The organism is Pseudomonas sp. Irchel s3b2 (genome assembly GCF_900187445.1).
Lineage (GTDB): Bacteria > Pseudomonadota > Gammaproteobacteria > Pseudomonadales > Pseudomonadaceae > Aquipseudomonas.
On sequence record NZ_FYEB01000007.1, the window covers coordinates 1 to 82230 of the forward strand.

Sequence of the window (82230 nt, forward strand, 5' to 3'; positions counted from 1 at the left end):
GCGCCGCTTTCACGGTGCCCGCCGCAGTCATCAGCATCGGCATGAAGCGTGGATAGTAGTGAGCGGCCAGCAAGACGGCTTTATAGCCGGCGATGTTCGCCTGGGAGGACAGCACATCCAGGCTCTGAGCGCGGGAGGTGCGCGGCGCGGCCTCCAGTGCGAACGCGGTAATGCCGCACTCGGCCAGTTTGGCAATGGTTTCATTGCTGAACGGGTTGAGCATGCCCACCACAACGGTGCCGCGCTTGATCAGCGTCAGTTCGCTGTCGCTGGGGGCGACCACCTTGAGAATCAGCTCGGCGCCAAACGCATCATTGGCACTGCCAATGAACGCGCCTGCCGCTGCATAAGCACTGTCGACTACGCTGGCATTAATACCGGCGCCGCTTTGCACAGTGACTTTATGACCCTGGCCGATCAGCTTCTTGATGGTTTCCGGGGTTGCAGCAACCCGTGTTTCACCCGTCTGGGTTTCGAGAGGAACACCAATGTGCACGTCAAACCTCCTGTGTGATCTTTAATGAGTAAACCCAGGCACTTCGGAAGGTGCGGCTGGGGCGGTCGATCAGCAAGATCCCGCCAAATCGGAACGATCAATCATCCGGACACTGGCAAAAGTCGATTCGTTTCGTGCTTGGTCGAACGACGTCAGCGGTTTAGTCGATGACATCTGCGTAATCGCAAGCGTTACCGGTTTGCGACTCATTTCAGAGCCGGAACGCTCGTCGCTCGGTGGAACACCAAAGTACTCGCGATAACATTTGGAAAAGTGTGGTGTGGACACGAAACCGCATACATACGCCAACTCTATGATCGGCAATGACGTCTGCTTAAGCAGTTGTCGCGCTCGAATAAGGCGTAATCTCAGGTAATAGCGTGACGGCGTACAGTGGAGGTATTTTTGAAATAGCCGCTCTAGCTGTCGACGTGACAGATCAACGTATTCTGCAAGGTTATCCAGATCGATCGGTTCCTCGAGATTGGCTTCCATCAACGCGACAATCTCCTGCAGCTTTGGCTGATGAGTTCCCAGCACGTGCCTGAGCGGAATGCGCTGATGGTCCTGTTCGTTGCGAATGCGCTCGTAAACAAACATCTCAGAGATGGCTGCGGATAGTTCGCGGCCATGATCGCGACCAATCAGGTGCAACATCATGTCCATAGGCGCCGTTCCCCCGGAGCTTGTGAATCGGTTTCGGTCGAGGGTGAAGAGTCTCGCGCTGATGCTGACTCGCGGGAAAGCTTCCTGCATGGCGGCCAAAAATTCCCAATGCACGCTGCACTCGTAGCCGTCGAGCAGCCCGGCTTTGGCAAGCGCCCAGCTACCGGTGCACACACCTCCCAACCGTCTGGATTGACGCGCCAAGGCTTGCAGCCAGGTAATGTGCTCGCGAGTAATTACGCTCTGGACTCCAATACCACCGCACACGATTACAGTGTCCGCCACTAATGGGTTGTTCCATGAAGCATCTGGGGTGATCGGCACGCCGTCACTGGCCCAGACAGGCTCTCCACCGAGGCTGAACGTATGCCAGCGATATAGCTCTCGCCCCGACAACTGATTGGCCATGCGCAGTGGCTCTATTGCGGACGCCAGGGAAATAAGTGTGAATTTATCCAACAGCAGAAAACCAACGGATTGAGTCGTACCGTCGGACACGGTGGAGTTCGATGACATCGTGGTCATGTCCTCACAAAGAGCTATTACGGCCTGAGACACAGGTGCTTGTAATACCCCCCAGCCTTGGCGTGGGGAGTATTAGGTTCGGCGCAAATATCTCCTTGGTTTATCCCACTGACGTCACCCTCGCAGCCTGCGCAGGGTGACGCGATGTCACAAGGCCGATAAAGGAAATCGCCAGCGCCAGCCCAATGGTTGTGCTCACTTCGGTACGGTGCTCTGGGGTGATCATCATGACCGCCAGCGCTGCGCAAATGAACACGATCACCAGCCACGTCAGCCATGGAAACAGCCACATGCGAAAGGTCAGCTCGACATTTTGCCGACGCAACATCCGGCGCATCCGCAGCTGCGACACTGCAATGGCCAGGTACACCAGCAAGGCAATCGCGCCGGAGCTGGCCAGCAGGAACTCAAACAGACCGGCGGGCATGAAGTAGCTCCATACGGTGATCGCCGCGCCCAGCACGGTGCTGGCGATGACTGCTGCCCGAGGCACGCCTTCGGAGGAGGTCGCCTTCAGCGTCTTCGGCGCATCGCCACGACGGCCCAGCGAGTACAGCATGCGCGAGGCAATGTAGATCGAGGAGTTCATGCAACTGGCCACGGCGATCAGCACCACCACGTCCACCATGAACTTGGCGTGGGGAATGTTCATGATTTCCAGTGCCCGCTGGTAAGAGCCTACCTGGGCCAGCAGCGGATCGTTCCAGGGCACCACGGAGATGACCACGAAAATCGACAACAGGTAGAACACGCCGATGCGCCAAATCACCGAGCGCGTGGCCTTGGCAATGTTCTGCGACGGGTTATTGGATTCGGCGGCGGCGATGGTCACTGCCTCGGTCCCGATGAAACTGAACATGATGGTGATGAAGGCGCCCACCACCGCCGACAGGCCGTTGGGGGCGAACCCGCCATGTTCGGCCATCAGACCGCTCAAGCCGCTGACCTCCCGTTCGGGCACCCAGCCCATCAACACGGCAAAACCCACCCCGATGAAACCGATGATCGCCACCACCTTGGCCATGGCAAACCAGAATTCGAATTCGCCGTACTTGGAGACACTGAACAGATTGGTGATCACCAAGGCAATGATCGACCCCAGGGCGAACAGCCAGGCATCGATCTGGGGAAACCACTGGTTCAACACATGACCGGCGGCAAGCGCCTCGATAGGAATCACCAGCACCCAGAACCACCAATACAGCCAACCGATGGTGAAGCCTGCCCAACGGCCTATTGCCTGGTCGGCATAGGTGGAGAACGAGCCAGTGTCCGGATTGGCTACCGCCATTTCACCGAGCATTCGCATGACCAGAACGACGAGCAGGCCAGAGAATAGATAGGCCAGAAGGACGGCTGGGCCAGCAGCTGCAATGGCATGTCCTGAGCCAACGAATAAACCGGCGCCGATAATACCGGCGATGGATAGCATTGTTACGTGACGAGGCTTGAAGCCCTGCGCCAATTGGCCACTCGAATCCTTGGAGCTCGGGCTAATCATTTTTTTTCTCTGCTGATCGATATTTAAGCGGATTGATAGGGGCAACAGATCATCATTGTTGCCTGCAGGGCTTCCTGAAAGAGGGACTCTTCAAACGCTGCAGTTCCTATCAAACCCATCATCGCGATGTGGCTATTTCGATGAAAAGGAGCGCCACCTTACCCGGCTTGTCCGACGATTCAGTTACCTGATCACGCCACCTCCATGTCTGATATCGACACGCGAAAACATTTTGGTCACGGCGGAAACCATATAGTCACCAAGTGGCCAAAGGCAATTATCCCGGTTCGTTGAGAGTTTCTTTTGATTCGGCAGCGAAGGCCGTCTACTTCACTCAACGAAAAACGCCGCTAATTCCTGACTGGGACAGCGGCGTCGATGGTTAGCGTTGGACGCTACTTGTAATGTTGCTCAAACACGGCCACTTGTTCCGGTGTGATCAACTGAAAGGGCACCCAGACATCCGTCTCGACCGGCTCGCCCTTGATCATTTTGATGGCCGCTTGCAGCGCGGTGGCCGCCTGGGCTTTGGGGTCTTGAAAGACCGAGGCGACCAACATCCCGCGCTTGATCGCCGCCAAGCCGTCGGGCAGGCCGTCGATGCCGACAATCGCAATTTCGCCTTTGGTTTTGCCGGCCTGCTGCAGTGCCATGGCGGCGCCGATGGCCATCTCGTCATTGTTGGCAACGATGGCGTCAAAACTCGTGCCGGCCAGCAGCCAGTTGCTGGTCAGGTCCATGCCTTTGTTGCGCTGCCATTCGGCACTTTGTTGTTCGACAATCTTGATCCCGGGATAGTCCTTGAGCACCTGTTTGACGCCTTCGGTGCGGTCGTGCGTGGAGTTCTGCGCCAGGTCGCCCATGATGATCGCGAGGGTACCTTTGCCCCTCAGTTTTTCGGCCAGGTAGCGCATTTGCAGTTGCCCGGCCTCAATGTCATTCGACGCCACGGTGACCACGCCTTTGGGCAAGACGCGTTCGTCCGGGTGGCGGTTGACGTAGACCAGCGGCGTCTTCGCTTCGACGGCGGCGCGGGTCATGCTGGCGGTGGCGGCGGTGTCCACGGGCAAGACGATGACAGCGTCCACTTTCTGGTTGAGGAAACCCTGGACCTGATTGAGCTGGCGAACCACATCGCCCTGGGCGTCCTCGAACTGGATCTGGATGTTGTCCTTTTTGGCGGCCTCTTCCAGGCCGCTGCGCACGTAGGTCATGAAGTTGTCGTCGACCCTGGCAATGCTGACACCGATGCGATAGCTGGCGGCAGCCCATTGGCTGAATACGAGTAGCAGCGTGGCAAAAAGTAGTGTGCGGCGACGCATGATGGTTTTCCTTTTGTTGTTATAAGTCGACATTCGTCAAGATCAAGGTGAGGGTTGCTGGCGCGCGTAGAATCAACGTCTGAGCGCGCCGCAGGCTCCTCAATCCAGCGTGAACGCTTGCCGGAAACGTTCGAGTGCCGCTTCGCTGTCGCCGCTGGCCCAGCCCTCAAGCCCGACGACACCGGTGTATCCCATACCGAACAAGGCTTTGGCAATGGCCGGGTAATGGATTTCGCCGGTCCCGGGTTCCATGCGCCCAGGGACGTCGGCGACCTGGATTTCCCCGATGGCGCTGCCGGCGCGCTGGATCAGTTCGATCAGGTTACCTTCACCAATCTGCGCATGGTAAAGGTCCAGGTTCATCTTCAGATGAGGGCTGCCCACGGCCTCGATCAGCGCCAGGGTATCCTCAGCGCGAGCGAACGGAGTGCCGGGGTGATCCACCTCGGTATTGAGATTTTCCAGCAAGAATACCCGGCCTGACTCTTCGCCCAGGCGGGCTATTTTTTCCAGGGTCTGGCAGGCGCTCAGCCACATGCGCCCAGTCGTGTGGGCCACGGGTTTGACCGGTAAACCTGTATCGTCAAGGCCCGTGCCATGCAGGTTGAGGCTCGGGCAATTCAGTTGGGCGGCAACGGCCAGCGATTCCCGTGCGCTGTCGAGCAGGTGCTGGATGTCCTCGGGGTCGGTCAAGTTGCCCGAGATGTAGCCGGTCATGGAGGTGAAGTCAGCGCCTGTGGCGACCAGGGCCGGAATATCTTTCTTGGTCCATTCCCAGAGTTCGGCGCTGAAACCCAGCGCATGAATTCGTTTGACCCGCTCGGTGAATGGCAGGTCAAGGAAGACCATCTCGGCACTGATCGCCAGTTTGAACGGTGTGAAACTCATGAACGGCCTCCTTGCACGCGCACCGGTTTGCCCTGCTGGAACGATTCGATGCACGCCCGGGCAATTGCCAGTGCCGCCCGGGCATCTTCACCGCGGGCCAATGGTTTTTCGCCGGTGCGCAGGCAGTCGACAAAATGGTTGAGCTCAGCCAAATAGGCGTCACGCAGCAGGTCGGTGTCCAGGCGCTGGGTGTCAGCCTGGATGCCGTTGGCCAGATAGCGAACCAGGTCGGAGTCATTGACGCTGCCCATGGTCAGCATGCCAGCGCTGCCGAACACTTCCCCTCGAACATCGTAGCCATAGACCGCCTGGAAGTTCGCTTCAGCGGTGGCGATGGCCCCGTTGTCAAAACGGATCGTGACCACCGCGGTGTCCAAAAAACCTTTGCTCTTGTAGTCGGGAGCAATCAGCGCGTCGGCCATGACAAAGACTTCAACGGCTTCGGCGCCGGGGTTCAGGTAGCGCAGGGTGTCGAAGTCATGAATCAGGGTTTCGAGGAAAATCACCCACTGCGGCGAGGCGGCCGGATTGTTCAGCGCCGGGTCGCGCGTCAGCGAGCGCAGCAGTTGCGGCGTACCGATACGTCCGGTGACCACGTCCAGGTGAGCCGTCTGGAAGCTTTTGGCAAAGCGGCGGTTGAAGCCGACCTGCAGCGTCACTCGCGCATCGGCAGCCGCAGCGATGGCGCGGTCGGCTTCGTCCAGGGTGATGGCCATGGGTTTTTCACAAAACACCCCTTTGCCGGCCCGTGCCGCACTAATTACCAATTCGGCATGGCTGCGGGCCGGGGCGGCAATCAACACGCCATCGATTTCCGGGTCATCGAGCAGTTGCTGTGGATCGGTGTAGACCCGCTGTACACCTAACTCTGCGGCGAGGCGAGCAGCCTGGCCAGGCGTCGGGTCGGCGATGGCGGCCAGGCAGGCACCGGGAATGTGCCGGGCCGCGGTCTGACCGTGGAAGCTGCCCATGCGGCCGGCGCCGATGAGACCCAGGCGGATAATTTTGGATGCACTCATGAAATGACTCCCTTTTATTGTTGTTCAACGACTCGACAGCAGGAATGTCCTCGCTGGTATCAAGCAGTGAGCAAGGGCTATGCCAATATTTAACTAGTTGATTTATAAGGGTTTAGTAATATGAATTTGAATTAAGTGTTCATTCCAATGACATGTCTATACTGACATGTCGAAAATATGAACATAGGGACATAGAGTGAACCCACCGCCGATGGCCTTTAGCGCGCAAGACCTCGATTACATCGCCGCAATTGGACCGGCGTCGTTGAACGAAGGACCGATCGCAGAGCTGGAACAGGCCTGGCTGGCGTGTCTGAGGGGGAGAATCGATCGTCCTGCCGGGGTCCGGCAGGTGATTTGGGACTCCTGGTTGCGCAGCGTCAGTGCCGGCCTCAACCCTGAGGATGGTGCGTACCGTTTTGTCGCTCCCGCCGATCTGGCCGCGACGCTGGCAGCCAATCGCGCGTTGATCGCAGCGGCAGCGGAGGTCATGCGCGGATTGCTGGCGTACAACCCCAGAGGTCATATCAATCTGACCGATGCCCAAGGAACGATGCTGTATTTCTGCGGCCTCGATCTCACGCCGGTGGGCAGCCAACTGCTGGAGTCGGTGCAGGGCACCAACTGCACGGGGCTGGCGCTTGCCGAAGACCGATTGGTGTATGTGCTGGCCGAAGAAAACTTCGGGGTCGACCTGCGTCGGCGGCGCATGCATTGTGCCGCCGCGCCGATCCGGGATGCCCAGGGCCGGACATTGGCCATGCTGACCCTGACCGCAGAGCCAGGCTGGTTTCATTTCCATACTCTGGGCACCGTCCAGGCCGCAGCCGAAGCGGTTTCGCGGCAGATGGCGCTGCAGGTCTTGCTGGAAGAACAGCAAACCGTACTTGAAGTGCTCAACGAGGGACTGGTGGTGCTGGATGAGCGCGGCTGCATCAAGGCGCTCAACCGCTATGCCCGGCAATTGTTTCGCGTGGGCCTGGATTTGCTGGGCAGTCCGTTCCAGCGTCTGGGCAGGAGCGAACTGACCAATGAAATTCTGCTGCGCGGCGGGGAAGGGCGGCAGTATGAAGGGATAAGAGATCTGGATTGCACCTTTGAGTTGCATGATCGCAGCCAACTGGCGTGCCTGGTATCCGTGTGCTCACTGGAGCAGGGCGGGCGCATCGTTTCGTTGCGCGAGAACCGGCGCATTCGGGAAATCACCCGGCGGATCATCGGCACTCAGGCGAGCTACACCTTCGAAACCATTCAGGGCAGTTCGCGAGCCATTCAGGACGCGTTGCGCCTGGGACGGATCGCCAGTCGCAGTGACTCGACCACACTGATTCTGGGCGAAAGCGGCACTGGCAAGGAGTTGTTCGCCCAGGCGATTCATAACGCCAGTGACCGGTGCAGCGGTCCTTTTGTGGCGGTCAATTGCGGGGCCATTCCGCGAGATTTGGTGCAGAGCGAACTGTTCGGGCATGTCGAGGGCGCCTTCACCGGATCGGCCCGCGGCGGTTCGGCCGGGAAGTTCGAATTGGCCGATGGCGGAACGATCTTCCTCGACGAAATCGGAGACATGTCTTTTGATGCCCAGGTCAGCCTGCTGCGCGTCTTGCAAGAAGGCGAGGTGACGCGGGTGGGCGCAAAAAAATCCCGGCAGGTGAATGTCCGCATCATCGCTGCCACCCACCGCAACTTGAGTCAGGCGGTGGCCGATGGTGCGTTCCGTGAGGATCTTTACTACCGGCTCAACGTATTGAATTTGACGGTTCCACCACTAAGGATGCGCGACGAGGATGTGCCCTTGCTGGCGCAACATTTTCTCGGTCGTTGCGCACGCTCGCTGCGCAAGTCCGTGCAGGGCATCTCGCCAGAGGCGCTGGATATTCTTTGCGGCTACCACTGGCCGGGTAATGTTCGCGAACTGGAAAATACCATTGAACGCGCGACCAATCTGGCGGTGACCGAACTGATCCAGCCGGGTGATCTACCGCTTGAAATCAAGCAAAGGTTGCGGCCATCGGCGCCGGGAAGTGTGCCTGAATCCCGGGCGGCCCTGGACTTGGGCACCCATGAAATGAACGCGATCATTGCCGCCCTCAAGGACACCCGCGGCAACATCCGCCTGGCCGCCAGACAGCTGAATGTTTCTCGGGGTGGGCTGTACAACAAGATGAATCGGTTCGGGTTGAGTGCCGATGCTTTCCGTTCAGGGTCGAGCGTTCTCTGAGGTCATGATCTGCAATGGAATATGAATTCGATGCCGGACAGGATCGAAGTCCGGCGTGGTTTGCAGTTCGATCAGCAAGTCGACCAGCGCTGCCGCCAGCAACCGCGGCTGGGAATCGATGACCAGGCTGATCAATCCCTGAGCCAGGGCTTGGCGCGACAGCTCGGTCGATTCCTGAAGAATGCTGCACAGCGACGGCTGCTTTGGCAACTGCGACAGGGCACTGATGATGCCGTCGCCGCCACCGCCGACCACGCACAAACCCCGCAAGTCATCATGTCGCGCCAGCAGTTCCAGCGCGGCCTCTTCGGTGACGTCACAGTTATCCAGGTTGATCACCGCTTCAAGGAGCCGCAACCCCGGTGCGTGCTCCGTCAGGTAGCTGCGCAGCCCCTCGACCCGCGCCTGATGACCGAGAAAACGGTGTCCGCCCAATAGCACCCCGACGCTGCCTGTGCGGGCACCGCAGGTATGAGCCAGCAGCCAGCCCATGGTGCGTCCGACTTCATGATTGTTCTGACCGACGTAAGGCTCATTTGCCGCCTCGTGGATGTCGGACAGCAGTGCGATCACTGGCACGCCCGCGGCTCTGATCTGAGCGATGGCGGCATTGATCAGTGGGTGAGCGAAGCTGACCACCGCCAGGCCATCGCACTGCACCGCCAGTTGTTCGATCTGGGCAATGATGGCGCCGGGTGAGCGATCGAATACGTACTCGAATTGGCAACTAAGGTTGGCGCCAGCCTGACGCTGTGCCGCCTCGGTGATGGCGGCGGCAACGTTGGCATAGAACGCCTGGGCGGTGCCGAGCAACAGGATGCCGAAACGATAGCTGGGGCGCCGTTCGCGGATCCGCTGGCCGATCAGTCTGGCCGCGAAATAACCCACCGCCTCGGCGGCCTGGAACACCTGCTCGGCGGTAGCCGGGTTCACCGGAGCCCTGGCATTGAGCACCCGGTCCACGGTGGCGACACTCAAACCGGCGTGCTCGGCGACCGTGGCGATGGTTGGGCGTTTATTGTTATTCATGACAGTCCCCACAGGCGCTTTGATAGAAAACTATCAAGCTTCAATGGGCCTGGATGATAGCTTGATAGGGAATGTATTCAAGGGCTTGAGGGTAATCTTTGCGCTCTCTATCTTTTCGCAAGCGATGTGATCCCGCATCGAAGCAAGTGCCTAAAACCATCAAGCTTGCGGAGAACAATAAAATGCCTGAACAAAACGCAGCCTTTGAATACCCCGGCAAACCCGTGCCTCGGGATTATCGATTAACCGGTCCCGAAGCCGCTAAAGCAGCGCAAAAAGGCCTGGTCTCAGCCAACTGGTATCAATCACCCATTCCCCGTAAACGCATGAAGGAACTGATGCAGCGTCGCGATGGCCCGGCCCTGCGCGATACCGCCATCTGGCTGCTATCGATGTTCGTCACCGGGTTCGGGGGTTACTGGTTCTGGGGCTCCTGGGCCTGCGTTCCGTTCTTCTTCGCCTATGGGTTGCTCTACGGCACGGCGTCCAATGCCCGTTGGCACGAAACCGGTCACGGCACGGCGTTTAAAACCCGCTGGATGAATGATGCGATCTACCAGTTATCGAGCTTCATGTTCATGTTCGAACCCCATGTCTGGCGTTGGAGCCACGCCCGGCACCACACAGACACCATCATCGTCGGTCGCGATCCGGAGATCGTCGAGCCGCGTCCGCCAAGCCTGATCAATATGGTGCTGAGTCTGTTCAGGATGCCTTATGCGATCAAGACGATGTGGTCAGTCTGCCTACATGCGACCGGGCGGATGGCTGAAGAAGAGCAGACCTTCATCCCCGAATCCGAGTGGCCCAAGGTCTTTACGGTGGCGCGTATTTGGCTGGTGATTTATGGGCTGACTCTGGCGGCTGCGCTGTATCTGCAGAGCTGGTTGCCGTTGATGTTTATCGGTTTGCCGACCCTGTACGGCGGCTGGCTGTCCTACCTGTTCGGCCTGACGCAGCATGTTGGCCTGGCCGAGGACGTACTTGATCACCGCAGCAACTGCCGCACGATTTACATGAACCCGCTGCTGCGTTTTCTGTACCTCGACATGAACTATCACCTCGAGCATCACATGTATCCGATGGTGCCTTTTCACGCATTGGCGCAGCTTCACGAAGAGATTCGTCACGACTGCCCGCCGCCGTACACCAGCCTGTTCGAGGCCTTGTGGGAAGTCCTTCCGGCCATCTGGAAACAGCGCCAAGACCCGACTTATTTCGTCCGTCGCCCTTTGCCCCAACGCGCAGCGCCGGCCGTCAGCGCCCGGGCAGAATCTGAAGCAATGCCCGGCTGACACCTTCCCGTTTTTACCACTACAAGAGAAAACGCCATGACCGATCAATGGATCGATGTCTGTGCCGTGGGCGAAATAAATGAAGAGGATGTCATTCGTTTCGACCATGGCCCGCACACCTATGCCGTCTACCGCTCCGCAGACGACGAATTCTTCGCCACCGCGGGCTTGTGCACCCACGAGTCCATCCACCTCGCCGATGGCCTGGTGATGGAGCATGTCATCGAGTGCCCCAAGCACAACGGACGCTTCGACTACCGCTCCGGCAAAGCCCTGGGGGCGCCGGTGTGCGTCAACCTCAAGACCTATCCGGTCCGGGTCGAGGCGGGGCGTGTCTTGCTCGCCATTTCGGTTTAACTGCTCGGAGTCTGTGCCATGAATCCTGCCAATGCTCCACTGGTTATCGTTGGCGCCGGGCATGCGGGTGGCCGCGCGGCCCTGACCCTGCGGGCCGAAGGCTATCGCGGTCGCCTGATCCTGATCGGCGACGAATCCCACCCGCCCTACGAACGTCCGCCACTGTCCAAAGGGCTGTTACAGGGCACGGTTGAACTGGCGGGTTGCAGTTTGTGCGATAGCGCTCAACTCACCGAACTGGACATCGAACACCTGGCCGGTAACCCGGTGAAAAACCTCGATCCGCAGCAACATCGATTGCAGTTGGCCGACGGCAGTCGGTTGCAGTACGCCCGTCTGTTGCTCGCGACCGGGGGCAGGGCGCGACTGTTGTCCTCGGTGCCCGAGCATCTGCTGAATGTGCTTTATCTGCGAACTCATGATGAGGCGTTGGCATTGCGTGCTTCGCTGCGCCCCGACACGCGATTGGTGATCATCGGCGGCGGCTTTATCGGCCTCGAAGTCGCCGCGACTGCCCGAGCGTTGGGTTGCACGGTGACCTTGCTTGAGGCCGGGTCGCGCTTGGCGGGTCGCATCCTGCCGGAGCGATTGTCCAGTGCCTTGCTGCAATTGCATCGCCGCGAGGGCGTGGATGTTCGGTTGAACGTGGCCATTGAGGCGGTGCAGGGCGCCACCCGCGCCGAGGCTGTGCAACTGGTTGACGGCCAGTTGTTGCCCTGCGACTTGGTCGTGGTCGGCATTGGCATGCAACCCAACATCGAACTGGCCATGGCCGCTGGACTCGAGGTCGGCCAGGGCATTCGCGTCGATGCCCAACTGCGCACCAGTGCGCCGGACATCTTTGCGGCGGGCGATGTCTGTGAGTTTCGACTGCACCCACAAGGGGTTTTCCAGCGTCAGGAAACCTGGCGCAACGCCGAAACCCAGGGCCGTCACGCCGCCCTGAATCTGTTGGGCGGCGAGTTGCCCTTCGAGGCCATTCCGGGGTTTTGGTCCGATCAATACGACTGGGGATTGCAGACCGTGGGCGTGATCGCAAACACAGAACCCACGGCGAGCCGGACAACCCCCGGTGACGGTTTCCTGTTGTTCTATCTCGATGCCGAGCAACGTCTGCAAGGCGCTTGCGGCTGGGGGCAGGGGAATAGTGTCGCCAAGGACATCAAGCTTTGCGAACGGCTGATCGCCAACCATAACCCCCTCTCGGTGGACGCTTTAGCCGACGCCAATGTCTCGCTCAAACAACTGCTGAGGAACTGACATGCGCGAATTCCTGGTGTTTCAATCCTTGTGGGCCATGCAAGATCACCGTGGTCAATGCGACCTTCCCCTGGAAGCGCAACTGGAAAAGATCGCCGCCGCCGGCTTCGACGGGATCACCGACCATTTCTGGAAGGCGCCTCAGGCTGCACGCCTGAGCGCCGCCGCCAAGGCACAAGGTCTGCAAATCGAAGGGCAGGTGTTCCCCCGGACCGTGGATGGTCTGGCGGCCGCGCTCGATGTCGTTTCCCGCTACGGCTGCCACCACCTCACACTGCAGGCCGACGTCCGGCCGCGCACGCTGGTGCAAGCCATCGAACTGATCGAAGGCTGGCAGCGTCTGGCCGAGCAGGTGGACTTTCCGATCCTGCTGGAAACCCACCGTTATCGTCTCACCAATGACCTGTTGTTCACCCTTGACCTGCTCGCTGAAATGCCCAACCTCAAACTGTTGGCCGACTTGTCCCACTACGTCGTGGGCCGGGAATTGCCTGAGTCGGCCCCTGCCGAAGACGACGAACAGATCCACACCATCCTGCGCCATAGTTGGGGCTTTCACGGTCGGGTCGCCAACGGCGAACAGATCCAGGTGCCCTTGAGCTTTGCCCGGCATCGACCCTGGCTGGAGCGATTCCTGGGCTGGTGGCGCTACGGGATCGAGGATTGGTTGGCTCGCCCGAACACACCCGCCACTCTGTCCTTCACCTGCGAACTCGGCCCGCCACCTTATGCGATCACGGGGGCTGATGGGCGTGACATCACTGATCGCTGGGCAGAGGCGTTGATGTTGAAGGAGCTGATGCGTGGGGTTTGGAGCGACTGCCAGGTGCGAACGGCTACGTCAAAAGATTGATTTCACCGATCAAGTCATCGACCGCCGCGAGCATGAACTCGATCGTGTTTCATTGACGAATTTGCGAGCGAGAGGCACTGCCCGGAGGGGGGCGGTCAGGTTTTCAAAGGCTCTCAGGGTCGCCGAAGAACATTTTGCCTGGGCTCTAGGACGATTGTTTCAGGTGGAAAAAAAAAGAGTTATGCCCCCATTTTTGCCCCCACTTGCACCGGCTGTGCTAGCGATCGTGAATGGCGATTTCTGATAACACCAGTGTGGCTTTGGCTGGCTTTCAGTGGACTCCCTTCCACGCCGCGTCATCCCCTCCGCGCTGATCGCGGTGGATACAGCATCACCCCATTGGGGCAAACACTGAGGGGGGCATTTCGAGCGTTATACGACTGGAGCCTCAATCATTCAAATGCTGTTCTGATGGCCCAGTCAGCATTTGACAAGCGTTTAACAGAGACTTGGAAAACCGCCGTGTCATAACTGCCCCGCAAATAATACTTTGCTAAATACTCACTATAAACGTGTCTAGAGGTGTCCGAGATGCTGAAATCTAAAACTGAAACTAACGTGCCAATGGGTACTTGACTCTGCCCCATGGGACACCTCGTATGCTTTTTCCCAGCGCCCACTCTGGCGCGCTGCCAACAAGGAGTTCCTGTGAAAAGTTTATGTCTGGTGACAGGTGCCAACGGCCATCTGGGCAATACTTTGGTGCGAGCGCTGCTCGGTCAGGGCTATCGGGTTCGAGCCGGGGTTCGTGACATATGTAACCACACACCCTTTGCCGGGCTGGACTGCGAGTTGGTGTATGCCGAGTTGCTGGACCGTGCGGCCTTGGACAAGGCGCTGGAGGGCGTGGAGGTGCTGTTTCAAGTGGCCGCCGTGTTCAAGCACTGGGCTCGCAACCCGGAGGCCGAGATTGTCGAGCCGAATATTCAAGGCACGCGGCGTGTGCTGCAAGCCGCTTCACGGGCGGGTGTGCAGCGTGTGGTCTACGTTAGTTCGGTGGCCGCCGTCGGTCATGATGGTACGGCGCTGGATGAGGCGCACTGGAATACGGAAAGCGAAAACGCCTACTACAAATCGAAGATACTTTCCGAGCAGGCGGCTTGGCAGTGCGCTGAGACGTTGGGGGTGAACATGGTGTCGGTATTACCTTCGGCCATGGTTGGCCCCAATGCTGGTCACCTCACCGATACCATGGGATTTCTTCAGTCGGTTCGGCAGCGGCAGATGCCGTTTGATCCGGGGTTTCGCTTCAACTTCGTGGATGTTCGCGATGTGGCAGACGGGATGATACTCGCTGCCGAAAAGGGCCGGCCGGGGCAGCGCTATATCCTGGCCAATGAGCATTCGTCGCCGCTCAGCGATTTGATCGAGGCCGCCAACACCCAAGCTCCCGGGTATCGCCAGCCTGTCTCAGCGCCACGCTGGTTATTGCTGGGCGTGGCCTGGCTCCAGGAGCGCTGGGCGCAATTAGTCGGCAAGCCCGCCCAGCTACTCTTGAGCCAGGTGCGCCTGTTTCACAACGTGGCGCAGGAATACAACATCACCAAGGCGAAACATGAATTGGGCTTCAACCCTCGGCCGCCTGAAGTGGCTTTGAGGCAAGCGTTTGCTTATCTGTACAGACAAGCGCATCAACCTTATGAAAACCCGCCACAGGGCGAGGCGCAAACATTGAGTTCATCTCGCTTTTGAGTTCAATCAAGTGAAGATCAAGCGCCTGCAGTTCAGCGATCCTGTCCTGGACCTGGCGGCGCTTGTCGTCGACGGCCTGGTTGGCCAACGCCAGCGGAAATGACTTCAGTTTGTTTTTTGCGGCAATCAGCGGGTTCATCTCGGCCAGCTTGAACCCGGCAGTCTGCGCTTTGCGGATCAGGTGGACGATTTCCAAGTGATGAGCATTGTAGAGGCGATACCGCCCCTCACGCTCCGGCTCGTTGATCAGGCCCATTTGCTCGTACAGTCGAATGGCTTTTGGAGTGCAGCCGGTCAGTTCGGCGAGTCGTCCAATGAACATCTGTCAATTCCTTATGTGAGACAGCAAGTACTCTAGCGTTGTTTGATCGCCAGAGTTGCAAAAGCCGTTACATAAAAATCGAAAAATGTCGAGGTTGGGCTCAGTAGCGAATCATCAACGACTTCAGCTCGAAGTAATCATCAACGAAAGCGCTGCCGAACTGCCGGCCTATCCCCGAGGATTTTTGCCGCCAAAAGGCTCCGCTGGGTCCAGCATCGTGCTGGCTTCGATGGCGGGCACCATGCGCAGGGCTTTGCCCCCAATGGAGCAATCCACCGGAAGTGAATGGAGCTCCATGGTTTGTGGAAAGGCAGAAATGATCAGATAAACAGCCTGTCCGACGACGCCTATAGACTCTCAGGGTCGCCGAAAAACATTTTGACTAGGCTCTAGAACAATATTTTCAGGCAGAAAAATTTCAAATATGCCCCCAATGTTGCCCCCACTTGAACCGGGTGTGCGAGCGATCGCGACTGGCGATTTCTGACAGAGATCAAGTTGGATTCGGATGGCTCTCAGGGTACCTCCATATTAGATTGGATTGTTTGGCCTCGATCGTCGGTTGATGAAGGCGGAGAGGGTGGCGGGTTTGAGCGCTGCTTTTCAGGGTACACCTGAGATCGAAAACATTTGGACAGGACTCTAGGAAGTGGTTTGCGCGATAAAAAAAACTGATGATGCCCCCCACTTTTACCCCCAAGTCGCTCGTGATACACGAGCGAACGAAAATGGCGAGTGCTGGCAGAATTCCATTAGGGTTCTAATGGTTACTGTTAACTCCACTTTGGAGTCAGGGGCATCGTGAGTCGCTGTCAGGGCGTCCAGAAAATTCAGGGCGATTCAACATTTGGCGTGTCCATGGCACCTACATCAGGAATGCTCTATCACCATCACCGCAGTAGTGTCCGCCTCGAGTGCTTCGAACACGTGAGGCACATTCGCCAGGTAGCTGATGTAGTCGCCAGCGTTCAGCAATACAGGTCCAGTCGCCGGGCCGATATGGGCACTGCCACTGCACAGCACCACGTGCTCTACGGTTCCCGGTGGGTGAGGCTGAGACAGCCGAACTTCGCCGGGCTGCACCTTAAGCCGGTAGATGTCGCGCTGTACTCCCGCCTGGCAATCGGCAAGCAGTGTCGCTGCGTAATTGGCAGTCTCGGCATAGGTGGTCATGCCCTCGTTGGCGCGAATCACCCGCAACGGCTGTTGGGGTTGCTCGAAGAACCGGGTGACTTGCAAACCCATTGCCATCGCCAGCGACCACAAGGTTTCGATGCTGGGGTTACCGATTCCCGACTCTAATTGAGACAAGGTCGACTTCGCCACCCCGGCGCGCTTCGCCAACTCGGTCAAGGAAAGCCCAGCGGCCAAGCGTTCGCGTTTGATTGAAAGCGCCAGCAGATCGATTCGGCTCGGATTATTTCTCAATAGGGTGTTCGTTATGTCGGTCATTTGTTTTATAAATCATCCTTAAATGGGTTGACGCTCTTGGGCGCCTTGTTCATTATAGTGGTCATTAGTTCATTATAAAGTTCGTTTTGCCGAACCAACCCCCGCGAACGGCGGCTTAGGTTACGGCAATGTCGACGGCAAGGAAGCAGTGAGTGATGAAGTCGCAAACCCGTGGGACGCTCGAAATGATTTCGGCCATGGTCATCTCCGGCACGGTGGGCTGGTTCGTCATCATGTCGGGGCAGAGCCCGGAGGCCGTGGTGTTCTGGCGTTGCTTGTTCGGCGCCATGGCGATGCTGGTCACATGCCTGGTGCTTGGGGTGCTGCGCCGCTCCCTGATCACCGCCCGGCAGTTCATTCTGGTGTGCCTGGGCGGGGTGGCGCTGATCCTTAACTGGGTGCTGCTGTTCAGTGCCTACAAACATTCCTCTATCGCCATTGCCACGGTGGTCTACCACGTTCAGCCGTTCATGCTGGTCGGTCTGGGTGTGCTGTTTTTCGCTGAACGCCTCAGCGCCGCCAAGGTTGGCTGGCTGCTGTTGGCCTTCGCCGGGCTGATGCTGATCGTGTCCGCCAAGGGCAGTGGGCAGGCCACCGGCGCCGACTACTTGCTCGGCGTCTGCCTGGCCCTGGCTTCGGCCTTTTTCTACGCCGTGGCGGCGGCGATCACCAAGCACCTCAAGGACCTGCCCGCGCACCTGATCGTGCTGATCCAGATGGTGGTAGGTGTGCTGGTCCTGGCCCCGTTCGTGGATTTCAGCAGGGTCGATACGGTCGAGGGCGCCTGGACATACCTGATCATTATCGGCGTGGCCCATACCGGGCTCATGTCGACCCTGCTGTACAGCGCCATCCAGAAAATCCCCACGGCGCTGGTCGGGGCTCTGTCGTTCATCTATCCGATCGTCGCCATCCTGGTCGACTGGGTTGCCTTCGCCCATCCGCTCAGCGCCCTGCAAGTGCTTGGCGCGAGCGCGATCCTGCTGGCGGCAGCGGGCATGAATTTTGGTTGGTCGCTGGGCCGTGCCCCGCGTCAGGAAGTGACCTAGGGCCGGGCGCGACACCACACGCCATCTGAACCATCGTTGAATCAAGGGAGTTGATCGTGACTGTGATCTTGTGTGGCCTGGGAGGCTGCCTTCCGCCTCAGATAATTGACAATCAGCAAATTTCCAGCGGGCTGGATACCACGCCCGAATGGATAGAATCGCGCACCGGTATTCGTGAACGCCGAATGGTCAGTGACGGATTGAGCATGCTCGATCTGGCAATCAAGGCCGGCGCCCGTGCCCTCGCCTCGGCAGGTGGGCGGGCGGTGCAGGCGGTGGTGGTCGCGACCACCTCGCCGGAGCGCATCTGCCCGGCGGTGGCACCGGAAGTGGCGTCGGTACTGGGCTTGGGCGACATCGCCGCCTATGACATCACCTCTGCCTGCAGCGGCTTCGTGTATGGGCTGGCCACCGCTTCCGGGCTGATTGCCGCGGGTATCGCCGACAGTGTCCTGCTGATCGGAGCGGAAGCCTTTACCACCTTCGTCAACCCGCAAGACCGTGCCACCCGGCCGATCTTCGGTGACGGCGCCGGAGCCGTGGTCCTGCGCCGTGGCGAGGCTGACGAGGCCGGTGCGCTCGGTTGCTTCGACCTCGGCAGCGACGGTGCCCGTTCGGACCTGCTGGCAATTCCTGCCGGCGGCTCGCGACAGCGTTCGGCCAGCGCCGGGCTGGGCCATGACGCGGTAGCGCCGGGCGAGTTCTATCTGCACATGGATGGGCGTGCGGTCTATGAACAGGCCGTCGCGCGTATGTCCACGTCGGCCCAGAGCGTGCTGGACCGCGCGCTCTGGTCGATGGACCAGGTCGACTGGTTCGTCGGTCACCAAGCCAATGTGCGCATCCTGCAAACAGTGGCTTTCGAATTGGGCCTGCCCGCGGAGAAGGTGGCGGTGAATATCCAGCGGCTGGGCAACACCCTGACAGCCTCCATCCCGCTGCTGCTCAACGACCTGGCCCTGCGCGGCGACCTCAAGGCCGGTCAGCGTGTGTTGGTGAGTGCATTCGGCGCGGGCCTCTCGTGGGGCTCGACCGTACTGCGCTGGCCGCAACTGACTACCCGCAACAGCGAGTGGCAGGACTGATTCAGACTTTTCCCAGCCTACAGTTCCACACAACAGGAGTCATGTGATGACCGTAAGTAACGAAGCTATCGCCCAAGCCATTGCCGCGCGTTTCAACATCGAAGAAAGCCGTATCGTCCCTGATGCCTCCCTTGAGGACCTGGGTTTCGACTCGCTGTCGCAGGTCGACCTGGCCCAGTTGCTGAGAAAGAAACTCGGCGTGCAGATCAGCGATGCACAGCTGTCGGAGGTCGCCACTGTCGGTGACGTTCTGGCGCTGGCCAACGGTAAGGCGTGATGGCCGCCGAAGCGGTGGTTGTGACCGGTATCGGCCTGGTCACACCCGCCGGCATCGGCATCGAGGCGAACTGGCAGCGGGTGGTGGCAGGTGAAGCCACGGCCGCGCCGGACAAGACCCTCGAAGCGATGCCGGTGGGGATCTCGTGCCGTGTGCCGAGTTTTGACAGCGCCTTGCTGGGCGTCAAGAACCCCTGGCAATGGGACCGTTATGCGCAGTTCGCCTTGCTGGCGGCGCGCCAGGCCCTGGCGGATGCCGGTCTCGAGGCCGGCAGCTGGAAAGATGAGAGCCGTGTGGCGGTGATCATCGGGTCTGGGGCAGGGGGCACCGCCACCCTGGAGCAGCAGCACGCCGTGTTGCTCGCCGAAGGGCCTGACGATGTGTCCTCGCTGACCCTGCCCATGGGCCTGCTGAACATGGCCGCCGGGCAGGTTGCCATTGAACTGGGCGCGCGCGGCCCGTGCCTGGCCCCGTGTTCGGCGTGTGCGTCAGGGGCTTCGGCGCTGGGCATGGCCAAGGACCTGATCAACCGCGGGGTATGCGACATCGTGGTGGCCGGCGGTGCGGAAGCACCGATCACGCCGCTGTATGTCTCCGCGTTTGCCAAGATGCGCGCGTTGTCGCGCAACACCGATGCCGGCGGCGCATCGCGCCCGTTTGATGCCGCGCGTGACGGCTTCGTCATCGGTGAAGGCGCCGGGATGTTCGTGCTTGAGTCCGAGGCGCATGCCCGGGCCCGAGGTGCGCGCAACCGCGGGCGTCTGCTCGGTTATGGCGCATCGGCAGATGCTCACCACGTCACCACGCCTCATCCCCAAGGGCTCGGTGCCCGTTTGGCGATGCAGGCAGCACTGCGCGACGCCGGTATCGAGGCCAGCGCCGTGGATTACGTCAATGCCCATGGCACGTCGACGCCGGGCAACGACGTGATCGAGTCGCACGCCATCGCCGAGTTGTTCGGTGCTCGCATGCTGGTCAGTTCGACCAAAGGTGTTACCGGGCATCTGCTGGGCGCCGCCGGTGCCATCGAGGCGGCCTACACCTTGCTCGCGCTTGAACACGGGCTGGTACCGCCGACGGCCAACTTGCGCAACCCCGACCCGCAGATAGCGGTTGACCTGGTCCAGGGCCAGGCGCGCGCGCAGCCAATCAAGGTGGCGCTTTCCAATTCGTTCGGATTTGGCGGCCAGAATGTCTCACTGGTGTTCGCCGCCTGAGACCTCGCCGCTCACTGCACAGGACATGTCATGACTCATCCAAGCATCCCGGGAACTGTCGCCCCCTTGGCGCGCGACGAACTGCGCGACCTGCTATTCGCCGGCACGTTCGAGAGCCATCACCAGAGCATTCGCGACGTGCTGCTCGACCCGATCTTCGACCCGCAGCCGGGCCTGAACATGGAGCAGGCCGGGCGGCTGGCCTACGCTCGCAGCCGGCATGTGCACGCGGCGCTGGAACGCCCGCTGCAGATTCTGGCCAACCCGCGTCGGCTGTTTGCCTTGGCCGAATGGCCAAGCCTGCTGGACGTTGCCAGCTTCTCGCTGCTGATGGTCCACTACAATCTGTGCTTGGGCACGGTGTTTGATCATGCCCAGGGCCGTCCCGACATCGCCGGGCTAACCGAGGCGCTGGACGAGCTGACCTCGTTCGGCCCCTACATGGCGACCGAACTGGGTTATGGCAATAACGTTGCGGCACTGCAGACCGAGGCGGTGTATGACCGCCATAGCCAGACCTTTACGCTCAATACGCCGAGTGCCAGCGCGCAAAAGTACATGTCCTATAGCGGGTTCGGCGATATCCCCAAAGTCGCGACCGTGATGGCGCGCTTGAAAATCGAAGGCAAGGATCACGGCGTATTTCCGTTCCTGATCAGGCTGTCCACTGAGGCAGGCTTGTGCCCCGGTATCCGCGCGGCCTTGTGCCCGGAGAAACCGGTGCAAGGGTTGGACAACGGCCTGACCTGGTTCGACAACGTGCGTGTATCGCGTAGCAGCCTGCTGCACGGCGACATGGGCCACTTCGCTGAAGACGGCAGCTTCGTGCTCGGAGCGGGCAATGCCCGGTCGCGCTTCCTGCGCGCCATGTCGCGGATCGTGCCTGGCCGTTTGTGCGTGGCCAGTGCCGCTCAGGGCGCAAGTCGCGCGAGCCTGTACATCGCGTTGCGCTATGGCCAGCAGCGGCTGACCAACGCCCCCGGGACCAACGACATGCCGGTCATCGAATACCGCAGCTACCAGCGTGCGATGTTCTCGGCACTGGCCAGCACCTATGCGATGACGCTGTTGCTCAACGAAGCCAAGGCACGTTTCCTGGCCAATACAGCTGAGCCGGCTGCCGATGTCGTCAGCCTGATCAACATCACCAAGGCACTGGCTACCTGGGATGCCACCGCCGTTATCGCCGAGTGCCGCGAGCGCTGTGGCGCACAAGGTATTTTCAGCGTTAACCGCATCGCCGATTACGGTTCCCTGCTGCAAGGTTTGGTAACGGCCGAAGGTGACAACCTGGTGCTGCTCGCCACCGTAGCCGGCCAACTGCTCGCCCAGGCCTGGCAAGGTCCGTTGCCGCTGCGCCCGGCACGTGCGCGGCGTCTGGCCGAGCCGGAGTGGTTGATCGCGGCTATCGCCTTTCGCGAGTACCAGCTGTGGTTGACGGTTCGCGAGGAGATGAACGCTGACGAGCGCGGCTATTTCGAGGTGTGGAACGACGCTATGAATCCCGGCCTGGAGCTTGCGCGTCTGCGTGGTGAACGTGTGGCCCTGGAGCAACTCTGGAGTGCCTCGCTGCATGCGCAGCAGGACGAGGCCAAGGCGGCGCTCAATGGCCTGGCATCGCTTTATGGGCTGAACCTGCTGCAGCGTGACGCAGCGTGGTTTCTGGCACATGAGCTTATCGACGCCGGCCAGGCCCTGTCGCTGCCAGGGCGGATCGACCAGCAGTGCGCAGCCCTGCGCCCGCACGTGTCGACCGTGATCGACGGCTTTGCCCTGTCGCCCGAGTTGCTGCGCGCACCCATCGCCCAGGACGACTACATCCAGGCGTTCTGCAAGCAGGTGCACGCCAATGTCGACTGATACCGCCAGCGCAAGCTTTGCGCCTTCGGCCACTGCGGAGACCTGCATGTCCGTGCACATTTATCAATGCCCCGTCCGTTGGTCCGACATGGACGTGTATGGGGTGGTCAACAATGTTTCGTTCCTGCGCTTGCTCGAGGAGGCGCGGGTGGACTTCATCTGGCGTCTGGGCGCTGAGCAGGGCGATGCCTTCTTCAGCGGCGGCTCGGTGGTGGTCAGGCACGCGATCGAGTACAAGCGCCCGCTGGTCCACCGCCACGAACCGGTGGCCATCCATATGTGGGTCTCCGAAGTCCGTGCCGCCGCAGTAACGATCGAGTATGAAGTGCGTGACGGCGACACGTTGTGCGCCCTGGCATCCACGACCATGGCGCCATTCAACTACGAAGGGCGCTACCCGCGCACCATGAGCGATGAGGAAACGGCGTTTTTCGAACGCTTCCTCAACCCACGCAAGGCCCTGTCATGCGCCTGCTGAGGGTCGGTGCACCGGGGCGCGAGCGCCCCTGCGCAGTCGGCGTCGATGGCTCGGTTCGGGACCTCAGTACGTGGGTCGATGACTGGACCGGGGCAGCGCTGGCCGTGGTGGCAATGGAGGCGCTGTCGCGGCGCTTCACGCTGGAATGGGCGCAACTGCCGCAGGTTCATATCGAGCACGAACGCATCGGCCCGGCATTGCGGCCGGGGCAGATCCTGTCGATCGGCCTGAACTACCACCGGCATGCCCGGGAGGCCGGGATGGCGGTGCCGGAAGAGCCGATTGTGTCGAGCAAATCGGTGCATGCGTTGGGAGGCCCGTTCGATGACCTGGTGCTGCCGCTCGACGGCGACAAGACTGACTGGGAAGTGGAGTTGGGTGTGGTCATCGGGCGTCGGGTCCAGTACCTGGCCACGCCCGCTGACTCTGCAGCCTGCATCCTGGGTTACTGCACCGCCAATGATTTGTCCGAACGCAGTTGGTTACTGGAGCGGGGCGGGCAATGGATCAAGGGCAAGTCATTCGATGGGTTTGCGCCGCTGGGACCGTATCTGGTGACTGCCGATGAGGTGCCGTCGCCCCAGGCGCTGGAACTGATCTGCCGGGTCAATGGTGAGGTCATGCAGCGCGACAGCAGCGAGGACATGATCTTCGACGTGCATCACCTGATTCATTACCTCAGCCGCTTCATGACCCTGCACCCTGGCGACGTGATCCTCACCGGAAGCCCGGGCGGCATGGCATTGGGGCGACCAGACCAGCCGTTTCTGCGCGACGGCGATGTGGTCGAGGCCGAGGTGGTCGGCCTGGGCGCGCAGCGTCAAGTATGCCGCGCATTCTATAAGGAAGTGACATGACCCAACTCGCCCAGACCTTTGCCTGCACGGTACTGCGTGAAGCGCCGGCCGAGCTGATCGAGGCGCTCGCGGCACGTTTCGATGAGCGCTGTTCGACCGCTACGGCCATACGTGAGCAGCATGGCCGCGACGAGTCGGCGTATGTCGATGCACCGTTGCCCCAGGCCGTGGTGTTTGCCCGCAGCACCGAGGACATCGTTGACACCGTGCGCCTAGTGGCCGCTCACCGCGTGCCGCTGATCGCTTACGGTGCCGGATCGTCGGTCGAAGGCCATCTGCTGGCGGTGCAGGGCGGCATCAGCCTTGACCTGAGCCAGATGAACCAGATCCTGGCGATCCATGCCGAAGACATGAGCGTCACCGTGCAGCCGGGCGTGACCCGCCGCCAGCTTGAAGAAGCCTTGAAAAGTACCGGTCTGTGCTTTCCCATCGACCCGGGTGCCGATGCGTCCATCGGTGGCATGTGCGCCACGAGCGCCAGCGGGACCAATGCCGTGCGCTACGGCACGATGAAAGAGAACGTGCTGGCCCTGCAGGTGGTCACCGCTGGCGGAGATATCATCCGCACCGGTACCCGGGCAAAAAAAAGCAGTGCCGGTTATGACCTTACCCACTTGATGGTCGGCAGCGAAGGCACCCTGGGCATCATCAGTGAGATCACGTTGCGCCTGCACCCGGTGCCGGAGTCGATCTGCGCTGCCGTGTGCTCGTTCGACAGCATCGACCAGGCGGTGAACGTGGCGATACAGGTCATCCAGTCCGGTATCGCCGTGGCGCGGATCGAGCTGATCGACGCCAACACCGTGCGCATGGTCAATGTGCACAGCAAACTGGAACTGCCGCAGGCGCCGATGCTGTTGATGGAGTTCCATGGCAGCGAACTGGGTGTGCGTGAGCAAGCGCAGGCCGTGGAAGCGATTGCCGGCGAGTGGGGCGGCCAGGCGTTTGAGTGGGCGACCAGCGTCGAGGCGCGTCGGCGGCTATGGACGGCCCGGCACCATGCCTATTTTGCCGCGATTCAATCGCAGCCCGGTTGCCGCGCAATCAGCACCGACACCTGCGTGCCGATCAGTCGTCTCGCCGAATGTCTGCTTGAGTCCATCGCTGAAGTCGACGCGACGGGCCTGCCGTATTTCTTGGTCGGGCATGTGGGCGACGGGAATTTTCACTTCGGCTACTTGATTGATCCTGACGACCCTCAGCAAAGGGCATTGGCCGAGTCACTGAACGATCGGCTGGTGGCACGGGCCATTCGGCTCTCGGGCACCTGCACCGGCGAACATGGTATCGGGCTGCACAAGCAGGGCTACCTGGTCGACCAGGCGGGTGCAGGCGCCGTCGAGATGATGCGCGCGATCAAGCGCACGCTGGACCCGGACAACATTCTCAACCCCGGAAAGATTTTTTCCTTCGAAACACCTGCCAGGGAGGCGCGTCCATGACCGATAAATCCAACGGGGCCGGTAGCCCAATGCGTACGGTTCTGGTAACCGGCGGTTCACGCGGGCTGGGCGCCGCGGTAGTCGAAGACCTCGTGGCACGGGGCCTGAACGTGTGTTTCACCTACCTCAATAATGCGGATCAGGCCGAACAATTGGCGGCGTCCCTAGGCACCGACCGGGTGCTGCCGGTGCGCGCCGACGGGCGTGATGCCAATGCCATCGAGCAGGCGGTCAAGCGTTGCGTGGCGCACTTTGGCGCCCTCGAGGGTTTGGTCAATAACGCCGGTATCACCCAGGACCGCAGTGCGTTGGCCATGAGCGCCGAACAGTGGCACAGCGTGATCGGCAGCAACCTCGACAGCGCGTTTCATGCCTGCAAGGCGGTGTTGCCGCTGTTCGTCGAACAGGGCTTTGGTGCGGTGGTGAACATGGCCTCGATTTCCGGGCTGATCGGCGTCCCCGGGCAGGCCAACTACTGCGCGAGCAAGGCCGGGTTGATCGGTATGACGCGCTCGATGGCGGTCGAATTCGCCGCCCGTGGCGTGCGTCTCAATGTCGTCGCGCCTGGGTTCATCGACACCGATATGACCCGCAAGCTTAACGAGCGACGGGTGGCAGAAATGGAAAACCGCATCCCCATGCGTCGCTTCGGCACCCCGCAAGAGGTGGCCAAGGTGGTGGCCTTCCTGTTGTCGCAGGATGCGGCCTACATGACCGGCCAGGTCATGGTGGTGGATGGCGGCCTGGTGACCTGAGCTGTCGGGTGAGCACTCGCCGGACTCGGGTACCGACGCGCTACTTTGAATTTTTCGGAGCTTATCAACATGACAATGGATGCCAGACTTGGGGGCATGCAGCTGGGTGCTGCGCTGCAGCTTCCCGTTGACGTCGACCCCGAGGAAACCAAGGAATGGCTGGACGCCTTTGATGGCGTCGTCCACCACGTGGGAGTGGAGCGCGGACGCTACTTGTTACAGCGCCTGATCAGGCAGGCCGGGCGTTGTGGCATTGCAGCGTCTACCACATTGCGCACGGCTTACTGCAATACGCTTCATCACAGTGAGCAGGGGCACTTTAGCGGTGACCTGGAACTGGAGCGCCAGTTGGCGGCATGGGTCCGCTGGAACGCCATGGCTATGGTGGTCCAGACCAACCGCCGTCAGGGCGAGTTGGGTGGTCACATTGCCAGCTACGCGTCGGCGGCCGACCTGTTCGAGGTGGGCTTCAATCACTTCTTCCGCGCCGGGCCCAGCGGTGAAACCAATGACCTGGTGTTCTTCCAGGCGCACTCGGCGCCGGGCATTTATGCGCGCGCTTTCCTCGAAGGCCGCTTGAGCGAGCGCCAACTGGCCAACTACCGGCGCGAAGTCGGCGGTGAGGGCCTGTGTTCCTACCCCCACCCATGGTCAATGCCTGATTTCTGGCAATTCCCAACCGGTTCCATGGGGTTGGGGCCGATCAGCGCCATCTACCAGGCCCGCTTTATGCGCTACCTGCAGCATCGTGACCTGAGCCCATTGTCGGCACGTCACGTCTGGGGCTTTTTCGGCGACGGTGAGATGGACGAGCCTGAATCACTCGCGGCGCTGGGCCTGGCGGCACGTGAAGGGCTCGACAACCTGACCTTCGTGATCAACTGCAACCTGCAGCGCCTCGACGGCCCGGTGCGTGGAAACGGAAAAGTGATTGAAGAACTCGAGGCGCAGTTTCTCGGGGCCGGCTGGAACGTGGTCAAAGTGCTGTGGGGCAGCGAGTGGGATGCGCTGCTCGACCAGGACCATGATGGCGTGCTCCAGCATTACCTGGACATCACCGTCGATGGTGAGTATCAGTCGCTCTCCACGCTGGACGGTGCGGCCAGGCGTCAACGCTTTTTCGCCCGACATCCACGGTTGCTGGAGAAGGTCGCGCACCTGGAGGACAGCCAGCTCGAGCAAATGCGCCGCGGTGGCCACGACCCCTTGAAGATTCACGCCGCCTACACCGCCGCGCTGGCCTGCAAGGGGCGCCCGACGGTGATCCTGGCCAAGACCGAGAAGGGCCATGGCATGGGACGCTGGGGGCAAGGCAAGATGATCGCGCACCAGCAGAAACAGCTCGACGCTGAGGCGCTGTTGGCGTTCCGCGACCGCTTCGCGCTGCCCCTGAGCGACGAGGATGTTCATGCTGCTCGGTTGTTCAAGCCTGAAGCCGACAGCCCTGTGATGCGCTACCTGCACAGCCGTCGTCAGGCCCTCCACGGTTATCTGCCGAGCCGCAGCAGCGTTGCAGTGCCTTTGGAAACGCCGGCGGCCAGTGCATTCGCAGGCTTTGCGTCGGCGGGGGAAAGCAAACCGATGTCCACCACCCTGGCGTTCGTGCGCATGTTGGGCACATTGCTCAAGGCCCCGGTGTTAGGCGAGCGCATCGTGCCGATTGTGGCCGACGAGGCGCGCACGTTCGGCATGGCCAATCTCTTCCACAAGTACGGTATCTATTCGCCCCAGGGCCAACTTTATACACCCGAGGACAAGGATTCTATCGTGTCGTACCGCGAGGCTCGCGATGGTCAGATCCTTGAGGAAGGCATCACCGAGGCTGGGGCGATGTCTTCATGGATCGCAGCAGGTACCGCCTACAGCACCCACGGCATGGCGATGCTGCCGGTGTACATTTTCTATTCCATGTTCGGCTTCCAGCGTGTTGCCGATTTGATCTGGGCCGCGGCTGACCAGCGCACCCGCGGCTTTCTGATCGGGGCGACGTCAGGGCGCACGACCCTGGCCGGGGAGGGGCTGCAGCATCAAGACGGTTCAAGCCATGTTGTCGCGGCGACCGTGCCCAACTGCCGAGCCTACGACCCGGCGTTTGCCGGTGAATTGGCAGTGATTGTGGACCATGGGCTCAAGTGCATGCTGACCGCCCAGGAGGACGTCTTTTACTACCTCACCGTGACCAATGAAAATTACCTGCAACGGTCGCTGCCGGACGGTGCCGAGGCGGATGTGATCAAGGGCATGTACCTGCTCGACACACTGGACGCCGGGTCGGACGCGCCGTTGGTGCGCCTGCTTGGAAGCGGCGCGATCCTCAATGAAGTGCTGGCGGCGGCGAACCGGCTGCGCGAGCAATGGGGCGTGACGGTGCAGGTCTGGAGTGTCACCAGTTTCAGCGAGCTTGAACGCGATGCCAGGTCTGCCCAACACGCGCGTCTGGCGGGTGCGCAGACGACACTGGGACATGTCGAGCAATGCCTGGGCGGGTCCGCGCCGGTCGTGGCGGCGACGGACTATGTCAGGGCCTATGCGCAACTCATCGCTCCCTATGTCAGTGCGCCGTTCAAGGTGCTGGGCACGGATGGCTTCGGCTGTTCAGACACCCGGCGCGCCCTGCGGCGTTACTTCGAGGTGGACAGCCAGGCGATCTGCCTGACGGCTCTGCAGGCACTGGTGGAGCAAGGACGCCTGGCCGCAGACACGGTCGCCAAAGCCCATCGTGTCATGGACGGTACGGATAATCGCCATGCTTGACCGCCGTGGATAGCCAGGATTGACCTGGGTGGTGTTCCAACTCAGCTACCTGTGGCTTTGGCTGGTGTGGCAGGTGCTGTCATATGACTTTGAGGGTTGGCGTACCTTGCTGGTCGCCACCCATCTGGCTCAGCAGCAGTGCCTGCAGCTCTTTTGCGGGCCGTTGTGAGTGCCCGGTCATCCAGCGTTTAAGTGTGCGACGGCTTGAATCAAAGACTCTCAGGGTCCCCGAAGAACATCTGAATCCGCGACCTTAACCAGCGCTCACCCGGATCATTATCCTGCGACCCACGCCAGGCCATGTGCAATTCAAAACTGCGCACCGGCAACGGCGGATCTTCAGCGCGCACACCACCCGCCGCGGTCAACGCTTCAGCTGTGTAATCAGGCACGGTCGCGACAATATCGGTGCCACTGATGAGTGTACTGAGCCCATTGAACTGTGGCACCGCCAGCACCACATGCCGTTTGCGCCCGAGTTTCTCCAGTTCTTCATCTATAAAACCGCTCAGGTCGCCCGCGAACGAAACCAGCGCGTGGGGGCGGGCGCAGAAATCATCCAGGCTCAATGGCCCCGGCACCGTGTCGGCTCGCAACAATTTCGGCATGCTGCGGCGCAGCACTTTGCGCTTGGCGTTGGCCGGCAGGTCGGCGGTGTAGCTGACGCCGATGGAAATTTCGCCCGACGCCAGCAGGCTCGGCATCAGGATGTAGTTGGCTCGACGCACCACCAGCACGATCCCCGGAGATTCCGCGCGCAGACGCTTGAGCAGCATTGGCAGCAACGCGAATTCGACATCGTCCGACAGGCCGATGCGGAACACCGCGGTGCTGGTCGCCGGATCGAATTCCGCCGCGCGACTGACCGCCGTGGAAATCGAATCCAGGGCCGGCGAAAGCAGGGCGAAGATTTCCACCGCCCGGGCGGAAGGCTCCATGCTGCGGCCGGTGCGCACGAACAGCGGGTCATCGAACAACCCGCGCAGGCGCGAGAGCGCCGCACTGATGGCCGGCTGGCCGAGGAACAATTTTTCCGCAGCACGGGTCACGCTACGTTCGTGCATCAGTGTTTCGAAAACGATCAACAGGTTCAGGTCGACACGACGCAGGTCATTACGATTCATCTGGAGTCCTGGCAGATTCAGCAAACTTGACGTGAGCGGTCATATGAGAACAATGGCCGGCATGAATCTTACGGGCAAAGGCTGGTACTCTGCACAGAGTAATTCAGATTTTTCTGAAAGGCTGCTTCGGTTTTTACGGCATTGGATGATGTCGCCGTCGCTGCGGAATCAATGACAGGCATGTCGACTATTAATAGCCACTGATGGTCTTGGGTAAAAAGCCCAGATAGAGTTCAGGGCATTAGAGGTTACTTTGACGAGGTTTGCGATGTCCCGCACGATCCGTTTTCACAAGTTTGGTCCAGCCGAGGTGCTCAAATGCGAAGAGCATGCGGCCGCTCTGCCTGCGCCGGGCGAAGTGCAGGTGCGCGTCGAAGCGATAGGCATCAGCTGGTATGACATTCTCTGGCGCCAGAACCTGGCCTCGTCCCATGCTCGCCTGCCTTCAGGCCTGGGTCATGAAATGGCCGGCGTGGTCACGATGGTCGGCGAGGGCGTCGATGACCTGGCCGTCGGTGACAAGGTCGCCAGCTTTCCCGCCGAGAGTCCCAACGACTACCCTGTTTACGGCGAACAGATCGTTCTGCCACGCTCGGCGCTAACCCGCTACCCGGACGTGCTCAGCCCGATCGAAGCCAGCGTGCATTACACGCCGCTGTTGATCGCCTATTTTGCCTACGCCGACCTGGCGCGAGTCAAACCCGGGCAATTTGCGCTGGTGACCGATGCCAGTCACTGTGCCGGACCGTCGTTCGTGCAACTGGGCAAAGCCCTTGGTGTGCGAGTGATCGCTGCGACCAAAACCGCGGATGAACGTGAGTACCTGCTGTCCCTCGGCGCCGAGAAGGTCATCGTTACCGAGGAAGAAGATCTGCTCATGCGGATCAACAAAATTACCGACAATCGCGGTGTGGATGTGGTGTTCGATGGCCTTGGCGGGCCGCAGATGTCGCTGCTCGGCGATGTGCTGGCGCCTCGTGGCAGCTTGGTGCTCTATGGCCTGCAAGGGGGGAACCAGACGCCATTCCCGGCCTGTGCGGCGTTCCAGAAGAACATTCAGTTCTTCGTGCACTGCATCGGCAACTTCACCGGCAAGCCGGAGTTGGGCATCATCCAGGATCAGGCTGCACTGCAACGTGCCCTGCGCGACATCAACCAGTTGACCGCGGACCGTGTGTTGCTGCCGCTCAAGACCCGGGTGTTCCCGTTTTCCGAATTTGTCGAAGCCCACCGCTATATGGACGAATGCCCATGTCGCGAGCGGGTCGCCCTTCAGGTCGAACCGGCCTGAGCCTTCTTCTGCAAGAGTCCGTGTGAGCACGGGCTCTTCTGCTGGCAGTCACTCCCAAATGAGACGTCCATCGATCTGTCGGTGGGCCGGTTCAGCAACTGAACTGGTTTTTGCTCTCAATCTGTATCTTCTAATCATTATTTAAGCCCTGATAATTGAATGATTAATTTCATCTCAAGGAAAGAGCCATGGCCGAGTATCAGGCTGGAACTCCTCAATGCGCGCCGGCAATATATGCTCAACAAATAATGCGGCGACGCTCAGTTGTCATACCTTTATTGGCAACTTCTTTCTTTATTTCTTGTATTAAGTGTCTGTGGGACGCTGTCGGAAATTTCCTAGGACGGCGCGCAGGAACGCAAGGCGCCCACTCTGCCGGGCGTTTCGGCGATCTTGATCACGTTGGGGTACCTGCGGCATTCAATCATTTCAAATAATTACACAATACTTAAGTGCTAGCATTTGAATAACAACTCCGGCACTCCATTCATGACAAACAACCTGTCGCGCAATACATCTGATTGTTGACGTGGCATTGAACTTATGAGTCACAGGTAAATAACGATGACCGCTACCCATGATCAGGCAATGAACTATGTTTATCAGCAGATGCTGCAGCGTTTGCTGGGTTTTTTCTCTCGCGCCGAGCGCACGGCATTGCAACTGCTGATTCAACGGCTGGTGATGTCCGCTGGGGGCATGGAGCGTATCGGCGATTACAAGGTGCTGGCGATCCAGTCCGGGTCCCGAGACAGCTGCTACACGCTGGCGCTGCTGCGCGCCGCGCAACTGAGTATCGCCGGCCGGGCACCAGCGACGTTTCAGCTGCGGGTGGCGACCTTGCGCTTGAACGGTACGGCTTCGACGACCCTGGAAAACATCCATCGCAGCTGCAGTGCATTGTTTCTCTACGACGATCCTCGGGTCGAAGTGTTGATGGTCGATAATCGTGAAGTCCTGCCGTTCAACCATCTGGCGTCGATCTCCGACGCCGGTCGCGAGTCGAACCGGCTCAACTTGCTGATGGTCGGGCACCGCCGCGCCTGGGATGGGCCGCTTGATCTGTGGGATGACGGGTACCTGGCGACCGGCGAGTTTTACGGACAAATCGCCCGCTGGGACAAGGGTGTCGATGCGTTGATCAGTAGCGATACGCCCCGTCGGCAGAAGCAGTTTCTCGAGGGTTTGAACCGTGCAGCGGCCAAGGCCGGGCTCAAGGCACCGGACCGTCATGAAACGGGCTACGAGGGCCTGTTCGCGCGGCTCGATGAATTGGGCAGCGATTGCTACCGCGAGTTTTATCCTGAGTCTGCCCAGGCGGTGTGGCGTCCCGCCGATCGTTTTGAAGCGTGTCGCCGCACGACCTTTATCGATATTCACGACATGCTGGTCAGCAATCTGGAAGAGCGCTGGCCGCTGCTCACCGATTTCCTCGGGTTTCAACCTGACGAGTTGTCGGCTCAGCTCAGTGATAACGACTACGTCAGCCTGACGATATCCGCGCACATTCGTGGCTTGCAAGCGTGCTTTGTAGACGGTCGTACCTATGAGACAGGCATCAGCGAGTACTTGCAGCGGGCGCTGGTGATGATGCGTCGCAAACAGCTTCCAGAACGCTTTTGCGAACGGGCAATGGAGACCTTCGGCAACCCGATGACAATGGCCGACCAGCGCGCATTGGTGGCGATCGAAACACAACAGAACCTCGGTTTGAGCGAGGCTCAACTGGTGTGTCTACTGTTTGCCCCTTTTGTCGATAACGGCGCGGCACTCGAGCGTTTTCTTCGTCAGTGCCATCCCGGCATGCTCGTGGCGTTGCCGGACTTGCACCGGGCGATGCAGGGCGGCCCTGCACCCGAGCAGGTTCTGCAGTGGATGGTCGATGTCAGCGGCTTGCCCGTGAGTCTGATCGGTACGCTTTATCGCATGGCCCCGGTGGTTCGGGATGAGGGCAGGGGGGGCGGCACGGGAAGCGGCGAGATGGGTGTGCAAGCAGAGGTCGTGGAACCAGACAATGAAACGTCCGTGGCTGGCGAATGGTCGACGGGACGGTGAAAGTGCCAGGTTTGACGGATTCAGCCAGGAGGCATCACGACGTTCGTAGCCTGTTCGGCCATTTCCCATGAAAGGACCACGAGATACCGATTTTGCGTATCAGGCGGTGTACCGTTACCTGACTAACCTGATCAATGAGCCGGGCAGTGACGTGCAAGTGCGCCTGCCTTCATTGCGACAGTTGGCGCACCGCCTGAGTGTGTCGATCTCGACCATTCAGTATGCCTATTCTCTGCTGGAGAAGGAGGGGCGCGTCTATTCGGTGGCCAAATCGGGCTACTACGCACTACCCGTGTCCTCAATCGGCATACCCGGCAGCGGCAAGGACCTGCTCGAAACGGTTTATGTCAACGCCAGACGTCCCGGCATGTTGGTGCTGAGTGCCGATGAGCCGGCGTTATTACAACCCTTGGATAGTCCGTTGCTGTTGCTGGAGAGAGAACTGCTGCGCCAGTATCCGCGCCAGCCACAACCGTCTTCGCAACCCTGCGGCGAGCTGGAACTGCGCACAGCCCTGGCGGCGCGCTACACCACTTCGCCGACACGTTGCTGGCATGCCGATGATGTCTATATCGGCGCCGATCTGCGTGGCGTACTGGAAATATTGATTGCGGTCCTTGGCCTCAAAGACGCTGTGGTGGTGGTTGAATCGCCGTGCGACTGGGTGATTCTGCGCCTGCTCCAGGACGCGGACGTGCAGGTGGTCGAGCTGCCGTTACAAGCCAATGGCGGTCTGGATCTTGAGCAGTTGACGGAATTGCTCGAGACCGGGCAAGTGCGCCTGGTGGTGCTTTCATCGGGGTTGAACATGCCCCGGGGCAGTGTGGCGCCTGACAGCAACAGGCAGTCCACCGCACAGCTGCTGGAACGACATGGCAGTTGGGTACTGGAAAACGATTGTTACGGCGAGCTCGAATTCGAGCCGAATGGCCTGCGGTTTCGCGATCTATTGGACCCGGATCGGCTGATCGTGTTTTCCACATTCGAGAAAATCATCGGGTCGGAGGCGCCCTTCGGCTATCTGTTGTCGCGACAGCTGCGTGCCGAACTGCAACGGCACTTTCTGCTACGCGCTTTCCGTTTGTCGCTGATTCGTCAGAAAGCCATTGCACGGCTGTACAGCAATGGACGCATCGATCAACACCTGCTGGTGTTGCGTCGATTGCTCAAGGAACGCATGGTGCAGATGACTCAGTTGCTTGAAGAGCGCCTGCCCGATGCACTGCACTTCATTGAGCCCCAAGGCGGGGCGACGATCTGGATCCGCTCGTTGCGCCAGGTCGATGTGCATCGAGTGTTCGAGCGTTTACTCAAGCAGCATGTGGTGATCGCGCCGGGGGAACTGTTCAGTCTGCGGGGCTTGCACGGGCAGCATTTGCGCCTGAGTCACACCTTTGGTGGTCATCACGACCTCGCCGAGGCACTGGGATTGTTGGGGGATGCCTTGCGCCTGGAATCGATCGACTGATTCGACGCGCCCAAACACCCTCGATACCTGACAATTGATAACGTCGCGCGATGGTCCAACTGTCAGTAAACTGCGTCCTATTCCCGAACCATTCTCTCTCAGAGGTTTTGCATGACACTCAGTCCTTTTGCGGGCAAACCGGCACCGGCAGAACTGTTGGTCGATATCCCGCGACTGGTAACGGCCTATTACACCGGCCAGCCCGATGCAGCCATTTCTACCCAGCGCGTTGCCTTCGGCACGTCCGGACACCGAGGTAGCTCGTTCGACCTGAGTTTCAACGAATGGCACGTTCTGGCCATCAGCCAGGCGATCTGCCTGTACCGCGAAGCCCAGGGCATCGACGGTCCGCTGTTCGTCGGGATCGACACCCACGCGCTGTCCACGCCGGCCGGTGCCAGCGCCCTGGAAGTCCTCGCGGCGAACGGTGTGACGGTGATGATTGCCGAAGGCGACGAGTACACGCCGACGCCGGCCATTTCCCATGCGATTCTCTGCTACAACCGTGGGCGCACCTCGGGCTTGGCGGACGGCATCGTCATCACGCCGTCCCATAACCCGCCACAAAGCGGTGGCTACAAATACAACCCTACCAATGGTGGCCCGGCCGATACCCACATCACCAAGTGGATCGAAGCCAAGGCCAACGAATTGCTGGCGGCCAAACTCGCCGGCGTCAAACGCATCAGCTACGAGCAGGCCCTGAAGGCCAGCACCACCCATCGTCACGACTACCTCAACACCTATGTCGCCGACCTGATCAACGTGATCGACTTCGATGCCATCCGCGATGCGAAGCTGCGTCTGGGTGTCGATCCGCTGGGCGGAGCAGGGGTGCGCTACTGGTCGGCGATTGCCGAGCATTACCGCCTGGACCTGGAGGTGGTGAATAAAGAAGTTGATGCGACGTTCCGTTTCATGACCGTCGACTGGGACGGGCAGATCCGCATGGACCCATCGTCCAGCCACGCCATGCAAGGCCTGATCGGTCTGAAAGAGCGTTTCGACGTGGCCTTTGCTTGTGACCCGGACCACGACCGCCATGGCATCGTGACCCCGTCCGGTGGTTTGCTGGCTCCCAACAACTACCTCGCTGTGTCGATCGATTACCTGTTCCAGAACCGTCCGCAATGGCGCGCTGATGCGGCCGTGGGCAAAACCGTGGTCAGCAGTGGCTTGATCGATCGTGTTGCCAAGCGTCTGGGCCGTCGTTTGTATGAAGTGCCGGTAGGCTTCAAATGGTTTGCCGACGGCCTGTTCGACGGATCCCTCGGTTTTGGCGGCGAAGAAAGTGCTGGCGCGTCGTTCCTGCGCAAGGATGGCAGTGTCTGGTGCACCGACAAGGACGGCTTGATTCCGGCATTGCTGGCCGCTGAAATGACTGCTCGCACGGGTCGCGATCCTAGCCAGGCCTATCGCGCATTGACCGATGAGCTGGGCGAACCTTTCTCGGTACGGGTCGATGCCAAGGCGAACCCTGAGCAGAAAGCGCTGCTGAGTAAATTGTCGCCGGACCAGGTCACCTCGACTCAACTGGCGGGCGAAGCGATCCAGAGCATCCTCAGTCACGCGCCGGGTAACGACCAAGCCATTGGCGGTCTGAAAGTCATGACCGAGAACGGTTGGTTTGCGGCGCGGCCGTCGGGTACTGAAGATATCTACAAGATCTATGCAGAAAGCTTTGTCAGTGATGATCACCTTAAGCAGCTGGTGGCGGAAGCCCAGACCTTGGTGGATGGCGCGATTTCTGCGAAGTGATTGAGGGCCCCTGTGGCGAGGGAGCTTGCTCCCGCTGGGGCGCGAAGCGGCCCCAAATCGGTTGACGAGGTGTAACAAGGTAAACCTCGCCGGTTGGATTACGACTGCTTCGCAGCCGGACGGGAGCAGGCTCCCTCGCCACAAATGAAAAATGAAAAAAAGGGGCAACCATCAACGGCCGCCCCTTTTTTTGCATTTACCCCATCAAGCCACATCCACCAACACAATCTCACTGTCCTCGATCGCGGTCACATGCAACACCTGCTCATCGGCAATCGCAACACCGTCCCGAGCGTGTGCACGCAAGCCATTGACCTCAATGACGCCAGTGGCTGGAACCAGATAAGCACGACGGCCGCTGTCCAAGTGATACTCCGCGGATTCTCCGGCCTTCAGATTCGCCGCCACCAGACGCGCATCGGCGCGAATGTGCAGGCTTTGATCATCGCCGGCCTTGCCGCTGGCCAAGGTCACGAAGCCTTCACGCTGGCCTTTGGGGAACGGTTTGGCGCCCCACGACGGGGCCGAACCGGCTTCATTGGGAATGATCCAGATCTGAAAGATCCGGGTCTCGGTCGCTTCCAGGTTGTACTCACTGTGAGCGATCCCGGTACCGGCGCTCATGACCTGAACGTCGCCCGCTTCGGTGCGGCCTTTGTTACCGAGGTTGTCTTGGTGGGTAATCGCGCCTTCACGAACGTAGGTGATGATTTCCATGTCCCGGTGCGGGTGTTGCGGGAAGCCGGTACCGGGGGCAATCACATCATCGTTCCACACCCGCAGGTTGCCCCAGTTCATGCGTTTGGGGTCGTAGTACTCGGCGAACGAAAAGTGGTGATGGGCATCCAGCCAGCCATGGTCCGCGCCGCCCAGCGAGTTGAAAGGTCTGAGTTCAAGCATGATCGTCTCCTGAAAAGGTTCGTCATGGGGCAGAACGCCTGAGCCACAAACGAGAACCCGTGGTTGATGGCGAGCATCATCCATCAGGAACTAATCGATAAAAAGCGTAAAAAATGCCTAAATATAATCGAATTAATCGATATAAAATTACCTCCAAACATTCTCATCCAGCCTTCACTTCATCGCATAAGCCAATGACCTGCAAGCATTTCACTAGAACTCAACGACAAATGCAGACACCATAGCCCTCAACAGCCTCACACCCTGGAGTCCGTCCGCGTGCCGCAACACACCCCCGATCTTCCTCCCGAACTTCGTCCGTTGGCTGAAATGCCTTTGCTTAAACGTCTGGCCGCCCGGTTCTTTGGCCACGGCCTTACCCGCCTGCGCGCGCAACACCGTGCGTCCTGGTTGCACGGGCAAGCCGACGGTTTTCGCAGCGGCCACAGCGCGGGTGTGGACTACGGTTATAAGGAAGGCAAACTCGAGGGACTGGAGGAAGGTCGGCAGGTTCTGTTGATTCGCGACTCGCGTTCAACCGAGCATCGACCGCCCAACGTCGATGACAATCTGTTCGACGATTGGCGCCTGCCATTGAGTGCTGAGCTGAAGAAGCGCATGAAGGCCGACGTCGCGCGACTGCTGCCCGCGCATGCCCAGCCGAGCGCTGCCCAATGGAAGATGATTTTCAGCGACACACCGTCGACCTCGGTGATCGCCGGGGCGGGCGCGGGCAAGTCGACCACGCTGGTGCTGCGAATCCTGCTGCTCAGCCATTACCTGGGGTTTGAGTTGAGCTCGATGACCGTGGTGACCTTCACCCGCGAATCGCGCAAGGATTTCATCAACAAGCTGATCGAGCTGTTTGCAGTCTGGGGCCGGGGAATCAGCCTTAAAGAAGCGCGCGATCTGGTGCGCACTTTCCATTCACGCATCCTGCCGATGGTTCGCAGCCTGCCGGGTTTCGAGCGGCTGCAAGCCTTCGAAAACCTCAGTCACCGCGTGCAAGGCGGCGATGAGGAGGTCGACAGCAACCCCTTCGACCTGCGCATCAACGACGCCCAGCGCCAGCAACTCAACGCCTGCTATCACAGCCTGCACACTCGCGATGAGCGCTTTCGCGAACTGATCAAACCTTTGTCTCGTCATGCCTTGCAGCTCAAGGAGCTGGAGCGTGATCACCCGGACGTACAGAAACGCATAACGGTGACTGAACTCGCTGCCAAGCGCGATGAAGAACTGTGCGACACCATCGAAGACTTGTGGTTTCGCGCCGGCGCCTGGCCGATCAAGGGCATCGAACCGAACCGTCAGACCTTCGACATCAATGGCTCGACCTTTCATTGCCACGGCTACATTCCGACGCTGGACGCCTGGGTGGTGCTGGGTTTCGATCCCCGGGAAAATCCTCAGGTCAGCCGTCCGAATGCCAAACTTTCAGTGCGCGCAGAGTGGGCTGTAAAGCGCACCCTGTTTCAAGCTTTCTGTCGTAAGCCTTTGATATGGCTAGACAGTTATGAGTCTTCAAAGCGTGTTTTGGCATCGCTTGCCGGGGACGCGAGCGCCGGGCCGGGATTCGATTACAAGGTCAAGGGCGAACTCGGCTCCGCGCCGTTGCTGGACTGTTTTGTCGCGGCTGCCGGATTTATCGAAAACCTCGGCCTGGATGTGCCGAATGCCGTGGGCCAGATGAGTTTCGCCAAGGATGACCCGGACCGGTTTTTCTTCGAGGCCTTGAGCCTGTTCTGGCGAGCGCTGGAAGATCATCTGCTGGATCAATCGCCACCGGTGATGACCTACAACCGGATGTTCGCCTTGTTCAGCGAACATTCGCCGGAGAATCTCAAGCTGCTGGGCGATGAGTTGCTCAGGCCCATGTCGCACTTGATGATTGACGAGTTTCAGGACGTATCACCGCAGATCGTTTCGTGGATTCGCGCCAGTCTGGCCGAGATCCGCAGTCGCGGACCGGCCATGCATGTGGGGCGCGGCGCGCAACGTTCGTCATTGCTCTGTGTCGGCGATGACTGGCAGTCCATCTATGGCTGGCGCGGCAGCTCGCCGACTTACTTCATGGAATTCAACAAGGAGTTCCCGTCGCCGAGCACGACCAAAGTGATGCTCAGCGACAATTACCGCAGCCATCAGCACATCATCGACGCGGCGGAGCATATCGTCCGCGCGGCACCGGCGATTGCCGGCAAGAAGGCCAAGGCCAGCGGTGAACCCAAGGCGTTGCTGCCGGTGAACGTGCTCGACCGGGATGATCAGGGCATGGCCAAGCGTCTGATCGAGCACTACAGGAAAGGCGATTCAATCTTGATGCTTTATCGAAAAAGCAGCGATAAGTCATTGATAGAAGAGCATATTCAGTCTGTAGTTAATGTGGATTCTAGCTTGCCGTACGACGCTCGACGGCTCAAACAACTGACCTATCACAGCGCCAAGGGCCTGCAAGCTGATGCGGTATTTCTGCTGGGCGATTGCCAGCATCTGACCAGCTCACCCTACAAGAACCAGGTCTATCGCATGGCCGGACTCGGCAAGGCTGGCGACAGCGAACCTTACGACAGCGCACAGAAAGACGAGATTCTGCGACTGGCGTACGTGGGCATCACCCGGGCAGTGAGCCATTGCTATTGGTATGTCGATGGCCAGGATACCTCGGCTGCGAATATGCCCAAGGCCTCCGACCGGATCGGCAAGGGCAAGGCGTTCTTCGCTGATTACCGTCAAGGAAAAGTGCCGGCCTGATTTAAGAGCGTCTCAGAGAAACCTGTGGCGAGGGAGCTTGCTCCCGCTTGAGTGCGCAGCACTCACAAAAATCGGCAATGGTTGTCAGATTTTTGGGGCCGCTACGCGACCCAGCGCGAGCAAGCTCGCTCGCCACAGGACATTACCGACTGGCTGCGAAAAGTTGCGGGGGGCGCAATCCCGGCCTATGGTCCAAGGCGAGGCTTTGCATGCGACTGGCGCGCATTGATTCGCCGCAGGTCGCTGTCCATCCAGTGTGGATACCTGCAGCGAGGTGACGACATGCCAAACGACTCCCGTCCCGCCGTGCTCGAACTGATCGGCAATACGCCACTGGTGCGTGTCAGCCGCTTCGATACCGGCCCATGCACGCTGTTTCTCAAACTCGAATCGCAGAACCCCGGCGGCTCGATCAAGGATCGCATCGGCCTGGCAATGATCGACGCCGCCGAGCGCGATGGCCGCCTGCGACCCGGAGGTACCATCGTCGAGGCCACTGCCGGCAACACTGGTCTGGGCCTGGCCCTAGTCGGCCGGGCCAAGGGTTACCGGGTGGTATTGGTGGTGCCGGACAAGATGTCCACCGAGAAGGTTCTGCACCTCAAGGCGATGGGCGCCGAAGTGCACATCACTCGCTCCGACGTCGGCAAGGGCCATCCCGATTATTATCAGGACGTCGCTGCGCGGCTGGCGCAGGAAATTCCCGACGCCTTCTTCGCCGATCAATTCAACAACCCGGCCAACCCGCTGGCCCACGAGTGCAGTACCGCGCCGGAGATCTGGGCGCAGACGCAGCATGATGTGGATGCCATCGTGGTCGGCGTCGGTTCGGCCGGTACATTGACCGGTCTGACCCGTTTCTTTCAACGCGTACAACCGAATCTGGAAATGGTGCTGGCCGATCCGGTCGGCTCGGTGATGGCCGAATACAGCCGTAGCGGCACCCTTGGTACGCCCGGTTCCTGGGCGGTGGAGGGCATCGGCGAGGACTTCATTCCGTCGATTGCCGACCTGTCCAGCGTGCGTAAGGCTTATTCGATCAGTGACGAGGAAAGCTTCGATCATGCCCGCCAACTGCTGCGTGCCGAAGGGATTCTTGGCGGCTCCTCGACCGGCACATTGCTGGCGGCGGCGCTGCGTTACTGCCGCGAACAAACCGAGCCGAAGCGGGTGGTCAGTTTCGTCTGCGACACCGGCACCCGCTATCTGTCGAAGGTCTACAACGACCAGTGGATGAACGATCAGGGGCTGCTGGCGCGCAAGCGCTACGGTGATTTGCGTGACCTGATCGCGCGGCGTTTCGAGGATGGCCGGGTGGTCAGCGTGGGCCCGGACGACACGCTGCTCACCGCGTTCCAGCGCATGCGCCTGGCGGATGTGTCGCAACTGCCGGTACTGGTGAACGGGCAGCGGCTGGTCGGCGTGATCGACGAGTCCGATATCCTGCTTGGCGTGCACGAAGACGCTTCACACTTCCGTATGCCGGTGAGCGGTGCGATGACCGACAAGCTGGAAGTCCTGCCGCCCGGCGCCAGTCTGGCTGAACTGGAGGCGAAGCTCGACCGTGGATTGGTGGCGATGATCGCCGACGACTCGGGTTTCCACGGGCTGATTACCCGCGTCGACATGCTCAATTACCTGCGGAGGTCCCTCACATGAGTCAGCACGATGAAACCGCCAAGCCACGTGCCTTCGCCACCCGTGTGATCCATGCCGGGCAGACGCCGGACCCGTCCACCGGGGCGCTGATGCCGCCGATTTACGCTAACTCCACCTATCTGCAACAGAGCCCGGGTGTGCACAAGGGCTTCGACTACGGACGTTCGCATAACCCGACGCGCTTTGCGCTGGAGCGTTGCGTGGCGGACCTCGAGGGCGGCACTCGGGCCTTCGCCTTCGCTTCCGGGCTGGCGGCGATCGCCAACGTGCTCGAATTGCTTGATGCTGGAGCACACATCGTTTCCGGTAATGACTTGTACGGCGGTACATTCCGGCTGTTCGACAAGGTGCGTCAGCGCAGTGCCGGGCATCGATTCAGCTTCGTCGATCTGACGGACCTGGCGGCCTTCGAAGCGGCGCTGCAGGATGACACGCGGATGGTCTGGGTCGAGACGCCAAGCAATCCTTTGCTGAGCCTGACTGACCTCGCCGCCGTTGCGCGCACCTGTCGCGAGCGAGGCATCATTTGTGTGGCTGACAATACGTTTGCCAGCCCGTGGATTCAGCGGCCGCTGGAGTTGGGCTTCGATATCGTGCTGCACTCGACGACCAAGTACCTGAACGGCCACTCCGACGTGATCGGTGGCATCGCGGTGGTCGGGCAAAACACTGAACTGGCCGAGCGCCTGGGTTTCCTGCAGAACGCGGTGGGGGCTATTGCTGGACCGTTCGATGCTTTTCTCACGTTGCGCGGGGTGAAGACCCTGGCGCTGCGCATGGAGCGCCACTGCAGCAACGCGCTGGAGCTGGCGCAATGGCTGGAGCGTCAGCCGCAGGTGGCGCGCGTTTACTATCCAGGCCTGCCATCGCACCCGCAGCACGAACTGGCGCGGCGGCAAATGCGTGGATTCGGCGGGATGATTTCCCTCGACCTGAACGGCGACCTGGCTGGCGCCAAGCGTTTCCTTGAAAGTGTGCGGATCTTCGCCCTGGCCGAAAGCCTGGGCGGGGTGGAAAGCCTGATCGAGCACCCGGCGATCATGACCCATGCCAGCATCCCCGTCGAAACCCGGGCACAACTCGGCATCGGCGATGCGCTGGTGCGTTTGTCAGTGGGGGTCGAGGATGTCGAAGACCTACGCGCTGATCTGGCTCAGGCGCTATTGCAGGTCGGTTAAACAATTTCAGTCGCGACGCAGACTGTGTAGCAGCAGCCTCGCGGGCTCGGCAGCTGCTACAGATAGAAAAAGCCCGCTCATGGTTCGAGCGGGCTTTTTTTTCGAGTGTTGGTGGTCAGGCATAACTCCTGAGAGCCTCCGGCGGAATGAACGCCTCCAGCTCATCTTCCACAGCTTCAATGATTCGTTCTACATCCGTCGCATTCATGACCGTTGCGCAAGGAATGCCGGCGATGGCGATCATGGTCTCGCCACTGGCGCGGTCGAACAGCCGGGCAACCATACTGCCCGGTGCATCCATGGTCGCTTCGAAACCCATGGGATGAAAATGCCAGCGCATCAGCTGGCAGGCATTGGGAAAAGTGACTTTGCTGAAAGACCCTTTATTCATGTGTTGCCCACCTTCATCATCGAGCGCTTCCTTTAGCTCATGTTAGGAGGGAAGAACCTTCAATGGCTCAACCGGTGACTGTCTTTAAAAGTAGCATTCAGATGTGAAAATCATGTGGATTTTTTCAGTCCGTTTAGCGATTGGTTCAATTTTTTTTGACGCAGATCACGAGACACCATTTTTTGTGGCGAAAGGCCAATATTGCCGGGGTATTCACGGGGTCATTGAAGCCCCAAGCCTGAACCTCAGTAAGCTCGGTTTTTTTCTCGTCGAGTCCTTTATTCACGCCGATGATGATGGTCCATTGCAAATCCAGGTCACGGGCGAGACGGTCATGCGTTACCACCTGCGCTGGAAACACCGGGATCCGAGTCCCGGAAACTGCGCTGCGCAGCAGTCACAACAATACTCATCCAATAAAAGCAAAGTTGATGGCAATACACTGGCACTTATATTAAGAATCCCTGAAAAAAATGAGAACTCATCTACAGAAAACAACTTAGCTATATTTAATATTTAGATAGCACATTGTCAGACAATCCGGCTAAAGCCTTCAACTACAAACTATATTTCGACAGCATACGTACTGTTTGCTGGAGTTCGCGGGAACCACTCAATTTGACGTCAAAAAAAATGTAGACGTTTGATTTCGAATTGTGTCAGTTTTTATACGCCTTCATTGGGCGAGTGATAGGACGATCTCGCCAGAGATTGTCGTATCGGACAAAACTGTTCCATTGCTAAACAAGGAAGTGTGTTTATGTCGAAAGTAAAAGACAACGCTATTGATCTTGCCGAACAGGGTTTTGCGCCATTGCAAGCATTGGCAGCACCCAGTTCCGCCTACAACCAGATCGATAGTTTCAGCCATCAGTATGATCGGGGCGGCAATCTCACGGTCAATGGCAAACCCTCCTTCTCCGTCGACGAGGCGGCTACCCAGCTGCTGCGTGATGGCGCTGCCTACCAGGACAAGGACGGCAGCGGCAAAATCGAACTCACCTACACGTTCCTGACCTCGGCTTCGTCGAGCACCATGAACAAGCACGGCATCACCGGGTTCAGTCAGTTCAGTGCGCAACAGAAAGCCCAGGCCGTGCTCGCCATGCAATCCTGGGCCGACGTGGCCAATGTTACCTTCACCAATCAGACCTCTGGCGGTGACGGTCACATGACCTTCGGTAACTACAGTGGCGGTCAGGATGGCGCGGCGGCTTTCGCCTACCTGCCAGGCACCGGTCCAGGTTATGACGGTACGTCGTGGTATCTGACGGGCAGTGGCTATAACGTCAACAAGACGCCGGACCTGAACAACTACGGTCGCCAGACCTTGACCCATGAAATCGGTCACTCCCTGGGCCTGGCTCACCCTGGCGATTACAACGCCGGTGAAGGCGCGCCGAGCTACAACGACGCGACCTACGGCGAAGACACCCGCGGTTACAGCCTCATGAGTTACTGGAGCGAAAGCAATACTGACCAGAACTTCAGCAAGGGCGGTGTGGAAGCCTATGCGTCCGGCCCGCTGATGGACGATATCGCCGCCATCCAGAAACTCTACGGTGCCAACACCACCACCCGTACCGGTGATACCACCTACGGCTTCAACTCCAACGCCGGTCGCGACTTCCTGAGCGCGTCTTCGTCGTCGGACAAAGTCGTGTTCTCGGTCTGGGATGCGGGCGGCAAGGACACACTGGATTTCTCCGGTTTTACCCAAAACCAGAAGATCAATCTCAATGAAGCCTCGTTCTCCGATGTTGGCGGCATGGTGGGCAACGTGTCCATCGCCAAGGGCGTCACCGTCGAGAACGCGATTGGCGGTTCGGGTAGCGACCTGCTGATCGGTAACAGCGTGGCCAACGAGCTGAAGGGCGGTGCCGGCAACGACATCCTCTTCGGCGCGGGCGGTGTGGACAAACTGTGGGGCGGTTCAGGTTCGGACACCTTCGTGTTCGCGGCCAGCAGCGACTCCAAGCCAGGTGCTGTCGACCAGATCTTCGATTTCGTCAGTGGCCTGGACAAGATCGACCTGACCGGCATCACCAACGGCGCGGGCCTGCACTTCGTGAACTCGTTCACTGGTGCGGCAGGCGATGCGGTGTTGACTACCTCGGGCGGCAACAGCCTGTTGTCGGTGGACTTCTCCGGGCACGGCGTGGCTGACTTCCTGGTCAGCACCGTTGGCCAGGCAGCGTTCTCGGACATCGTGGCCTGATTCAAGGCAAAAAGGAGGGCGGCGTTTGACGCGCCGCTCTCTGTCCCTTGAACGACGATCCAGAGTAAAACGCCCTATGATCCAGAACGCTTTTACCTACAAAGCAACCGCGTGGCTGTTGGCGACGCTGATGATGTTTCTTGGAGATGTAGCCATGGCACGCAGTCTGAAATTGGCCGACCCGTCGGAACTGGCCGGGAAATGGCAGGCCACCTTGAATACCGCGCAAGACTCGCCCGAGTCCCAGGCGCTGCAGGACAAGCCGTCGAATGTCTGCTCGATCGAGCTCAAGTTGAACCAGACCCTGGGTGAAGGGGCTGACTGTCTCGGCGCTTGGCTGAACGAGTCGGTGATGGGCTGGTTCCCGGAACCGGACGGCATTGCCGTAACCGGTAAAGAAGGCTCAAGAATTGTGTTTTTCAGTCGACAGCAAGAAGGGTTTTATAAAAGCACCTTGAAATCAGGTCTGATCATTACGCTAGAGCGCGCAGCAGATTAAGTGGAATGCTGAATAATAAAATTCGTTATGCCGTTATAAGCAGCCAGTCAATAACCGGAACTCTTTAAGGAGGACAAAGGGCTGTTATTAATGGATAAGCGATAACCGGCAAAAGAATGTCTCGACTCGTGTGCGGACAGTTAATTAAAAACCTCGCCAAGTAGAGCGAGGCTTAACACCTCAGGAAAAACCAATGAAGATGGCGAAGAGCCCGGTCACCGCACCGTTATTCAAGGCGCTGGGCGACTATAAAAGCATCCTGATCAGCGTCGGGTGCTTTACCGCATTGATTAATGTGCTGATGTTGGTCCCGTCGATTTATATGCTTCAGGTCTATGACCGGGTACTGTCTTCGCAAAATGAAACCACCCTGGCGATGTTGTCGTTGATGGTGGTTGGGTTCTTCGCTTTTATCGGTCTGCTGGAGATCGTGCGCAGCTTCATCGTTATCCGTATCGGCAGCCAACTGGAGCGCCGTTTCAACCTGCGGGTGTATCAGGCCGCTTTCGAGCGCAACCTGTTCAACCGCGAGGGCAACGCGGGGCAATCCCTGGGCGACCTGACCCATATTCGCCAATTCGTCACCGGCCCGGCGCTGTTTGCCTTCTTCGACGCACCGTGGTTTCCGGTCTACCTGTTTGTGATCTTTCTGTTCAACGTCTGGCTCGGCGTATTAGCTACCGCGGGTGCGGTACTGCTGATCGGGTTGGCCTGCCTCAACGAGGCGATGACCAAAAAGCCCTTGGGCGAAGCCGCTGGGTTTTCCCAGAAATCCAGCCAACTGGCCACCAGTCACCTGCATAACGCCGAAACCATTCAGGCCATGGGCATGCTCGGTGTCTTGCGCAAGCGCTGGTTTCAGGTGCACTCGCGTTTTCTGGGCCTGCAGAATCAGGCCAGCGACACCGGCGCGGTCATCAGCTCCCTGAGCAAAACCCTGCGCCTGTGCCTGCAATCCCTGGTGCTGGGGCTGGGCGCCTTGTTGGTGATCCAGGGTGACATGACCGCCGGGATGATGATCGCCGGTTCGATCCTGATGGGCCGCGTGCTGAGCCCCATCGATCAATTGATCGCTGTGTGGAAGCAGTGGAGTGGCGCCAAGCTCGCTTACCGCCGTCTCGACGCCTTGCTGCAAGCCTATCCACCGACTGAGGAGGCGATGGCGCTGCCGGCGCCGAAAGGTCAGATCACCTTCGAGCAAGTCAGCGCCGGCCCGCCAGGGCAACGAGCAGCGACTTTGCATATGGTCAATTTCAACCTGGGCGCCGGGGAAGTGCTGGGCGTGCTTGGGGCTTCCGGCTCCGGTAAATCGACCCTGGCCCGGGTGCTGGTCGGCGTCTGGCCGACGTTGGGCGGCACGGTACGCCTCGACGGCGCGGACATTCATCGCTGGAACCGCGACGACCTTGGCCCCTACATCGGTTATCTGCCCCAGGACATTGAATTGTTCAGCGGCAGCATCGCCGAAAACATCGCCCGATTCCGTGAGGCGGATCCGCAAAAAGTCGTCGAAGCCGCGCAACAGGCCGGCGTTCATGAACTGATCCTGCGCATGCCGCAGGGCTACGACACGGTGCTAGGCGAGGACGGCAGCGGTTTGTCCGGTGGCCAGAAGCAACGTGTGGCCCTGGCTCGTGCGCTGTACGGCAACCCGAGCCTGGTGGTGCTGGATGAACCGAACTCCAACCTCGATACCGTCGGCGAAGCGGCACTGGCCGGCGCCATCGCGCACATGAAGGCCCGGGGCACCAGCGTGATTCTGGTTACCCATCGCTCTTCGGCCCTGGCCCAGGCCGACAAATTGCTAGTGCTCAACGAAGGTCGCTTGCAGGCCTTTGGCCCAAGTCAGGAGGTACTGAAGGCGCTTGCCGGTAATCAATCAGGCGCCCAGGAACAACAACGTGAAAAACCTGCGCAAGCACCGGGCGGGCTCAGCATGAGCCGGCAGTATCAGCCCACGACAAGGAATTCGGGTGTATGAGCAGCGCACGCATGAACGACGACAGCGAAGCGACGATGGAACACGACTACATCGCCGAACGCCCTGAGCGCGACGCGCGATTCTTCGCCCGCATGGGCTGGATTCTGGCGATTGTCGGTGCCGGCAGTTTTTTCACTTGGGCGAGCCTCGCGCCGCTCGATCAGGGCATTCCGGTACAGGGGACCGTGGTGGTCTCGGGCAAGCGCAAAGCTGTGCAATCGATGAGCAGCGGCGTGGTCAGCCAGATTCTGGTGCGTGAAGGGCAAGTGGTGAAGCAGGGCCAGCCGCTGTTTCGCCTCGACCAGACCCAAGTCGCGGCCGACGTGCAATCACTGCAAGCGCAATACCGCATGGCGTGGGCCAGCCTGGCGCGCTGGCAGAGTGAACGGGACAACCTCAAGCAGGTGAATTTCCCCGCTGAACTGAGCAATGATCCTGACCCGCGCCTGGCCTTGGTACTCGAAGGCCAACGGCAATTGTTCAGTAGCCGTCGCGAAGCCTTTTCCCGTGAACAAGCGGCCCTGCGTGCCAACATCGAAGGCGCCAGCGCGCAACTGGCCGGCATGCGCCGCGCGCGCACCGACCTGACGGCCCAGGCCAGTTCCCTGCAACAACAGTTGAGCAATCTTCAGCCCTTGGCGGACAACGGCTACATTCCGCGCAACCGCTTGATGGATTACCAGCGTCAGTTGTCGCAAGTGCAGCAACAGCTGGCAGAAAATACCGGCGAAAGCGGCCGGGTGGAGCAGGGCATCCTTGAATCCCGTCTGAAACTGCAACAGCACAGTGAGGAATACCAGAAGGAAGTTCGCAGCCAACTGGCCGACGCGCAGCTCAAAAGCGTGACCCTGGAAGAGCAACTGACTTCCGCCGGTTTCGACCTGCAACACAGCGAAATCATCGCCACCGCCGACGGCATCGCCGTCAACCTTGGGGTTCACACCGAAGGCGCCGTGGTACGTCAGGGCGACACCCTGCTGGAGATCGTCCCGCAAGGCACTCGCCTGGAAGTGGAAGGGCACCTGCCGATCAACCTGATCGACAAGGTCGGCACGCACTTGCCGGTGGACATTCTGTTCACCGCGTTCAACCAGAGCCGTACCCCGCGAGTGCCGGGAGAAGTCAGCCTGATTTCCGCTGACCAGATGGTCGATGAAAAAACCGGTGTGCCGTACTACGTGCTGCGCAGCAGCGTCAGTGACCAGGCCATGGAAAAACTCAACGGCCTGGTGATCAAGCCCGGCATGCCGGCAGAAATGTTTGTGCGCACCGGTGAACGATCACTCCTCAACTATTTGTTCAAACCGCTGCTTGACCGGGCAGGCTCCGCGTTGACCGAGGAATAAGGATGTTCGGCTGTATGAATAAGTTTTCTTTGCTCGCAGCGACCGTGGCGTTGCTGACGTGCAACAGCGTGATGGCCATGGGGCCGTTCGACATTTATGAGCAAGCGTTACGCAATGATCCGGTGTTTCTCGGCGCCATCAAGGAACGCGATGCAGGCCTTGAAAACCGCGCCATCGGCCGCGCCGGGCTGCTGCCCAGGATCGGTTACAACTACAACAAGGGGCGTAACACCTCCAAGGTCACTCAAATTAATGAGGGGAGACCAGACTTCACCGAGGACCGCAACTACAGCAGTTACGGTTCGACCTTGACCTTGCAACAGCCGCTGCTCGATTACGAGGCTTATGCGGCGTACCGCAAAGGCGTGGCGCAATCGCTGTTCGCTGACGAAAACTATCGTGGCAAGAGCCAGGAACTGCTGGTTCGCGTGCTGGAGAATTATACCAAGGCGCTGTTCGCTCAGGATCAGATCGACATCGCGCGGGCCAAGAAAAAAGCCTTCGAGCAGCAGTTTCAGCAGAACGAGCAGATGTTCCGCCAAGGGGAGGGCACGCGCACCGACATCCTCGAAGCCGAGTCACGTTACGAGCTGGCGACCGCCGAGGAAATCGAGGCACGGGACGAACAGGATGCGTCTCTGCGGGAGCTGGGCGCACTGATTGGCGTGCCGGCCATCGACATTGGCGACCTGACGCCGCTGGATCAGAACTTCCAGACCTTCACCCTGCAACCGGCCAATTACGACACCTGGCACGAGATGGCGGTGGCCAATAACCCGACCCTGGCCTCCCAGCGCCAGGCGGTGGAAGTGGCGCGCTACGAGGTCGAACGTAACCGCGCCGGCCACCTGCCAAAAGTCAGCGCCTACGCCTCGGTGCGCCAGAACGAATCGGAAAGCGGCAACACCTATAACCAGCGCTACGACACCAACACCATCGGCATCGAAGTCAACGTGCCGCTGTATGCCGGCGGCGGTGTCTCGGCTTCGACCCGTCAGGCTAGCCGCACCATGGAACAGGCCGAGTACGAGCTGGACGGCAAGACCCGCGAAACCTTGATCCAGCTGCGCCGTCAGTTCAGCGCCTGCCTGTCGGGGGTCAATAAATTGCGGGCTTATCAGAAGGCATTGGTGTCGGCCGAAGCGCTGGTGGTCTCGACCAAACAAAGCATTTTGGGCGGCGAACGGGTCAACCTCGATGCGCTGAATGCCGAACAACAACTGTTCACCACCCGCCGGGATCTGGCCCAGGCACGCTACGACTATTTGATGGCCTGGACCAAATTGCACTACTACGCCGGCACCTTGAACGAACAGGATTTGGCCAAGGTGGATGAGGCCTTCGGCCAGGGCCCGAACAAGGAAAAAAATCGCACATCCCCGTAGAGCTGCCATGAACGACGCCGCCCCCGTAGGAGCCGGCTTGCCGGCGAAGGCATTTTTATGGGCGCTGCATGACGTGAGGCCGTTTTCGCTGGCAAGCCAGCTCCTACAAAAACAAAAAAAGCGAGAGCCATGAACATGCTACAGCCGGACGCAGGCTTCGCCAGCTGCTACAGATCGCGTTAACGCGGGGTGTATCGGCAGGAAGGCACGCCTTTGAAGGCACAAGGATTTTGCAACACAACTAAGGACGGTAGTTCGATGAATAACAAGTACAACAACCTTGCCTTGCTCTGCGCACTGGCCACTCTGGGCACCGCACACGCGGACCCCTACGTAGAAAACGGCAGGACAGGCGATCCCGATAGCTGGCGCAGCACAGAGTTCAACGCCGATTGGGGCCTGGGGGCGATCAATGCTCAGGAGGCCTACGCCGCCGGTTACACCGGCAAAGGGGTGAAGCTGGGGATTTTCGATCAACCGGTTTACGCCTTGCACCCGGAGTTTTCCGGGGCCAATAAAGTGATCACGCTGGTCACCAGCGGCTTCCGCGAATACACCGACCCGTACATTCCAGTCAAAGCCGGGGATGCCTTTCTGTATGACGGTTCACCCTCGGTAGGTTCCAACGGCAAACTCGGCGCCCACGGCACTCACGTTGGCGGGATCGCCGCGGGCAGTCGCGATGGCGGGCCGATGCACGGCGTCGCTTTTGGCGCGCAGATCATCAGCGCCGACAACGGCGACCCGGGCCCGGAAGACGGGATTATTCGCGGCAACGACGGCGCGGTGTACAAGGCCGGTTGGGACGCCCTGATCGCTAGCGGCGCGCGGATCATCAACAACAGCTGGGGCATCGGCATCACCGATCGCTTCGATTTGGGCGGTCGGGACCCGGCGTATCCGCACTTCACCGTGCAGGACGCACAATTGCAATTCAACGAGATCCAGACCTTGCTGGGGACCAAACCCGGCGGTGCCTACGACGGCGCCATCTCGGCGGCCCGCAGCGGCATCGTGACGATCTTCGCCGCTGGCAACGACTACAACCTCAACAACCCGGACGCCATCGCCGGCCTCGGTTACTTCGTCCCGGAGATCGCGCCGAACTGGATGACCGTCGCCGCCTTGCAGAGGAACCCGGACACCAGCAGCCCCGACCCTTACAACATCAGCACCTTCTCGTCGCGCTGCGGCTACACCGCGAGTTTCTGCGTGTCGGCACCGGGAAGCCGGATCTACAGCGCGATCATCAGCGGCACCAATGCCGATGACCTGACCACCGGCTACGCCAATTACAACGGCACCTCCATGGCGGCGCCGCACGTTGCAGGCTCGGTGGCGGTGTTGATGGAACGCTTCCCGTACATGACCGGCGCGCAAGTCGCCAGTGTGCTGCGCACCACCGCCACCGACCTCGGCGCACCCGGTGTCGACTCACTGTACGGCTGGGGCATGATCAACCTGCGCAAAGGCATCGATGGTCCGGCAATGTTCGTGACCGAGCAGGACATTCCCGAGGAATTGCGCATCGAAGGCGCCTACGGCTCAAGCCAGTTTGTTGCGGACTTGCCGGGTATCGGCGCGATCATCGATGCCGGCAAACCCACCGAGCGTGTGTGCAATGACGTGCACTGCGGGCTCGACGTCTGGCGCAACGACATTTTCGGCCATGGCGGCCTGACCAAGCAGGGCATTGGCACACTGGTGCTGACCGGCGCCAATACCTACGCCGGCCCGACCCTGGTCAATCAGGGCCGATTGGCGATCAACGGTTCGCTGCTGTCGGCCGTCACCGTCAATGACAGCGGGATCCTCGGCGGTAACGGCAGCATCGCGGCGCTGACCGCGAAAAGCGGCGGTACCGTGGCGCCCGGCAATTCCATCGGCACCCTGCAGGTGGCGGGCGACGTGACCTTCGAGCCTGGTTCGACCTACGCTGTAGAACTGTCACCCACCAGCAGCGACCAGATCATCGCCGGCGGCAAGGCGATCATCGAGGGCGCAACCGTCAGCCTGTCTCTGGAAAACAGCCCTACATTGCTGACCACCAGCGAAGCGAAAACCCTGCTTGGCAATCAGTACAACATCCTGCAAGCGGCTGGCGGAATCGAAGGGCGCTTCGGTGCGGTGGTGCCGGACTACCTGTTTATCGGTGGCACCCTCGACTACTCGGCTAGCGGTATTCAACTGGCCGTCGAGCGCAACGCGACATCCTTCACCAGCGTTGGCCAAACCCCGAACCAACGCGCCGTGGCCGCTGCCGCCGAGCAGTTGGGCGCAGGTAATCCGCTCTACGAAACCCTGCTGCTGTCGCCGACTGCAGCCGTGGCGCAACAAGCGTTCCAGCAACTCTCCGGTGAGATTCACCCGGCAATCGGCACGCTGCTGATCAACGACAGCCGTTACCTGCGCGATGCAGTCGGCGAGCGTCTGCGTGAGCACGATCTGTTCGACGCCGGGGCACCCACCGATGACCGCAGCAACGCCTGGCTCAAAGTGCTCGGCGCCTGGGGCAAGAGCGATGGCGGGCATGAAAACGCCAGTTCCAACAGTTCCATCGGCGGGCTGCTGGCCGGTGTCGACGGCTTGATCACTGAAGATACGCGACTGGGGTTCGTCACCGGTTATAGCGACAGCTCGTTGAGCATGGGCGATGGCACACATTCGTCAGCCTCGGTCGACAGCTACCACTTGGGTGCCTACCTAGGCCATGAAATCGACGCGCTGCGCCTGAGCGTCGGCGGTGCTTACAGCTGGCATCGCATTGACGTCAAACGTGACCTGCAATTTGGCGACGTCAGCGGCCAGCAGAAATCCAAACGCGATGCGACCTCCGCGCAACTGTTCACCGAAGCGGCGTATCGCCTGGACCTGCAACCGATCGCTCTGGAGCCGTTCGTCAATCTGGCTTACGTGCACTTGAACACTGAAAGCTTCAGTGAAAAAGGTGATGCCGCAGCGCTCAAGGGCGGTGAAAACAACCGCGACGTGGTGCTTTCGACCCTTGGCTTGCGGGCGAGCAAAGCCATTGCGTTGTCCGACCAGCAACAGCTGGAACTGTCCGGCACGCTCGGCTGGCAGCACAACCTGAGCAACACCCGTTCCGAAGACCACCTGGCGTTCGTCAACGGCAACACCGCGTTCAGCGTGCAAAGCGTGTCCATGGACCGCGATGCCGCAGTGGTCGGTGCCCGTGCCGGATTGGCGCTGGGCCGCGATACCCGTTTGAACCTGGATTACAACGGGCTGCTCGGCTCCCGGGAAAAAGACCACGGTGTGGGCCTGACCCTGGACTGGCAGTTCTGATTTGACGCTAAGGAAGCAAGAACATGGGACTGTTTGATTACAAAAATGCCGGCAGTTTGGCCGGCAAGGCGTTGTACTCCGACGCGATCGCGCTGACGCTTTACGCGTACACGCCAACCGGCCTGCCACTGCCGGCGACCGCTTGGGCGCCGATTGGCGCCACAGCGTTGGGCTATCAGGGCAAGGTCGGGGCCCAAGGCACCTTTTATGGCGAGAAGGATGGCTTCACCAGCGCCGAAGCCGAAATCCTCGGTAAATACGACGGGGCAGGGAAGTTGATCGGCATTGGTATCGCCTTCCGTGGCACCGGTGGCCTGGGGTACAGCGACACCTTCGGCGACATGAAAAACAACCTGCTGGCAGCGGTCGGCCCGGTGGATTACGCGACGAACTATGCGAAGAACGCCTTCGACACTTTGCTCAAGGACGTCGCCGCGTTCGCCATCGCCCACGGCCTGAGTGCCAAGGACGTACTGGTCAGCGGGCATAGCCTCGGCGGGTTGGGGGTCAACAGCCTGGCGGAGTTGAGCGGCAATAATTGGGGCGGTTTTTTCAACGACGCCAACTACATCGCCTTCGCCTCGCCGACCCAAAGCGCCACCGGCAACAATGTGCTGAACATCGGCTACGAGAACGACCCGGTGTTTCGAGTGCTCGACGGCACCACCTTCAGCAGTGGCTCGCTGGGCAAGCACGACGGTCATCAGGAGTCGGCGACAAATAATATCGTCAACTTCAATGACCAGTACGCCTCCACCGCGCAGAACCTGGTGCCGTTCAGCATCCTCAACCCGCTGAACTGGTCGGCCCACGGTTCGTTGGGCTATGCCGACGGTTTGAACCGGGTGATCGACTCACGCTTCTACGACCTTACCGACAAGGACTCGACGCTGATCGTGTCCAACCTGTCGGAATCGTCCCGAGGCACGACCTGGGTCGAAGACCTGGGCCGCAGCGGCGAGCCTCACACCGGCAGCACTTTCATCATCGGCACCGACAGCAATGACTTGCTCAAGGGCGGCGCGGGCAATGACTTTATCGAAGGCCGTGACGGTAACGACCGCTTCCGCGATGACGGTGGCTACAACCTGCTGCTGGGTGGCAAGGGCAGCAACACCTTCGAACTGCAGAAGCCGTTGCAGAACTTCAGCGTTGCCAATGACGGCGACGGCACGCTGTATGTGCGCGACGCCTACGGCGGCATCAGCATGACCCGCGACATCGGCGCGCTGGTGAGCAAGGAATCGGGGTCGTGGTGGGGCAGCAAGGACGTCACCTACAACGTCACCGCCAATGGCTTGCTCAATGGCAGCGAACTGACCCACTACAACCATTCGCTCAATGGCGATGCCTACGGCAACACGCTGGCGGCCACCGTCGACGGTGACTGGCTGTTCGGCAACGCCGGCGACGATCTGCTGCACAGCGACAAAAGCCACGTGACCTTCGTCGGTGGCGCGGGCAATGACGTGATGCATGCCTCGGGGGGCGGCAATACCTTCCTGTTCAGCGGCGCCTTCGGCTTCGACGCGATCAATGGGTATCAGGGCAGCGACAAACTGGTGTTCATGGGCGTCCAGGGCGCGGGGCAGGGTTATGACTACGTTCAGCACGCTTCACAGGCCGGCAACGACATCGTGCTCAAGATTGGCGATTACGCCGTAACGCTGGTGGGCGTGGGTCTGGATAATCTCTCGGCTTCGGGAATTACGTTTGCGTAAAAGCTGCATGCACTAGAGGCTCCGGGGCGCCTCGTGATTGAGGCGTCCTGGCTGTGAGCTATCTCTGACAATTCCAACAAAGAGAGAGAGGCAATACCAATGGGTGTGTATGACTACAAAAACTTTGATACAGCAGACTCCAAGGCGTTGTTCAGCGACGCCATGGCGATCACGCTGTATTCCTATCACAACCTCGACAACGGTTTCGCCACCGGTTACCAGCAAAACGGCTTCGGCCTGGGCTTGCCGGCAACCCTGGTCACCGCGCTGATCGGCGGCACTGATTCCCAGGGCGTCATTCCCGGCATTCCCTGGAACCCCGATTCAGAAAAAGCCGCACTTGAAGCCGTGCAACAAGCCGGCTGGACGCCGATCACCGCCGCGCAACTGGGCTATGACGGCAAGACCGACGCTCGCGGAACCTTCTTCGGCGAGAAGGCCGGTTACACCAGTGCTCAAGTGGAGATCCTCGGCAAGTACGACGCGCAGGGTCATCTCACCGAAATCGGCATCGCCTTTCGCGGCACCAGCGGCCCGCGAGAAATCCAGATCGGCGACTCCATCGGCGACGTGATCAACGATCTGCTGGCGGCGTTGGGTCCCAAGGATTATGCGAAAAACTACGCGGGCGAAGCCTTTGGCAATTTGCTCGGTGACGTTGCAGCATTTGCCCAGGCCAATGGGCTGTCGGGCAAAGACGTGCTGGTCAGCGGCCACAGCCTTGGTGGATTGGCGGTCAATAGCCTGGCGGACTTGAGCAGCGAGAAATGGTCCGGGTTCTATCAGGATTCCAACTACATCGCCTACGCCTCGCCGACCCAAAGCAGCAGCGACAAAGTGCTGAACATCGGCTATGAAAACGACCCGGTGTTCCGCGCCCTTGATGGATCAGCGTTCAACCTGTCCTCGGTGGGCGTGCACGATGCCGCCAAGGATTCGACGACCGATAACATCGTCAGCTTCAACGACCACTACGCTTCGACGGCGTGGAACGTGCTGCCGTATTCCATCCTCAACATTCCCACCTGGATTTCGCACTTGCCCACCGGTTACGGCGACGGCATGACCCGAGTGCTGGAGTCGCAGTTCTACGACCTGACCAGCAAAGACTCGACCATTATCATCGCCAACCTATCGGACCCGGCGCGCAGCAACACTTGGGTCGAGGACTTGAACCGCAACGCCGAAACCCATAAAGGCAGCACCTTCATCATCGGCAGCGACGGCAATGACCTGATCCAGGGCGGCAAGGGCAGCGATTACCTGGAAGGCCGCGACGGGAACGACACCTTCCGCGATAGTGGCGGCTACAACATTCTGTTGGGCGGCGAGGGCAGCAATGTGCTGGATTTGCAGCAATCGGTGAAGAACTTCGTCTTCGCCAATGACGGTGCCGGCAATCTGTACGTGCGCGATGCCAACGGTGGCATCAGCATCACCCGCGACATCGGCAGCATCGTCACCAAGGAACCGGGTTTTCTCTGGGGCGTGTTCAAGGATGACGTGACCCACAGCGTCACTGCCAATGGCCTCGCGGCCGGGGGCAACCTGACCCAGTACGCCTCAAGCGTGAAGGGCACGACTGGCGCCGACACCCTTAACGCGCACGCAACAGGCGACTGGTTGTTTGGACAGGATGGCAACGACCATTTGCTCGGCAGTACCGGCAATGACGTATTTGTCGGCGGGGTGGGTAATGACCTGATAGAGTCGGGCGGCGGAGTCGATACGTTCCTGTTCAGCGGCGCGTTTGGCCAGGACCGGGTGGTGGGGTATCAAGCCAACGACAAACTGGTGTTCCTCGGGGTACAGGGCGTTGCGCCGAACGATGATTACCGGGCCCATGCCACGGCGGTGGGGCAGGATACGCTGCTGACATTCGGCAGTGATTCGGTGACCCTGGTGGGTGTCGGGCTGGACAGTTTGTCCGGTAGTGGGATTGTGATCGCTTGAGGGTGATGCGGCGCCGGTAAGGGCCTCTTCGCGGGCAAGCCTCGCTCCTACGGAATTTGGGTTGTTCACGCGATATGTGTATGACTCAGCCCTGTGTGGGAGCGAGCTTGTCCGCGAAGAACGATAACGCGGTAAACCTGCTTGTTACGTGACTCTCCATTCACCCCCGAACTCCAATACCTGCATTAACAGGCACTGGCACTAAAGCATTCGCGCATTATCTCGTTATACTATAACGTCATTGCGACATGCCGCCATTGAGTACAGGAGATTTGGCAACGTGAGTAACAGCAACAGTTCCACCTTTGATTTGCCAGCAATGGCTTCTCCTGCGCTTGCCGCCAGCGCTGCAAAAACCAACACCCGAATGCTGGCCATCGATGCCCTGCGCGGTTTCGTCATGCTCTGCATGCTCATCGACCACGTGCGGGAAACCTTTCTGCTGCATCGTCAGGTGACCGACCCGATCGACGCCTTGAGCGTTACCCCCGACCTGTTCTTCACCCGACTGCTGAGCACAATCTGCGCCCCGGTGTTCATCTTCCTCACCGGTTTGTCGGCCTGGCTCTATAGCCAGAAACACACGGCCAACGAGACGTCGGTGTTCCTGCTAAAGCGCGGGTTGTTCCTGGTGTTTCTGGAGCTCACCTTCGTGTGCTTTGCCTGGAACGCCGAGTTCCCGCCCAAGACGTTGTGGTTGCAAGTGATCTGGTGCATCGGCATCTGCATGATCGTGCTCGCCGGGTTGCTGCACTTCAAGCGCAGTTGGCTGATTGTGCTCGGAGTAGCGATTGTCGCCGGGCACAACCTGCTCGACGGCGTGACCGTAGGGTCGGAGTCGCCGTTCTTCGTGCCGTGGTCGATCCTGCATCAGCGGGTGTTCATCGACATCACCGAGGTCACTCGGGCTCGCACCACATACCCGGTGTTGCCATGGATCGGGGTGATTTTGCTGGGCTGGGCCATCGGGCCATGGTTCGGCAAGGACATGGAATCGGCGGAGCGAATTTCGCGGTTGCTGAAAGTCGGCTGCGGCCTGCTGGTGGCTTTCGTGTTCATCCGCTACTTGAATGTTTATGGCGAAAAGCCTTGGGTGCAGACCGGTGATTCCCTGCGCACGTTCATGAGTTTCCTGAGCGCGAAGAAGTACCCGCCATCGCTGATGTTCCTGATGCCGACGCTGGGTCTGGGGTTGATTCTTTTGGCGTTGTTCGAGAAAGCTCAGGATCGCTGGTCCACCGCGACCTTGGCGATCTACGGCGGTGCGCCGATGTTTTTCTATTTGCTGCACTTGTACGTGCTCAAGGCGATGTACTTGGTGGCCGTCGCGATTTGGGGCACCAATCAGGGCACTTATTATGGCTTCGACAACCTGCCCATGGTCTGGCTATGGAGCGTGATCCTCGGGGTGTTGCTGTTCTTCCCGACGCGCTGGTTCGCCAACCTCAAACAGCGCCGTCGCGACATCGCGATTCTCAAATATCTCTGATTGGCTGCCCGCGATGACAACGCGGGCAACCCGTTCCGGGGATCAGTCCTCCTTGCGAACCGTGGCCACGTCATCGGCCCGGACTTTCACCTTGGCCCCGGAAATATCTTCAAACTCGAAGAAACCATCCTTGGTCTTGGTGTTCGGCATGTCCTTGGTCAAATACTGGGTGCCATTTTGCAAGGTCACGACCGTTGGCGTCGAGCAACCGGCCAGGGCCAGAAAGGCCGCTACCACCAAGGGCAAACCCAGAGTCTTGATATTCATATACACCTCCCATCACTCAATAAAAACAGCGCGACCGCCTCGCTCGAGATGAGTCGTCACCGAACCTCTAACGCGGTTGGTGCGATGGAATGGCAGAAAGTTCGATGGTCACCCGAAAAATTGCCGAATAGCGTCGCCACTGATCTTTTTCCGTTTGCACCGGGTGGGGCATAGCTGCTATCTGTACGCATAACCAGTATTCGCTTGCCATGGCCCTTTTGCCCGTGATTGTAAATCCTCTCGATGACCCGTTCTATTACTTGAACAATTTCATGCAAGTGCTTGATTGGCTTGAACATCGCTATGCCGATGTGTTGAGCGTCGAGGAACAGGATTTCATCCGCGACTTCAATCGACTGCCCCGCGAGTCCCAAGCGCTGCTGGTCAGACTGGTGATGCGCAAGGGTGTGCATTTCAGGGCTGGCAAACTGAGTTACGCCGAGATCGGCGACATCGATAGCGCTGCGACGCCGTTGCTGGCATCGGGCTGGATCGACCAGCAGTCGCCATTGCACATCGAGGAATTGTTCGAAGTGTTACTCAAAGCCGAGATTCTCCAGTGCTTTGGCGGCGCCATCGATCAGCCCAAAAGCAAAAAGAACGATTGGCTGCCGGCCTTGAGCGAGCAGTTTCCCGAAGCGCAAAGTTTTGCCCAGTGGTGTCCGGCACTGAATGACCGGTTGTTCAGCCTGACCGTCATGGGCCTGTGCGACCGGCTGCGGCTGATGTTCTTTGGCAATCTTTACCAGGACTGGTCGGAGTTCGTGCTGGCCGACCTGGGCATCTTTACCTACGAAAAAGTCGAGTTCTGCGCCGAGTCCCGAGGGTTGCGCAGTCGCGAGGACGTCGATGCCTGCCTGTTCCTGTACAGCTGTCAGCAGCGTTTCGAAGCCGGTGAAGATGTGGCGGCGATTGTCGAGCAGATCAACGGGCTGGAACTCGACAATCCCTGGCTGCAAAGACGTCGGGGCAAACTGCTGTTCCAGATCGCTCAGCATTGCGAACGTATCGTGGATTTTTCCGCCGCCCTGAGCCTCTACCGCGAATGCGACTACCCCGGCGCGCGTCTGCGGCTGATTCGCGTGTTGGAGCGCAGTGCTGAATATCAGTTGGCCTTGGACTTGGCCGCCCACGCCGAGCAAGCCCCTGAAAGCGCCGCCGAGCATCAGCATCTATTGCGTGTGCTGCCCAGACTGCGGCGCAAGCTGGGCGGGCCACCGATCAAGCGACCAGCCCCTCGCGCCATGCAGCGCCTGGATCTGCAATTACCCAGACACGATCCGGCGTTGTCGGTGGAGTCTTACGTTCAGGCGCACCTGGCGGACGAGTCGGCGCCGGTGCATTACGTCGAGAACAGCCTGATCAATTCACTGTTCGGGCTGCTGTGCTGGCCGGCGATTTTCGCGCCGTTGCCGGGGGCATTTTTTCACGCGTTCCAGCGCGGGCCGGTGGACCTGCTCAACGAAGATTTTCATGCGCGGCGCGCGGATCTGTTCCAGGAATGCCTCGCCGAACTCGATGACGGCCGTTATGTGCACACTGTCCGCGAGCGTTACAGCGCCAAGTGGGGCGTGCAGTCACCGTTCGTATTCTGGGGCGCGCTGAGCGAGGAACTGCTGGAGCAGGCGCTCGACTGTCTGCCTGCCGAACACCTCAAGCATTGGTTCAATCGACTGCTGCTCGACATCAAGGCCAACCGCGCCGGCATGCCGGACCTGATTCAGTTTTGGCCGCAAGACAAAACCTACCGAATGATCGAAGTCAAAGGCCCCGGCGATCGGTTGCAAGACAATCAATTGCGCTGGCTGGAATTCTGTCACGAGCACCAGATGCCGATCGCCGTGTGCTACGTGCAATGGGCGGAGCAGGGCGCGTGAGCTACAGCATTGCGGTGCGGGCGCTGTGTGAATTCACCGCCAAGGTCGGCGACCTCGACCTGCGCTTCACCCCGTCGCCGACCGCGCTGGAAGGCATCGTCGGGCATCGCACCGTGGCGTCACGGCGCAGCGAGGGTTACCAGAGCGAGGTCGCGCTTGAGGGCCAGTATCGAACCTTGACCGTGAAGGGCCGAGCGGACGGCTATGATCCGGCGCAAAACTGCCTCGAAGAAGTCAAAACCTACCGTGGCGACCTGAGCAAACAACCGGCCAACCACCGCCAATTGCACTGGGCGCAGGCGAAGATCTACGGCGGGTTGATGTGTCAGAAACTGCAGTTGGAGCAGATTAATCTGGCGCTGGTGTATTTCGACATCGTCAGCGAAAAGGAAACCTGTCTGGTCGAGGCTTTCAGCTCCGCCGACTTGCAGTTGTTTTTCGAGCACCATTGCGGGTTGTTCCTGCAGTGGGCCGAGCAGGAAATGGCCCATCGCGAAGGGCGTAATCTGGCGGCGCAACAGTTGGCATTTCCCCATGCCGATTTTCGTCCCGGGCAACGGCATCTGGCCGAATCAGTGTTCAAGGCGGTCAGCACCGGTCGCTGCTTGATGGCCCAGGCACCGACCGGTATTGGCAAGACCGTTGGCACACTGTTTCCGATGCTCAAGGCCCTGGCGCCGCAACAACTGGACAAGGTGTTTTTCCTCACGGCGAAAACCCCGGGGCGCAAATTGGCGCTTGATGCCGCTCAGGTCATCCTCGACAGCGCCGACGCTCCGCCATTGCGAGTCCTCGAGATGATCGCCCGGGACAAGGCTTGCGAGCACCCGGACAAAGCCTGCCACGGCGAGTCGTGCCCGTTGGCCCAGGGCTTTTATGATCGTTTGCCGGCCGCGCGTCAGACAGCCAGCCAACGGAGCCTGCTGAACCAGAGTGCCTTGCGCGAGGTTGCCCTGCAGCATGACGTTTGCCCCTACTACCTGAGCCAGGAAATGGCCCGCTGGGCGGACGTGGTGGTCGCTGACTACAACTACTATTTCGACTTTAGCGCATTGCTGTTCGGGCTGGCCCAGGCCAATAACTGGACAGTCGCGGTGCTGGTCGACGAAGCCCACAATCTGGTGGAGCGTGGCCGGCAGATGTACAGCGCCAGCCTCGACCAGGCGACGTTGAACAGCGTGCGAAAAACCGCGCCTGAGCCGCTAAAGAGATCCTTGCAGCGGGTCAATCGTGAATGGAATGCCCTGCATGATCAGCAACTCAGCCCCTATCAGGCCTACGACAAAGCCCCGGAAAAACTGCTTCAGGCGCTGTCCCTATGCTGCGCGAGCATCGGCGACTACCTGAACGATCATCCCCAAGGCCTGGACAGCGGCTTGCAGAACTTTTACTTCGACATGCTGCAATTCGGCCGCGTGGCTGAGCTGTTCGATGAGCACTTCCTGTTCGACATCAGCAAACGCGACCTCGACCGCAAGCGCAACCTGTCGCAACTGTGCCTGCGCAACGTGGTGCCCGCCGCTTTCATTCGCCCGCGCCTGACCGCTGCGCGTAGCACCGTACTGTTTTCCGCCACCTTGAACCCTCGGCATTATTACGCCGATTTGCTGGGAACACCGGCGAATACCGTCTGGATTGATGTGGAATCGCCATTCAGCGCCGAACAGTTGCAAGTGCACATCGTCAGCCAGATTTCGACCCGCTATGTTCACCGTCAGGCGTCCCTTGAACCCATCGTCGAGCTGATTGCCAAACAGTTCACCCAGCGCCCCGGTAACTACCTGGCGTTCTTCAGCAGCTTCGACTATTTGCAGCAAGTGGCCCAGTTGCTGGCCGAACGGCATCCGCACATCACGCTGTGGTCGCAGTCCCGGGGAATGGGGGAAGGGCCGCGTCAGGCGTTTCTCGATCAATTCACCCTCCATAGTCAGGGCGTAGGGTTTGCGGTGCTGGGTGGAGCATTCGGAGAAGGCATCGATTTACCCGGCGCGCGGTTGATTGGTGCATTCATCGCCACCCTGGGGCTGGCGCAACTGAATCCGGTCAACGAACAGATGAAACAGCGCATGGCGGCGATTTTCGGTGCCGGGTATGACTACACCTACCTGTTTCCCGGTGTGCAGAAAGTGGTGCAAGCAGCGGGGCGGGTGATCCGCACTCAGCAGGATCAAGGGGTGGTGATGCTGATCGATGACCGGTTTGGCGAGAGCAAGGTCAAGCAATTGTTGCCGCGCTGGTGGTCAGTTGAACCGCCGCATTTTCCTTCTGTCCTGTAGGAATATTTACTTTATAAAACAGTGACATATCTTGAAAGACACGCTCATTTGAACAAACAACGAAACAGCGCTTTATTCAAAGGGCAGCAATCACTTTCTTGCGAATCTTTGATAAGGAAATCAAGGTATGTCAGTAGCTCCAAATTACACTTACACCCCAGAGCAGGTCACTGCAGCATTCACTGAAATCATCGCGACGCTGTTCAGCGGGATCACTGCCGAGGCAACCCCGAAAATGCTGATCGTTGCCGGGCTGCAAGGGTCAGGTAAAACGTATCTGCTGGAAAAAAACCTACTGCCTTCCAACCGCTACGGCAATTATGTTCGCCTGTACCTGCCCGACTACCGAAAAAAGCATCCTCAATACGACGATATGATCAAACTCGGTGTCTTGCACGCTTACGAGCATACGGAAGCCTTTGTCCGGGAGGTCTGCGCGAAGATCTTCGTGGAGGCGTTCAAGCGCAAATACAACATCATCATGGAATGCGCATTCGACAGCATCGATTTCGCCGCTTTTCCACCGACGGCGACGGCGGCCGGCTACCAGGTCGAGACCCATATCGTCGCCTGCAATCAAGAGTTCGCTCATGCATCGAGCATCAAAAGAGCGCTCAGGAGCTTGGAAAAGCAGGAAATGGAACGGTTCGTCACTGTGTCGATGCTGGATGCCAGCATGAGTAACGCACAGGCAATCATCCTGGCCTTCGAAACTGCCGCCAAAGCGGTCAGTGGTTCGCAAATCACCTTGTACGAGCGCGGGTTCGGGGCGCTGAAGGAACGGACCTTGCGCGCTCAAAGCACTTATACCAAAGCTGCCGACGGGACCTTGACCATCACAGAAACAACGGCACCTTATACGTACAGTGCTTATGGGACGATCATCGACAATCACATCTACACGATGAGTGATCGCGATGAAATGATAAAAGAGTGCCACCTGGCACTGCTCAAAACCCAAACCTACGCTGAATATGTCCCTGATTTTGTCTACAACGATCTGTACGCCTATATCGTCAAATACGTGTACCGATAGTCCGTCGCGCCACTCCGGCACACCAACGTATAGGTTTTTTGAATTTCCAAACCTGCGGTTTGTCGCATACTCCAGAAGAACAACAATAAGGACAGGGATCCATGAGCGATGACCGGACCAGGATCAATGCCATCGAGGAGGAGATGCGCTTTCGTCTGCTGATCGATGCTGTGATCGACTACGCGATCTACATGATTGACCCCGATGGCATCATCACCAGTTGGAACGCTGGCGCCAAGCGTTTCAAAGGGTATGAGGAAGCGGAAATTCTCGGTCAGCATTTCTCGCGTTTTTATACCGAAGAGGACCGCAAGGCCGGTTTGCCTCAGCGCGCCCTTGATACCGCCATTCACGATGGACGTTTCGAGGGCGAAGGCTGGCGGGTTCGCAAGGACGGCACGCATTTCTGGTCCCACGTCATCATCGATCCGATTCTCGATCCGTCGGGCAAATTACTGGGTTTTGCCAAGATCACCCGGGATTTGACCGACCGTAAAATGGCCGAAGAAACCCTCAAACAAAGCGAGCAGCAGTTCCGGCTGCTGGTGCAAAGCGTCACCGATTACGCCATCTACATGCTCGCCCCGGATGGACGTGTGACCAACTGGAACCTGGGGGCTCAGCGAATCAAGGGTTACCGGCCTGAAGAAATCATCGGCCAACACTTCTCGCTATTTTACACCCCTGAAGACCGCGAAGCCGGTGAACCGCAGCGGGCGCTGGACATTGCGATTCGCGAGGGGCGATTCGAAAACAAAGCCTGGCGCGTGCGCAAGGACGGTACGCGGTTTCTGGCACATGTCGTGGTCGACCCGATCAGGGGCGACACCGGAAAGTTGCTGGGATTTGCCAAGATCACTCGGGATATTACCGAAGCGACACAAGCCCAACAGGTTCTTGAGAAAACCCGCGAAGCGTTGTTTCAGGCGCAGAAAATGCAGGCCATCGGTCAACTCAGCGGGGGGATTGCCCACGACTTCAATAATCTGTTGACGGTTATCCTGGGCAATCTGGAAGTCGTTCGCAAACGTGCGGCGGACGACCCGAGAATTACCCGCTTGCTCGACAACGCCACGCAAGGCGCTTTGCGCGGGGTATCCCTGACCCAGCGCATGCTGGCGTTTGCCAGGCGCCAGGAGCTAAAGACCGAATCGGTCGACATACCGTCGCTGATACAAGGGATTACCGGGCTGCTGCGCAGCTCTCTGGGGCCTGCGGTCACCATAGAAACCCGCTTTGCGCCCGAACTCGAACCGGTCATGGCCGACGTCAATCAGCTGGAACTGGCGGTGCTGAACCTGGCGACCAACGCCCGCGATGCCATGCCCGACGGTGGAAAACTTGTCATCAGCGCCCAAACAGAAGAAATCCACGATCAGCCGCAATTGTCCCTGGCGCCAGGCCGCTATGTCTGCCTGAGTGCCACGGATACGGGGGAGGGCATGGATGACGCTACCCTGGGGTCAGCAATGGACCCTTTCTTCACTACAAAAGGTGTCGGCAAAGGCACTGGCCTGGGGTTGTCGATGGTTCACGGGTTTATTGAACAACTCGGTGGGCGCTTCATTCTGAAAAGCCAGAAGGATGTCGGCACTACTGCCGAACTCTGGTTACCTGTTGCGCTAGCCAACTCGACCACCGAACCCGCTATAGAGGAGCCCGCCATGTCGCGGGTGCCTCGTCTGTGTGTGTTGGTCGTGGACGACGACAGCCTGGTGTTGACCAGTACCAGTCTGTTGCTTGAGGACCTGGGCCATCGGGTGATCAGTGCAGCGTCCGGTGCACAGGCGCTGGAACTGTTCGACAGCGAGCACGACTTTGACCTGGTCATTACGGACATGGTCATGCCCAAGATGAGTGGCGCGCAACTGGCGCAGGCTATTCGGGTCATAAGGCCACACCTGCCGATCGTCCTCGCCACCGGTTACGCCGAGCGCCTGGAAGGCTTCGCGTCCAGACTTCCGCGCCTGTCCAAGCCCTTTACCCAGCTTAATCTGGTGGAAGTCATTGCCTTGGCGATGAAGTGAGTCAGTTAATGCCTGTCAGTTAAGCGAAATTTCTGTAGGAGCGGGCTTGCCCGCGAAGAATGCACCGCGTTTTTTCAGGTATTACGCGTCATCGTTCTTCGCGGGCAAGCCTCGCTCCTACAGGAGGCTATCAAGCCGCGAGAATGGGCGCACCCAGCTCTTTTTTGTATCGGGCTTTCAGGCTTTCCATCTCTGCACCCAGTTCATCGAGTGTCGTTTTACCCAGCAGTTTTTTTGCCTGAGGAAACATTTCCTTTTCCTCTTCTTCAATGTGATGTTCCAACAGCTCCTTGACCACTTTCACTCGACCGGAAAATTCGACGGTGGAGGGATCAGTGGTTTTCAGGTCGGGAAGTACCAGCGTATCGACGGTGCGATGCTCCTCCTTGGCTTCGTAATACATGATGTCCTGCTCCTTGCCCCCGGCTTTTTTATACGCCGGGTACAACACTTCCTCTTCAAGACGGGTATGGATCGCGATTTCCATTTCCAGTTTGGCCAGTAACTCGGTGCGCTTTTTTACCCCACGCTCAGTGGACTCGCTCAACTGGGCCAGGATGCCTTTTACGCGTTCATGGTCGGTTTTCAACAGGTCAATGGCGTTCATGGTCAACCTCTTGTTTAGTCACGGGTCAAGGGCAAAGGGTCTTTCTGCCGTTGTCGCTCACACTGGCGGAGCATTTCTCGTGCCTGTTTCAATTTTTACGATAAAACTTTTAAAAACAGTGGGTTGCAATCGACTTCAAACGACGTTTGTCGTGCAACCTGCATGAATGTCCGCTGCTGATCAGTGCAGGTTGACCGAAGAAAATGACCGCGCAGGGAAGCCGTCAAACTTCTTGCTGATTGCGTCGCTCGTAACGACTAAGCATCGGTTGAGTACTGATGCCATGCGCCAGAATGCTGAGCGCCACCACCGACAATGTCAGATCGGTGCATAGCGTCGCTGCCGCCGGACCGAGGTCATGGTTCAAGGCGTAGAACAGGTAATAAAAGCTCCCGATGCCGCGAATCCCGAACCAGCCGATCAACAGCCGCTGGCGACCGTCCAGCAAACGCCCCCACGGCATGAGCCCTACGCACAAGGGGCGAATGGCACAGAACAGCACCAACGCAATCACCAACGCTCGCCAGTCCCAATGCCCTATCAGCACCACCCCCAACAGCGTCACCAGAAACACTTCCATGGCACGCTCCACCAGACTGCCGAATGCCAGCATGTCACCCATCATGATGCCGGCCGCCACCTGGGTTTCCTGCAGATTCGCCACGTCGCCATGCACGGCAGCCTCGGGTTCGACATTCTGGTGACCGACTACCGGTTGCACCAGATGCTCGGCGGGCATCAGGGGGGCACCGGTGGATTTGACTTCCGCCTGACGCAATCCGAGGCCGGCGGCGAATACCGACAGAAAGCCGTAGCCATTGAGTTCCTCGGCCGCGACATAAGCCAGTGCGATCAACGCCAGGGTCAGGTAATCATTGGGGGAGAAGGTGCTGTCGGCATTCCTGATACGCATCGACAAGGTCAAGCGCCCGATGCCATGCCCCATCCAGTAGCCGATGAGCAAACCGACAGGTACGGCCCATAGCAGGCTCTTCAATGCCCACTCACCCAACCAGGCGTCGCTATCGCCACCCTGTTGCACAAACAACAAGCCCAGGATCACGAAGGGGAATGCGATGCCATCGTTAAGGCCCGCCTCACCGGAGAGTCCGAAACGCACCGGGTCGTAGTCCTTGGCGTCATTGACCTGCACCAGCGAGGCCAATACCGGATCGGTGGGCGCCAGAATCGCCCCGATCAGCAGCGACGGCTCCCAGGCCAGGCCAAAACCATAGTGGAGCAGCAGGCAGACGCCAATGATGGTCAAGACCATCACCGGCCCCGCCAGCCCGAACGCTACCCGCCATTGGCGATTCCTGAGCGGCAGGCGCAATTTGAGTCCGCAGACAAACAACGAAAAGAGCACCGCGACTTCCGTCAGATGCTCCATCCAGAGCGCCGCGTCCTTGATGTCCAGCTTCAGCAAGCCCAGGCCTGCCGGCCCGATCGCCACGCCCAGCGCCAGGCACACCGCCGACGTGGTGACCGGCATCCAGCGCAGATAGGACGAGGTCAGCGCCAGGGTCAGCAGCACTGCGCCCAACACCGCCACCCATACAATGAAACTCATGCCCGGTTCCTGGATGTGTATCGCCGACCCTCGCCGGATGGCGGACTCAGGGCGGTCAAACGCCGGTCACGCGCAAGTACTCAGGTCTCAGATAGTTGGACCAGAGCAGAATCATTTCCACCAGAATCGTCACCAGCACCAACAGCCCGACACCCCATAAGCTCGCCGCATTCAGCAGGCCTTGCTCCTTGCGCTCGTGCATGAAAATCGGCAAACCGACGAACAGCAGAAACGTCGAATAGAGGGAGGCGGCCCCCAGCACCGTGATCGCCAGCCAGCGGCTGGGGTAGAGCCCGGCGATACCTGCGAGAAAGAACGGGGTCACGGTATAAGCGGCAAAACCGATGCACTGATTGACGGTGGGACGTGAGTCGAAGGTGCGCGACATCCAGCGAATGAATAGCCCCATCAGCACCACGCCGACAATGATGCTCAGGTACAGCAACCCGCAGAGTTGCAGAGCGCTGGTAGTACTGAGCCTGACCGTTTCGTTCTCCACCAGGCTCCAGCCGACGTAGGTGGTCCCGATAAACAGGCACACCGCAGGAATCAAGGCGAGCAGCAGCAAATGAGCGAGGTAATGGCGCGGATGTGCTTCCTCTTCCTTACGAATATCTGTCCAGACGTAATTGGGCTGAGTGAACAGCCTGACGAAAGGTGCGGACATGTCGACCTCCAGATAGCGAGCGGCCCGGCATAGGGGCCCCTAAAAGTATTGAGGTGCGGCCATCGCCAGGGGTTCATTTTTTATCGGATGGCCAAGGGCGGTCTGCCGGAGGGAATGTTTACCAGTGCTGAAGGTCAACCGAGCAGTTCCTCTGCTGGAGGCCTTGCCATGAACGTAAGCCAGACTGTCGTCGACTATTTGCGTCAGCACGACTTGCGTCTGACGACTGCCGAATCCTGCACCGCCGGAAAAATCGTGACCTTGCTGGCTGAAGTGCCAGACAGCGGGGATCTGATCGAAAGCGGTTACGTGGTCTATTCTTGCGAAGCGAAGCAACGGCTGCTCAACGTGAGCCCCCATACCATCAAGACCTACAATCTGACCAGTTGTGAAGTCGCTCGCGAAATGGCCTTGGGGGCATTGCTCGACAGCACCGCCAATGTCGCTGTGGCCACCACCGGTATCCTGGGGCCGGAGGATGTCGATGGGATTCCGGCCGGTACCGTCTGCTTCGCCTGGGCATACCAGACTGAGCGGGGCAAGCACGTGTTCACACATCAGCACCGGTTTTTCGGGTCCCGCAGCCGGGTCCAGTTACTGGCCGCAGAACATGCCTTGAAGCGGATCTCTTTTTTTCATAAACGTGCGCTAGCCGGTGAACAAGTTCAGGTAAATCAATGAAAGACGAATCCACCCGCACCGAATACCACAGCCGCGATTTTCCGGTGCGCGAAGACATGGCGTATCAGGTCAAGGTCTGGCGATTCGAGCGCTGGGGCTGGTGCGTGCTGGTGCTGCTGGTGGTGTTGGCGTTGCTCGGCTTGTTTTCACGTGGTCCGCTCAGTTCCCAAGACGTTCATGGCAGCGATGGCAAGGTACGGGTGGAATACGAGAGGTTCCACCGTCATGGCTCGACCAATCCGATGAAGATTAGTGTGTTCGGCCGGCCGGATGCCACGGTTGAGCTGGAACTGACTGGAAAACTGCTGGAAGGCTTCGAAATCCAAACCCTGCAGCCGGAACCTGTGCGTGCACTCAGTGGCGAACGGGGCATGAAACTGTGGGTGCAAACCGACGCGCAAGGGCAGGCCAGCCTTTACCTGACCTTGCGTGGCGAGGGGCTGGGCCTGTTTCGCAGCCATATCGCCTCGCCCGGTACGGCCTCGGTCAAGGTGGATCAATTCATTTTCCCTTAGGTGATTTATGGATTCGGTATTACGCGCGGCCGTGATGTACCTGGCGTTGATGGTGCTGTTCAAGATCGCCGGTCGGCGCTCGCTGGCGGAACTGACGACGTTTGATTTCGTGCTGCTGATGATCATCGGCGAGGCGACCCAACAAGCGTTGCTGGGCAATGATTTTTCCCTGACCAATTCGTTGCTGGTGATCGTGACGCTGATTGCCATCGATGTCGGGCTTTCATTGCTCAAGCAGCGCTCGCAATGGGTGCAGCGGCTGATCGATGGTGGGGCGACGATTATCGTCGAGGACGGCAAAATCCTGCAAAAGCGTTTGCGCCATGCACGCTTGGTCGAAGCGGACATCATGGAAGCCGCTCGTTCGAGCCAGGGCATTGAAACCCTTGAGCAGATCAAATTCGCCATCATCGAGCGCAATGGCAAGATTTCGGTGATTGCTCAAGAGCCCTGACCCGCACGCGATCCTGGCCAAACCTGTCGCGTCAAAGCATCGGCTTGCCGCCCGTGACCCCATACCGTTGCCCGGTGATGTAACTGGCTTCATCCGAGGCCAGCAGCACATAGATCGGCGCGACTTCCACCGGTTGCCCGGGACGGCCGAGCGGGGTTTGCGCGCCGAAGTTTTGTACGTCGTCCTCGGGCATGGTCGAGACGATCAGCGGCGTCCAGATCGGCCCCGGTGCCACGCTGTTTACCCGGATGTTCTTTGGTCCCAGCATCTGTGCCAGACCGGCGGAAAAGTTGGCAATCGCGCCCTTAGTGGTCGCGTAGGCCAGCAATGTCGGCTTGGGCATGTCGGAGTTGACCGAACTGGTGTTGATGATCGAACTGCCGGGCTTCATGTGTTTCAACGCCGCCTGACAAAGCCTGAAAATGGCCGTGATATTCACATCGAAGGTCATCACCCATTCTTCGTCCGGGATGTCCTCGATGTTTTCGTGGGTCATCTGGAACGCGGCGTTGTTGACCAGAATGTCGATCCGGCCAAAGCGCTCGACCGTTTTGTCCACCAACGCCTGGCAGTGCGCTTTTTGCGCCACATCGCCGGGCAGCAGCAGGCATTGACGACCGGCCTGTTCGACCCAACGTGCAGTTTCCTGCGCATCTTCCTGTTCATTCAGATAGGCAACCACCACATCCGCGCCTTCCCGGGCGAACGCAATCGCCACCGCACGGCCGATGCCGCTGTCGGCACCGGTGATCAGGGCAATCTTGCCCTCCAGTCGACCCGAACCTTTGTAGCTCTGCTCGCCACAATCCGGATAAGGGTCCATTTTCGTTTGAACCCCGGGGACTGGCTGGCTTTGTTTAGGGAAGGGTGGTTTTGGATAGTCAGTCATCGGGAAATCTCCTCGGTTCAAGGCAAAAGACTGCTTTTACATGGGGTTGACCCCGGTCTTTTGTCTTGAGTTCGGTTGGACTTCCGACGGGTTTAGCGCAAGAGGAGAGTCGCTGTTCCTGCATACACTCAACTCATGAGTTAGGCTCAATGCGATGCAAGAAACTCGATGAGGAGTTGCTCATGAACACCCAATCGCTCGTTGCACTGGCACTCTCGTTGGCATGCCTCGCAGGCTGTGAAAACAAATACGATGTGAACGAGAAAAATTGCGAGCCGAAAAACTTCATGAAACTGCCGGAGGATCAGAAGCGGGTTGACTTCATCAAAGCTTGCCTGGAGCGCGTAACGCCTTGAACGGGATTCGATACTACGCATATCGCCCATAAAAAACCCGATGCACAGGCATCGGGTTTTCGGTGTCAACCTGGGGCGTCAGGCCTGGCGGTTACGCAAACCACGCTCCATCCGCGCGATCCCTTCTTCCAGCAGCGCCCGCGGGCAGCCGAAGTTCAAGCGAACGAACCGCTGGGCGTTATCGCCGAAATCCAGACCGGCGCTCAGGCCGACCTTGGCTTGTTCGAGGAAGAAGTGCTGCGGGTTGTCCAGCCCCAGTGCCGTGCAGTCGAGCCACGCCAGGTAAGTGCCTTGAGGAATGTTCATGGTCACACCCGGCAACCGCGTGCGAACCGCCTCCACCAGATAATCCCGATTGCTTTGCAGGTAGGCCATGAGCTCGGTCAGCCACGGGCCGCCTTCGCTGTAGGCGACGCGGGTGGCTTCCAGGCCCAGCGGGTTGACGCTGTCGACCATGCCGCAACGGGCGTTGTTGACCCGATGACGCAGTGCCGCGTCCTGAATGATCATGAATGCCGTCTTCAAACCGGCGATGTTATAGGCCTTGCTCGCCGACATCAGGGTGATGGTGCGCTGGGCGATCTGCGGGCTGAGCGAGGCGGTCGGAATGTGCACACGCCCGTCGAAGCACAGCTCGGAGTGGATCTCGTCGGAGATGATCCAGGCGTCTTGCTCAAGGCAAATGTCGGCGACGGCTTGCAGTTCTTCCCGCGGGAAGACCTTGCCCAACGGGTTATGCGGGTTGCTCAGCAGAAGGGCGCCGCCCCCTTGCAGCGCCTCGCGCAAGGCATCGAGTGGCGTCGCATACGTACCATCGGCCAGCGCGTCGAAATCCAGTTCGACCTTGTTCAGCTGCCAGTGGCCCGGTGCATGGCGCAGCGGCGGGTAGTTTGGCGTCTGCACGACCACGTTCTGCTGCGGCTGAACCAGCGCATGCAGGGCCATGTTGAAACCCGACTCGATACCCGGCAGGAAGACCAGCTCCTGGGGTTGCACGCGCCAGGCGTACTTGTTCCACAGGTCGGCGACGATGGCGTCACGCAAGTCATCCTGAGCCACGCTGTAACCGAGCATCGGGTGTTCCAGGCGTTTTTGCAGCGCCTGAATGATCGCTGGCGGCGCGGCAAAGTCCATGTCGGCGACCCACATCGGCAACACGTCGGCCGGGTAACGGCTCCATTTGGTACTGCCGGTGCCATGGCGGTCGAACACCTGATCAAAATCGAAAGTCATGCTCAGTCTCATAAAAGGCAGGGGGTTAATCCGGTGGCCATGATAAGCGCCAACCTTTGCCGCTGGCGAATTGCGCAATAGTGCGTGACCGATAAGCCGCCGACGGTCGGTTTTCAGACCGTGCACGGCAATACTGTCTAAAGTTCTAATTGGCGGTAGCTGCGCTGCCGTCACCGTGATCGTCCAGAAAAACCTGGTCAACGCACCAGGTTTCCACCTGATCAGGAGTGCACGATGGACCTCAACCGTCGTCAGTTCTTCAAGGTCGCTGGTCTCGGCCTTGCGGGCTCAAGCCTCGGCGCGCTGGGCATGGCCCCGACGCCCGCTTTCGCCGAACAAGTGCGTCATTTCAAGCTCGCCCATACCCATGAAACCCGCAACACCTGCCCGTACTGCTCGGTCGGTTGCGGCTTGATCATGTATAGCCAGGGCGACAATGCGAAGAATGTCGCCCAGAGCATCATCCACATCGAAGGCGATGCCGACCACCCCGTCAATCGCGGCACCCTCTGCCCCAAAGGCGCAGGCCTGCTCGATTTCATTCACAGCCCCAGTCGTCTCCAGTACCCGCAGGTGCGCAAGCCCGGCACCACGGAGTGGACGCGAATCTCCTGGGATGAAGCCCTGGATCGCATCGCCGACCTGATGAAGGCCGACCGCGACGCCAACTTCATCGAGAAGAACGCCCAGGGGCAAACGGTGAACCGCTGGCTGACCACCGGTTTCCTCGCGGCGTCGGCCTCGTCCAACGAAGCGGGTTACATCACCCACAAGGTGATTCGCAGTCTCGGCATGCTGGGGTTTGATAACCAGGCACGTGTCTGACATGGCCCGACGGTGGCAAGTCTTGCCCCGACGTATGGCCGTGGTGCCATGACCAACCACTGGACCGATATCGCCAACGCGAATCTGGTTCTGGTGATGGGCGGCAACGCAGCAGAAGCGCACCCTTGCGGCTTCAAATGGGTGACCGAAGCCAAAGCCCACAACAAGGCGCGGCTGATTGTGGTCGACCCGCGTTTCACCCGTACGGCCTCGGTGGCGGACTATTACGCGCCGATCCGCACCGGCACCGACATTGCCTTCATGGGCGGGCTGATCAATTACCTGCTGACCGAAGACAAGATCCAGCACGAATACGTGCGGGCCTATACGGACGTGTCGTTCATCGTCAAGGCCAATTACGGTTTCGAGGACGGGTTGTTCAGCGGTTACGACGCGAGCAAGCGTACCTACACCGACAAGTCCGGCTGGGGCTACGAAATCGGCGAGGATGGTTTCGCCAAAGTCGACCCGACCTTGCAAGACCCTCGCTGCGTCTACCAATTGATGAAGCAGCATTACAGCCGCTACACCCTGGAACTGGCCAGTCAGGTCTGCGGCATGCCCGTGGATGCAATGCAGAAAATCTGGGAAGAGATCGCCACCTGCTCGCAACCGGGCAAAACCATGACGATTCTCTATGCGCTGGGCTGGACCCAGCATTCGACCGGCTCGCAGATGATCCGCAGCGCGGCCATGGTGCAACTGCTGCTGGGCAACGTCGGCATGCCGGGCGGGGGTGTCAATGCCCTGCGCGGGCACTCCAACATCCAGGGCCTGACTGACCTGGGCTTGCTGTCCAACCTGCTGCCCGGTTACCTGACTTTGCCGGCCGAAGCCGAACAGGATTACAACGCCTACATCGCCAAGCGCGCACTCAAGCCGCTGCGTCCCGGGCAGATGTCCTACTGGCAGAACTACGGCAAGTTTCACGTCAGCCTGATGAAAGCCTGGTACGGCGCCAATGCCACCGCCGAGAATAACTGGGGCTACGACTGGCTGCCCAAGCTGGACATTCCCGGCTACGACATCCTGAAAATGTTCGACATGATGGGCAAGGGTCAGGTCAATGGCTACATGTGCCAGGGCTTCAACCCGATCGCCGCCTTGCCGGACAAAAACCGTGTAATGAAGGCGCTGGCCAAGCTCAAGTGGCTGGTGGTGATGGACCCACTGGCCACCGAAACCTCGGAGTTCTGGCGCAACGCCGGGCCTTACAACGATGTGGAAACGGCCAGCATTCAGACGGAAGTCATCCGCCTCCCCACCACCTGTTTCGCCGAAGAAAACGGTTCGCTGGTCAACAGCGGTCGCTGGCTGCAATGGCACTGGAAGGGTGCCGATGGCCCGGGGCAGGCGCGCACGGACGTGAAGATCATGGCCGAACTGTTCTTGCGCCTGCGCAAGCGTTACCAGGCCAACGGCGGTGCCTGGGCCGAGCCGATCCTCAAGCTCGACTGGCCCTACAAAGTGCCGGATGACCCGACGCCGGAAGAGCTGGCCCGGGAATTCAACGGTTACGCCGTATCCGATGTCACCGACGCCTCGGGCGCGGTGATCAAGACCGGTCAGCAGCTGTCCGGCTTCGGCCAACTCAAGGACGATGGCAGCACGGCGTCCGGGTGCTGGATCTTCTGCGGCAGCTGGACCGAGCAGGGCAACCTGATGGCCCGGCGTGACAACAGCGATCCTTTCGGCATGAAACAGAACCTTGGGTGGGCCTGGGCCTGGCCGATGAACCGACGGATTCTCTACAACCGCGCCTCTTGCGACCCTCAAGGCAAACCGTGGGACCCGAACAAACGCCTGGTGTGGTGGAACGGCAAGGTCTGGACCGGCACCGACGTGCCTGACTACAAGGCCGATGTGCCGCCGGAAGCCGGAATGAACCCGTTCATCATGAACCCCGAAGGCGTGGCGCGTTTCTTCGCCCTCGACAAGATGAACGAAGGGCCGTTCCCGGAACACTATGAGCCGTTCGAGACGCCCATCGGCATCAACCCGATGCACCCCAACAACAAGCAGGCCACCAGCAACCCGGCCGGACGGATCTTCGATTCAGTCTGGGACACCCTCGGGCAGGCCAAGGACTTCCCTTATGCGGCGACCAGCTACCGGCTGACCGAACACTTCCACTTCTGGACCAAGCATTGCCCGATCAACGCCGTGACCCAGCCTGAGCAGTTTGTCGAGATCGGCGAGGTGCTGGCCAAGGAGAAGGGCATTGCTGCCGGTGACCGGGTTCGGGTCAGTTCCAAGCGCGGGCACATCGAAGCGGTGGCGGTGGTGACCAAGCGGATTCGTCCGCTGCAGGTCAACAATCAGGTGGTGCACCAGATCGGTATCCCGTTGCACTGGGGCTTCACCGGCGCCACCCGTCACGGTTACCTGACCAACACCCTGGTGCCGTTCCTCGGCGATGGCAACACACAGACCCCGGAATCCAAGTCATTCCTGGTCAACGTGGAGAAAGTCTAAATGGCCAGCCAAGACATCATCGCCCGTTCGGCCACCACCACCATGCCGCCCTCGGTGCGCACGCAAGAGGAAGTGGCCAAGCTGATCGACACCACCAAGTGCATTGGCTGCAAGGCCTGCCAGGTCGCCTGCTCGGAATGGAACGAGCTGCGCGACGATGTCGGTCACAACCTCGGCACCTACGACAACCCTCAGGACCTCAGCGCAGACACCTGGACCTTGATGCGCTTCACCGAGCATGAAACCGACGCCGGTAACCTCGAATGGCTGATTCGCAAGGACGGCTGCATGCACTGCGCCGAGCCTGGCTGCCTGGCGGCGTGCCCGAGCCCCGGAGCGATCATCAAACACGCCAACGGCATCGTCGATTTCGATCAGGACCATTGCATCGGCTGCGGGTATTGCATCACCGGTTGCCCGTTCAACATTCCGCGCATCTCGCAAAAGGATCACAAGGCCTACAAATGCACGCTGTGTTCGGACCGAGTGGCGGTGGGGCTGGAACCGGCCTGCGTGAAAACCTGCCCGACCGGCGCCATCGTTTTCGGCAGCAAGGAAGACATGAAAGAACACGCTGCCGAACGTATCGTCGACCTCAAGAGTCGCGGTTTCGACAACGCCGGTTTGTATGACCCCGCAGGCGTCGGCGGCACCCACGTTATGTATGTGCTGCACCATGCTGACACACCCAGGTTGTATGCCGGGTTGCCGGATCACCCGGCGATCAGTCCGCTGGTGGACCTGTGGAAAGGCCTGAGCAAACCCCTGGCGTTGCTGGCCATGGGCGCGGCGGTACTGGCCGGGTTCTTCCACTACGTGCGCGTTGGGCCGCAGTTGGTCGAGGAAGACGAACATCCAGTCATCGTCGACCCCGCCGTGCATGAATTCGATCCATCGGTGCACACCTTTGATCCGACGAAACCCGGCGGGGAGGACAGGCCATGAACGACAAACCGATCCTGCGCTACACCTCCAACCAGCGCACCAACCACTGGCTGGTGGCGATTATGTTTCTGATGGCCGCGCTGTCGGGGCTGGCCTTGTTCCATCCGGGATTGTTCTGGCTCAGCAACCTGTTTGGCGGCGGCTCGTGGACGCGAATCTTGCATCCGTACCTGGGCGTGGCGATGTTTGTGCTGTTCCTCGGCCTGGTGTTCAGTTTCTGGCGGGCGAACTACTTCAGCGCCAACGACCGGTTGTGGCTCAGGCGCGTCAGGACTGTCATGCGTAACGAAGAGGAGGGCGTGCCGCCGATCGGCAAGTACAACCCGGCGCAGAAGCTGCTGTTCTGGGTGTTGCTGATCTGCATGCTGGTGCTGTTGTTCAGCGGACTGGTGATCTGGCGTGCCTGGTTCAGTGCTTATTTCGGCATCACCGGCATTCGTTGGGCGATGCTGCTGCATGCGCTGGCGGGTTTCATCCTGGTGCTGAGCATCATCGTCCACGTGTATGCCGGTATCTGGATTCGCGGCTCGGTCCACGCCATGGTGCGTGGTCGGGTCAGCCGCGCCTGGGCGAAAAAACACCATGAACTCTGGTATCAGGAAGTGACCCGAGACGAGACACCTGAGCGACCGATCAGCAAAAAAGGATGACCCCTTGGCCACGATCCTCGAGTCTGGGCAGATAGAAGCGGCGGCGAGTTCACCGCCGTTTCTGTACCTGCCACCGAACAACCTGTTCACCTTGCGCGCGCTGCGTCTGGAGCGCCTGGCGGACGGGCATCCCATGGCGGATTATCTGCGTTTGATCGCGGGGCTGTGCCACGCTCAACAGACATTGATGGACGATCCGCCCGTGGCCGCCATGCCCGATCCCGAACGTCTTCGGGTGTGCGTAGAACATGGTTTGCCACCGTTCGCCGCCGACAGCCTGGTGCGCGAAAACGTCTGGCTGCCGTATCTCGAAGCCTTGTTGCAACGCTATCACCCACCGTCACACGCTGCGGTAGAAAACGCCGTGGCGACTTTACGCAGTGCCAACCCAGGGCTGCTCAAAGCCTGGGCGATTGCCTTGGTCAGCGGCCAGTATTCAATGCTGCCGGCAGAACTGGTGCCGTTCCTCGGAGCAGCGCTGCAAGCGGCCTGGAGCCATTGGCTGCTGAGTTCGCCGAACCTTGAACTCAAGCGCGGCGACAGCCTCAGCCAATGCCCAGCCTGCGGTTCGCCGGCGATGGCCGGGGTGATTCGTCATCGCGGCAAATACAACGGATTGCGTTATCTGGTGTGCTCGTTGTGCGCCTGCGAATGGCATGCGGTGCGGGTCAAGTGCGTGTATTGCGAACAGAGCAAGGGGCTGCAATACGTCAGCTTCGAGGATGACCGCCATGCTGCTAATCAGGCGCCGTTGCGGGCGGAAGTCTGCCCCGGCTGCAACAGCTACCTGAAACTGATCTATCTGGAGAACGACGCCGACGCCGAAGCGCTCTCGGCGGACCTGGCCAGTCTGATGCTGGACATGCGCCTGGAGGAGGAGGGTTACCAGCGCCTATCGCCCAATTTGATGTTGGCACCTGGAGCATAGGTATCTACACATCTCTTGAGCTACTGAGATTCACTGCCGGGGCTTGGTGTTGGGAGTACATATCCGTTTCTGCGGTAACGGCCGCTCAGGGTTCCGCCCTGATGGCGGGTCACTTGGAAAAGCCCCAAGTAACCAAGGGCTTTTGCCTTGCCATTCGGCCACACTCAGCTGATCGAATCGATATCCAGCGGCTCGCGGGCCAGCAAAAATCCATCATCCAATTGCCTTGGAATCATTGCGTACTGCTCTAAACGGCGATTTTCAGCGTGTTTGCTCCAGCGTTCCACGCTACCGGTGAACTCCGGTAACCGGGCAGCACTGCCGTACACATCCGCCAGGGTAAGGCGGCGATTGCGCACGGTTTGCAAACGCTTTTGGGTTCTCTCCAGCCGATCTTGCTCTCCGTACAGCGCATCCATCGCGGCCTTTTCCTTCGTCGTCGCACCATCCGGCCCCTCGTTATGGCGCACCTGGCGGGCATACTCGTAAAGTTTCTCCCTGAGCGTTGCCAAGGCGTATTCGACGACGCGGTACTCGCGGTCGGTGACCACGGTTGCGCCAGTGTCCTGGGCTTGTTGCCAGCGGCGCAAGGTCGCCCAAGCAAAAGGAATGTAGCTGGCAACCATCATGTGGTCGGTGTAGTTGATCAGTTGCGCGAGCAGGCCATCGCGGGCCGGCATATCACCCCGTCGCGTCTTTTCCAGCATGGCGGTACAGGCGGCATCGTCGATGGACTCGCAATCCGGGTCCCACAAAATCGACGACCACTCTTTGTCATTAAAGCGCACAGGCATGAAATGCTGCTGTTGCCCGTGATGCTGATAGGGATCACCGCCCAAGCGCACCAGACCGGCGCCAAACAGCAACATGCCATAGAGTCCGGAAAAGACCGTCGTCACCAGGCCCGGGACCCAGACCTTCCAGTTAGCGTCCATCCACGGCGCCGGTACGCCGGGCACCGGGTCGTTATGGTTGACCATGCGGTGATGGACGAGGTCGGTGGCGCCTTCAACAAAGGTCGAGTCGCCAGCGCGGGGGGCGCCGTAGGTGTAGAGGAGGATGTTGTAGGTAACGCCTGCACGTCGACGAAGCGCTTCTGCCAACAACAAGGCGATGGCACCGCCCAGGCTGTGGCCGCAAATGATGACTTTTTGACCCGTGTGAAATTTATCCAGATAACGCAAGACGAACGCCTTCATCGCCTGGAACGCACTGTAAAACCCCTGATGGACGCTCCCGACACCCTCCTCGAACGGAACCTGAAGCGCATGCACATCACGTAATGCATCCTTCAGACTGGCCGTGCCGCGCACTGAAATCAGAACGATTTCGTCGTGATGACACATGAACGCCTGGGTATCACCGCCATCTTCCTGATCATCGAAAAAATGCTGGTTGGCCGGGTGCTCCTGATCCTTGCCTTTGTCCGGGTGATTTTGCTCATACAGCGTCGGGTTGAACGGCAGGATTTCCAGCCGTTTTGAATAGGGCACGTCTTCGTACAACGGGTAAAATCTTTGGGACTGGCTCTTATCAATTCGCCAACTTTCCCGGTAACTGGCCAACGCCTCGCCAAACAGATTGCCGATGCTCGGGTCCTCAGGAAAGCGCACTTTATCCAACGGTTTTTCGCGCGGGTCCTGGGCGAAGTCGGTGTAACTCAAGGTCGCCATCAGGGCCAGTTGATAGAGATTCAGCGCACAGAATTTGTCATCGGTGGACAGCATGGGCCGCAAGGCGCGCATCGGCCGCACTTCCAGCACATTGTGTTGGTTGGGGCTCAGCGCAATGCCGAACGAATGCTCGGGGCCGAACCCCAGTTCGCTCATGGCCCGAAGCAGTGCGCTTTGGGGTTGGTAGAAACGCTTGACCACCGGTGGCAAATGCGCGCCATCACGGACCAGGTCCCGCACCTCGACCTGGATGAAGACATCGGCGTCTTTGATGGCCGGGTTGTGTTCACGACGAAATCCGTCTTCGTGGAAGAAACGGGTTTGTTCGGCGCGGTACTGGAGTTCGGTGATGGGGAGGGGGTAGTGAATCCGATCCATCAGGCGAACATACAGCTCGTTAATCCGGGAATGCGGCGCGTCCATCGTTAACACCATAGGACCACGGTAGTGATTGTCCAACCTGGTAAAACCTTCACCATCCAACCTTCCGGTGTATTCCTGACCCACACTATCTCGAAGGGTGTAAGGCAAGCCGCCATAGGGTTTTCCGTCGCCAAATTCATCCACCAATCGAAAACTCGTCCAATGCCCTCGCAGTGGACAGACCAGTATTTTGCCGCTGAAACAGCTGTCGTCTTGTTCCTTGAATGTCACGTTGTGGCTCCCTTATTCAGTGCAGTTGGGGTAAACGGTGCAAGTTCTGCCATCAGGCAATTTGAAATCCGTAAATTGAGCTGGCTCCATGCACCACTCTTCGTTGTTAGTTCCCCAACGGCCTGTGCATGGTTTCCAGCCATTGGGTGTTTCTAACCACCATCCGCGGTAATACGGTTGCTCCTGCTCCGCCATCCCGAACACCATCCTCACCGTTCTGCCCGGCAACTGATCGCGCTGCAATACCCCACCCGCCATGCGTTTCACCATCTGTCCATCCGCGTCGACGGCCCGGCAGTGCAGGATTTTTATGATCGCCCGCTCGGGTCCCATAGTGCGAAACAGCCACTGACATTGCCCTTGAAATGCCTGAATACCGGAGGCTGGAAAATCTGGACGGTCATCTGCAAGTGCGTCGTAAAAGGACAGGCTGGCAAAGTCACCGCCTAGGTCAGACCAGCGCGTTCCCCACTTCGCGTC

General features: G+C 59.5%; 62 protein-coding genes and 5 pseudogenes. 46 read left to right on the forward strand and 21 right to left on the reverse strand.

What is annotated here, in order from left to right; genetic code table 11:
• The 6 genes and pseudogenes from CKW20_RS16540 to CKW20_RS16565 form a co-directional block, all read right to left on the reverse strand.
• Positions 1–496 (reverse strand): annotated as a pseudogene (locus CKW20_RS16540) (NAD(P)(+) transhydrogenase (Re/Si-specific) subunit alpha); the annotation flags it as partial.
• A 69-nt stretch (positions 497–565) separates the two neighbouring features.
• Positions 566–1678 (reverse strand): GlxA family transcriptional regulator, encoded by a 1113-nt coding sequence (locus CKW20_RS16545; RefSeq protein WP_371857435.1) that lies wholly within the window; start codon positions 1676–1678, stop codon positions 566–568.
• A 109-nt stretch (positions 1679–1787) separates the two neighbouring features.
• Complete coding sequence (gene gabP / locus CKW20_RS16550; protein WP_095053893.1) at positions 1788–3188, reverse strand: GABA permease; 1401 nt, start codon at positions 3186–3188, stop codon at positions 1788–1790.
• A 395-nt stretch (positions 3189–3583) separates the two neighbouring features.
• Positions 3584–4510: a sugar ABC transporter substrate-binding protein gene (locus tag CKW20_RS16555; RefSeq protein ID WP_095053894.1), complete on the reverse strand. Its 927-nt coding sequence runs from the start codon at positions 4508–4510 to the stop codon at positions 3584–3586.
• A 99-nt stretch (positions 4511–4609) separates the two neighbouring features.
• Positions 4610–5398, reverse strand: a complete 789-nt coding sequence (locus CKW20_RS16560) for a TIM barrel protein (RefSeq protein ID WP_095053895.1) — start codon at positions 5396–5398, stop codon at positions 4610–4612.
• Positions 5395–6417: a Gfo/Idh/MocA family oxidoreductase gene (locus CKW20_RS16565; RefSeq protein ID WP_095053896.1), complete on the reverse strand. Its 1023-nt coding sequence runs from the start codon at positions 6415–6417 to the stop codon at positions 5395–5397. Before CKW20_RS16565 ends, CKW20_RS16560 begins: the two co-directional genes overlap by 4 nt.
• Before the next feature lie 211 nt (positions 6418–6628).
• Between CKW20_RS16565 and CKW20_RS16570 the strand changes: the two genes are divergently transcribed.
• On the forward strand, positions 6629–8635 hold the full coding sequence (locus CKW20_RS16570) for a sigma-54-dependent Fis family transcriptional regulator (protein WP_176466914.1): 2007 nt from the start codon (positions 6629–6631) through the stop codon (positions 8633–8635).
• Here CKW20_RS16570 and CKW20_RS16575 read toward each other — a convergent pair.
• Positions 8615–9664, reverse strand: coding sequence for a substrate-binding domain-containing protein (locus tag CKW20_RS16575; RefSeq protein ID WP_095053898.1), 1050 nt, complete (start codon positions 9662–9664; stop codon positions 8615–8617). The genes CKW20_RS16570 and CKW20_RS16575 overlap by 21 nt on opposite strands.
• A 182-nt stretch (positions 9665–9846) precedes the next feature.
• Here CKW20_RS16575 and CKW20_RS16580 point away from each other — a divergent pair, with 182 nt between their 5' ends.
• The 5 genes from CKW20_RS16580 (at position 9847) to CKW20_RS16600 (ending at position 15121) form a co-directional block, all read left to right on the forward strand.
• Positions 9847–10959, forward strand: coding sequence for a fatty acid desaturase family protein (locus CKW20_RS16580; protein WP_095053899.1), 1113 nt, complete (start codon positions 9847–9849; stop codon positions 10957–10959).
• A gap of 36 nt (positions 10960–10995) precedes the next feature.
• Complete coding sequence (locus tag CKW20_RS16585) at positions 10996–11316, forward strand: MocE family 2Fe-2S type ferredoxin (RefSeq protein WP_007991153.1); 321 nt, start codon at positions 10996–10998, stop codon at positions 11314–11316.
• A gap of 18 nt (positions 11317–11334) precedes the next feature.
• A complete protein-coding gene (locus CKW20_RS16590) occupies positions 11335–12576 on the forward strand; it encodes an NAD(P)/FAD-dependent oxidoreductase (RefSeq protein ID WP_095053900.1) in 1242 nt (413 codons plus the stop codon).
• Position 12577: 1 nt separating this feature from the next.
• On the forward strand, positions 12578–13429 hold the full coding sequence (locus tag CKW20_RS16595) for a sugar phosphate isomerase/epimerase (protein WP_095053901.1): 852 nt from the start codon (positions 12578–12580) through the stop codon (positions 13427–13429).
• A 648-nt stretch (positions 13430–14077) separates the two neighbouring features.
• Complete coding sequence (locus CKW20_RS16600) at positions 14078–15121, forward strand: NAD-dependent epimerase/dehydratase family protein (protein WP_095053902.1); 1044 nt, start codon at positions 14078–14080, stop codon at positions 15119–15121.
• Positions 15122–15134: 13 nt separating this feature from the next.
• Here CKW20_RS16600 and CKW20_RS16605 read toward each other — a convergent pair.
• From CKW20_RS16605 to CKW20_RS16610, 3 genes and pseudogenes are all read right to left on the reverse strand, one after another.
• Positions 15135–15443 (reverse strand): annotated as a pseudogene (locus CKW20_RS16605) (MerR family transcriptional regulator); the annotation flags it as partial.
• Positions 15444–15543: 100 nt separating this feature from the next.
• A pseudogene (locus tag CKW20_RS29690) lies at positions 15544–15701 on the reverse strand (aldehyde dehydrogenase family protein); the annotation flags it as partial.
• Between the two features lie 612 nt (positions 15702–16313).
• Positions 16314–16895 carry a helix-turn-helix domain-containing protein gene (locus CKW20_RS16610; RefSeq protein WP_095053903.1) on the reverse strand — a complete coding sequence of 194 codons (582 nt, stop codon included), beginning with the start codon at positions 16893–16895 and terminating at the stop codon, positions 16314–16316.
• 155 nt (positions 16896–17050) lie between these two features.
• On the opposite strand from CKW20_RS16610, the gene CKW20_RS16615 reads away from it, so the two are divergent.
• The 11 genes from CKW20_RS16615 (at position 17051) to CKW20_RS29605 (ending at position 28838) form a co-directional block, all read left to right on the forward strand.
• Positions 17051–17944: a DMT family transporter gene (locus CKW20_RS16615; protein ID WP_095053904.1), complete on the forward strand. Its 894-nt coding sequence runs from the start codon at positions 17051–17053 to the stop codon at positions 17942–17944.
• 62 nt (positions 17945–18006) lie between these two features.
• Complete coding sequence (locus tag CKW20_RS16620; protein WP_256585070.1) at positions 18007–19029, forward strand: beta-ketoacyl-ACP synthase III; 1023 nt, start codon at positions 18007–18009, stop codon at positions 19027–19029.
• A gap of 46 nt (positions 19030–19075) precedes the next feature.
• Positions 19076–19306: an acyl carrier protein gene (locus CKW20_RS16625; RefSeq protein ID WP_007936684.1), complete on the forward strand. Its 231-nt coding sequence runs from the start codon at positions 19076–19078 to the stop codon at positions 19304–19306.
• Complete coding sequence (locus tag CKW20_RS16630; protein WP_095053906.1) at positions 19306–20523, forward strand: beta-ketoacyl synthase; 1218 nt, start codon at positions 19306–19308, stop codon at positions 20521–20523. The genes CKW20_RS16625 and CKW20_RS16630 overlap by 1 nt, the downstream gene beginning before the upstream one ends.
• A 30-nt stretch (positions 20524–20553) precedes the next feature.
• On the forward strand, positions 20554–22383 hold the full coding sequence (locus tag CKW20_RS16635; RefSeq protein ID WP_095053907.1) for an acyl-CoA dehydrogenase: 1830 nt from the start codon (positions 20554–20556) through the stop codon (positions 22381–22383).
• A 46-nt stretch (positions 22384–22429) separates the two neighbouring features.
• Complete coding sequence (locus tag CKW20_RS16640) at positions 22430–22861, forward strand: thioesterase family protein (RefSeq protein ID WP_095054053.1); 432 nt, start codon at positions 22430–22432, stop codon at positions 22859–22861.
• A complete protein-coding gene (locus CKW20_RS16645) occupies positions 22849–23718 on the forward strand; it encodes a fumarylacetoacetate hydrolase family protein (protein ID WP_095053908.1) in 870 nt (289 codons plus the stop codon). Before CKW20_RS16640 ends, CKW20_RS16645 begins: the two co-directional genes overlap by 13 nt.
• On the forward strand, positions 23715–25160 hold the full coding sequence (locus CKW20_RS16650) for an FAD-binding oxidoreductase (RefSeq protein ID WP_095053909.1): 1446 nt from the start codon (positions 23715–23717) through the stop codon (positions 25158–25160). Before CKW20_RS16645 ends, CKW20_RS16650 begins: the two co-directional genes overlap by 4 nt.
• A complete protein-coding gene (gene fabG, locus CKW20_RS16655) occupies positions 25157–25915 on the forward strand; it encodes a 3-oxoacyl-ACP reductase FabG (protein WP_095053910.1) in 759 nt (252 codons plus the stop codon). The genes CKW20_RS16650 and fabG overlap by 4 nt, the downstream gene beginning before the upstream one ends.
• 75 nt (positions 25916–25990) lie before the next feature.
• A complete protein-coding gene (gene aceE, locus CKW20_RS16660) occupies positions 25991–28669 on the forward strand; it encodes a pyruvate dehydrogenase (acetyl-transferring), homodimeric type (RefSeq protein ID WP_176466915.1) in 2679 nt (892 codons plus the stop codon).
• Positions 28670–28700: 31 nt separating this feature from the next.
• Positions 28701–28838 (forward strand): hypothetical protein, encoded by a 138-nt coding sequence (locus tag CKW20_RS29605; protein ID WP_176466912.1) that lies wholly within the window; start codon positions 28701–28703, stop codon positions 28836–28838.
• 40 nt (positions 28839–28878) lie between these two features.
• Here CKW20_RS29605 and CKW20_RS16665 read toward each other — a convergent pair whose 3' ends face one another.
• Positions 28879–29793 carry a LysR family transcriptional regulator gene (locus CKW20_RS16665; RefSeq protein WP_007896187.1) on the reverse strand — a complete coding sequence of 305 codons (915 nt, stop codon included), beginning with the start codon at positions 29791–29793 and terminating at the stop codon, positions 28879–28881.
• A gap of 268 nt (positions 29794–30061) precedes the next feature.
• On the opposite strand from CKW20_RS16665, the gene CKW20_RS16670 reads away from it, so the two are divergent.
• The 4 genes from CKW20_RS16670 to pgm all read left to right on the forward strand — a co-directional run bounded on the left by CKW20_RS16670 (position 30062) and on the right by pgm (position 36365).
• Positions 30062–31084 (forward strand): zinc-dependent alcohol dehydrogenase family protein, encoded by a 1023-nt coding sequence (locus CKW20_RS16670; protein WP_030130249.1) that lies wholly within the window; start codon positions 30062–30064, stop codon positions 31082–31084.
• 564 nt (positions 31085–31648) lie between these two features.
• On the forward strand, positions 31649–33139 hold the full coding sequence (locus CKW20_RS16675; protein ID WP_095053912.1) for a hypothetical protein: 1491 nt from the start codon (positions 31649–31651) through the stop codon (positions 33137–33139).
• A gap of 67 nt (positions 33140–33206) precedes the next feature.
• The gene (locus CKW20_RS16680; protein WP_095053913.1) at positions 33207–34607 is read left to right on the forward strand and encodes a PLP-dependent aminotransferase family protein; all 1401 of its coding nucleotides are present in this window, start codon (positions 33207–33209) and stop codon (positions 34605–34607) included.
• 111 nt (positions 34608–34718) lie between these two features.
• A complete protein-coding gene (gene pgm, locus CKW20_RS16685) occupies positions 34719–36365 on the forward strand; it encodes a phosphoglucomutase (alpha-D-glucose-1,6-bisphosphate-dependent) (protein ID WP_095053914.1) in 1647 nt (548 codons plus the stop codon).
• Between the two features lie 204 nt (positions 36366–36569).
• Here the strand turns inward: pgm and CKW20_RS16690 are convergent, their stop codons facing one another.
• Complete coding sequence (locus CKW20_RS16690; protein ID WP_095053915.1) at positions 36570–37265, reverse strand: pirin family protein; 696 nt, start codon at positions 37263–37265, stop codon at positions 36570–36572.
• Positions 37266–37544: 279 nt separating this feature from the next.
• Here CKW20_RS16690 and CKW20_RS16695 point away from each other — a divergent pair, with 279 nt between their 5' ends.
• From CKW20_RS16695 to CKW20_RS16705, 3 genes are all read left to right on the forward strand, one after another.
• Positions 37545–40019 (forward strand): UvrD-helicase domain-containing protein, encoded by a 2475-nt coding sequence (locus CKW20_RS16695; protein ID WP_095053916.1) that lies wholly within the window; start codon positions 37545–37547, stop codon positions 40017–40019.
• Positions 40020–40301: 282 nt separating this feature from the next.
• Entirely contained in the window at positions 40302–41678 is a 1377-nt protein-coding gene (locus tag CKW20_RS16700) for a pyridoxal-phosphate dependent enzyme (protein WP_095053917.1), read from the forward strand.
• Positions 41675–42856 carry a cystathionine gamma-synthase gene (locus CKW20_RS16705; protein ID WP_095053918.1) on the forward strand — a complete coding sequence of 394 codons (1182 nt, stop codon included), beginning with the start codon at positions 41675–41677 and terminating at the stop codon, positions 42854–42856. The genes CKW20_RS16700 and CKW20_RS16705 overlap by 4 nt, the downstream gene beginning before the upstream one ends.
• 115 nt (positions 42857–42971) lie before the next feature.
• Here the strand turns inward: CKW20_RS16705 and CKW20_RS16710 are convergent, their stop codons facing one another.
• Positions 42972–43247: a DUF1652 domain-containing protein gene (locus CKW20_RS16710; RefSeq protein WP_095053919.1), complete on the reverse strand. Its 276-nt coding sequence runs from the start codon at positions 43245–43247 to the stop codon at positions 42972–42974.
• Between the two features lie 238 nt (positions 43248–43485).
• On the opposite strand from CKW20_RS16710, the pseudogene CKW20_RS29205 reads away from it, so the two are divergent.
• The 10 genes and pseudogenes from CKW20_RS29205 to CKW20_RS16760 form a co-directional block, all read left to right on the forward strand.
• A pseudogene (locus CKW20_RS29205) lies at positions 43486–43614 on the forward strand (DUF4440 domain-containing protein); the annotation flags it as partial.
• 393 nt (positions 43615–44007) lie between these two features.
• A complete protein-coding gene (locus CKW20_RS16720; protein WP_095053921.1) occupies positions 44008–45465 on the forward strand; it encodes a serralysin family metalloprotease in 1458 nt (485 codons plus the stop codon).
• 76 nt (positions 45466–45541) lie between these two features.
• The gene (locus CKW20_RS16725; protein WP_095053922.1) at positions 45542–45964 is read left to right on the forward strand and encodes an AprI/Inh family metalloprotease inhibitor; all 423 of its coding nucleotides are present in this window, start codon (positions 45542–45544) and stop codon (positions 45962–45964) included.
• A gap of 193 nt (positions 45965–46157) precedes the next feature.
• Positions 46158–47945 (forward strand): type I secretion system permease/ATPase, encoded by a 1788-nt coding sequence (locus tag CKW20_RS16730; RefSeq protein WP_095053923.1) that lies wholly within the window; start codon positions 46158–46160, stop codon positions 47943–47945.
• Positions 47942–49291, forward strand: coding sequence for an HlyD family type I secretion periplasmic adaptor subunit (locus CKW20_RS16735; RefSeq protein ID WP_095053924.1), 1350 nt, complete (start codon positions 47942–47944; stop codon positions 49289–49291). Before CKW20_RS16730 ends, CKW20_RS16735 begins: the two co-directional genes overlap by 4 nt.
• A gap of 2 nt (positions 49292–49293) precedes the next feature.
• Positions 49294–50676 carry a TolC family outer membrane protein gene (locus CKW20_RS16740; RefSeq protein ID WP_095053925.1) on the forward strand — a complete coding sequence of 461 codons (1383 nt, stop codon included), beginning with the start codon at positions 49294–49296 and terminating at the stop codon, positions 50674–50676.
• Between the two features lie 258 nt (positions 50677–50934).
• On the forward strand, positions 50935–53982 hold the full coding sequence (locus tag CKW20_RS16745; protein ID WP_095053926.1) for an autotransporter serine protease: 3048 nt from the start codon (positions 50935–50937) through the stop codon (positions 53980–53982).
• Between the two features lie 23 nt (positions 53983–54005).
• A complete protein-coding gene (locus tag CKW20_RS16750; RefSeq protein WP_095053927.1) occupies positions 54006–55703 on the forward strand; it encodes a polyurethanase in 1698 nt (565 codons plus the stop codon).
• A gap of 99 nt (positions 55704–55802) precedes the next feature.
• Positions 55803–57656 carry a polyurethanase gene (locus CKW20_RS16755; RefSeq protein ID WP_095053928.1) on the forward strand — a complete coding sequence of 618 codons (1854 nt, stop codon included), beginning with the start codon at positions 55803–55805 and terminating at the stop codon, positions 57654–57656.
• A gap of 319 nt (positions 57657–57975) precedes the next feature.
• Positions 57976–59145 carry a DUF1624 domain-containing protein gene (locus CKW20_RS16760; protein WP_095054054.1) on the forward strand — a complete coding sequence of 390 codons (1170 nt, stop codon included), beginning with the start codon at positions 57976–57978 and terminating at the stop codon, positions 59143–59145.
• A gap of 42 nt (positions 59146–59187) precedes the next feature.
• On the opposite strand, the gene CKW20_RS16765 is transcribed toward CKW20_RS16760, so the two are convergent.
• The gene (locus CKW20_RS16765) at positions 59188–59412 is read right to left on the reverse strand and encodes a YgdI/YgdR family lipoprotein (protein WP_095053929.1); all 225 of its coding nucleotides are present in this window, start codon (positions 59410–59412) and stop codon (positions 59188–59190) included.
• Positions 59413–59621: 209 nt separating this feature from the next.
• On the opposite strand from CKW20_RS16765, the gene CKW20_RS16770 reads away from it, so the two are divergent.
• The 4 genes from CKW20_RS16770 (at position 59622) to CKW20_RS16785 (ending at position 66628) form a co-directional block, all read left to right on the forward strand.
• Positions 59622–61289: a VRR-NUC domain-containing protein gene (locus CKW20_RS16770; RefSeq protein ID WP_095053930.1), complete on the forward strand. Its 1668-nt coding sequence runs from the start codon at positions 59622–59624 to the stop codon at positions 61287–61289.
• Entirely contained in the window at positions 61286–63565 is a 2280-nt protein-coding gene (locus CKW20_RS16775) for an ATP-dependent DNA helicase (RefSeq protein WP_095054055.1), read from the forward strand. Before CKW20_RS16770 ends, CKW20_RS16775 begins: the two co-directional genes overlap by 4 nt.
• Before the next feature lie 127 nt (positions 63566–63692).
• Complete coding sequence (locus tag CKW20_RS16780) at positions 63693–64601, forward strand: zeta toxin family protein (protein WP_095053931.1); 909 nt, start codon at positions 63693–63695, stop codon at positions 64599–64601.
• 101 nt (positions 64602–64702) lie between these two features.
• Positions 64703–66628: a PAS domain-containing sensor histidine kinase gene (locus CKW20_RS16785; protein WP_095053932.1), complete on the forward strand. Its 1926-nt coding sequence runs from the start codon at positions 64703–64705 to the stop codon at positions 66626–66628.
• A gap of 130 nt (positions 66629–66758) precedes the next feature.
• Here CKW20_RS16785 and CKW20_RS16790 read toward each other — a convergent pair whose 3' ends face one another.
• From CKW20_RS16790 to CKW20_RS16800, 3 genes are all read right to left on the reverse strand, one after another.
• Complete coding sequence (locus CKW20_RS16790) at positions 66759–67235, reverse strand: hemerythrin domain-containing protein (RefSeq protein ID WP_095053933.1); 477 nt, start codon at positions 67233–67235, stop codon at positions 66759–66761.
• A gap of 223 nt (positions 67236–67458) precedes the next feature.
• Positions 67459–68805, reverse strand: coding sequence for a sodium:proton antiporter (locus CKW20_RS16795; protein ID WP_095053934.1), 1347 nt, complete (start codon positions 68803–68805; stop codon positions 67459–67461).
• Positions 68806–68860: 55 nt separating this feature from the next.
• On the reverse strand, positions 68861–69472 hold the full coding sequence (locus CKW20_RS16800) for a Yip1 family protein (RefSeq protein ID WP_095053935.1): 612 nt from the start codon (positions 69470–69472) through the stop codon (positions 68861–68863).
• 168 nt (positions 69473–69640) lie between these two features.
• Here CKW20_RS16800 and CKW20_RS16805 point away from each other — a divergent pair, with 168 nt between their 5' ends.
• From CKW20_RS16805 to CKW20_RS16815, 3 genes are read left to right on the forward strand one after another with little or no spacing between them, the layout of a single operon-like run.
• Entirely contained in the window at positions 69641–70153 is a 513-nt protein-coding gene (locus tag CKW20_RS16805; RefSeq protein WP_095053936.1) for a CinA family protein, read from the forward strand.
• On the forward strand, positions 70150–70668 hold the full coding sequence (locus CKW20_RS16810) for a hypothetical protein (RefSeq protein ID WP_095053937.1): 519 nt from the start codon (positions 70150–70152) through the stop codon (positions 70666–70668). Before CKW20_RS16805 ends, CKW20_RS16810 begins: the two co-directional genes overlap by 4 nt.
• A gap of 7 nt (positions 70669–70675) precedes the next feature.
• Positions 70676–71122 (forward strand): DUF421 domain-containing protein, encoded by a 447-nt coding sequence (locus tag CKW20_RS16815; protein ID WP_095053938.1) that lies wholly within the window; start codon positions 70676–70678, stop codon positions 71120–71122.
• 31 nt (positions 71123–71153) lie between these two features.
• Here the strand turns inward: CKW20_RS16815 and CKW20_RS16820 are convergent, their stop codons facing one another.
• A complete protein-coding gene (locus CKW20_RS16820; protein ID WP_095053939.1) occupies positions 71154–72011 on the reverse strand; it encodes an SDR family oxidoreductase in 858 nt (285 codons plus the stop codon).
• A gap of 182 nt (positions 72012–72193) precedes the next feature.
• Here CKW20_RS16820 and trbK point away from each other — a divergent pair, with 182 nt between their 5' ends.
• Complete coding sequence (trbK, locus tag CKW20_RS16825; RefSeq protein ID WP_095054056.1) at positions 72194–72367, forward strand: entry exclusion lipoprotein TrbK; 174 nt, start codon at positions 72194–72196, stop codon at positions 72365–72367.
• A gap of 78 nt (positions 72368–72445) precedes the next feature.
• Here trbK and CKW20_RS16830 read toward each other — a convergent pair whose 3' ends face one another.
• Positions 72446–73600 (reverse strand): MalY/PatB family protein, encoded by a 1155-nt coding sequence (locus CKW20_RS16830; RefSeq protein WP_095053940.1) that lies wholly within the window; start codon positions 73598–73600, stop codon positions 72446–72448.
• Between the two features lie 234 nt (positions 73601–73834).
• On the opposite strand from CKW20_RS16830, the gene fdnG reads away from it, so the two are divergent.
• From fdnG to fdhE, 4 genes are read left to right on the forward strand one after another with little or no spacing between them, the layout of a single operon-like run.
• The gene (gene fdnG, locus CKW20_RS16840; RefSeq protein WP_141228956.1) at positions 73835–76900 is read left to right on the forward strand and encodes a formate dehydrogenase-N subunit alpha; all 3066 of its coding nucleotides are present in this window, start codon (positions 73835–73837) and stop codon (positions 76898–76900) included.
• Positions 76901–77845, forward strand: coding sequence for a formate dehydrogenase subunit beta (gene fdxH, locus CKW20_RS16845; RefSeq protein WP_095053942.1), 945 nt, complete (start codon positions 76901–76903; stop codon positions 77843–77845). It begins immediately after the preceding gene.
• A complete protein-coding gene (locus tag CKW20_RS16850; RefSeq protein WP_095053943.1) occupies positions 77842–78495 on the forward strand; it encodes a formate dehydrogenase subunit gamma in 654 nt (217 codons plus the stop codon). Before fdxH ends, CKW20_RS16850 begins: the two co-directional genes overlap by 4 nt.
• A gap of 4 nt (positions 78496–78499) precedes the next feature.
• Positions 78500–79423, forward strand: a complete 924-nt coding sequence (fdhE, locus tag CKW20_RS16855; protein WP_095053944.1) for a formate dehydrogenase accessory protein FdhE — start codon at positions 78500–78502, stop codon at positions 79421–79423.
• A 164-nt stretch (positions 79424–79587) separates the two neighbouring features.
• On the opposite strand, the gene CKW20_RS16860 is transcribed toward fdhE, so the two are convergent.
• Both CKW20_RS16860 and CKW20_RS29610 read right to left on the reverse strand, forming a co-directional pair.
• On the reverse strand, positions 79588–81519 hold the full coding sequence (locus tag CKW20_RS16860) for a lipase family protein (RefSeq protein WP_256585063.1): 1932 nt from the start codon (positions 81517–81519) through the stop codon (positions 79588–79590).
• Positions 81520–81762: 243 nt separating this feature from the next.
• Positions 81763–82230 (reverse strand): annotated as a pseudogene (locus tag CKW20_RS29610) (hypothetical protein); the annotation flags it as partial.

Excerpts from the sequence above, each read along its gene's own strand:
- CKW20_RS16645 (WP_095053908.1), top strand. The coding sequence starts at position 22,849 with ATGCGCCTGCTGAGGGTCGGTGCACCGGGGCGCGAGCGCCCCTGCGCA.
- CKW20_RS16680 (WP_095053913.1), top strand. The coding sequence starts at position 33,207 with ATGAAAGGACCACGAGATACCGATTTTGCGTATCAGGCGGTGTACCGT.
- fabG (WP_095053910.1), top strand. The coding sequence starts at position 25,157 with ATGACCGATAAATCCAACGGGGCCGGTAGCCCAATGCGTACGGTTCTG.
- CKW20_RS16615 (WP_095053904.1), top strand. The coding sequence starts at position 17,051 with ATGAAGTCGCAAACCCGTGGGACGCTCGAAATGATTTCGGCCATGGTC.
- CKW20_RS16765 (WP_095053929.1), bottom strand. The coding sequence starts at position 59,412 with ATGAATATCAAGACTCTGGGTTTGCCCTTGGTGGTAGCGGCCTTTCTG.
- CKW20_RS16675 (WP_095053912.1), top strand. The coding sequence starts at position 31,649 with ATGACCGCTACCCATGATCAGGCAATGAACTATGTTTATCAGCAGATG.
- CKW20_RS16625 (WP_007936684.1), top strand. The coding sequence starts at position 19,076 with ATGACCGTAAGTAACGAAGCTATCGCCCAAGCCATTGCCGCGCGTTTC.
- CKW20_RS16730 (WP_095053923.1), top strand. The coding sequence starts at position 46,158 with ATGAAGATGGCGAAGAGCCCGGTCACCGCACCGTTATTCAAGGCGCTG.
- CKW20_RS16755 (WP_095053928.1), top strand. The coding sequence starts at position 55,803 with ATGGGTGTGTATGACTACAAAAACTTTGATACAGCAGACTCCAAGGCG.
- CKW20_RS16665 (WP_007896187.1), bottom strand. The coding sequence starts at position 29,793 with ATGAATCGTAATGACCTGCGTCGTGTCGACCTGAACCTGTTGATCGTT.
- CKW20_RS16760 (WP_095054054.1), top strand. The coding sequence starts at position 57,976 with ATGGCTTCTCCTGCGCTTGCCGCCAGCGCTGCAAAAACCAACACCCGA.
- CKW20_RS16860 (WP_256585063.1), bottom strand. The coding sequence starts at position 81,519 with ATGGACGCGCCGCATTCCCGGATTAACGAGCTGTATGTTCGCCTGATG.
- pgm (WP_095053914.1), top strand. The coding sequence starts at position 34,719 with ATGACACTCAGTCCTTTTGCGGGCAAACCGGCACCGGCAGAACTGTTG.
- gabP (WP_095053893.1), bottom strand. The coding sequence starts at position 3,188 with ATGATTAGCCCGAGCTCCAAGGATTCGAGTGGCCAATTGGCGCAGGGC.
- CKW20_RS16700 (WP_095053917.1), top strand. The coding sequence starts at position 40,302 with ATGCCAAACGACTCCCGTCCCGCCGTGCTCGAACTGATCGGCAATACG.
- CKW20_RS16705 (WP_095053918.1), top strand. The coding sequence starts at position 41,675 with ATGAGTCAGCACGATGAAACCGCCAAGCCACGTGCCTTCGCCACCCGT.
- CKW20_RS16575 (WP_095053898.1), bottom strand. The coding sequence starts at position 9,664 with ATGAATAACAATAAACGCCCAACCATCGCCACGGTCGCCGAGCACGCC.
- CKW20_RS16560 (WP_095053895.1), bottom strand. The coding sequence starts at position 5,398 with ATGAGTTTCACACCGTTCAAACTGGCGATCAGTGCCGAGATGGTCTTC.
- CKW20_RS16545 (WP_371857435.1), bottom strand. The coding sequence starts at position 1,678 with ATGTCATCGAACTCCACCGTGTCCGACGGTACGACTCAATCCGTTGGT.
- CKW20_RS16725 (WP_095053922.1), top strand. The coding sequence starts at position 45,542 with ATGATCCAGAACGCTTTTACCTACAAAGCAACCGCGTGGCTGTTGGCG.
- CKW20_RS16635 (WP_095053907.1), top strand. The coding sequence starts at position 20,554 with ATGACTCATCCAAGCATCCCGGGAACTGTCGCCCCCTTGGCGCGCGAC.
- CKW20_RS16610 (WP_095053903.1), bottom strand. The coding sequence starts at position 16,895 with ATGACCGACATAACGAACACCCTATTGAGAAATAATCCGAGCCGAATC.
- CKW20_RS16555 (WP_095053894.1), bottom strand. The coding sequence starts at position 4,510 with ATGCGTCGCCGCACACTACTTTTTGCCACGCTGCTACTCGTATTCAGC.
- CKW20_RS16720 (WP_095053921.1), top strand. The coding sequence starts at position 44,008 with ATGTCGAAAGTAAAAGACAACGCTATTGATCTTGCCGAACAGGGTTTT.
- CKW20_RS16780 (WP_095053931.1), top strand. The coding sequence starts at position 63,693 with ATGTCAGTAGCTCCAAATTACACTTACACCCCAGAGCAGGTCACTGCA.
- CKW20_RS16850 (WP_095053943.1), top strand. The coding sequence starts at position 77,842 with ATGAACGACAAACCGATCCTGCGCTACACCTCCAACCAGCGCACCAAC.
- CKW20_RS16785 (WP_095053932.1), top strand. The coding sequence starts at position 64,703 with ATGAGCGATGACCGGACCAGGATCAATGCCATCGAGGAGGAGATGCGC.
- fdxH (WP_095053942.1), top strand. The coding sequence starts at position 76,901 with ATGGCCAGCCAAGACATCATCGCCCGTTCGGCCACCACCACCATGCCG.
- CKW20_RS16770 (WP_095053930.1), top strand. The coding sequence starts at position 59,622 with ATGGCCCTTTTGCCCGTGATTGTAAATCCTCTCGATGACCCGTTCTAT.
- CKW20_RS16815 (WP_095053938.1), top strand. The coding sequence starts at position 70,676 with ATGGATTCGGTATTACGCGCGGCCGTGATGTACCTGGCGTTGATGGTG.
- CKW20_RS16750 (WP_095053927.1), top strand. The coding sequence starts at position 54,006 with ATGGGACTGTTTGATTACAAAAATGCCGGCAGTTTGGCCGGCAAGGCG.
- CKW20_RS16570 (WP_176466914.1), top strand. The coding sequence starts at position 6,629 with ATGGCCTTTAGCGCGCAAGACCTCGATTACATCGCCGCAATTGGACCG.
- CKW20_RS16745 (WP_095053926.1), top strand. The coding sequence starts at position 50,935 with ATGAATAACAAGTACAACAACCTTGCCTTGCTCTGCGCACTGGCCACT.
- CKW20_RS16670 (WP_030130249.1), top strand. The coding sequence starts at position 30,062 with ATGTCCCGCACGATCCGTTTTCACAAGTTTGGTCCAGCCGAGGTGCTC.
- CKW20_RS16740 (WP_095053925.1), top strand. The coding sequence starts at position 49,294 with ATGTTCGGCTGTATGAATAAGTTTTCTTTGCTCGCAGCGACCGTGGCG.
- CKW20_RS16640 (WP_095054053.1), top strand. The coding sequence starts at position 22,430 with ATGTCCGTGCACATTTATCAATGCCCCGTCCGTTGGTCCGACATGGAC.
- CKW20_RS16630 (WP_095053906.1), top strand. The coding sequence starts at position 19,306 with ATGGCCGCCGAAGCGGTGGTTGTGACCGGTATCGGCCTGGTCACACCC.
- CKW20_RS16805 (WP_095053936.1), top strand. The coding sequence starts at position 69,641 with ATGAACGTAAGCCAGACTGTCGTCGACTATTTGCGTCAGCACGACTTG.
- CKW20_RS16810 (WP_095053937.1), top strand. The coding sequence starts at position 70,150 with ATGAAAGACGAATCCACCCGCACCGAATACCACAGCCGCGATTTTCCG.
- CKW20_RS16650 (WP_095053909.1), top strand. The coding sequence starts at position 23,715 with ATGACCCAACTCGCCCAGACCTTTGCCTGCACGGTACTGCGTGAAGCG.
- CKW20_RS16595 (WP_095053901.1), top strand. The coding sequence starts at position 12,578 with ATGCGCGAATTCCTGGTGTTTCAATCCTTGTGGGCCATGCAAGATCAC.
- CKW20_RS16710 (WP_095053919.1), bottom strand. The coding sequence starts at position 43,247 with ATGAATAAAGGGTCTTTCAGCAAAGTCACTTTTCCCAATGCCTGCCAG.
- CKW20_RS16820 (WP_095053939.1), bottom strand. The coding sequence starts at position 72,011 with ATGACTGACTATCCAAAACCACCCTTCCCTAAACAAAGCCAGCCAGTC.
- CKW20_RS16830 (WP_095053940.1), bottom strand. The coding sequence starts at position 73,600 with ATGACTTTCGATTTTGATCAGGTGTTCGACCGCCATGGCACCGGCAGT.
- CKW20_RS16795 (WP_095053934.1), bottom strand. The coding sequence starts at position 68,805 with ATGAGTTTCATTGTATGGGTGGCGGTGTTGGGCGCAGTGCTGCTGACC.
- CKW20_RS16585 (WP_007991153.1), top strand. The coding sequence starts at position 10,996 with ATGACCGATCAATGGATCGATGTCTGTGCCGTGGGCGAAATAAATGAA.
- CKW20_RS16565 (WP_095053896.1), bottom strand. The coding sequence starts at position 6,417 with ATGAGTGCATCCAAAATTATCCGCCTGGGTCTCATCGGCGCCGGCCGC.
- aceE (WP_176466915.1), top strand. The coding sequence starts at position 25,991 with ATGGATGCCAGACTTGGGGGCATGCAGCTGGGTGCTGCGCTGCAGCTT.
- CKW20_RS16790 (WP_095053933.1), bottom strand. The coding sequence starts at position 67,235 with ATGAACGCCATTGACCTGTTGAAAACCGACCATGAACGCGTAAAAGGC.
- CKW20_RS16580 (WP_095053899.1), top strand. The coding sequence starts at position 9,847 with ATGCCTGAACAAAACGCAGCCTTTGAATACCCCGGCAAACCCGTGCCT.
- CKW20_RS16735 (WP_095053924.1), top strand. The coding sequence starts at position 47,942 with ATGAGCAGCGCACGCATGAACGACGACAGCGAAGCGACGATGGAACAC.
- CKW20_RS16690 (WP_095053915.1), bottom strand. The coding sequence starts at position 37,265 with ATGCTTGAACTCAGACCTTTCAACTCGCTGGGCGGCGCGGACCATGGC.
- trbK (WP_095054056.1), top strand. The coding sequence starts at position 72,194 with ATGAACACCCAATCGCTCGTTGCACTGGCACTCTCGTTGGCATGCCTC.
- CKW20_RS16590 (WP_095053900.1), top strand. The coding sequence starts at position 11,335 with ATGAATCCTGCCAATGCTCCACTGGTTATCGTTGGCGCCGGGCATGCG.
- CKW20_RS16800 (WP_095053935.1), bottom strand. The coding sequence starts at position 69,472 with ATGTCCGCACCTTTCGTCAGGCTGTTCACTCAGCCCAATTACGTCTGG.